Source organism: Ralstonia pickettii, assembly GCF_001699815.1.
GTDB lineage: Bacteria > Pseudomonadota > Gammaproteobacteria > Burkholderiales > Burkholderiaceae > Ralstonia > Ralstonia thomasii.
Window position 1 is genome coordinate 171,027 of record NZ_MCGB01000025.1, and the last position, 113,438, is coordinate 284,464.

Below are 113,438 nucleotides of genomic sequence, written 5' to 3' on the forward strand. Positions count from 1 at the left end.
GCCGACCCGCGCGAAATCGTCTGGACGTCGGGCGCCACGGAGTCCGACAACCTAGCCATCAAGGGCGCTGCCAACTTTTACAGCAGCAAGGGCAAGCACATCATCACCGTGAAGACCGAGCACAAGGCTGTGCTGGACACGACGCGTGAGCTGGAGCGCCAGGGCTTCGAGGTGACCTACCTGGACGTGAAGGACAACGGCCTGATCGATATCGACGTCTTCAAGCAAGCCATCCGCCCTGACACCATTCTTGCGTCGGTGATGATGGTGAACAACGAAATCGGCGTCATTCAGGACATCGAGCAACTCGGCGAAATCTGCCGCGAAAAAGGCGTGATTTTTCACGTCGATGCCGCGCAGGCTACGGGCAAGGTGGAAATCGACCTGCAGAAGCTGAAGGTTGACCTAATGTCGTTCTCGGCGCATAAGACGTATGGGCCGAAGGGCATCGGCGCGCTGTACGTGCGCCGCAAGCCGCGTATCCGTATCGAAGCGCAGATGCACGGCGGTGGACATGAGCGCGGCATGCGCTCGGGTACGCTGGCCACGCACCAGATCGTCGGCATGGGTGAGGCCTTCCGCATCGCCAAGGAAGAAATGGCGACCGAGAACGAGCGCATCCGCATGCTGCGCGACCGCCTGTATCGCGGCCTGAACACGATGGAAGAGGTGTACGTGAACGGCGACATGGAAGCCCGTGTGCCGCACAACCTGAACATCAGCTTCAACTTTGTGGAAGGCGAGTCGCTGATCATGGCGATCAAGGACGTCGCCGTGTCGTCGGGGTCGGCCTGCACGTCGGCCTCGCTGGAGCCTTCGTACGTGCTGCGTGCGCTGGGCCGCAACGATGAACTCGCGCACAGCTCGATCCGCTTCACGGTGGGCCGCTTCACGACGGAAGAAGAAGTCGACTACGTGGTCGAGCTGCTCAAGAGCAAGATCGGCAAGCTGCGCGACCTGTCTCCGCTGTGGGAGATGTATAAGGACGGCGTGGATCTGAACAGCATTCAATGGGCGGCGCACTGAGCGCGGCGTTTGAGAACAACGGCGCCCCCGCGCCAGCCAACGATTGAAAGAGGTGTGAAATGTCTTACAGCAACCAAGTTCTGGACCATTACGAAAACCCGCGCAACGTCGGTTCGTTCGAGAAGGGCGACGACACGGTCGGCACCGGCATGGTCGGCGCGCCGGCTTGCGGCGACGTGATGAAGCTGCAGATCAAGGTCAACGAGCAGGGCGTGATTGAAGACGCCAAGTTCAAGACCTACGGCTGCGGTTCGGCCATCGCTTCGTCGTCGCTGGTGACGGAATGGGTGAAGGGCAAGACGCTGGATCAGGCGCTGGAAATCCGCAACACGGCCATCGCTGAAGAGCTGGCCCTGCCGCCGGTGAAGATCCACTGCTCGATTCTGGCCGAAGACGCCATCAAGGCGGCCGTGGCCGACTACAAGGAAAAGCACGGTTCGGCCGAGCAGAAGGCTGCTTGAGCCGGTTTGGATAGAAAGGACGCAGCATGATCACCCTGACCGACAAGGCCGCGCAGCACGTTTCCCGCTACCTGACCCGCCGTGGCAAGGGCGTGGGCCTGCGCGTGGGCGTGAAGACCACGGGCTGTTCGGGCCTGGCCTACAAGCTCGAATATGCAGATGAGATTGCCACCGAAGACCAGGTCTTCGAATCCAACGGCGTCAAGGTGATCGTCGATCCGAAGAGCCTGCCGTACATCGACGGCACTGAGTTGGACTACGCACGCGAGGGGCTGAACGAAGGGTTCCGCTTCAATAATCCAAACGTGAAGGACGAGTGCGGCTGCGGTGAATCGTTCCGCGTGTGAGCGGGGCACATTGAAGCAGCCGATTGTCGGTTTCGAGCGGGACGAGGAGGGCCATTGGGTCGCCCGTCTCGCTTGCGGACATGGGCAGCATATGCGCCACGATCCGCCTTGGCAGTTGCGCCCCTGGACTGAAACCGAAGCCGGGCGCGCCAGCAAGATGGGCGTGGTGGTCGAGTGCCTGAAGTGCGATCGGGGTGAGCCGGTCGAATAAGAAACACGAAGGAACACTAGGCGGCGCAGCCGCTTTTTTTATTCATGAATTCCGGCTTGTCAGCGAACACGACGCATTTTTCTCTCTTCGGTCTGCCCGAGCACTTCGAGGTCGACGACGACGCGCTGAACGCTGCGTATCGCACCGTGCAGTCGCAGGCGCATCCGGATCGTTATGCCCATGCGGGCGATGCCGAACGCCGCGTCGCCATGCAGTGGGCCACACGTGCGAACGAGGCGTATCAGACGCTGCGTGACCCGCTCAAACGGGCGACGTATCTGCTGCACCTGCGCGGTATCGACGTGCAGGCAGAGAACAACACGGCCATGCCGCCCGCGTTTCTGATGCAGCAAATGGAATGGCGCGAAGCCTTGGGCGACGCCAAGGCGGAGCGCAACGTCGATGCGCTGGATGATTTGCTTGGCATGCTGCGCAAGGAAAAACGCACGCGCTATCAGGCGCTGTCCGGTCTGCTCAATAGCGATGGCAACACCGCAGCAGCAGCCGATGCCGTGCGCCAATTGATGTTCATCGAAAAGATCGAACGCGACACCGCCGAGGCCATCGACCGGCTGGAAGACTAGAACCCAGAATTTGCGACAATGTTAGGTTTGCCCCGGCAGGCAGCCCATCCGCGCAATCGAGACATCCCCATGGCTTTACTGCAGATTTCCGAACCTGGCGAATCACCCGCACCGCACCAGCGCCGTCTGGCGGTCGGCATCGACCTGGGCACGACCAACTCGCTGGTGGCCTCCGTGCGCAGCAGCGTGCCGGAAGTGCTGCCCGACGATCAGGGGCGCCCCCTATTGCCCTCCGTGGTGCGCTACCTGCCCACAGGCGGTGCGCATATCGGCTACAAGGCCCAGGCCGAAGCCGTGCGCGACCCGAAGAACACCATCATCTCGGTCAAGCGTTTCATGGGGCGTGGCCTGAAGGATGTTGCCCACATCGAGAACACGCCGTACGACTTTGTCGACGCGCCCGGCATGGTGCAGTTGAAGACCGTGGCCGGCGTGAAGAGCCCGGTGGAAGTGTCGGCGGAGATCCTGGCCACGCTGCGCCAGCGCGCGGAAGATACGCTCGGCGATGAACTCGTCGGCGCCGTCATCACTGTCCCTGCGTACTTTGACGACGCACAGCGGCAAGCCACCAAGGACGCCGCCAAGCTGGCGGGCCTGAACGTGCTGCGCCTGCTGAACGAGCCGACCGCAGCTGCCATCGCCTATGGCCTGGACAACGGCTCCGAAGGCATCTACGCGGTCTACGACCTGGGTGGCGGTACGTTCGACATCTCTGTGCTCAAGCTCACCAAGGGCGTGTTCGAGGTGATGTCGACGGGCGGGGACTCCGCGCTCGGCGGTGACGATTTCGACCAGCGCATCGTGTGCTGGGTCGTCGAGCAGGCCGGCCTGCAACCGCTCTCTGCCGAAGACACGCGCCTGCTGCTGAACAAGGCGCGGGCCGCCAAGGAATGGCTGTCCACCGCCGACAGCACCGAGATCGACGCGATGCTCTCCACCGGCGAGACCGTGCATCTCGTGCTGACCGCTGAGACCTTTGCCGAACTGACCGCCACTCTCGTGCAGAAGACGCTGTCGCCCGTGCGCCGTGCGCTGCGCGATGCAGGCGTGACGGTGGAAGACGTAAAGGGCGTGGTGCTCGTAGGCGGCGCGACGCGCATGCCGATCATCCGCCGTGCCGTGGGTCAGCTGTTCGGTCAGACGCCGCTCACGAACCTCGATCCGGATCAGGTGGTCGCCATTGGCGCGGCCATGCAGGCCAACCTGTTGGCCGGTAACCGGGCACCGGGTGAAGACTGGCTGCTGCTCGACGTGATCCCGCTGTCGCTGGGCGTCGAGACGATGGGTGGCCTGGTCGAGAAGATCATCCCGCGCAACAGCACGATTCCCGTCGCACGCGCCCAGGAATTCACCACCTTCAAGGACGGCCAGACGGCGATGGCGATCCACGTCCTGCAAGGCGAGCGCGAACTGGCGAGCGATTGTCGATCCTTGGCGCGTTTCGAGTTGCGCGGCATCCCGCCGATGGTGGCTGGCGCCGCACGCATCCGCGTGACGTATCAGGTGGATGCCGATGGCTTGCTATCGGTGTCCGCACGCGAAACGGTGTCGGGCGTGGAAGCGTCGATTGCGGTGAAGCCGTCGTACGGTCTGGGCGATGACGATGTCGCCCGCATGTTGCAGGAAGGTTTCCAATCCGCCGAAGACGACATGCGCCGTCGAGCGCTGGCCGAAGAGCGCGTTGAAGGCGAACGCCTGCTTGAGGCGCTGTCACAGGCGCTGGCGGCCGATGGCGATCTGCTGTCGCCCGAGGAGCGTGCCGCCATCGACACCGAAATTGCCGCGCTGCGCACCACCATGCAGGGCGAAGACCATCGCGCCATCAAGGACGCCGTGGATGCCCTGTCGCATGGCACCGACGAATTCGCCGCGCGCCGCATGGACCGCGGCATTCGCAAGGCGCTCGCCGGCAAACGTATCGAGGAACTCGGCTGATCGCCGATCGGATCCCACCAAACACATTTATCGAACGAGTTTCTTCATGCCACACATCGTCGTCCTTCCTCACGTCGAATACTGCCCGGAAGGGGCCGTGATCGAAGCCAAGCCCGGCACGACCATCTGCGATGCGCTGTTGGGCGCTGACATTGAGATCGAGCATGCATGCGAGAAGTCGTGTGCCTGCACGACCTGCCACGTGATCGTGCGCGAGGGCTTCAATTCGCTCGATGAGGCGACCGAGAAGGAAGAGGATCTGCTCGACAAGGCCTGGGGCCTGGAGCCGAACTCGCGCCTGTCCTGCCAGGCCAAGGTGGCGGAGTCGGACCTGACCGTCGAAATTCCGAAGTACACGATCAACCACGCCAAGGAAAACCACTGAGCCGAGTGGCCAGCGGTGGAGGGAGCCCATCATGAAATGGAACGACATCCAGCAGATCGCAGAAGCGCTGTATGACAAGTACCCCGACGTCGATCCGACGCGCCTGAACTTCGTCGACCTGCACAACAAGGTGGTCACGCTGGAAGGCTTTGACGACGACCACAAGCGTGGCGGCGAAAAATTTCTGGAAGCCATCCAGCAAGCCTGGATCGAAGAAGCGGAATAAGCGCGCAGCCTCAAACGCGTATGCATGAAAAAACCGGCCCGAAGGCCGGTTTTTCTTTTGGGGCGAAGGCGAAGCCGGATTACCCCGCCACCAGCGTACCGTTCTCGATATGCACGCGTTCGCCTGCCTGGAAGCCCGGTGCAGCCTTGTACGTGAAGCTGCGGTTGGTGCCGTTGTCCATGCGCACGTTCACACGGTATTGGGTGTCGCGGCTGTAGTAGTTCTCCGCCACGTGGCCGCCATAACCGCCTGCCACCGCGCCGCCGACCGTAGCCAGCGTACGGCCATTGCCGCGGCCAATCTGGTTACCCAGCAGCCCACCCACCACGGCGCCACCGATCATGCCGAGGCCGGTTTCCTTGCCTTGCGTGGTGATCGGCGTGACTGAAGTCACATGGCCGGCATAGGGGCTGGCCGACTGGCGCGGCTGGGTTTGCGCATAGCTCGGGCTGGTCGAGGGTGCGCGTTCAGCGTACGACGGCTCGCGGGCTCGCGTCAGAGCGGGCGCCACATTCTGGGCCGGATACGGAGCGGCCTGATTCGGTTGCGTGGTCTGGCCTGGCGCAGCCAGTGCCATCGGGGCTGAAGCGCCCGCCACGGCCGCTGCCGATTGCGCGGCAACGTTGGGGTCAGTGCTGCCCTGTGTAGCCTTCGAGGTCGGCAGCACACCGGTAATGGCGGCCACCGCCGTCAGGCTGGCGATGATCACGGCCACAGCGCCCGTCGTCATCAGTGGATGCATGCGGCGCGAAGACGGAGGCACTTGCCCCGGCGACGTGCCGCCGTATTGTTGACCTTGGTTCGATTGGACGTTGTTGTTCATCATCGCTCTCCTGCGCCGTGATCGATTCGGCGTTTTGATGATCACAGTGTGGTCCATCGCCCAAACGGATGCCGTTTTAAATTGTAAGCATCTGTACTCCAATTTTTCGCTTAAAAATCAAGTGCTTGGCGAAGTTTATCCCACTTTGTAAAAGCCGGGCATTGTTACAAATAGCGGGGTGGGCGCGTGATTTGCGGCCGCGCGCGCAACAAAAAACGCCCCCGAAGGGGCGTTCTTTCCAAGGCGATCGATCGCGCCCGATCAGTCTTCGCGGCGCAGGTGCGGGAAGAGGATCACGTCGCGGATGTTCGGGCTGTCGGTGAGCAGCATCACCAGACGGTCGATGCCGATGCCGCAGCCGCCGGTCGGGGGCATGCCGTATTCCAACGCGCGGATATAGTCGGCGTCGTAGAACATGGCTTCTTCGTCGCCAGCGTCCTTTTGCTCGACCTGCTTGCGGAAGCGCTCGGCCTGGTCTTCAGGATCATTCAGCTCGGAGAAACCGTTGGCGATTTCGCGGCCGGTGATGAACAACTCGAAGCGCTCGGTGATGCCCGGCAGCGTGTCGGAGCCACGTGCCAGCGGCGACACTTCGACCGGGTAGTCGATGATGAAGGTCGGCTCCCACAGTTGCGACTCGGCCGTCTCTTCAAACAGCACGAGCTGCAGCGTACCCACGCCGGCGTTCAGGAATTGCGGCGCGTTGGTGTCGATCTTGAACTTCTTCAGTTCGGCGCGCAGGAAGTCGACGTCAGCTAGTTGCGCGTCGGTGTATTGCGGCGCGTACTTCTGGATCGCCTGGCAGATGGTCAGGCGATGGAACGGCTTGGCAAGATCCAGCTCGCGGCCCTGGTAGGTCAGCGTGGCGGTGCCAGAAGCGTCAATGGCAGCCTGGCGGATCAACTGCTCGGTGAAGTCCATCAGCCAGCGGTAGTCCGTGTAGGCCGCGTAGAACTCCATCATCGTGAACTCGGGGTTGTGTCGCGGCGACACGCCCTCGTTACGGAAGTTGCGGTTGATCTCGTACACGCGCTCGAAGCCACCGACGATCAGGCGCTTCAGGTACAGCTCGGGCGCGATGCGCAGGAACATCTGCATGTCCAGCGCGTTGTGGTGCGTGATGAACGGTTTGGCTGCCGCGCCGCCCGGAATCGGGTGCAGCATCGGCGTCTCGACCTCCATGAAACCGTTGCCGGCCATGAAGTTGCGCAGCGAGGCCATGGCCTTGGTGCGGGCACGGAACGTGTCGCGCGTTTCCTTCGAGACGATCAGATCGACGTAGCGCTGACGGTACTTCTGTTCCTGATCTGCCAGGCCGTAGTAGTCGCCCGGTAGCGGACGCAGGCTCTTCGAGAGCAGGCGCAGCTCCGTCACCGCCACCGACAACTCGCCGGTCTTCGTCTTCATCAGCGTGCCGCGTGCGGCCACGATATCGCCCAGATCCCATTTCTTGAAGCTGGCGTAGACGTCTTCGCCCACGGCGTCGCGGCTGATGTAGAACTGGATGCGGTCGGTGGCGTCCTGCACGGTGGCAAAGCTTGCCTTGCCCATCACGCGCTTGAGCATCATGCGGCCGGCAATGGCCACCTGCACCGGTTCGGCTTCCAGTGCGGTCTGCTCCAGCTCGCGATACTTGGCTTGCAGATCACCGGCATGGTGCGTCGGGCGGAAATCGTTGGGAAACGCGACGCCTTGCTGGCGGATCTCTGCCAGCTTCTCGCGGCGCTCGGCGATGATCTTGTTGTCGTCCTGCGCCGGCACGGCGGCCGCGGTGTTCGATTCGGCCGGGTTGTTCTGTTCGGTCATGATGGTGATGAGAGGAATGTCGTATCAGGCGATGTTGCGCAGGTCGTCTAGCTCGGTCGCGCCAAAGTCGGGGCGGACGAGGTAGGCGGCGATGCGCGTGGCGGCGACCTGCGGCGAGACAAACTCGCCATGCGCGTGCAGATCGCGGAAGCGCTGCACGCCGGCAAAGTCGGCGCCACGGATGGTGCGTTGCATGTCGGTGTCGATCACGCCGGGGGCGAGTGCCACGGCGCGCACGCTCGCGTCGCCATCGGCATTGATGGCGCGCACGAACATGTCCAGCCCGGCCTTGCCGGTGCAATACGCCGCCCAGCCGGCGATCGGCCGGCGCGCAGCGCCCGACGAGATCGCCAGCACGCGGCGCTGCGCGTTCCACCCGGAGGTGCCGCGCAGCAGGGCAGCGGTCAGCGCCATCGGGCCGGCCAGGTTCAGTTGCAGGTGCGGCAGCAGCGTATCGGCGCGCAATGTGTCGATGGTGCCGATCGGCTCGACCGCGCCGGCGTTGAGCACCAGCGTCACGTTGGCAAAAGCGGGCAGGGCGGCAAGCGTCTTGGTCATCCAAGCCTCGGCGGCATGCGCGTCGGACAGGTCGACCTGGTGCCAGTCGAGCGTCACACCGGCGGCTGCCGCCTGCGCGCGCAATTCGGCGTTATCGCCGCGTGCGACGCAGATGAGGCGGCGACCGGGTTGCATCAGCGCCTGGGCCAGCGCGGCGCCCAGGCCGCGCGAGGCACCGGTCAGGATGAACAGGGACGTGTCAGACATGGCAGTCGCTCTGGTTTGGCTCGGATCAGACGCCCTGCTTCAGGCTCGCCTGAATAAACGGGTCCAGATCGCCGTCCAGCACCTTCTGCGTGTTGGAGATTTCCACGTTGGTGCGCAGATCCTTGATACGGCTCTGGTCCAGCACGTACGAGCGGATCTGATGGCCCCAGCCCACGTCGGTCTTGGCTGCTTCTTGTGCGTCTGCAGCGGCCTGACGCTTGCGCAGTTCGTGCTCATACAGGCGCGACTTCAGCATCGTCATCGCCTCGGCACGGTTGCGGTGCTGCGAGCGGTCGTTCTGGCACTGCACGACGATGCCGGTCGGGATGTGCGTAATCCGCACGGCCGAGTCGGTCTTGTTGATGTGCTGACCGCCCGCACCGGAAGCACGGTACGTATCAACGCGCAGATCCGCCGGGTTGACCTCGATCTCGATCGAATCATCGACTTCCGGATACACGAAGATCGACGAGAACGACGTGTGGCGGCCACCCGCCGAGTCGAACGGCGATTTGCGCACCAGACGGTGCACGCCGGTTTCGGTGCGCAGGAAGCCAAACGCGTATTCGCCCTCGACCTTGATCGACGCGCTCTTGATGCCGGCCACGTCGCCTTCGGATTCTTCCAGGACTTCGGTCTTGAAGCCCTTGCGCTCGCAGTACTTCAGGTACTGGCGCAGCAGCATCGATGCCCAGTCGCACGCCTCGGTGCCGCCGGCGCCGGCCTGGATGTCAATAAAGCAGTTGGCGGCGTCCATCGGGCCGGAGAACATGCGGCGGAATTCCATGTCTTCGACGATGGCGCGCATGCCTGCGGTGTCAGCCTCGATGGCTTCGATGGTCTCGTCGTCGCCCTCTTCGCGGGCGAGCTCGAACAGTTCGGCGGCGCCGGTGAGATCTTCGTCAAGTTTGGTCAGCGCCAGCACGACGGTTTCAAGCGACTTCTTCTCGCGGCCCAGCTCCTGGGCGCGTTTGGGATCGTTCCAGACCTCGGGGTTTTCGAGTTCCTTGTCGACTTCGACTAGACGTTCAGATTTGACGTCGTAGTCAAAGATACCTCCGAAGGTCGTCGGCGCGCGACTTCAGGTCGGCCAACGTGTTCTGGATGGCATTGAGGCGTTCTGCTTCCATGGTGCAAAAATCCGGTCGGAAACCGGAAATTATAGCGGAATCAAGGGGTTTTCCGTCCGCGTAGAAGCCCAAAACGACCATTTTCCGCGGTGCGCGGCGGGATTTATGTGACTGCCACAGGCGTCCCGCCTGGCTTCGGTTAGCATGGCGGCCAGTCCATATGGCTTTTGGCGCTGTCCGATGATCATCCGCTCGTTGCTCGATACCGATCTGTACAAATTCACGATGATGCAGGTGGTGCTGCATCACTTTCCTGGCGCGCACGTCGAATACCGCTTTAAGTGCCGTAACGCGGGCGTCGATCTGGTGCCGTTCATTGAAGAGATCCGCGCGGAAATCCGCCATCTCTGCACCCTGCGCTTTACCGATACGGAACTTGATTACCTGCGCGGCATGCGCTTCATCAAGAGCGATTTCGTCGATTTTCTCGGCCTGTTCCATCTCAACGAGAAGTACATCGACGTGCGCCCGGCGCCGAGCAACGATGGGCAGATCGAGATCGTCATCGCGGGGCCGTGGCTGCACACGATCATGTTCGAGGTGCCCGTTCTGGCCATCGTCAACGAGGTGTTCTTCAGCCGCACGCAGACGCACCCGCAGTGGGAGGAGGGCAAGCGCCGCCTGACCGACAAGCTGGCATCGCTGAAGCGCCCCGGCCTGGAAGACTGCCGCATTGCCGACTACGGCACCCGCCGCCGTTTTTCGCACACTTGGCATGAGCATGTGCTGCTGGAGACGCATGCGCAACTCGGCGCCCAGTACGCGGGCACGAGCAACGTCTACTTCGCCATGAAGCACGGCATGACGCCGCTGGGCACCATGGCGCATGAATACCTTCAGGCCTGCCAAGCGCTGGGTCCGCGCCTGCGCGATTCCCAGACCTTTGCGCTGGAAACCTGGGCCAAGGAATATCGCGGCGACCTCGGCATCGCGCTGTCGGATACCTACGGCTTTGACGCCTTCCTGCGCGATTTCGACATGTTCTTCTGCAAGCTCTTCGACGGCGTTCGCCATGATTCTGGCGACCCGTTCGAGTGGGGCGAGCGCATGCTCAAGCATTACGACGACATGCGCGCCGAGCCGAAGTCCAAGGCGCTGATCTTCTCCGACAGCCTCGACATGCCCAAGGTCATCGGCCTGTATGAGCGCTTTCATGGCCGCTGCAAGCTGGCGTTTGGCGTGGGGACCAATCTGACAAACGACCTGGGCTACACGCCGCTGCAGATCGTCATCAAGATAGTCCGCTGCAATGGCCAGCCGGTGGCCAAACTGTCGGACGCGCCGGAGAAGACGATGTGCGACGATCCAGCGTACCTCACGTACCTGAAGCAGGTATTTGGCGTGCAATAAGGCTCACGCCGACGCCGAATAAGTTTCAACGGCGGGGGCGGATCGTGCAGGAAGCGGCTCGTATAATCGATCGATCTTTCGGAGCCGCCATGGAATCACAACCGGACACCCCCGTCGACCCGCTCGACACCAGCCGCGCACGCGACGCCATCTTTGCGCGCATCCGCAATGCGCAGCATCGTCCCGCGAAACCGACGCAGGGTGAGCGCGATGCCGTGGCGGATTACCTCGCGCGCCACCCCGCCGGCCCGCGCCCGCCGGTGCCGGAAAACCTTGCCGCGCATTTTGCCGAGCAGGCGCTGAAGATGGCTTCCACGCTGGATACCGTGGAGGCGCTGTCCGACGTGCCGGGCGCGGTGGCCCGTTACTTGTCTGGGCTGAACCTCCGGCCGCAGGCCGTGGCCTGGACTACGTTGGAATCGCTGGACTGGGCCGCTGCTGGCATCGGCATCGAATTCCGTCCGCCGGTGCGCGAGGCGCAAGCCGATCAGGAGCACGGCGATCTCGTCGGCATTACGGGTTGCTTCTGCGCGATTGCTGAGACGGGCTCGCTGATGCTGCTGTCGGGGCCGGAGAACGTCGCTTCCACGGCGCTGCTGCCCGAGACGCATATCGCCGTGGTTCCGCAGTCGCGCATCGTCGCCAATCTGGAAGATGCCTATTCGCTGATGCGCGCGGAGCGAGGCGAGCTGCCACGCGCCACCAACGTCATCAGCGGGCCGTCGCGCACGGGGGATATCGAGCAGACCATCGTGCTCGGCGCACATGGCCCGTATCGGGTGCATGTGATCGTGGTGTCGACTGCCTGAGACAGCGTCCAGGGCTCATTCGCTCATCAAACATCGGAGGACGTTCAGGGCGACAGACCTCGGGCGTTTACACTGGCGTCTTTGTTCGTGTGGCGAGGCTGCGTTTGCCGTGTGCGCCCACGCTTAGGAGAACGCCTACGTGAAACGCCTTTGGCCCCTTGTCTTCCTGTTCGTCTGTGGCCTGGCGCGCGCTGCTGATGTGAGCGGCGCTGAGTTGCACTTGTTGTGGGGTGTGCCGTTTGCGGGCATCCTGCTCTCGATTGCCATTGCACCGCTCATGATGCCCAAGCTATGGCACGACCATTACGGCAAGATCGCAGCGTCTTGGGCATTGGTGCTTCTGGTGCCGTTCGGGATCGCGTTTGGCTCGCAGGCGGCCATCGCTTCCGTCAATCACGCAGCCCTTGCTGAATACATTCCCTTCATCGCGCTGATCGCCGCTTTGTACGTTGTTGCAGGCGGTATCTGCATTCGCGGCAATCTGCATGGAACGCCAAAGCTCAACACGGGCTTGATCGCGCTTGGTACGGCGCTGGCCAGCATCATGGGCACGACCGGCGCCGCGATGCTGCTGATCCGGCCTTTGCTGCGCGCCAACGAGGCACGCCCGCATCGGGCGCACGTTGTCGTGTTCTTCATCTTTCTGGTGGCCAATGCAGGCGGGGCGCTCACGCCGCTGGGCGATCCGCCGCTCTTCCTCGGCTTCTTGCAGGGCGTGGATTTCTTCTGGACCGCGCAATATCTGTGGCGCCAGACGTTGACGATGTGGGTGCTGCTGCTGGCGATCTTCTTCGTTATCGACAGCTATTTCTATCACACGGGCAAGGAAGAACTGCCCAACATCACCGACGCCTCGCCGGATGATGCGGGCCCGCTGCGCTTCGAGGGCAACGTCAACTTTGTGCTGCTGGCGGGCATTCTCGGCCTCGTGCTGATGAGCGGGCTGTGGAAGCCCGGCATCATCTTCCACGTGATGGGTACCGAGGTGATGCTGCAGAACGTGGTACGCGACGTCGGGCTGGTCGTCATCGCGCTGCTTTCGTTGTGGCTCACCCCGGCAAGCGCGCGCGCCGGCAACGAGTTCAACTGGGAGCCCATTCTGGAAGTCGCCAAGCTGTTTGCCGGCATCTTCATCACGATCGGGCCGGTGATTGCCATGCTCAAGGCCGGCGTGGATGGCCCGTTCGCGGGCATCGTCCATCTCGTCAACGACAGCGCGGGCCAGCCGAACAACGTGATGTACTTCTGGGCGACGGGGGTGCTGTCGTCGTTTCTCGACAATGCGCCGACGTATCTGGTGTTCTTCAACACCGCCGGTGGCGACGCACGCATGCTGATGAGCGAGGGCGCCTCCACGCTGGGCGCGATTTCCGCCGCGGCCGTGTTCATGGGTGCCAACACTTATATCGGCAACGCGCCCAACCTGATGGTCAAGGCCATTGCCGAAAGCCGCGGCCTGCAGATGCCCAGCTTCTTTGGCTACATGCTGTGGTCCGTGTGCATTCTCTTGCCGATTTTCGTTCTGATGACCTTCGTCTTCTTCCGCTAACCGAACGTGTGCTGAACGTATGAAACCCGGAATCCTTGTCACCCGCGCGATGTTTCCCGAAGTGCTTGAGCGCTTGCGCGAGACCTTCGACGTGATCGACAACCAAGCGGACTTCGACTATCCGCCCGAAGCGCTGGCGGAGCGTCTGCAAGGTCGCGTGGGCCTGCTGTCGAACGCTGCCGACACCATCAACGCCGAGCTGATCAGCCGCGTGCCCACGCTGCGAGCGGTGTGCAACATGGCCGTCGGCTATAACAACTTTGATCTCGCGGCGATGACGCGTGCGGGCATCCTGGCCACTAACACGCCCGACATCCTGACCGAGACCACCGCCGATTTCGGCTGGGCCTTGCTGATGGCCGCTGCACGCCGCGTGTCCGAATCCGAACGCTGGCTGCGTTCCGGGCAATGGAAGCGCTGGACCTACGATACGTTCCTCGGCGCAGAGGTGTATGGCAGCACGCTGGGCATTCTCGGCATGGGCCGCATCGGCCAGGCGCTGGCGCGGCGTGCGAGCGGTTTCTCCATGCGCGTGATCTATCACAACCGCAGCCGGCTTTCGCCCGAAGTCGAGCGCGACACGCGCGCCACTTACGTCAGCAAGGACGACTTGCTGAAGCAGGCTGATCACCTCGTGCTGGTGCTGCCGTATTCCAAGGAAAGCCACCACGCCATCGGTGCAGCTGAGCTGGCACAGATGAAGCCGACCGCCACGCTGGTCAATCTCGCGCGCGGCGGCATCGTGGATGACGCAGCGTTGGCGCAGGCGCTGGCGGACAAGCGCATCTTTGCCGCCGGCCTGGACGTCTACGAGGGTGAGCCGAAGGTACATCCGGCGCTGCTGGAGGCCGAGCACGTTGCGCTCACTCCGCACATTGCCAGTGCCACTTTCGGCACGCGCCTGGGCATGGCCAACCTGGCAGCCGACAACCTGATCGCTGCGCTGGGCTTTGGCCCCCGCGCGGGGCAGCCGCCCAACTTGTTGAACCCGGATGCGCTGGCGCAGCGCGCGTCCTCCTGATCGAACGCAAATATGGACTGGTTGGCTTTATTGACGTTGCTGGGCGTGGCCGTGGTGGCCGTGCTGTGTGTGCTGATCTGGCGTGGTGTGTCTCGCCCGGCGCAGAGCGATGTGTCGCCGATGTTCTCGGCACTGCGCGATGAACTGACACGCGGCAACGAGCGCATCGAGCGCGAACTGCGCGGCGAAATCGCTGAGACGGCACGCATCGGCCGCAGCGACGTCACGCAGCAACTGGGGCAATTCCAGCAGGTGCTGGCCACGCAGCTCACCAGCGTCGCCACGCTGCAGAACAACCAGATCGACACGTTTGCGCAGCAGCTCACCAAGCTGACTGAAACAAACACGCAGCAGTTGGAAGCGGTGCGTCAGAACTTGCAGCAGCAAGCCCAACAGGCACGTGAAGAGCAGGGCAATGCGCTGCGCCGCTTTGGCGAGACGATGCAGCAGCAGCTCGCCCAGTTGGGTGAGGGCAACGAACGTCGTCTGGCCGAGGTGCGTGCCACGCTGGAGCAGAAGCTCAAGGACATCGAGGCGAACAACGCGACCAAGCTCGATGAGATGCGCCGCACCGTCGACGAGAAGCTCCACGCCACACTGGAACAGCGCCTGGGCGAATCGTTCAAGCTGGTGTCGGATCGGCTTGAGCAGGTGCATCGCGGCCTGGGCGAAATGCAGGCGCTGGCCCAGGGCGTGGGGGACCTGAAGAAGGTGCTGACCAACGTGAAGACGCGCGGCACCTGGGGCGAAGTCCAGCTGGAGATGCTGCTGGAGCAGATGCTCACGCCCGAGCAGTACGGCAAGAACGTCGAGACCGTGCACGGTACCGGTGCACGCGTGGAATTCGCCATTCGCCTGCCTGGCAAGACCGATGCCGATCACGATGCCACCGTCTGGCTGCCGATCGACGCCAAGTTCCCGAAAGAGCAGTACGAACGCCTGCTGGACGCACAGGAACGTGCCGATGCCGAAGCCGCTGCCAGCGCCAGCCGCGAGCTGGAAGTCGCGGTGCGCAAGGAGGCGCAGACCATCCACGAGAAGTACATCGCGCCGCCGGCCACGACCGACTTCGCCATCCTGTTTCTGCCGACGGAAGGTCTTTACGCTGAAGTGCTGCGCCGCCCGGGCCTGACTGACGAGCTGCAACGCAAGTTCCGCGTGACGGTGGCGGGCCCGACCACGCTCACCGCGATCCTCAACAGCCTGCAGATGGGCTTCCGAACGCTGGCGCTCGAAAAACGCTCCAGCGAAGTGTGGCAAGTGCTCGGCGCGGTGAAGAGCGAGTTCGGAAAGTTCGGCGACGTGCTGGCCGCGACAAAGAAAACGCTGGAGCGCGCCGTCAGCAACATCGAGCAGGCCGAGGTGCGTACGCGGCAGATGAATCGTAAGCTCAAGGCAGTGGAGGCGTTGCCGAGCGATTCTGCGCAGAGCGTGCTGGGGCTGGAGTCCGCCGTGCCGCCGGACGAGGAAATCGAGGTCGATTAAGGCTGGTCCGACTAGGCCGTCAGCAAAAGAAAAGGGGCGGATATTCCGCCCCTTCTTCGTGGACCTCGGAAGCGATCAGGCTTCTTCCGGCACGTCGCGCAGCAGGATCTCGATGCCGCCGAAGCGCTCGGCGACCCAGTTGTAGGCATGGCAAGCGAGCCACAGGGCACCAAAACCAACCAAAGCATTGAGGATCAGGCCGCTGAGCACAACAATCGTCGGCAGTTCACCGTAGCGGACGAAGCCGACGAAGAAGAACAGCCCTACGACCGGCAGCGAGAAACAGAGATACACCAGCACCAGCGCGCGTGCGGTGTGGGCCGGGTGAAGATACGCAATCTCCTTGGTCATCATGGCAGTGCTCAGGCTCAAATCCGAAACAATCAAACTGGCGCAGAGTGTAGCGAATCGACCGATGCGCCGATACCCGCAGCCCGGAGGTGACGCAAAAAACCGACAGCATGCGGTGTTGCAGCCAGCGCAAGAGCCGCTGCCGCCACGCCGCTCAGACGAGGCCGTCGAACAGCAGTACCTGCACGGCGTCGCCGGCGTTGACCTGGCCCTGTTCGTGGGCGAGCACGACGAAGCAATTTGCTTCGCTCATGGAACGCAGGACGCCCGATCCTTGCTGGCCGGTCAAGCGGACTTCGAGCTGGCCGCGATCATTCAGGGCAGCGATCGCGCGCTGATATTCCGTGCGCCCCGGGCGCTTGCGGATCTGGGCGGCGCTCACGGCCGGCACCAACGGTGCGCCGGCGTCGGTGGCGCCCATCATGCGCAGCAGCGCACCGCGCACGAAGTGATAGAACGTCACCATCACCGCCACCGGGTTGCCCGGCAAGCCAAAAAGGAAGGCGCTGCGGCCATTTGACGCGATGCGCCCGAACGCCATCGGCCGGCCCGGGCGCATGGCGATCTTCCAGAACGTCACGTCGCCCAGCTTGGCCATCATCTGTTTGGTGAAGTCTGCTTCGCCGACGGAGACACCACCTGAAGTGATGATCGCATCGGCGTTTTCGGCGGCGGTGCGGAAGGCGGCTTCGAGCGCCGCCGGGTCGTCGCGCACGACGCCCATGTCGAGCAGTTCAACACCCAGGCGCGAAAGCATGCCGTGTAACGTGTAGCGGTTGGAGTCGTACACGCAGCCGGCGTCAAGCGGTTCGCCAATGGAGCGCAACTCGTCGCCGGTCGAGAAGAACGCCACGCGCAGCTTGCGGCGCACCGACACTTCGGCGATGCCGAGCGAGGCCAGCAAACCGATATCGGCAGGGCGCAGCGTTCGGCCTGCGGACAGCGCGGCGCTGCCTCGCGCGAGGTCTTCTCCACGCAGACGTCGGTTGTCGCCTGCGCGCACGGCGTCGCGGGCAAAGCGAACGGTGTCGGCTTCGCCTTGCGTGAATTCCTGTGGGATGACCGTATCGCAGCCGGCCGGCATGACGGCACCGGTCATCACGCGCACGGCTTCGCCTGCGCTGGGCACGCCGTCAAAGGCGATACCCGCATACGCCGTGCCGATCACGCGCAAGGAGATTTCGCCTGCATGGCCTGCAAGTTCTGCACTGGCAAAGGCAAAGCCGTCCATCGCCGAGTTGTCGTGCGAAGGCACGTCGATGGACGACAGCACGTCTTCGGCCAGCACGCGATCGAGCGCGCTGCGGATGGGCACGCGGGCAACGCCGCTTACGGGCTGCACGAAGTCGCGCATGATGGCTTGCGCTTGCGCGACGGGCAGGGCGTTCGGATCGTAATCGGACAGGCACGAAACGACGGAGGCGAGGGTGGTCATGACGTCGATGAGGGATCGGTGGCGTTGGCGCTCTAGCGGCGCTCGGCCAGCTGGTGCAGTTCTTCCAGCGTGTTGATGTTGGCGAAGGCGGTGCTGTCGTCAAACAACACGTCCACCGTCGCGTGGCGCGCCGTCCAGGTTTCGATCTTGCGGCCCCCGCCTTGCAGATAGACGATCAGGTCGTCGGCCAGCAGCGCATCGATCAAACAGAATACTGGCTGCACCTGCCGGCGCGGTTGACCTTGCGCATCCGGCTCCATCGTCACCGGCATGGCGATGCGCGCGTTGGCTTCTTCCATTGCCTGCGAGAGCTTGGCGGCCAGGTCGGTCGGTACGAAGGGCGAATCGCAAGGCGCAGTCAGCAGGTAGCGCGTCTGGCATTGCTCCAGCCCGGCCAGGATGCCCGCCAAAGGGCCGGCAAAGTCCGGCACCGAATCCGCCACCACCGGCACGCCAAACGACTCGTACGCGGCGAGGTTGCGATTCGCGTTGATCAGCATGTGGCCCACCTGGGGTGACAGGCGCATCAGCGTGTGCATCGCCATCGGCGCGCCGCGAAACGTCTGCAGGCCTTTGTCAACGCCGCCCATGCGGCTGCCCCGGCCGCCGGCCAGGATCAGGCCGGTAATGTCGGATGTCGGAATCATGTGGTTGAACGCTGGCGGATTCAGCCGCCGATGTAGGACATTTCGATGCGCCGGCCGGCTGGCTGGGCCTTGCCGCTGGCACGCAATTCGGAGTAGCGATCGGCGCGGCCTTGCCAGACCGTGCGGATCGCGTTGGAGAGTTCCAGATCGGTCGCGCCGCCGCGCAATAACGCGCGCAGGTCGAAGCCTTCGGTGGCGAACAGGCAGAGATACAGCTTGCCTTCGGTCGACAACCGCGCGCGCGTGCAATCGTGGCAGAACGCCTGGGTCACGCTCGAGATCACGCCGACCTCGCCAGCGCCGTCGACGTAGCGCCAGCGCTCGGCCGTTTCGCCGCTGTAATTCGCCGACACCGGCTCGAGCGCAAACTCGGGCGAAAGGCGCTTGATCACCTCGGCCGACGGCACGACGGAGCGCATGTCCCAATGGTTGGTCGTGCCCACATCCATGTATTCGATAAAGCGCACGATGATGCCGCTGCCGCGGAAGTGGCGCGCCATCGGCACGATCTGGTCTTCGTTGTCGCCTTTCTTGACGACCATGTTGACCTTGATCGGCGCCAGTCCGGCGTTCTGCGCGACTTCAATGCCGTGCAGCACTTCGCCCACCGCAAAATCGACATCGTTCATGCGGCGGAAAGTCGCATCGTCGATGCCGTCGAGGCTGACGGTCACGCGAGTGAGGCCCGCATCTTTCAGCGATTGCGCCTTGCGAGCGAGCAGGGCGCCGTTGGTCGTGAGCGTGAGGTCTAGCGGCTTGCCTTCGGCGGTGGTGAGGCGCGCGAGCATTTCGACCAGACGTTCGATGTCTTTGCGCAGCAGCGGCTCGCCGCCGGTCAGGCGGATCTTCTCGACGCCGTGCTCGATAAACAGCCGCGCCATGCGCTCGATCTCTTCGAACGACAGCAGCTCGGAATGCCGCAGGAAGCGGTAATCCTTGTCGAACACGTCCTTCGGCATGCAGTAGACGCAGCGGAAGTTGCAGCGGTCTGTCACCGAGACGCGCAGATCGTGCAGCCGGCGGCCGCGCGTGTCCGTCAGCCTGCCCTCTGCCGGGACAAGCACATTGGGCACGGCGGGCACCGTGGCGCGATGGTGCTGGCCATCACGCAGATCGTAGAGGGGGATGACGGTTTCGGTCATGGTGTGGTGCGGTGCGTCAATCCACGAAGCGGGAGTGTTGCACTCGATACAGGTTCGAGTGTAGCGCAGCCCCTGTTCCGCGCGAGCGGTGGGGTTTCATACTCGATAGATCGCGCACAGGAAAAAGGGCGGCCGAAGCCGCCCCCAGGCACTTGCCCCGGCGGTTACCCGCCGGTGTGCTGCTTACTGCTGGTCTGCGCCACCCGCCGGACGGTGGGTCTCGACCAGAACCATCGGGCCGTGCTGGACCGGCGGCAGCGGTTTGCGCTCGCGCGGCACACGCGGTGCCGTAACGGTGCGTGCAGCCTCTTCCTGCGAGGCGCGCAGCTTCTGACTGTCAGTGTGGACCCACGTCATTCCGGCATTGTCCAGCACGCTCTGCAGCGTCTCGATCGGCAGCGGCGAAGCCTTGGCGATCGTGCTGACCGGAGCCGGCACTTCCGCAAATGCCGTCACGATGGCCTCTTGAGGCGCTTCCGCTTCGACTTCCGCTGCGGGCGCTGCGATAGCGGCTGCAAGGGCGGGCTCCGTCGGTTGCACTTGCGGCAGGGCCGACACAGGGGCCACGGCTTCCGCAGCATGCACCGGTTCCTGCACCACCGGAGCCGGGTTCTCAACCGGTGCAAACGACGTCGTCTGCACAGGTTCCGCCACGGTTGCGGGCAGCACCGGCTCGGCATGCATGTCGGCGACGGCTTCGTCTGCGCTTTCGGCGCCTTCGTTTTCGCCTTCACCTTCACCTTCCGCACGGACGCCTTCCGCGCCCTCGCGGTCACGGCGATAGCGGTTGCGGCCACGGCGCCCACGACGACGGCGCTCTTCGCCTTCACCGTTGACTTCCGCGCCCGGCGTCACGCCTTCGCCCTCGATGCCTTCTACCGGAGCAGCGGTGTCGAGCAGCGGTTGCGGCACTTGCGATGCGGCGGTCTGGTCGATCAGGCCTTCGGCAGCCAGGGAAGCGGCTTCCTTGGCTTGTGCGTCGCGCTCGCCACGGTTTTCGCGCGGCTCACGGTTTTCACGCGGCTCGCGCGGTTCACGACCTTCGCGGGCTTCTCGGCCTTCACGCGGTTGGCGCTCGCGACGTTCCTGGTTGCGCTCCCGGCGGCCTTGGCCCTGGTTCTGGCCCTCGGTGCGAACCTCCTGACCTTGCTGCGGCTGGCGCGCTTCAGCCGTCTCGCGGACAGCGCCTTCGACCTGGGCCGGCTGGCGGTTGCGATCGCGGTTGCCGCGCTGACCGTCACGTTGACCTTCGCGCTGGACTTGTTGCTGACCTTCGCGGGCTTCGTTGCGCTCACGGCCCTGGCGGCTGCCATCGCGGCCGTTCTGGCCTTGACCTTGGCGCTCGCCACGTTCGCCACGCTGGCCTCGGCCACCACGGTCCTGGCGATTGCCGCGGCCTTGGCGGTTGCCTTCTTCAGCTCGTTGCTTCGGCGTTTCGACCGGCGCAGCCACCACCGGCTCGGCCGGTTTGGCGCCAAACAGCGATTTCAGCCACGAGACAAAACCACCTTGGGCAGGGACCGGAGCCGGGGCCGGCGCTTGCGGTGCCGGAGCGGCTTCAGTACGAACCGGACGCTCAGCGCGCGGCACCGACACGGGTGCCGGTTGGTCCGGCGTGATGCCCTTGACGGCAGCTTCCTGGCGCGGCTTGGCAGTTTCCTTGCGGGTGCTGTAAGCGGTGTCGGCTTCCAGCTCCTTGGCGGCCTCTTCGGCCATCTTATAGCTGGCCTTGTCGTCGTCCAGGCGCGGATCGTCGTGGCGCAGGCGTTCCAGCTTGTAGTGCGGCGTCTCCAGATGCTTGTTCGGAATCAGCAGCACGTTGACCTTGAAGCGCGTCTCGATCAGGTTGATGTCCGGGCGCTTCTCGTTGAGAAGGAACGCAGCCACTTCCACCGGCACCTGGCAGTGGATCGCGGCGGTGTTTTCCTTCATCGCCTCTTCCTGGATGATGCGCAGCACCTGCAGGGCGGACGATTCGGTATCGCGGATATGCCCCGTGCCGTTACAGCGTGGGCAAGTGACGTGCGAGCCTTCCGACAGCGACGGACGCAGGCGCTGGCGCGACAGCTCCATCAGGCCGAAGCGGCTGATCTTGCCCATTTGCACCCGGGCGCGGTCGTGACGCAGCGCGTCTTTCAGGCGGGTTTCGACATCCTTCTGCGCCTTGCTCGACTCCATGTCGATGAAGTCGATCACGATCAGGCCGCCGAGGTCACGCAGGCGGAGCTGGCGAGCGATTTCGTCGGCAGCCTCAAGGTTGGTGCGCGCGGCGGTTTCTTCGATATCGGCGCCCTTGGTAGCGCGCGCTGAGTTCACGTCAATGGCGACGAGCGCCTCGGTGTGGTCAATCACAATGGCGCCGCCCGAGGGCAGCATGACCATGCGCGAGTACGCTGATTCAATCTGGTGTTCGATCTGGAAGCGCGAGAACAGGGGAACGTCGTCGCGGTACTTCTTCACCCGATTCATGTTGTCGGGCATCACCACGCTCATGAAGGCGCGGGCCTGATCGTAGATGTCGTCCGTATCGATCAGGATTTCGCCGATATCCGGCTGGAAGTAATCGCGGATGGCGCGGATCACCAGGCTGGATTCGAGATAGATCAGCAGCGGGGCTTTGTTGTCGACGGCGGCACCATCGACGGCTTTCCACAGCTGCATCAGGTAGTTCAAGTCCCACTGCAGCTCTTCGGCCGAGCGGCCAATGCCGGCGGTGCGGGCGATGATGCTCATGCCGTCCGGCACTTCCAGTTGCGCCATCGTCTCGCGCAGTTCCTGGCGGTCCTCGCCCTCGATGCGGCGCGACACGCCGCCGCCGCGCGGGTTGTTCGGCATCAGCACGAGGTAGCGGCCAGCCAGCGAGATGAACGTGGTCAGGGCTGCTCCCTTGTTGCCGCGTTCTTCCTTTTCAACCTGGACGATCAGCTCCTGGCCTTCAGACAGGGCATCCTGGATGCGCGCGCCGCGCACGTCCACACCGTCCTTGAAATAGGCGCGGGCGACTTCCTTGAAGGGGAGAAAACCGTGCCGCTCTTCGCCGTAGTTGACGAAGCACGCTTCCAGCGACGGTTCGATGCGGGTGATGACACCCTTGTAGATATTGCCTTTGCGCTGCTCGCGCCCGGCGGTTTCGATGTCGATGTCGATCAGTTTCTGACCATCGACAATGGCGACGCGCAATTCTTCTTGCTGCGTCGCATTGAACAACATGCGTTTCATTGCAACCTCACTCCAATGCCGTGCAAGCACGGCGCTTCATGGAGCACGCAAAGGCGGAGCGGGTGGTCAACGAATTGCCGAGGTGTCGCCCAACAAAACAAGGAAGGCGCGACGGGGCACGGGCGAAAGAAATGAGGGCATTCCACGCGTCATCATGGATGGCAGGGCGGAGTCCGCGGACGCCGTTGGCGTCCAGTTGCGCGTCCTGTCACTCGTGCCACGGGCCAGATGCATTTGCAGGTGGGCCGGCGGCGGCGAGTCGCGTGAAGCGACCACAAAGAGCGAATTGACGGACGGCCTTTCCGGACGAAACCCGCGGCGGGGCAAATCGGGCGGCGTGCTGCTTTTTAGAGTTTTGCCGCCGGACCGCCATGGCAACGCGGTAACCGGATGTTCAGCCGGCCGGCACCAGTCTGGTGCGGCAAGGGCTTCTTTCACCAAGCGGGCGCCGTATGGATGACCATGTGGCGCCCGCCTTTGAATTCTGTTCTACCAGCTGCTCGTTCTACGCTGGCCGATGTTGCCGACGTGATCTTTGGTTCACGTCTTGCGCGATGGGACAGCGGTGCGTGCTGCTTTCGTGCCGAAGAGTCGGCCACGTGATTAGCTTTGTAACACAAGTGGGCGAGAGATCGGCACGTTCCGGACCGAAACGGTGGCTGTGTACAATACCTGTTGTTTCGTTCCGACCGGCTGTTGCTGGCGCCTAAACGACTGTCCAGCGAAAAAATTATATTGAAAATGAATGAGTTACGCCATCCATTTGATGGCCGCATTCAACAGGCCGGACGTGGCACACTCGGCGATGCGCTCGACGGCAAGTCAGTCGCCTATGTTGAAATCGGTGAAGACGCCGAAGGGCAGCGCATCGACAATTTCCTGATGCGCGTGGCCAAGGGCGTGCCCAAGAGCCATATCTACCGCATCCTGCGTTCCGGCGAGGTGCGAGTCAACAAAGGCCGCATCGACGCGGAATACCGTCTGAAACTCGGCGATCTGGTTCGTATTCCGCCGCTGCGGATTGCCCAGCAGGTGGAAGCGGCCCGCCCTGTGCCGGCGGCAGAATTCACGATCCTTCACGAAGATACGCATCTTTTGGTGATCGATAAGCCCGCCGGGGTGGCCGTGCACGGCGGCTCCGGGGTGGCCTTCGGGGTGATTGAACAATTGCGTCAGTCGCGCCCCGACGCCAAGTTCCTGGAACTGGTGCACCGCCTCGACCGCGAAACGTCGGGCGTGCTGCTGCTTGCAAAAAAACGCTCTGCGCTGGTGGCGCTGCATGAGCAGATCCGCGAAGGCCAGTTGGACAAGCGGTACTTTGCGGCGGTGAAGGGCGTCTGGCCGCACAAGCGACAACACATCAAGTCGCCACTGCACAAATACACCACGCCGGAAGGCGAGCGCCGCGTGCGCGTGCAGGCCGATGGGCAGGCGTCGCACACGATCTTCAACAAGGTCGGCGTGTTTGGCCCATACACGTTGCTGGAGGCCGAACTGAAGACCGGGCGCACGCACCAGATCCGGGTGCATTTGGCCCACGCGGGTTTTCCAATCCTGGGCGACGACAAGTACGGCGACTTCGCCCTGAACAAGGCGCTATCCCGCGCGAATGCTTCGCCGCGACTGGCGCGGATGTTCTTGCATGCGCATCGCCTACAACTGACGCATCCGCATAGCGGTGAAGTCGTCACGTTCAATGCGCCGTTGCCCGCCGAGTGTACCGATTTCCTCAACGCTTTCCAGGGCCCCGATTCCGATGCCGCAGCAGCGCTTTGATCTGATCGTCTTCGATTGGGATGGCACGTTGATGGATTCGACGTCGGCCATCACCCGGTCGATCCAGCTCGCATGCCGGGATCTTGACCTGCCGGTGCCCGACGATGCACGGGCGAGCCACGTGATTGGCCTGGGCCTGCGGGATGCGCTCGAATATGCCGTCCCGACGCTTGATCCCGCCGACTACGGCAAGCTGGCGGACCGGTATCGTTTCCATTACCTCAGCCGTGATGCGCATCTCGTCCTGTTTCCGGGCGTGCGAGAAATGCTGGAAGCACTGCGCCGCCAGAACTATCTGCTGGCTGTGGCGACGGGCAAGTCCCGCGTGGGCCTGCAACGTGCGATGGAGGCGACAAATCTGACGGGCGTGTTCGACAACACGCGTTGCGCCGATGAGACGTTCTCTAAGCCGCACCCCGCCATGCTGCTCGAACTCACGCGCGATCTCGGCATGGAGGTCGAGCGCACCGTGATGATCGGCGACACGACGCACGATCTGCAAATGGCCGCCAATGCAGGCGCCGCCGGCGTGGCCGTCACATACGGGGCGCATCCTGCCGATGTGCTGGATTCGCTTACGCCGCTGTATAGCGCCAAGTCGGTTCCCGATCTGCACAATTGGCTGACGCAACATGCCTGACATGGCGGAGCCGGTTCGTGTATGCGAAAGCGCTGCGCTGGAAGACGGCGGTCTGGGTGTCCGGTTTCAGGTGGACGTGCGCGGTCGGCTCGTCAGCGCGTTTGTCGTCCGTTACGCTGGCGGGGTGCATGGCTATTTGAACCAGTGCGCGCACGTGCCGATGGAAATGGACTGGCAGGAAGGCCAGTTTTTCGAAAGCTCCGGTCTGTATCTGATGTGCGCGACGCATGGTGCCATTTACGAGCCGGATACTGGCCGGTGCGTCGGCGGGCCGTGCCGGGGTTCGCATTTGTCCAAGCTTGAGGTTGCCGAGCGCGACGGCGCAGTCTGGTGGCAGCCGGATACGCTATTCCGGGCGCCCGTGTCCGCGCCCGAACCAACTCCTTCTGCCTAGTAGCGCAGTTTTTCTTCTCGATCGTTTTCTCCTTGTCTATGACTGACTCGATTCCGCCGAAAGGGCCCGACGACGCCCCCAACGAGGGTGCAGGCAAACCAGAAGCGCTGGAAGTCACACAGCATGCGGATCATCCGCTTGAAGCTGAATTGCGTAACCCGCCCGCATCGGCATCGGCAGCTTCTGCGCCGGCCGGCGGCTGGGAGCGTGAGGTACTCGAAAAAGTACTGATGGCAACGGTCCGTGAGCAGCGCGCCGCGCGCCGCTGGCGCATCTTTTTCCGCTTCGTGGCTCTGGGCCTGATCGGAGTGCTTATTTATGCGTTCGCCAGCTTGGAGGGCGAAACCGTCAGCACGGGCCGCCACACAGCGATTGTCACGCTGGAGGGCGAAATTGCGGCGAACACAAACGCCAGCGCCGAAAACATCAACGCATCCTTGCAGGCCGCGTTTGCAGATGACAACACCGTCGGTGTGATCCTGAAGATCAATTCGCCGGGCGGCTCGCCGGTGCAGGCGGGCATGATCAACGATGAAATCCGCCGTCTTCGCGCCAAATACAAGAAGATTCCGCTGTACGTCGTCGTGGAAGAAATGTGCGCGTCAGGCGGTTACTACGTGGCTGCCGCTGCTGACAGGATTTACGTCGACAAGGCCAGCATCGTCGGTTCCATCGGCGTGCTGATGGACGGCTTCGGCTTTACTGGTCTGATGGACAAAGTGGGCGTGGAGCGCCGCCTGCTCACCGCCGGTTCGAACAAGGGAATGCTCGATCCGTTCTCACCCGTGTCGCCCCAGCAGAAACAGTATGCGCAGGAGATGCTGGACCAGGTGCATCAGCAGTTCATCGACGTGGTCAAGCAGGGCCGCGGCAACCGTCTGAAGGACGATCCCACGCTGTTCACTGGTTTGTTCTGGACGGGCGCCAAGGCGGTGGATCTGGGCCTGGCCGACGCGATCGGCAGTTCGGACCTTGTCGCGCGCAGCGTCATCAAGGCGCCGGACGTGGTGGACTACACCGTCAAGGAAAACTTCGCCTCGCGCGTGGCACGCAAGCTCGGCACGGCGATGGGCGCGGGCGCAGTCAAGGCGCTGGCCACTACGGGCCAGCTCAAGCTGCTGATGAAGGAGTAGAAGGGGCGGAGGCGCGCTATCGCGCTAGCAGCGAGAAAATCGCCGGCCGCTTGTGCAGGTTCATGCGGTCGGCGCGCCAGTCGCTCACGGGCAACGTGACAACCTGCTCGCTGGGCAGTGTCAGGTCCACTGCAATCGACAGCAGCGTACTCGGCGCGCAGCCGGCCTGAATGGCTTCGAGCAACGCGCCATTGCGGTAGGGCGTTTCAATGAATACCTGCGTTTGGGCGACTGAGCGTGAAAGCTGTTCCAGTGTGCGCAGCTTTGTCTTGCGCTCGGCCGCATCGACCGGCAGATAGCCGTTGAATGCAAAGCTCTGGCCGTTCAAGCCGGATGCCATCACCGCCAGCAGAATCGAACTCGGTCCCACCAGCGGCTTTACGCGCACGCCACGTCGGTGCGCGAGACGCACGAGATTTGCGCCCGGATCGGCCACCGCCGGCACCCCGGCTTCCGACATCAGTCCCGCGTCCTGGCCGGCAAGCACTGGCGCCAGCAGCGCTTCCAGTTCCGATTCCGGCGTTTTGACGTTCAGCTCGCGGATGGTGATTTCCTGCAGTGGATGCGCCAGCGGCGTGGTCTCGGCCAGCTTTTTCAGCAACGCGCGTGCGGTCTTGGCGTGCTCGGCGACAAAGTAATCGAGTCGCGCAGTGATCTGCTGCACGCCGGCAGGAATTACGTCAGGCAGCGGGTCGGCCGCATCGCGCGAGCCCAGCGTATTCGGAATGAGATAAAGCGTACCGGCCATGGTTCAGGCGAAGAGGGGGTAGTGAACGTTGCGCAGCATGCTGGTCAGCGCGATCAGCGGCAGACCCACCAGCGCGGTCGGGTCCGACGACTCCACGCGTTCGAGCAGGGCGATGCCCAGGCCTTCCGATTTGGCGCTCCCGGCAACGTCGTACGGGTGTTCCAGATGCAGATAGGCGTCCAATTCTTCATCGGAAAGGTCGCGGAAGGTGGCCAGCGTGCGGATGTCCTCGCTCTGGTGTCGCCCTGTCCGGCCGTCGTACAGGCACAGCGCGGAGTGAAATGTGACGGTGCGTCCACGCATCCAGTGCAGTTGCGCCAGTGCGCGGGGGTGGTCGCCCGGTTTGCCGACCTGCTTGCCGTCCAGTGTGGCGACCTGATCGGAGCCGATCACCAGCGCGCCGGGATGGCCTGCTGCGACCTTCTCTGCCTTCTGCCGAGCCAGGCGCAGAGCGGTCTGGTCGGGCGACTCGTCCGGGGCGGGGGTCTCGTCAATGTCCGGTACCACGATCTCAAACGGCAGGCGCAGGCGTTCCAGCAATTCCCGCCGATATGGCGAGCTGGAGGCAAGAATCAGTGGCGGACGCGATGCAGAAGTCATAAGTGCTTGAAGATGCAGTGGATTTTGAGCAAAACCTTTTGACGCCACAGGTTTCTGCCCGCTATAATCCCGCGTTTCGCGGTTTGGCCGCGCAGTGTCGCAAACCGTGCGCCCAGGCGCAAGGTGTCAGGCGCTGCAAGGCGGGTCCATCCGGTTCGCGCATCAACAGCAACGCGTTTAGTGGGTTCGATTCGTGGATTTTCGTGCATTCGATCTTTTCGCGTTCATTCGCGCGGGTGAGCCGGCAAGCGGCACGGTCTATCTGACCGATACGCCTCGTCTGCTGTCCGAGCAAGCCGTCGACGCCCCGGCTGACGCCAACACGCAATTTCGTTGGCAGCTGCAGGGTGTGGCGCGCGAGGAGGCCACCGCCGGCCAGTTGCCGCGTCAGCGGCTCTTCGTGGATCTGGAAGTGGATGGCGCCATCTGGCTGCAATGTCAGCGGTGCCTCAAAGCTTACGAGCAGCCTCTGCCGGTGCGCGCGCGTCTGGAAGTCGTGCGCTCGGAAGCCGATGCCGATGCCGCCCCGCTGGATGACGATGAGGCTGATGTCATCGTTGGCTCGCGCAGCTTCGATCTGATCACGCAGATCGAAGATGAGCTGTTGCTGGCGTTGCCGGTGTCGCCGCGTCATGCAGTCTGCCCGGATGAGATGTTGCCGGAAGAGACTGAAGCTGAAAAGAAGCCGTCGCCGTTCGCGGTGCTGGCCAACCTTAAGACCAAACATTAGGCGTGCGCGGATATTGTGCGCGCTGATGGCAGTACGTTTCACACGCCTACCGGAATGGCTACGCTCCGGCTCCGTGTGATGTGATAAAATCGATCAAATTGCTTAGGAGTCAGTCATGGCTGTTCAACAAAACAAGAAGTCGCCGTCCAAGCGCGGCATGCATCGTTCGCACGATTTCCTGACGACGGCCCCGATCGCTGTCGAGCCGACCACCGGCGAAGTGCACCTGCGTCACCACGTGAGCCCGAACGGCTACTATCGTGGCCGCAAGGTTGTGAAGACCAAGAACGACTGATGCGTTTTGCCAGTTTTCTGGCAAGCGTGTTGGGTTGGTCTGAACGCACAGGTTCATGATGCAATCGAAAAAGCGGCAAGCCAATTTGCCGCTTTTTTGTTGAGTGAAATTCGGCTATGCGTGTACGGGTTTGTGTACCATACGCGCGCCAACGGCCGGAGCCGCACGTGAAACCGCAACTCAGACTCGCATGACCATCAAGCTTGCCATCGACTGCATGGGTGGCGATCACGGCGTTGGCGTGACAATCCCTGCAGCGATCCATTTTCTCGCCGTACACGAAGACGTCGAAATGCTGCTCGTCGGGCAGCCCGATGCCATCGCGGCGCAGCTCAAGCGACTTCACGCCACCGCGAACCCGCGCGTCCACGTCGTCCCCGCCTCCGAGGTGGTGTCGATGGACGATCCGGTCGAGGTCGCGCTGCGTAAGAAGAAAGATTCTTCAATGCGCGTGGCCATCAATCAACTCAAGGAAGGCGCCGCTCAGGCGTGCGTTTCCGCCGGCAACACCGGCGCGTTGATGGCCGTGTCGCGTTACGTTCTCAAGACGCTGGACGGCATTGACCGCCCGGCAATTGCCACCGCCATCCCGAACGAGAAAGGTGCCGGCACGACCGTGCTGGATCTTGGTGCCAACGCCGACTGCGAGCCCGAGCACCTGCTGCAGTTTGCGCAGATGGCCTCGGCGATGGTGTCGGTGGTCGAGCAGAAGCCGCGTCCAACGGTCGGTCTGCTCAACATTGGCGAAGAAGTCATCAAGGGCAACGAGGTCGTTAAGCAGGCCGGTGAGCTGCTGCGCGCCTCCGATCTCAACTTCTTCGGCAACGTTGAAGGCAACGACATCTTCAAGGGCACGACCGACATCGTTGTCTGCGACGGCTTTGTCGGCAACGTGGCGCTCAAGAGCACCGAAGGACTGGCCAAGATGATCGGTGAGATGCTGCGCCAGGAATTCAGCCGCTCGTGGTTCACCAAGTTGCTCGCTGTCGTGGCGCTGCCGGTGCTGACGCGTTTCAAACGGCGCGTTGATCATCGGCGCTACAATGGCGCCGCGCTGCTCGGTCTGCGTGGGCTGGTCATCAAGAGTCACGGCTCGGCCGACGCCTACGCGTTCGAATGGGCCATCAAGCGTGCCTACGACGCCGCGGCCAACGGCGTGATCGCCCGCATTGCGCAGGCGTTCGAATCGCACCATGACGCAGCGGGCGCTGCGCCGGTCTCCACTTCCGCTCCGGCCGCCGACGCTGCTTGAACGCGTCGCCTCCGAGTCAGATTTCACCCCACCGCACATGACACGTTTCGCAAGGATCATCGGTACGGGCAGCTACCTGCCGCCCAAGCGGGTCACCAATGACGAACTGGCGGCCCAGTTGGCCGAGAAGGGTATCGAGACGAGCGACGAATGGATCGTCTCGCGCAGCGGCATTCGGGCGCGTCATTTCGCCGAGCCGGATGTCACGTGCAGCGACCTCGCCGTAAGGGCGGCCGAGCGCGCGATCGAAGCCGCCGGCATCGATCGCTCCGAACTCGACCTGATCCTGGTGGCGACGTCCACGCCGGATTTCGTGTTCCCGAGCACGGCGTGCCTGGTGCAGCAAAAGCTCGGCATCACCAACGGGTGCGCCGCGTTCGACGTGCAGGCCGTGTGTTCCGGCTTCGTCTACGCGCTGGCAACCGCCGACAAATTTATCCGCTCGGGTGCCTATCGCAACGTGCTGGTGATTGGCTCCGAGGTCTTCTCGCGCATCATCGATTTCAGCGATCGCACCACTTGTGTCCTGTTTGGCGATGGCGCTGGCGCCGTGGTGCTGCAGGCTTCTGACGAGCCGGGCATCCTGTCGACTGCGCTCCATGCTGACGGCAGCCACGCCAACATCCTGTGCGTGCCGGGCAACGTGGCCGCGGGTGCAATCCAGGGCAGCGCCTTCCTGTACATGGATGGTCAGGCTGTCTTCAAGCTGGCCGTCACGGTGCTCGACAAGGTTGCCCGTGAAGCACTGGCAGCGGCGGAACTCGATGCCTCGCAAGTCGACTGGTTGATCCCGCACCAGGCGAACATCCGCATCATGCAGGGCACGACCAAGAAGCTGGGCCTCTCGAACGAGCGCCTGATCGTGACCGTCGATGAGCATGGCAACACGTCGGCTGCCTCGATTCCCCTGGCGCTCGATGTTGCTGTGCGCGACGGTCGCATCCAGCGCGGCCAGCATGTGATGCTCGAGGGCGTGGGCGGCGGCTTCACATGGGGCGCCGCGCTGCTGCGCTTCTGATTGACGAATTTCCAGAACGAACAATACGAGCCATGACATTCGCTTTCGTCTTCCCCGGCCAGGGTTCGCAATCGGTCGGCATGCTCAATGCGTTTGCCGATCATCCGGCCGTGGCCGCTACGCTGGTCGAGGCGTCCGACGCGCTGGGCCAGGACATCGGCAAGCTGATTGCCGAAGGCCCGGCTGAAGAGCTGAACCTGACGACCAATACGCAACCCGTCATGCTGACGGCGGCAGTTGCCGTCTATCGTGCATGGCAAGCTGCCGGCGGCCCGACGCCGACCGTCGTGGCTGGGCATAGCCTTGGCGAGTATTCGGCGCTTGTCGCCGCGGGCGCCATCGCGTTCCAAGACGCTGTACCGTTGGTGCGTTTCCGCGCCAAGGCGATGCAGGAAGCTGTGCCGGTGGGCGAGGGCGGTATGGCTGCGATCCTCGGCCTGTCGGACGATGACGTGCGCGCCGCATGCGCGGAAGCTTCGGTCGCAGGCGTCGTCGAAGCCGTGAACTTCAACGCGCCGGCCCAGGTGGTGATCGCCGGTGCCAAGGCGGCCGTCGAGAAGGCTTGCGAAATCGCCAAGGCCAAGGGTGCCAAGCGCGCGCTGCCGCTGCCGGTGTCGGCGCCGTTTCACTCGTCGCTGCTCAAGCCGGCGTCGGATCGTCTGCGGGAGTATCTCGCCAACGTGGCCGTCACCACCCCGGTGATCCCCGTCATCAATAACGTGGACGTTGCTGTCGTGAGCGACCCGGCGGCCATCAAGGATGCGCTGGTGCGCCAGGCAGCATCGCCGGTGCGCTGGGTTGAGACCATCCAGAAGATGAAGGGTGACGGCATTACCCGCGTGGTCGAATGCGGCCCGGGCAAGGTGCTGGCCGGTCTGGTCAAGCGTATCGATGGGGAGATCGTCGGTGACGCGATCTTCGATCCGGCGTCGCTGGAAGCCGTGCTGGGTCAACTCAAATAATCAACGGGATTCGTATGACCCAAGCATTGAACAATCAGGTTGCGCTCGTTACCGGTGCCTCGCGCGGCATCGGCCGTGCCATCGCGCTGGAACTGGCACGCCAGGGTGCGACGGTGGTCGGTACGGCCACGTCGGAAGCCGGAGCACAAGCCATCACGGCTTACTTTGCCGAAGCCGGCGTAAAGGGTGCAGGCGTGGTGCTCAACGTGAATGACGCCGCGCGCTGCGAGGCCGTCATCGACGAAACCATCAAGACGTACGGTGGCCTGAACATCCTCGTCAACAATGCCGGCATCACTCAGGACAACCTGGCGATGCGCATGAAGGACGACGAATGGGTGTCGGTCATCGATACGAACCTCTCTGCTGTGTTCCGCCTGTCGCGTGCCGTACTGCGCCCGATGATGAAGGCCCGCGGCGGTCGAATCATCAACATCACTTCGGTGGTGGGCTCCGCCGGCAACCCGGGTCAGGCGAACTACGCCGCGGCCAAGGCTGGTGTGGAAGGTATGGCCCGCGCGCTGGCACGAGAGATCGGTAGCCGTAACATCACGGTCAACTGCATCGCCCCGGGCTTTATCGATACCGACATGACCAAGGTCCTGTCGGAAGAGCAACATACTGCGCTGAAGGCGCAGATTCCGCTGGGCCGCCTGGGCGCGCCCGAGGATATCGCCAACGCAGTTGCCTTCCTGGCGTCACCGGCGGCGGGCTACATTACAGGCTCGACGCTGCACGTCAACGGCGGCATGTACATGGGATAAGGAAGCCGTCCCGGCGGCGGGTGTGCGGGGCTTTGCGCATGCGCAGAATCCTGTGCGATCGCTGATTTAAATGGCTTTTAGCATCATGTTGGGCGCATTTTTTGCATGGATTCCGGAGCGGTTTTTCACCGCGCAAACCTGCTAGAATGCGCGCACTTTTTGTCGAATACTTCCCTGGAGGGTTAAATGGACAACATCGACGCACGCGTTAAGAAGATCGTTGCTGAGCAACTCGGCGTAGCCGAAGCAGACATCAAGAACGAATCGTCGTTCGTGAACGATCTGGGCGCGGATTCGCTCGATACGGTTGAGCTGGTGATGGCTCTGGAAGACGAGTTCGGTATGGAAATCCCGGACGAAGAAGCCGAGAAGATCACCACGGTGCAGCAAGCCATCGATTACGCGACCGCCCACGTCAAGGCGTAAGCGTCAATCGATCTCTTGACATCGCGGGCCACAGAAGGGGCGGTTGTCCGGTTTGACCGGGTGGCGCGTTTTCTGTGGCCTTTGTCGCTGATACAGAGTTGCAGGAAAGCATAGTGAGCCGTCGTCGCGTAGTCGTAACCGGCCTGGGGCTGGTCTCTCCAGTAGGGAACTCGGTCGCCGAGGGGTGGGCCAATCTGGTCGCCGGCAAGTCCGGGATCGCTACCATCACCAAATTCGATCCGTCGAACCTGGCCGTGCATTTCGCGGGCGAGGTGAAGGGTTTCAACGCAGAGGATTACATCCCTGCGAAGGAAGCCCGCAACATGGATACCTTCATCCACTATGGCATCGCTGCTGGCGTCCAAGCGTTGAAGGACAGCGGGCTGGAAGTGACCGAAGCCAATGCCGAGCGCATCGGTGTGCTGGTCGGCTCCGGTATCGGCGGTCTGCCGATGATCGAAGATACGCACCAGACCTACGTCGATCGTGGCCCGCGCCGGATTTCGCCGTTCTTTGTGCCGGGTTCGATCATCAACATGATCTCCGGCCATCTGAGCATCATGTTCGGTTTGAAGGGGCCGAACCTGGCGGCCGTCACGGCTTGCACGACCGGTCTGCACAGCATTGGTCTGGCTGCGCGCCTGATCCAGGCCGGCGATGCTGACGCGATGGTTGCCGGCGGTGCCGAATCGACCGTGTCGCCGCTGGGCATCGGCGGCTTTGCCGCAGCCCGCGCGCTGTCCACGCGCAATGAGGATCCGGCCACTGCGTCGCGCCCCTGGGACAAAGACCGCGACGGCTTTGTGCTGGGCGAAGGTGCTGGCGTGATGGTGCTGGAAGAGTACGAGTCGGCCAAGGCGCGCGGTGCCACGATCTACGCGGAAATCGCTGGCTTCGGCATGAGCGGCGACGCCTTCCACATGACAGCGCCGAACATGGACGGCCCGCGTCGTTGCATGCTGAACGCACTGCGCGACGCAGGCATGAATGCGGATCAAGTCCATTATCTGAACGCGCACGGTACGTCTACGCCGCTGGGCGACAAGAACGAATCCGAAGCCATCAAGGCGGCTTTCGGCGATCATGCCAGCAAGGTTGTCGTGAATTCCACCAAGTCCATGACCGGACACTTGCTGGGCGGCGCGGGCGGGCTGGAATCGGTGTTCACGGTGCTGGCGCTGCACCATCAGGTATCGCCGCCGACCATCAACATCTTCAACCAGGATCCCGAGTGCGATCTCGATTACTGCGCCAACACCGCGCGTGACATGAAGATCGACGTGGCCGTGAAAAACAACTTCGGCTTCGGTGGGACGAACGGTACGCTGGTGTTCAAGCGCCCGTAAGGCGGAGCGGCTCGTAGCCTCACGGCGCGAGCGGCTTCGTTGTTGCCTTGGTCGTCCAGAATATTGTTTTCCCAGCGTCGTACCGGCGGTTGTGCGCGATCAGTCGATGCGGAATGGTGGCCCTTGTCTGCACAGTTGTGTTCTGGGCGATCAAAACGTGGGGCGCCGCGTTGCCTTTGGCTACCTGGGCGGTCATCAGCGGGCTGGCGATGGCTGCCAGCCTTCCTTTGATAGTGAATCGTTCGCCGCTCGCAATGGAACTGATGTGGCGCGCTCGTCTCAAAGAAGACGGAGAACCGGGCCAAGCCTCTTGGCAGGTTCGGTTGAAAGCGCCACAAGCTGTCCGAAATGCGCCTTTGCTATGGTCATGGCCGCTCGGCGAGCGTGTCTTGATCCTTGGGGTCGCGCGTCATGGATGGTGTCCGCAGATTTTTGTGCTGATGCCTCCGTGGTTTTCGGCCGGGACGCTACGTCGTATGCGAAGTCTGTTACGCCTGGGGCCGCCGCGGGTGGTTTCCCAGGCGTCCGGTGTGTCGTAGGTAAAATACAACGTTTCCAAGTCACAAAAATTCAAGGCGATACACTGCAGGTGAAGAATCCGTGAGCGAACGCGAAGCCGACCAGATCCTCGTCGAGCGCGTCCAGCAAGGCGACAAGCGAGCGTTTGAACTGCTGGTGGTCAAGTACCACCGGAAGATCATTCGGCTCGTCTCGCGCCTGATCCGTGACCCGGCCGAAGTCGAGGATGTGGCACAGGATGCCTTTATCAAGGCCTACCGTGCGTTGCCCCAGTTCCGGGGAGAATCCGCGTTCTATACGTGGCTGTATCGCATCGCCGTCAACACGGCCAAGAATTACCTGGCGACTCAGGGCCGGCGCCCGGAATCGTCCAGCGACATCGATACCGAAGAGGCTGAAACTTTTGCCGACGGTGAGCTACTAAGGGATATCAATACGCCGGACTCCATGCTGCACACCAAGCAGGTGGCCGAAACGGTCAACCGCGCAATGGAAGCGCTGCCCGAAGAATTGCGTACCGCAATCACACTCCGGGAGATCGAGGGTCTGAGCTATGAGGAAATCGCCGAAGCGATGGAATGCCCGATCGGCACAGTCCGATCCCGCATTTTCCGGGCGCGCGAGGCGATTGCCGAGAAATTGCGCCCCCTGCTGGGAACAGTGGAGGGCAAACGGTGGTAGCCAGCCGATATGACAAGCCGGCGGCCCATGCGGCTGCAAACGGTGAAACCTCGGGAAGTCTTCTCTCGGATCGTTGATTGGACGTTGGAGTTTTTGGGGTCGGGAAATGGGTCAGGCTCAATTGCAAACGGCAGAAGCGGAGTTCGCACAACGCATCTCTGCCTTGATGGACGGTGAGGTTGCGGCGCACGAAGTGCCGGCTGCCGTGGAACTCGCCAAGGAAGGCGAGGGTGCGGCGCATTGGCGAGAATATCAACTGATCGGCGACGTGCTCCGGTCAGAAGATCTGCTGAACACGCATTCCTCGGAAGATTTCCTCCGCCGGTTCTCGGCCAAGCTCGACGCCGAGCCTCATCTGCTGGTACCGGCTGTAGCGCAGCGTGCGAAAACCCAAGAGAGGCACCGTTTCCTGGTCAGCCCCGCTTGGGTCCGACGGATCATGCCTACAACCGCAGTGGCGGCGGCAGTGGCGGCCGTTAGCTGGGTCGTCGTTCCGCAACTGCGCGGACCTGCGGATGGTGCGGAAGGCTCTCCCGCACTGGTCGCCAAGGCGACGCAAGGTGCCGGCGCGCAGGCGCTAACTGTGGCGGCAGCTGACAATACGCCGATGATCCGCGACGCCCGGCTGGACGAATACCTGAGCGCCCACAGGCAATCTGCGACCAACGGGATGGTAGTTCCGTATCTGCGCGCAGTGGCCAATGGGGTGGCGAACACCCAGGACTCCAATCAGGAATAATGCGGGCATCCATGTCGAAGGTGTGGCACCCCGTTGCCGGGGCAGGCGCCCGCAAACTGCAGGCCGTTCGTCGGTCGGTTTTTCTTCTTCTGTGTGTTTCGGCGCTGGCGACAGCTGCTCCGCCACAGCCTGATCCCATGCCGCGCAAGGAGGCTGCCTCCTGGCTGGCGAAAATCCATCGCGCGGCGCTCAAGCAGAACTATGTCGGCACGCTCACGTATCAGCGTGGCACCGGCATGCACTCCACCCGCATCCAGCATTACGCTGATCTTTTCAATAACGAGTACGAGCGCGTCGAAGCGCTGGACGGCAAGCAGCGCGAAACGCTGCGCCAGAATGACGTCGTGCGGAACCTGATTTACGACGTCAAACTCGTGGTGACAGAGAAGCAGGAACACAAGGACAGCTTCCCCGCGCTGCTCGCCACCACCAATGGCGATGTGCTCGACCAGTACGACATGCGGCACCTGCCGACCGAGCGCGTCGCGGGCATGGATTGCGAAGTCTTCCAGCTTGATCCGAAGGACGGCTACCGCTACGCCTACCGCATCTGGGCGGAGCGCAACAGTGGTTTGCTGATGCGCGCCCAGACCATCGGTGAAGATGGCAAGGTGCTTGAACAGGTTGCCTTCTCGCAAGTCGAGTTGGGTGTGCCGTCGGAGAAACAGAGGATCGTCGCTGCGTTCAAGAACCTGAACGGGTGGAATCAATACGAGATCGTGACGCAGCCGACCAATCTGGCCGAGCAAGGCTGGACGATTGGCAACCCCGTCAAGGGCTTCCAGAAGATCCGCGAGGTGCGCCGTCCGCTGGGCGATATTGCGCCGGCCGGCAAGAACAGTTCCGGCTTCGAGGTCCAGCAGGTCGTGTTTAGTGACGGGTTGGCAGGGCTGTCGCTCTTTATCGAGCCGGTATCGGAAAAGCGCACCCGCCGCGAAGGCTTCATCTCGCAAGGCGCTACACATGTGATGGTGCGACGTGTTGCCGATTTCTGGTTGACGATCGTAGGCGAAGTCCCGTTTGCAACCATCAAGCAGTTTGGCGCAGCGGTCGACTACAAGCCGGTGTCCGCCAACGCAACCAACAGGCCGGCCAGCGCGCCGCAGTAGCCGCAGAGCTGGCATCTGTCTTGGGTGCGCGGCGTTGCTGCGCAGTGCCATTTCTCTATCTGTCCTTGTTCCGGGGAGCTTTCATGTGTACCGCTCGATCCATTTACGCCTTGCGTCTGCTATGCGTTGCCGCCGCTGTGGCGGTTGGGAGCGCGCTGGTGCCGGCCCACGCGCAGAATGCCACGGGCAGCGTGGCCACGGCCACGTATGGCCTGCCCGATTTTGCCGATCTGGTTGAGAAGGTCAGTCCTGCCGTTGTCAACATCCGCACGACCGAAAAGGTCCGTATGCAGCAGGGTGGTCCGAATGATGACGACATGGCTGAATTTTTCCGCCGCTTCTTCGGTGTACCGATGCCGGGCATGCCCGGGCAGGGCCAGAAGCGCCGCAACGCGCCGCCGCAACAGGAAGAGGAACAGAGCCGCGGCGTTGGTTCCGGCTTCATCATCTCGGGCGACGGCTACATCCTGACCAACGCGCATGTGGTGGAAGGCGCGGAAACCATCTACGTCACGCTGATCGACAAACGCGAGTACAAAGCCAAGCTGATCGGCCTGGACAAACGCACCGATGTGGCCCTCGTCAAGGTCGAAGCGAGTGCTCTGCCGAGCCTGAAGCTGGGCGATTCCGACAAGGTGCGCGTGGGCGAGTGGGTGCTCGCGATCGGTTCTCCGTTTGGCCTGGACAATACGGTTACGGCGGGCATTGTGTCGGCCAAGGGGCGCGATACAGGCGACTATCTGCCGTTCATTCAATCCGACGTGGCCGTCAACCCAGGCAACTCGGGCGGCCCGCTGATCAACCTGCGCGGCGAGGTGATCGGCATCAACAACCAGATCTACAGCCAAAGCGGCGGCTACATGGGCATCTCGTTCTCGATCCCGATCGACGAGGCGATGCGAGTGGCTGAGCAGTTGAAGGCGACGGGACGCGTGACACGCGGCCGCATCGGTGTGGCAATCGACAACGTGCCGAAGGATGCAGCGGAGTCGCTGGGTCTGGGCCGTGCGCGTGGCGCCTATGTCGGCAATGTCGAATCGGGCGGTCCGGCGGACAAGGCAGGCATCGAGGCAGGTGACATCGTCTTGAAGTACAACGGCCGCGATGTCGAGAAGGCGGGTGACCTGCAGCGCCAGGTCGGCGAGACCAAGCCGGGAACGCGCGCCACCGTGCAGGTCTGGCGCAAGGGCGCAACGCGCGATCTGGCCGTGACGGTCGCCGAGTTGCAGGCCGACACGAAGGTGGCGCAGCGTACCAAGGGCGCGCAGCCCGATAACAGCCAGCAGGGCCCGGGCAAGCCGAACGCGCTGGGGCTCGTGGTGGCTGACTTGTCCGACGGCGCGCGTCGCGAATTCAAGACCAAGAGTGGCGTTGAAGTGCAGGTCTCTGAAGGGCCGGCGGCGCGTGTCGGCATTCGACCGGGCGACCTGATCCTGCGTGTCGGTGATACCGATGTCACCAACGCCAAGCAGTTCAACGAGGTGGTTGCCAAGCTTGATAAGAACCGCATGGTTGCGGTGTTCGTCCGCCGTGGCGATGCCACCCAGGTGGTGACGCTGCGCCCGAGCGCCGCCCGTTCGGGTGGTGGTCAGTGATCCAACTGACGCTCTACGGCCGCACGTACTGCCATTTGTGCGAGGACATGAAGAACGCGCTGGAGCTGCTCCGGCGCGGTTTTTCTTTTGTGCTGCACGAAGTGGACGTCGACAGCGATCCGGCGCTGGAAGCGCGGTTTGACGAGTTGGTGCCGGTGCTGATGACGGGCGCTCCGGAAACCTCACCGGAAGATGCACGTGAGCTGTGCCACTACTTTCTCGATGTGCCGGCCGTGCAGGCGTGGCTCGCAGCGCAGACTGCGCACAACTGACGCGACGCCGCTGCCGCAAAAAGAGGCGCGGGGAGCCCTCTGAAATCCGGTAAAATCGCCTGTTAGCGCCGATTTTTGCACTGCACGATTATTGTGCCGCAACTTCGGCTTTGAACCCAATACCTCCCGCCGACGCCGCCAACGCGCGCCGGCCATGCCGGACCCGCCTCGCGCGCCCGGCAGACGCGCCCGGGATGGGCGCTTTTCGACGCATTCGATGGACAATATCCGTAATTTCTCGATCATCGCCCACATCGACCACGGCAAATCGACGCTGGCCGATCGCATCATCCAGTTGTGTGGCGGGCTCTCCGACCGCGAGATGGAAGCCCAGGTGCTGGACTCGATGGACATCGAGAAGGAGCGCGGCATCACGATCAAGGCGCAGACCGCCGCGTTGTCCTACAAGGCGCGGGATGGCAAGGTCTATAACCTCAACCTGATCGACACCCCGGGGCACGTCGACTTCAGCTACGAAGTCAGCCGCTCGCTGTCCGCGTGCGAAGGCGCTCTGCTGGTGGTCGATGCTTCCCAGGGTGTGGAAGCGCAAACCGTCGCCAACTGTTACACCGCCATTGAGCTGGGCGTGGAAGTGGTGCCGGTGCTCAACAAGATTGACTTGCCTGCGGCCGATCCGGACAACGCGATTCAGGAAATCGAAGACGTCATCGGCATCGACGCTGCCGACGCGACGCGCTGCTCCGCCAAGACCGGCGAGGGCGTGGCCGACGTGCTGGAAGCGCTGATCGCCAAAGTACCGGCGCCGAAGGGCGACCCGGCGGCGCCGCTGCAAGCGCTGATCATCGACTCGTGGTTCGACAACTACGTCGGCGTGGTGATGCTGGTGCGCGTAGTGAACGGTACCCTGCGCGCCAAGGACAAAGTCCTGCTGATGGCGACCGGTGCGCAGCACTTGGTGGAACAGGTGGGCGTGTTCTCGCCGAAGTCGGTGCCGCGTGAGTCGTTGTCGGCAGGGCAGGTCGGCTTCGTCATCGCCGGCATCAAGGAGCTGAAGGCCGCCAAGGTGGGTGACACCATCACCCACGTCGCGCCCCGCAAGGCCGAAGCGCCGCTGCCGGGCTTCAAGGAGGTCAAGCCGCAGGTGTTTGCCGGTCTGTATCCGGTGGAAGCCAATCAGTACGAAGCGCTGCGAGAATCGCTGGAAAAGCTCAAGCTCAATGACGCGTCGCTGCAATACGAGCCGGAAGTGTCGCAGGCGCTGGGCTTCGGCTTCCGCTGCGGCTTCCTGGGTCTGCTGCACATGGAGATCGTGCAGGAGCGCCTGGAGCGCGAGTTCGACATGGACCTGATCACCACTGCGCCGACGGTGGTCTATCAGGTGCAACTGCGCGACGGCACGATGGTGCAGGTGGAGAACCCCGCCAAGATGCCGGCGGACCCGAGCAAGATCGAGGCGATTCTCGAGCCGATCGTCACGGTCAATCTGTACATGCCCCAGGAGTACGTGGGCGCCGTGATTACATTGTGCGAGCAGAAGCGTGGCTCGCAGATCAACATGAGCTACCACGGCCGCCAAGTCCAGTTGACGTACGAAATCCCGATGGGCGAGATCGTGCTGGACTTCTTCGACCGGCTGAAATCTGTCTCGCGCGGTTATGCGTCGATGGACTACGAGTTCAAGGAATACCGCGTGTCGGACGTGGTCAAGGTCGACATCCTTATCAACGGCGACAAGGTCGATGCGCTGTCCATCATCGTCCACCGTTCGAACAGCACGTACCGTGGCCGTGAAGTGGCCGCCAAGATGCGCGAGATCATTCCGCGCCAGATGTACGACGTAGCGATCCAGGCAGCCATTGGCGCGAACGTGATCGCCCGCGAAAACGTCAAGGCGCTGCGCAAGAACGTGCTGGCCAAGTGCTACGGCGGTGACATCTCGCGCAAGAAGAAGCTCCTCGAAAAGCAGAAAGAGGGCAAGAAGCGCATGAAGCAGGTGGGTACCGTTGAAATTCCGCAAGAGGCCTTCCTGGCCATCCTGCGCGTCGAAGAAAAATAATCCAGACATCGCTCGGACGATCTCTCATCCATGAACTTCGCCCTGATTCTGTTTGTTCTCGTCGTCCTCACTGGTATCGCGTGGGTGGCTGACAAGCTCGTGTTCCAGCGCCAGCGTCAGGCGGCTGCGGCCACGGCGCTGGCTGAATTCGACGCTCGCGCGCAGGTGCAGGCGCAGTACGGCGGTGGCGGCGACATCGGTGCCGCGCGTTTGCAACTGGCTGAAGACAAGTTGCGCCAGCCGTGGTGGCTCGAGTACACCGCCAGCTTCTTCCCGGTGATCGCCGCGGTGTTCCTGCTGCGCTCGTTCGTGATCGAGCCGTTCAAGATTCCGTCGGGATCGATGATTCCGACGCTGCAGATCGGCGATTTCATCCTGGTCAACAAGTACACGTATGGCATTCGTTTGCCGATCGTGAACAAGAAGATCGTCGAACTCAATCAACCGCAACGTGGCGACGTGATGGTCTTTCGCTATCCGAAAGACGAGTCGATGGACTACATCAAGCGCGTGATCGGCGTGCCCGGCGACGTGGTGAAGTATGACAACAAGCGCCTGACCGTGAACGGCCAGCCGGCAACCTACGCGCCGCAGTCCGATTACCTTGATGGCGAGCGCCTGACGTACTCGAAGCAGTACCAGGAGACGCTGGGGAACGTGACGCACAACATCCTGAACGATGCCGACCGCCCGGCCTATGTCTCCGGTCCGGATGATTTTCCGTTCCGCGAAAACTGCACTTACAATCAGACCGGCTTCACCTGCAAGGTACCTGCAGGTCACTATTTTATGATGGGCGATAATCGCGACAACAGCGCGGACTCCCGCTATTGGGGCTTCGTGCCGGACAAGAACATCGTCGGGAAAGCGTTCTTCATCTGGATGAACCTGGGTGACCTGAAGCGGATCGGTGGTTTCCATTGATCCCGTAAGTGAAGCAAAAATCTCTTATTGAAACTCGGCAATTGCAAAACGGGGGAAATGCAATGCGGATTCGTCAGGCCGGTCTGAAACGCCCGTCGCGCGGGATTACGATGTTTGGCATGCTGATCGGCATCATCGTGCTGATTACGTTTGTGCTGCCGGCCATTCGGTCTGTGCCGAGCCTGATGGAATACCAGGCCATCACACGTGCTGTTAAGCAGGCGCGCGAGCGTGCGAGCACGCGCGAAGAGGTGGCCAGCGCCTTTGACAAGCAAGCCGCGATCGATGACATCACTTCGATCAAGGGTGAAGATCTGGAAGTGCTGGACGGCGGTGGCTCCATCCAGGCGGTGCGTTTCTCGTACAAGCGCGAGATCCCCTTGTATGGCCCCATCGGTCTGGTGATCACCTATTCGGGGACCCAGCGTTGACATGAGTTTGGATGCGCTACAGCAACGTCTTGGCTACCGCTTCAGCAAACCGGAGTTGCTGCAGCAGGCGCTCACCCATCGCAGCCACAGCGCGATGCATAACGAGCGCCTGGAATTTCTTGGCGATTCGATCCTGAATTGCGCCGTCGCTGACATGCTCTACGGCATGTTCGGCAAGCTGGACGAGGGCGATCTGTCGCGCGTGCGGGCCAATCTGGTCAAGCAACAGGCGCTGTACGAGATCGCGCAGATGCTGCAGTTGCCCGATGCCCTGCGTTTGGGCGAAGGCGAGTTGAAAAGCGGAGGTTTCCGCCGCCCATCTATCCTGGCCGATGCGCTGGAAGCGATTTTCGGGGCGGTGTTTCTCGACGGTGGCTTCGATGCAGCCCGCACGCTGATTCGCAAGCTGTACATCCCCATCCTCGAGCAGGTGGACCCGCGCACGCTCGGCAAGGACGCCAAGACGCTGTTGCAGGAGTACCTCCAAGGTCACAAGATCGCGTTGCCGCTGTACACGGTGGTGGCCACCCACGGCGCGGCGCATAATCAGCAATTCGAGGTCGAGTGCTCGATTCCCAAGCTGGAGATTCGCGTCTCCGGCAGCGGGGCATCGCGGCGCGCGGCCGAACAGTCGGCGGCCAAGCTGGCCCTGGATGAAGCGCATCGCCTGGTGCCGCAGCTCGTCAAGCGCAGCCGCGCCGAGCGCACCGGCAAGACGCGCAAGCAGGCCACGCCGCCCGATCCGCAGTTGTCTCTCAGGTTGAAGGAATAATCAGGTAAATGAGCGACACCCCATTGCAGCCTCCGCAGCCAGAATCTGGCGTGCCGGAGGGGTTCCGCTGCGGCATGGTCGCCATTGTTGGGCGGCCGAACGTCGGCAAATCCACGCTGATGAACGCCCTCGTGGGCCAGAAAGTCAGCATCACATCGCGCAAGGCGCAGACCACGCGCCACCGCATCACTGGCATTCAGACGACGGATGACGCGCAGTTCGTCTTCGTCGATACGCCGGGCTTCCAGACGCGTCACGCCACCGCGCTGAACCGGTCGCTGAACCGCGCGGTCACGTCCACGCTCACGTCGGTGGATGCCGTGTTGTTCGTGGTCGAAGCCGGCCGCTATGGCCCGGACGACGAGAAGGTGCTCTCGCTGCTGCCGCGCGAGACGCCCGTGATCCTGATCGTCAATAAGGTCGACCGGCTCGATGCGTACACGCGCGCCGAGATGGTCGCCGTGTTCCTGCAGGACATGGCACAGGTGTTTCCGTTTGCCGAAATCGTGCCGATGTCGGCCAAGAATCGCGACGACATCGACCGCTTGCTCGGCATCGTGCGCCCGTACCTGCCGGAAGGCGAACCGATGTACGACCCGGAAGCGCTGACCGATCGCAGCGAGCGCTTCCTGGCCGCCGAAATTGTTCGTGAGAAGGTCTTCCGCTGGACTGGCGACGAGTTACCGTATTCCAGCACCGTCATCGTCGACAAATTCGAAACCGAAGGTCGCCTGCGCCGCGTGTTCGTGACCATTCTGGTCGATCGCGATGCCCACAAGGCGATGATCATCGGTGCGAAGGGCGCCAAGCTCAAGCAGATCTCCACCGAAGCCCGCATGGACATGGAAAAGCTGTTCGACGGCAAGGTGTATCTGGAGGTCTGGATCAAGGTCAAGAGCGGTTGGGCCGACAACGAAGCCGGCCTGCGCGCCTACGGCTACGAATAACCACCTAGCCGGGCCACTCTACACACGTTCGATGGCGGGACGATCCGATCCGATTCCGGACGAGGCCGCGGAATGGCTGGCCGAGGAGGGCGTTGCCGGCGCCGCGCCGCGCAGGAGCTTTCCTGCCGGGCGTTCCGAAACACGTGTTGCTGCGCAGCCGGCCTTCGTGCTGCACAGTTATCCGTATCGGGAAACCAGCCTCATCATCGACGTCTTCACGCCGGACTACGGGCGCATGGCGCTGGTCGCCAAGGGGGCCAAGCGTCCGCATTCGGCGTTGCGTGCGGTGTTGCAGACGTTCCAGCCGCTGTCGCTGTCCTGGAGCGGTCGCGGTGATGTGCGCACGCTGACTCGCGCCGAGTGGGTGGGCGGCATGTTGCCGCTGGGCGGCGAGGGGCTGCTATCCGGGTTCTATCTGAACGAACTGCTCGTCAAGTTCGTCGCCCGCGAAGACGGCCATCCGGTACTGTTCGCGCATTACGTCGAAACACTCAATAAGCTTGCCCATGGCGAACCCGCGGCCTTCACGCTGCGGGCGTTCGAACGTGTGCTGCTGCGTGAGACCGGCTTTGCCGCGCAGCTCGATCGCTGCATCGACGGCGAACCCGTGCAGGCCGACGCCGAATACGTCTATCACCCCGAGCGCGGCATCCGGCGGACGCTTCCCAGCGATCCATCGTCCTGGCCTGTGTTGCGCGGCCAGACGCTGATCGACATGGAACACGACGATTACGCCTCGCGCCCCACGACCGCGCAGCAAAGCCGCAGCCTGATGCGTTTCCTGCTGCATTATCATTTGCATGGCACGCCGCTTTCGACGCGCCAGATCCTGATCGACTTGCAGAAACTATGATCTTTCATGCCTCGCCGGGAATCATCGACCTGGGCATCAATATCGACCACGTCGCCACGCTGCGCAACGCGCGCGGCACCACCTACCCGGACCCGATCGCCGCGGCGCTGTTGGCCGAAGAAGCCGGCGCCGATCTCATTACCCTGCACCTGCGCGAAGATCGCCGCCACATCAAGGACGCCGATGTGCGCGCGCTGCGGCCGCAACTGCGCACCCGCATGAACCTGGAGTGCGCCGTCACGCAGGAGATGCTCGACATCGCGTGCGATATCGGCCCCCAAGACGTCTGCCTCGTGCCCGAGCGCCGTCAGGAAGTGACCACCGAAGGCGGCCTGGACGTGGTGGGCGGTTTTGCCAAGGTGCAAGCCGCTTGTAAGCAGCTGGCCGATGCGGGCATCCGCGTGTCGCTGTTCATCGATCCGGATGCGGCACAGATCGAGGCGGCCGCCGCTGCCGGTGCTCCCGTCATCGAACTGCATACGGGCCGCTATGCCGAAGCGACCGACGATGCTGAGCTGCGGGCGGAACTCGTCCGCATCGAGACCGCGGTGGAAGAGGGCATCCGCTGGGGCGTGCGTGTGAACGCTGGCCACGGCCTCCACTACACGAACGTGCAGCCGATCGCGGCCATCGCCGGCATTCATGAACTCAACATCGGCCACGCCGTCGTTGCGCATGCGGTGTTTGCCGGGTGGCAGAACGCGGTGCGCGAGATGAAGGCGATCATGGTTGCGGCTCGGCTGTCGTCCACGACCCCGGCGGCCGCACACCCGGGCGTGCCTGTATGAGCGGACGGGGCGCAGCCGCCTCGGTGTCCGGTGCGATTTACGGCATCGGCACCGACATCATCCAGATCGAGCGCGTCGAAGGCGTGATGCAGCGGACCAACGGCCGCTTCGCCGAAAAGGTGCTGGGCCCCGAAGAGCTGCGCGTCTACCATGCCCGCAAGGCGCGCTCTGAGCGGCGGGGCCTTGCGTTTCTTGCCACGCGCTTTGCCGCCAAGGAAGCCGTGTCCAAGGCCATCGGCCTGGGCATGCGCTGGCCGATGACGTGGCGTGCGGTACAGACGCTGAACTTGCCATCCGGCCAACCGGTGGTGCACTACAGCGGTGAACTGGCCGACTGGATCGCGCAGCATGGCCTTCATATCCAGATCAGTGTGACGGACGAGCGCGACTACGCAGTCGCCTTCGCCGTTGCCGAGTTGCAAACCAAATCCTCCGCATGACTCAAACCAAGAAGCAGAAGCGTCCAGGCCCGATCGTTCTGGATGTTGCCGGCCTGGAACTCGGCCTCGACGATGTTCGACGCATTGCCCATCCATTGACGGGCGGCGTGATCCTGTTTGCCCGCAACTTTGAATCGCGCGCGCAGTTGACGGCGCTCACGCAAGCCATTCGCGCCATTCGTAATGACGTGCTGATTTGCATCGACCACGAAGGCGGTCGCGTGCAGCGCGCCAAGACCGACGGTTTCACGCACCTGCCCGCCATGGGCGCGCTGGGCAAGCTATGGGACGCCGATGTGCTGGCCGCCACGCGCGCTGCCACCGCCTGCGGCTACGTGCTGGCCGCTGAACTGAGGGCGTGCGATATCGACCTCAGCTTCACGCCCGTGCTCGATCTCGACTACGGCAGCAGCAGCGTGATCGGCGATCGCGCGTTTCATCGCGACCCGCGGGTGGTTACGATGCTTGCCAACCACCTGACGCTGGGCCTGCGCCTGGCTGGCATGTCCAACTGCGGCAAGCATTTCCCCGGTCACGGCTACGTCCAGGCTGATTCGCACGTCGCCGTGCCGGTGGACGAGCGTCCGCTGGAGGCCATCCTCGCTGACGACGCGCAGCCTTACGGCTGGATGGGCATCGGCCTGCAATCCGTGATGCCGGCGCACGTGATTTATTCAGCGGTCGATCCGAACCCGGCAGGCTTCTCTCGCTTCTGGCTGCAGGACATGCTGCGCGCGCATTTCAACTTTGACGGCGTGATCTTCAGCGATGACCTGAGCATGGAAGGCGCGAGCGTTGCCGGCACGGTGGTCGACGGTGCGCGAGCAGCGCTCACGGCCGGCTGCGACATGGTGCTGATCTGTAATGCGCCGGACAAGGCCGATCAATTGCTCGGCGAGCTGGACGTGTCGATGGGCAAGGCATCGCAGCGGCGCGTGCGCCGGCTGTTTGGCGGCCGGGCCGAGAAGGACTGGGCCAAGTTGCAGCAGCAATCGGCCTACAAGCAGGCGCTGCGTACGTTGCGCGAGGCGAAACTCATCGCGTAGCGCCAAAACGCAAAAACGCGATCGCAAAAGAAAAGGCTCCCGAGGGAGCCTTTCTGCTTGCTGCGACGCCAGCTCTTACTTGGCGCGGCTGCGGTACTCGTCGGTACGCGTGTCGATTTCGATCTTCTCGCCGATGTTGCAGAACAGCGGGACCATGATCGTGAATTCTTCGTTGTCGTTGATGCGAGCCGCCTTCAGAACCTTACCCGACGACGTGTCGCCCTTGACAGCCGGTTCGGTGTAGACGATTTCGCGGACAACCGTGGTCGGCAGTTCCACCGAGATGGCGTTCTCGTTGTAGAACGTCACTTCGACCTTCATGCCGTCTTGCAGGTAGTTCAACGCGCTGCCCATGGCGGCGGGCTCAACGTTGTATTGTTCGTAGGTGACCGGATCCATGAACACGTACATCGTGCCGTCGAAGTAGGAGTACTCGGCTTCCTTCTTCTCCAGGATGACCTGGTCCATCTTGTCGTCGGCGTTGAACACCGACTCGCCGCCTGCGCCGGTCAGCAGGTTCTTGTACTTCATCTTGACGACGGCGCCCGAACGGCCCGAACGGCTGTACTCGGTCTTGAGCACGACCATTGCGTCGTTGCCGATCATGAACACGTTGCCAGCGCGAAGTTCTTGCGCGATTTTCAAAGCCATTTCACATTTCCTGAGAGTAAGAGGGTTCGATGCGCGCCAAGCAACGAAGCACCGCGCGATACCCTCCGGGCCGCGCGAACCAGGTCAGAGCCGGGGGTCGCATACAGATCAGCCCGCTATTTTACCTGTTTTTCGCAAAATGCCACCAGATTCGCGGCGAGATCGCCTAGTTGCATCAAGCTTTGCTCCCAAGTGACGGCCCGTGCGCGCAGGCGAGGCGCGGCGGCTGCAAAGTCCGTCCAGTTGAGTGGCGCTGGCGCACCATTCCAGGCGTGCCAGAAGGCGATAAGCGCCTTGGCGTCGGCCTCTGCCAGAGCGGGGGTATAGCGAGCCAGAAAAGCGTCCAGTTTCGCGAGGTGTACGTCGTCGCTTTGGGGGTAGATGTGCCAGACAAACGGTTTCAGCGCCCATTGGGCACGCACGAACGAGTCTTCACCGCGCACGAAATTGATGTCGCATGCCCAGAGCAGCGGGTCGTAGTGCTCTTGCGGCACGAAAGGCACGACCGCCACGCTCAGGTTGCCGCGCGCCCATCGCGCGCCGGTTCTGGCGGCGTCGGCGTCGCCGAATAGCTCGGCGATCTGTCTGGCGGCCAGGCCCTCCGGCACCAGGCAGATCACCGGTTGGGGTGAGGCTTCCCATTGGGCGGCCAGCGTTGGCAGCGCCGAGTTGGCATAGGCGAACAGGCTGACGCGCAGGGCGTCAGGGTTGTCGCGCATCAGGTCGTCGACTCCGAGTCGGTGCCATAAGGCCTGGTGGGCGGCGGGGCTTACCTCGAACGTCTTGCGTTGCGCGCCAAGATGCGACTCCCGCAGTACGCCGCCGGTGTTGCGTGCAAAACCGGGGAAGAAGAAGTGCTTGACGAGCGGCAGTCGCAGATGTGGCGACTGCATCGCGTGATGTTCGGCAACCCAGTCCTCGGCGCTCAGGTATTCCAGGTTGATCCAAACCGGCGCCGGGCCTTGGGATGCCTGCTGGGCCATGAGCGTCTGTAGGGGCTCCGGGACGGCGCATGCGAAGGCGCCAATCACCACATCATGCAGCGCGGGATGTGCGTCGGTGGCTAGGAGGCTGGCAGCCTGGGCGTCGTCAGCCCAGTGGCGAATATCCACGCCCGAGACGCGCTGCGCATCGGCCTCTGCGTCGACAGCGGGGCAGATCTTTTCGAACGAACGGAGATCGTCCACCCACAGACGGACGGTGTGGCCGTGCTCCTGTACAAGCTGTCGAGCCAAGCGCCAGCAGACGCCAATGTCGCCATAGTTGTCGACGACGCGGCAGAAAAGATCCCAGGATGTGATGGTGCGCATGCAGGAAGGCGAGTCGGGCAGCGAAGAAGGGCGGGCCGACATTGTAGTCGGCAGCTTGTTCTACACTGACGGCCTCTGATCCAGCGAACGCCATGTCGTCCGACCCCACGCAACCCCAGCCCCCCGAGACGCCCGAGAGCGTCAAGCCCAGCGCGCCAGCGGATGTGCCCGAGTTCGATGCGAAAGCACACATCGCACGCCTGCCGAACCTGCCGGGCGTGTATCGCTACTTTGATGCGCAGGGCAACGTGCTCTATGTGGGCAAAGCGCGCGACCTCAAGAAGCGCGTGTCGAGCTACTTCAACAAGACGCTGCTTTCGCCGCGCATCGCAATGATGGTGGCGAAGATCGCGCGCATCGACACCACGGTCGTGCGCAACGAGGCCGAAGCGCTGCTGCTCGAAAACAACCTGATCAAGGCGCTGGCGCCGCGCTACAACATCCTGTTTCGCGACGACAAGTCGTATCCGTATCTCAAGCTCACGCAGCACGCGTATCCGCGCATGGCGTATTACCGCGGCGCGACCGATCGCAGGCATCAGTACTTCGGCCCATTCCCGAGCGCGCATGCCGTGCGAGAGAGCATGCAGATCCTGCAGAAGGTGTTCCAGCTACGCACGTGCGAAGACACCGTCTTCAATAACCGCACGCGGCCGTGCCTGCTGCATCAGATTCATCGTTGCAGTGGCCCGTGCGTCCAGGCGATCGGCGCAGAGGATTACGCGCGCGACGTCGCCAACGCGGCCGGTTTCCTGCAGGGCCGGCAGGACGAGGTCATGCAGACGCTTCAGGACAAGATGCAGCGCTACGCCGAGTCGCTGGAGTTCGAGCAGGCTGCCATCGTGCGCGACCAGATCGGTGCATTGTCGACGGTGCTCAAGCAGCAGTCGGTGGAAGAAGTCGGCCACGCCAGCGACATCGACATCCTGGCGGTTGCCATCAAGGGCGGCCACGCCTGCGTGAACCTCGCGATGGTGCGCGGCGGGCGCCATCTGGGCGACAAGGCTTACTTTCCCACGCACGTGGAAGAGGGCGCCGCCATTGTCGGCGTGGATGTGGAAGCCGACGGTGAGGCTGCGGCAGAAACATCACGCGATGCCGAACGCATGGCCAGCGACATCCTCGAAGCCTTCGTCGCGCAGCACTATCTCGATCAGTTTGTGCCGCCGGTGCTGGTGGTCAGCCATCAGATTCACGCAACCGAGTTGATCAACGCGCTGGCCGAGCAGGCCGGGCGCCGCGTTTCGGTTGTGCGCCAGCCGCAGGGCGGGCGCCGCGCGTGGCTGGAGATGGCGGAGAAGGGCGCCGAGCTGTCGCTGATGCGTCGCCTTTCCGAGCAAGGCAGCCAGCAGGCCCGCACACTTGCGCTGGCCGAGACCATCGGCATTGACCTGGAAGACCTTGCCGCGCTGCGCGTCGAGTGCTTCGACATCAGCCACACCGCCGGCGAGGCCACGCAAGCCTCGTGCGTGGTTTTTCACAGCCACGCCATGCAAAACAGCGAATACCGCCGCTACAACATCCAGGACATCACCCCCGGCGACGACTACGCGGCCATGCGGCAAGTCCTCACGCGCCGCTACCAGAAGATCGTCGAGCAGGCAGGCGAAGACGCGCCCAACATGCCGACCATCGTGCTGATCGACGGCGGCAAGGGGCAGGTGGAAGTCGCTCGCCAGGTTTTTGAGGAACTGGGGTTGGATATTGGATTGCTCGTCGGTGTGGCCAAGGGCGAGGGGCGCAAGGTGGGCCTCGAAACGCTGGTCTTCGCCGATGGCCGGCCGTCACTGGAGCTAGGGCAGGGCAGCGCCGCGCTGATGCTCGTCGCGCAAATTCGCGACGAAGCGCACCGCTTTGCCATCACCGGTATGCGCGCCAAGCGCGCCAAAGCGCGCAACACGTCGCGGCTGGAAGAGATCGAAGGCATCGGCGCCAAGCGCCGGCAGCGGTTGCTGGCGCGCTTTGGCGGCCTGCGCGGTGTGATGGCCGCGAGCGTCGCCGAACTCGCCACGGTGGAAGGCATCTCCCAGACCCTCGCCGAAGAAATCTACCGTCAGTTGCATTGATCGGCGACAATGCCCCATCTTGTCGCGTGGGGTCGAGCTTGCGCGGCGGTTGTCCTCTCGATTTGCCATGCCTTTCAACTTCCCGATCCTCCTGACCTGGTTGCGTGTGGCCATGATCCCGCTGGTGGTGGGCGTGTTCTACGTGCCGGACACCTGGATGGCACTGCCCGCCAAGAACCTGACGGCCGCGGTGTTCTTCATCGTAGCAAGCCTCACTGATTGGTTCGACGGCTTTCTTGCTCGCCGCTGGAACCAGACCTCTGCTTTCGGTGCCTTCCTCGATCCGGTGGCCGACAAGCTGATGGTGGCCGCCGCGCTGCTGGTGCTGCTGTCATTGGGCCGCGTGTCCGACGTCATCGCACTCGTCATCATTGGCCGCGAGATCACCATCTCCGCCCTGCGTGAGTGGATGGCGCAGATTGGCGCGTCGAAGAGCGTGGCCGTCAACTTTCTCGGCAAGCTGAAGACGACCTTCCAGATGATCGCAATTCCGCTGCTGCTGTTCGAGGGCCGCCTGTTCGGCATGATCGACGCGCAGGTGTGGGGCACATGGCTGATTTACGTGGCGGCAGTACTCACGCTGTGGTCGATGGCGTACTACATGAAGCTCGCCTGGCCGCAGATCCGCGAGCGCGCAAAATGAGCCTCTAAAAACTCTTGCGCAAAAGTATTGACGACGGCGATTCTTCTTTGCCATAATCTCGTTCTCGCGTTGCAGTGATGTGACGCAAACGGTCTGGCAGCACAAAGGTTGTACGGCAGTGCTGGTAGCCAAAAATGCGGGAATAGCTCAGTTGGTAGAGCGCAACCTTGCCAAGGTTGAGGTCGCGAGTTCGAGCCTCGTTTCCCGCTCCAATCCCGAAGGGAAGCCTTGCTTCCCTTTTTGTTTATCGGCACGGCAAATACGCGGTTCTTCATGAATTGCTACAATGCGGTGCTGAGCCCCTGGCGGGGTAGCAAAGTGGTTATGCAGCGGCCTGCAAAGCCGTGTACGCCGGTTCGATTCCGGCCTCCGCCTCCAAAAATGCGAAAAAAGCCCCGACTGGTTCGGGGCTTTTTGTTTGCATCGCCGCGATGAACTCGCTCCGAGCTCGGCCTTTTCCGCCTTGACTCTCCAGTTTGGACAACGCACCAACGCCATGTTGACACAAAGCATTGACGGCATGGCCGACCAATCCCGCCTCAGCGCAGCGGTTGCATGAGAAAACTGCGTTGACCAGGCTTATTTGGTTCTATTTTAAAACCAAGCGAGGTGGAGATATCCCGTGATTGCGCTGTGAACGGTTCGTCTACCGAGCGGGCCAACCACTTTTTCAGTGTTGCCGCATGCATGATGGGTTGGCATGCTGGCATTCTGCGCAGCGGCCAGCATATCCAACGTCTATTTCGCCCAGCCGCTGCTCGGAGCACTGGCCCGTGACTTTGCGCTCAGCGACGCATGGGTGGGCGGCATCATCGGTGCCACCCAAGTTGGTTGTGCGCTTGCTCTGGCGCTAGTCGTTCCGCTGGGCGACCGCTGGCCGTGCAAGCGAGAGCTGCTGGTGCGGCTCGTCCTGCTCACGCCGGCGCTGCTCGCGGTAGGTCTGGTGCAGGCGCACTGGTCGTTGCTGCTTGGCATGCTCTCTATCGGTTTGCTTGGCACCGCGATGACACAAGGACTGATAGCCTGCGCCGCCGTGTTGGCACCTTCGCCGGAGCGTGGTCGCGTGGTTGGCGCGGTACAGGGCGGGGTAGTTATCGGTCTTCTGTTGGCACATGCCCTGACGGGCTGGATCGCTGAAGTCGCCGGCTGGCGTGCTGTCTATGCGACGTCAGTAGGCTTCTCGGTGGCGATGCTGTGTATGCTCTGGCGCGCGTTGCCGACGCCGCCGACTGTACTTTCGCCCCCGAAATACATAGCGCTTCTGCGCTCGATGTGGCAACTCCTGATGGCCGAACCTGTTTTGCAGGGACGTGGCCTGATCGGTTTGCTGATGTTCGCGGCGTTCAATGTCTTCTGGGGCGCGATGGCGCTGGCTCTGAGTGCGCCGCCCTATGAGTTTTCGCCAGCAGGCATTGGCTCATTCGGTCTGGTTGGCGTGATTGGCGCGCTGGCGGCCGCGCGAGCGGGGCACCAGGCGGATCGCCGTTGGGCACAGGCGGCCACCGGCGTCGCGTTGGATTTGCTACTGGTAGCCTGGCTGCCGCTCGGTTTGGGGGCGCAGCATCTGGCAGGGCTGATCGTCGGTGTGGTTCTGTTGGACCTGGGTGTGCAGGCCGTGCACGTGCTCAATCAGAGGCTGATTTCTCGCTTGCGGCCGGAGGCGCACAGCCGGCTGTTTGGCGCGTACATGCTGTTCTATGCGGCGGGCAGTGGATTGGGGGCGGTGCTTTCGACGCAGGTGTATGCGTCGGCAGGATGATCAAGGATATGTCTTCTGGGGAGCAGCCCTCAGCTTGGCAGTGCTGATGTTCTGGGCGGCGACTGCGGCTTGAACGCCCGAACAAGGGCGCTGGCGGAAGGCTCGGTAGCGAGGGTTCGGGGCAGCGTATACCCGGGCGCCCTACCCGCCCGTGGGCTGGCTCCTATACTTTCTGAGAGCTCGCACCTTGTAATGGCGTGATAAAAAATGATAGAACGCCACAAAACCGGGCTCTCCGATTAGCTTTTCACAATTGTTTGCAATATCGCAGGGGCGGCCTTTTAGGATGAGTTGGGCTTAAGCCGGGGTGCGACACCTGCCGGTAGGGCGTAGGTAAGGTCTTGCGCGGGAAGTGGGTGCCGCGCCGGTGGTGGCTGGCGGATTGAACTACGATGCGCCGGTCCGGGACCCCGATCACAACGACGCACGGAGTGAGCCGGCATTTCGCATAGCGGTGCCGGACCCGAAACGGGGAAAGGGCAATCCAGATGGCGATACGAATTGCCTCGGTGGAAGACAACCAGGCGCAATCGGATTTGATCCGCGAGATCCTGATTTCGTCTGGATACGAATGCGAGTGTTTCAGTAACGGGGATGCCTTCGTCAAGGCGCTGCGGGATCGCACGTTCGACCTGCTGCTGCTCGACTGGCAGTTGCCCGATATCAGCGGCATCCAGCTTGTGAGCTGGGTGCGGCAGACGGTCGGCCCGGCGCTGCCGGTGCTGTTTCTGACCAACCGTTCGCTCGAAGACGACGTGGTGCGTGGGCTGGCTGCCGGCGCCGACGATTACGTCGTCAAGCCGGTGCGCCGCGCCGAGCTGGTGGCGCGCGTCGGTGCGCTGCTGCGTCGTGCCGCGCCGCGCACGAGCGAATCGCTCGAACGCATTCGCGTCGGCCCGTACGCAGTGGACCCCGTCGGGCGCGTGCTGACGTTGAATGGCTCGCAGGTTGAGCTTTCGCCGCGCGAGTTCGATCTTGGGCTGTACCTGTTCCGCAATGTCGGCAAGCTGGTGCCGCGTGAGCTGATCGAGCAGGCAGTGTGGGGGCGCAGCATCGGCCCGGATTCGCGCACGCTTGCCACCCATATCTCCAAGCTGCGGCTCAAACTCGATCTCAATCAGAAGAATGGCGTGCGGCTGGTCTCGGTGTACTCGCACGGCTATCGGCTCGAAACCACGCAGGAAGATGGTGAAGCAAGCTGACGCAATCTGGGGTGGTTTGATTGGGCGCGCCGCGTTTGTCGGCGCGTTCGTTCTTTTTGGCGGCGTGTGGCAGGCGGCGATGGCTCAGCCTTCCGGCGCTGACGGTGGCGATTTCATCTATCGCGTGCAGCAGGGCGACACGCTGATCAACCTCGCTGAACGTTACATGGACAGCGTCGAAGGCTGGCGCCTGCTGCAGCGGCGCAACCATGTGGCCGATCCGTATCGGTTGAAGCCCGGCTCGCTCCTCCGGATTTCGTTCGATCGCATTCCAGTGGTGCCCTCGACGGCGCAGGTGGTGTTTGCACGCGATGCAACCACCGGCGGCAAGCCGCTGCAAGCGGGCATGAAGCTCGCTGAAGAGTCGCAGATCGACACCGGCGACAAAGGTGGAGTCACGCTGGCTTTTGATGACGGCACACGCGTGACGGTGCCGCCGGGCAGCCACGTGGCGCTCTCGCGTGTGCGGGCGTTTGCGCGTGCCGGGCTGATCGATGTACGCGTGCACGTGAAGAAAGGCGAAGCGGAATCCAACGTCTCGCCCAAGAAGAGCGGCGTGGGCCGTTACGAGATTTCCACGCCTGCGCTGGTGACGGGCGTGCGAGGTACGCGTTTCCGCGTGCGGGCCAGCGAAGCGGGTTCGACGAGTTCCGTGCTGGAAGGTGAGGTTGCCACAAGCGCCGGTCGTCAGAGGCAAGCGGTCAAGGCTGGCTTTGGCGTGGTGGCATCGGCGGGACACCTCAAGCGGGCTGCGTTGCCGGCGGCGCCCAAACTCGACGTCATTCCGCAACTTGTGCAGACGCCGTGCCTGCGCGCGACGTGGCAGCCGGTCAGGGGCGCGGTCGGCTATCGCGCTGCAGTGGCGCGGGATGCCGCGCTGACCGAACTCAGCGCCTATCAATTGAGCAAGACGCCCGCGGTAACGCTCTGCGGCGATGAGGACGGCGACTACACGCTCGTCGTGCAAAGCATCGACGCACTCGGACTGACTAGCGAATCGGCCACGCGGCCGTTCACCGTGCGCCTGCACCCGGAAGCGCCTTATACGATCCAGCCCGCCAGCGGCCGGACCTACCGCAGCGGGGACGTGGCATTTGCATGGGCTGTCGTGTCCGATGCTGGTAGCTATGACATGGAAGTGGCGGGCACCGAGAGCTTTGCCTCGCCGGCTGTTCAGCAGCATGGCGAGGACGTGCGTCTGACCAGGCCGTTGACGGCTGGCACATGGTGGTGGCGTGTGCGCTCGGTGGCAGCGGACGGCAAAACCGGCCCGTGGAGCGATGTGCTTCGTTTTCGCGTGCTCGACATTCCGCCGGACGCCGTACCGACAGCCGAAGTGGAAGCGAGCGATGACGGCAAGCTGCATGCCCACTGGTCGGCGTTGTCGCCCGAACTGGCGGCATCTGGCGCGCGCACGCGTGTGCAACTGGCGGCCGACACAAGCTTCGCCAAACCCATCGCCGACATCGTGAGCGAAGGCAACGAGGCCACCATTCCGCGGCCGCCGTCCGGCGTGTATTACATCCGCACCGGCGTCGACTTGGGCGATGCGGCATCGGTGGTCTACGCCAAGCCGCAGCGCATTGACGTCGGTGCCTTCGTCGGCGATTCCGCGCGCAGCCCGGTGCAGAGCGGCGGCGGCAATCTCCTCCTCAATGACTGAACCCGTACCCGCCCAATCGGCCGTGCGCAGCCTTGGGCGGCGCGCGCTGGTGGAGTGGGGGGTGCTGGTGGCGCTGGCAGCGCTGTTGACATTCGGCGCGGTGCGCTGGAGCGTGGTCGCGCGGCTGGATGCGGCGCTATACGACACGGTCGTCACGCTGCACGGGCATGCACCGCGCGACGACATCGTCGTCGTTGCCATTGATGACCAGAGTCTTGACGCAGTGGGACGCTGGCCCTGGCCCCGCAGCCGCTTGGCCGACCTGATTACGCGGGTGGGACGGGCGCAGCCGCGCGCCATCGGCGTCGATATTCTGCTGATCGAACCCGATCTCGCGCAGCCCGAAGGCGATCGAGCATTGACTGCCGCCATCGAGCAGGCCGGACACGTCATCCTGCCGGCCTTGCCGGAGCGCACCGAGCAGGGGCGCGTGTATCACTATCCGTTCCTCGGTATCAACGCGTCCGTCGCGCATATCAATGCCGCCCCCGATGCGGATAGCGTGGTGCGCGGCATGTATCTGGCAGAGGGGCCGCGAGCGCATGTGCTGGACCATCTTGCCGTGCAGCTTGCGCGGCACGCGCTGCGCCCGCCTTCATCCGTACCGGCGCTGCCTGATGCGGAGTCCGACGCCGGCGGTTGGATGCGGCAGGCGCATATCCGCCTGAATTTTGCGGGGCCGGCCGGTACCTACCGGCATGTGCCGGCGCTGGATGTGCTCAACGGCCACGTGCCGACCGAGGTGCTTGCCGGCAAGCTGGTGCTGATCGGGGCCACCGCATCGGGAGTGTCCGACATCTTTGCGACGCCGCCCTCGCGCACGATGAGCGGCGTCGAAGTGCTTGCCAATGCCACGCAGACGGTACTCGACGGCAGCGCCATCCTGCCGGCGCCACCGGGCGTGTTCTGGGCGATGACGCTGCTCCCCCTGCTGATGACCGCATTTGCCGTGCGCTGGCTCACGCCGCGCATGGCGCTTGCCGTGGCGGTAACGGGTGCCGCCGTGTTGTTGCTGAGCGCAATCGGCGCGCTGGTGGTCGGCAATCGCTGGCTGCCGCCGTTTGCGGCGCTGGTGGGCCCGCTGGTGTTGTATCCGCTGTGGAGCTGGCGCCAGCAGGAAGCCGCGTTGCGCTTTCTGCGCGACGAGCTGCAGCGTCTGGCGCGCGAGCCCGGCCTGTTGGGCGATACCGCGCCGCTGGCCCGCACCGGCCGCACGCTCGGCGCGCACATGGATGCCGTCGCCTCGCTGACGGACAAGCTGCGTGGGCTGCGCCGCTTCCTGGCCGATGCGCTGGAGAGCCTGCCCGATGCGACCGTCATCTGCACGCACGACGGCACGATCCGCCTGGCGAATGGCCGAAGCGCAGACCTGGCCGGCCAGATGCAGACGCCGGGCCAGATCCGCGCGGCCGCGCTGCGCGACCTGTCGACGCTGCTGGCGCGTGCGTTTCCCGACCCCACAGCGGGAGAGCACTACTGGGCACGCTGGCTCGCCGATCCCACCGGGCTCGAACCTGTCGAGCTACAGACGCACGACGGCCGCTCGATGTTGATGCATGCTGCCGCGTTGCGGGACGAAGCGGGCCGCCCTGTCGACATCATCGTCAGCTTTGCCGACATCACCCCGGTGCGGCAGGCGGAACGCCATCGCGAAGAAGCACTGCAGTTCATCTCGCACGATATGCGCTCGCCGCAGAGTGCCATCCTTGCCCTGATCGAACTGCAGCGCGATGCCTCGCGTGCGCTGGACCGCGAGGTGCTGCTGTTTCGCATCGAGCAGCTTTCGTCGCGAACACTTGAGCTGGCCGATGCCTTTATCGACCTGGCGCGCGCCGAATCGCAAACGCTCAAGCTGGTGGATGTGGATCTGGTGGGCCTTGTGCTCGATGCCGCCGACGAGGTCTGGCCGCTCGCGAATCGCCACCAGGTGGAAGTGCGCGTGGTGGCCGACATCGAAGCAGCGGTGCGCGGCGAGCCGCGCTTGCTGGTGCGCGCGCTGGTGAACCTGCTCAACAACGCCATCAAGTTCAGCGCAGCCGGCTCCATGGTGACGGTATCGGTGGAGCAGGACGAGGCGATGTTCTCGGTGGCCGTGGCCGACCAGGGTGCTGGCATTGCCCTGGCTGATCAGCCGCGGCTGTTCCAGCCGTTCCATCGCTTGCATGAGGGCGCGGCCAATGCGCCGTCCGGCAGTGGGCTGGGTCTCGTGTTCGTGAAGACCGTGGTTGACCGGCACGGCGGCCGGATTGCTGTGCAGAGTGCACCGGGTCTGGGTTCCACCTTCACGCTGTGGCTGCCGCGCGCCAAGCATCGCCACGACGCCTGAGGCCATCGCGGCCTCGTGTGGTCTTCGCCACATTTCCTTTTCAATCATTTGCATTTCGGCACTGCGGCGGCCCTACAGTTCATTGGCCGACCCGCACAGCATGTGCCGGTGACACACCGGCCGAGAGACGACGGCACCTTGGAAAACCGAGCACAGACACGCCCGAGGCGCCCCGCATGTTGAGCCAGACTGCAACCGATGTTTTGAGCGAATGCGACTACGAATGCGTTCGCGCGCAACTGCATCAAGCCCTGCGCGGCGACGGGAACCCGCCGCAGGTCGAATGCTTCTGGCTGGCTGGTCGGCACGTATCCATGTGGCGCGGCGGTGGTCGCGACGGCAGCAATGCACAACAACATCGTCGCACCACCGCCTGATTGCGCCGCACGCAGTCAACTACGAAACCGAGCCATGAAAATCGGTCTGATCGATACGCACCTCGCCCGCCAGCAGGCGATCCACTCCGCGTTGCAGCCCACGCGCTTTGAATGTGTGCCGCTGTTTCTCTCTCGCCAGGTCTTTGAAGCCATCGATCTGCACGGCATCAACCTGCTGATGGTCGGCGCGCATGCGCACGACATGCCAGGCCTGTCGCTGGTGCGCAGCGTGCGCGAGCGCGTGGGCCCCGGTATGGCGATCGTCTACCTCGCCGACGGCCAGGCCGATACCGAAACCGCAGAGGCGCTCAACCACGGTGCAGACCTGTGCTTCCAAGGTGATATCCGTGCACCTGAGTTGCTGGCGCGGCTCGATGCGTTGATCCGCCGCTTTGCCGTGAGCCGCGCCGTGCGGGCGTCGGAGATTCGCCTGGGGCCGTATACGCTCGATCGGCAGAATCGTTCCATCCGCCTGCACGATGCGTCGGTGTCAGTGCATGCGCGTGAGTTTGAGTTGGCGCTGCTCTTGTTTGCGAATGCGGGGCGTGTACTCTCGCGCGCAGACATCGAACTGGCGCTCTGGGGCCGCGAGCTGAGCCCGTATTCACGCACGCTCGATACGCATGTCTCGCGCCTGCGCAAGAAATTGCTGCTCGGCACGGAAAACGGTCTGCGGCTGCGCGCCATCTACGGGCAGGGTTTCTGCCTGGAGCGCGTGATCGACGCCGAAGCAACGCACTGACAGCCTTGACCCGCCGGAGCCGCTGCCATGCAATTGCTCTGTATCACCATCCTCATCGGCTTTCTGGCCGGGCTTGTGGCCCGATGGGTGACGCCGCGCTGCGGCGCAAGCGGCTTCGTCCTCACCATCATGGTCGGCATTGCCGGTGCGCTGGCCGCGGCCTTTCTCGGCCAGTTGCTGCATTGGTATGAGCCCGGCCAATTGGCGGGGTTTGCCGGCGCGGTCGTGGGCGCCGTCATCCTGCTGGCCGGCTATCACGTGCTGGCACGCGAACGCTGAGTCGGTCGCTTCAACGTAAAGCCCTGCAAGACGGGGTTTTTTTGTTGGTGAAGCAGGGGAGGGGATTCGAGCGCCCACCACTAAAAGAAACGCCCTGACACTCGGGACAGCAGCATCAGGGCCAAGAAGGCCGCGGCTCTCTCTTCCGCGACCGGAGCGCACCCACGAGGGGTCGGTGCAAGCTCAGGTTACGTGGCTGAGAGCGGGCGAATGCAAATCTTTATCAACAGCGCTGAGGGTCGGCGAATGGGCGAGGCGCTGCGCAACTAGTAAGACGTCGTACAACATGGGGCCGTATTGGCCGGCTCAGCTGCCTGTCGCGGCCGATTGAGTGCCAGCCGCTTCGTGCGCACGACGCAGGCGTTCCCGGCTGTTTGACAGATGCATGCGCATGGCAGCGCGGGCGGCTTCAGGGTCTTTGCGGGCGATGGCTTCAAAGACGCTGTGGTGCTCGCGGTTGACCGTGGCGCGCAGTTCCGGAGCGTTCAGGTATCCGACCTGTGCCAGCCCGATCCGCGTGCGAGGGATGAGCGTCTTGCCGAGTTGGGCGAGGGCGCCGACAAAATGTTCATTGCCGGTGGCGCGCGCGATGCTGAGGTGAAACTGCAGGTCGGAGGTGGCGCTGTCGTTGCCGTCCGCCTGGTCCTGCTCAATGGCTTCGAGTGCCAAACGCAGGGCATCGATCTCGGTGGGAGAAATGCGCTGTGCGGCCAGGCCAGCGCACTCCGTCTCAATGGCGACGCGCAATTCCAGCATGCTCAGAATGTCGTGCATCGTGGAGGCATCGCCCAGCGGGATGCTGTTGTCTGCGCGCGGCGGCAGGACAAAGCTGCCGATGCCGTGCCGCGTTTCGATCATCCCCTTGGCTTGCAGGCGCGAAATGGCTTCGCGTATCACCGTGCGGCTCACGCCCAGCGCTTCCATCAATGCGGATTCCGTCGGCAGCTTGTCGCCAATGCGCAGCGATTCGTTGGCGATGCGCCCTTTGATGTGGTCCACCACTACGTCCGCCAGGCTTTGGGTGCGGCGCACGTGCGTTGCGGGCGAACTGGCGGTGGGCATGCGGTCTCCGGGAGGGGCGGGTTTACCAGGGGTGGTTCGGTCGGAATGTGTCAATTATAGTCGCATCCGTGTTGTACGACGACTGATGACATACGTGATGACCATGGATCACAAAACCACCGACTCCCCACTTCGCACGCCGCGCGTTACCCGCCTTCAAGTCATTCCCGTGGCGGGCCGCGACAGTATGTTGTTGAATCTGAGCGGCGCGCACGGCCCGTTCTTCACCCGCAATATCGTCCTCCTGGAGGACTCCGAGGGTCATACCGGGGTGGGCGAGGTGCCGGGCGGCGAGTCCATCCGCAAGACCATCGAGGACGCGACGCCGCTGGTTGTCGGACAACCGATCGGCGCGTACAACAACGTATTGAACAGCGTACGTCGCCAATTTGCCGATCGCGACGTCGCCGGCCGGGGGTTGCAGACCTTCGACCTGCGCACCACCGTGCATGCGGTGACGGCGCTGGAAAGCGCGCTGCTCGACTTGCTCGGCCAGCATCTGGGCGTGCCTGTGGCGGCGCTGCTGGGGCAGGGGCAACAGCGCGACAAGGTGCCGGTGCTCGGCTACCTGTTCTTCGTGGGCGACCGCAAACGCACCGACCTGGACTACGCCGACGGCAGCGATGCCACGGACGACTGGACCCGCGTGCGCCACGAAGAAGCGCTTACGCCGGAGGCGGTCGTGCGCCTCGCAAAGGCCGCCCATGCGCGCTATGGCTTCAAGGATTTCAAGCTCAAGGGCGGTGTGCTGAGCGGCGATGACGAAATGGTCGTCACGACTGCATTGGCCGAGGCCTTTCCCGAGGCGCGCGTCACGCTGGACCCGAACGGCGCGTGGTCGCTGGCCGAGGCCATTCGCCTGTGCCGCGACAAGCACGACGTGCTGGCCTACGCCGAAGACCCGTGCGGCGCCGAGGGCGGTTACTCGGGCCGCGAAGTGATGGCGGAATTCCGCCGCGCCACGGGCCTGCCGACGGCCACCAACATGATCGCCACCGACTGGCGCCAGATGGGGCACGCCATTCAGTTGCACTCCGTCGACATTCCGCTGGCCGATCCGCATTTCTGGACGATGCAGGGCTCGGTGCGCGTGGCGCAGATGTGCGACGACTGGGGCCTGACCTGGGGTTCGCACTCCAACAATCACTTCGACATTTCATTGGCGATGTTTACGCACGTGGCCGCGGCTGCGCCGGGCAACATCACCGCCATCGACACGCACTGGATCTGGCAAGACGGACAGCGCCTGACGCGTGAACCGTTCCAGATCGTCGGCGGTGAGATTGCCGTTCCGGCCGCCCCGGGCCTGGGCGTCACGGTCGACATGGAGCAACTGGAGAAGGCCCACGCCCTCTACAAGCAGCACGGCCTGGGCGCGCGCGACGACGCAATCGCCATGCGCCAATTGATTCCCAACTGGCAGTTCGACAACAAGCGCCCCTGCATGGTGCGTTGACTGTTGACTGCTACGGCGGAACCCGAGGCGGCGCACGTCGTAGCACGCCGCCTCGTAGATCGGTAACCAATAAAAAAATATCGGAGACAACACCGTGAAGACCATCAAGGGCTTGCGCTGGTGGATCATCGTGCTGGTGTGCCTGGGCACGATCGTCAACTATCTGGCGCGTAACTCGCTGGGCGTGCTGGCGCCCACACTCAAGAACGAGCTGGGGATGAGCACCCAGCAGTATTCCTACGTGGTGGCGGCCTTCCAAGTCGGCTACACGATCATGCAGCCGGTCTGCGGCTTTATCGTTGACCTGGTCGGCTTGCGTATCGGCTTTGCGCTGTTTGGTGTGTTGTGGTCGTTTGCTGGCGTGCTGCACGCGGGCGCTACCGGCTGGCTGTCGCTGGCGGGCTTTCGCGCCCTGATGGGCCTGACCGAAGCCGCTGCCATTCCGTCCGGTATGAAGGCCGTGGCCGAATGGTTCCCGGACAAGGAAAAATCCGTCGCCGTCGGCTGGTTCAATTCGGGCACCTCGCTGGGTGCGATGTTGGCACCGCCGCTGGTGGTCTTCCTGCATCTGCGTTACGGCTGGCAGTCGGCGTTTGTGGTGACTGGCGCCATCGGCTTCCTGTGGGCCGCGCTGTGGTTCGCGTTCTACCGTTCGCCGAAAGACCACGCCGCGCTGTCCGACGCCGAGCGCGAAAAGATCATCGGCGGACAGCTCCGCCCCGTGAGCGCCGAGCGCGGCAAGCGCCCGGTCAAGGACGTCGTGACGTCCCGCCGTTTCTGGGCGATTGCGCTGGCGCGCTTCTTCGCCGAGCCGGCGTGGCAGACGTTCAGCTTCTGGATTCCGCTGTACTTCGTGAACGAACGCCATCTCGATCTGAAAGCGATCGCCATGTTCGCGTGGCTGCCGTTCCTGGCGGCGGACCTGGGCGGCCTGGTGGGCGGTTACCTGTCGCCGTTCCTGATCAAGCGTTTCCGCATTCCGCTGGTGTGGTCGCGTGTGTGCGGCGTCGTGCTGGGTGCGTTCATGATGATCGGTCCGGCGTGCGTCGGGCTCGTGGCGTCTCCCTACACGGCGATTGCGTTGTTCTGCGTGGGCGGCTTTGCGCACCAGATGATCTCCGGCTTGGTCAACACGCTGTCGGCGGACGTCTTCGATCCGGAAGAGGTCGGCACCGCCAGCGGCTTTGCCGGCATGGCGGCGTGGATCGGCGGCCTGGGCTTCTCGCTGTTGGTGGGCGCGCTGGCTGACAAGGTCGGTTATGGTCCGCTGTTCGGCCTGCTCGGCGCGTTCGATCTGATTGGCGCGGCGTTGCTGATTGTTCTGATTCGCGGTCAGTCGCATGAAGAACGTGCCGCGCGTCAGATGCGTCTCTCTGCTTCAAACTGAGTTGAAACCGATGTCCATGTTGAATCCCCCCCGATTCGAAGTCCAGGCGCAGGAAGGCAACCGGCTGCGGCTGGCCAGCAGCGCCGGCGCTGCGATTGAACTCTTCGTGCTGGAAGAAGACATCATCCGCGTGCTCGTGCTGCCGCAGGGCGACCTGCGCGGCCCGGCCACGTGGTCGATCGCCCCCGGCGGTGACGACACGCCGCTCGAAGGGCGTGACCGCCGCGACCTGAGCGGCTTCGCGCTGCCCGCATTTGCGCTGCACAGCGACGCCGACACGCTGCGCGTGGAAACCAGCAAGATTCGCCTGAGCGTCGCCCTGGCAGGCGGCTTCTGCACATGGCAGATCCGCGGTGCCGGCGGATGGCAGACCGTGCTGAACGATCGCCCAACGCAGGCCTACAACTTCGGCTATTGGGACGAGCAGGTCTACCACTACGTGCGCCGCGAACCCGGCGAGATGTACTTCGGCCTGGGTGAGCGCGCCGGCGACATGAATCGTGCGCACCAGCGTTACGAGATGCGCAACATCGACGCGATGGGCTATAGCGCCCGCACGACTGATCCGCTGTACAAGCACATCCCGTTCTACGTGACGTGGCAGCCGGAAAACCGCACCGGCTTCGGGCTGTTCTACGACACGCTGTCCGATTGCAGCTTCGACATGGGCCGCGAGCTGGACAACTACCACGGCCTCTATCGCTACTTTGTCGCGCCGCATGGTGATCTCGACTACTACTTCATTGCCTCGCCCGATACGCCGCTCGGCGCCACGCGCCGCTTCACGTGGATGACCGGCCGCCCCGCGTGGATGCCGAAGTGGGGCCTCGGTTACTCCGGCTCGACCATGACGTACACCGACGCGCCCAACGCGCAGGAACAGATGGCCGAGTTCATCAAGGGATGCCGTGAGCACGACATCCTCTGCGATTCGTTCCATCTGTCGTCGGGCTATACGTCGATCGGCCCGAAGCGCTACGTCTTCAACTGGAACACCGACAAGTTCCCGGATGCGCGGGGCTTCGTCCAGAGCTATCTGGATGCGGGCATTCGCCTGTGCCCGAACATCAAGCCGTGCCTGCTGCGCGATCACCCGAAGTTTGAAGAAGCGAAGCAAGCCGGGCTGCTGATTTGCGATGCAGCCGGTGAGCCGGCCTGGGTGCAATTCTGGGATGAGGTGGGCGCGTATCTCGACTTCACCAATCCGAAAACGCTCGACTGGTGGAAGGCCAACGTCAAGAGCGCGCTGCTGGAATTCGGCATGGCGTCCACCTGGAACGACAACAACGAGTTCGAAGTCTGGACGCCCGACGCTTTCGCTTACGGGTTCGGCAAGAAGGCGCCCATCCGCGAGGCCAAGGTGCTGCACACGATGCTGATGATGCGCGCCTCGCGCGAAGCGCAACTTGAGTTTGCGCCGCAGCGTCGGCCGTTCCTGGTGTCGCGCTCGGGCGGTGTCGGCATGCAGCGCTACGTGCAGACGTGGTCCGGTGACAACTACACGTCGTGGGAAACGCTGCGCTACAACCTGAAGATGGGCCTGGGCCTCGCGCTGTCCGGCGTCTCGAACATCGGCCACGATATCGGCGGGTTTGCGGGCCCGGCGCCTTCGCCGGAACTGCTGGTGCGCTGGGTGGCCTTTGGCGTCTTCCTGCCGCGCTTCTCCATCCACTCGTGGAACGATGACAAGACCGTCAACGAGCCGTGGATGTATCCGCAGATCACCTCGCAAATTGCCTCGCTGATCAAGCTGCGCTATCGGCTGATTCCGTATCTGTACGAACTGCTGTGGCAATCCACGCAGGCCTACGAGCCGGTACTGCGTCCGACGTTTGCCGAGTTCCCGAACGACCGCCGCTGCTACGCCGAGTGCGATGACATGATGATCGGCTCGTCGCTGCTGGTGGCGCCGGCGGTGGACGAAGGGCAGACCGAGCGCACCGTCTATCTGCCGGCCGGCGCGCGCTGGGTGTCGTACTGGAGCGGCGAGGCCTTCGAAGGCGGACAGGCCACCACGCTGCCTTCGCCCTGGGACCAGCCGGTGATGCTGGTTCGCGAAGGCGGCGTGATCGCGCTGAACGTGGCGGAGCAGCATTTCGACCAGCGCGCCGATCAACGCGGCTTCCTTGTCGTGCCCATGCAAGGCGTTGGCGAATCCGTTGGCGGCTGCATTGAAGACGACGGCGAAACCGAAGCGTGGCGCGACGGCGAGCAGGGCCGCTGGAGCGTGCGTGCGGTGTCGGATGCGCATGCCATCACGCTGCACGTATCGTGCGAAGGCAAGATGCCGACGCTGGCTGACACCGTTGAGATTCACCTGCCCGCCGGTGATGTGCGGCAAGTGCAGACGCCGCATGCCCGCGTGCTGGAAACCGTTGTTGCGGGTGGCTGGCGCCGCCTGACGTTGCAGTTGCTGGCCTAGTGCCGCATTCTCGCTGCGAATCACGTGCGGGTCCGTAGAGGCCCCGTGATGCGCGGTGTTCCCTTGGTGCAGGAGATTTCCGAGCTAACAACGATGAAAACCACACGAGCCAAACGTTCTTTTTCGTTCCACCCGGTCTACGCATCAGCAGCGGTGCTGTGCGCCGGCGTGTCGATGCACGCATCGGCGCAAAGCTCCGTCACGCTGTACGGCGTCGTCGATAACGCCATTGCCTATTCGAGCAACCAGGGCGGGCATTCGAATACGTATATGAATTCCGGTGCCCTGGCCGCCAGCAAGTTCGGCCTGCTCGGCTCGGAAGACCTGGGAGGCGGCACTACAGCAGTGTTTCGTCTGGAGAACGGCTTCGCTGCCGACACGGGCGCGCAAAGCAAGGCGAACACCATCTTTAACCGACAGGCCTATGTCGGCCTGGCCAACAAGGACTACGGCCAGCTCACGATGGGCCGTCAGTACACACCGTACTTCCAGTACGTTGCCGCGCTGGGCCCGACCAATGTGCTGACGGGCGCGGTCGGTGCGCACCCGGGCGATATCGACGCGATGGACACCACGCTGCGTGTGCCGAATTCGGTCACCTATACGTCGCCCACGTTTGGCGGTCTCCAGGCGGGTCTGCAATATGGCATGGGCGAGCAGGCGGGCAGCATGTCCAACGGCAGCGCCTTTAGCGCAGCGATGCGTTATGACTACCAGGCGTTTGCCTGGTCGGCTGGCTACGTTCGGTTGAAGAACGTCCCGACCTTCCAGAACAACACCGGCGACTTCGCCAACAACGCGCCCATCAACAAAGGCTACGCAACGGCTGATACCGCACAGATCATCGGCACTGCTGCGCGCTACACCGTGGGCAAGCTGATGATGGGCCTGAACTACTCCAACGTGCAGTACCGCCCGGGTGCCGGTTCGCCGGCGGGGTTTGCACAGACAGCGTCGTTCAACACGTTCGGTGCCATTGCCACATACGCGCTCACGCCTGCATTGACCTTGACCGCCGGCTACAGCTACACCGCCGAGAACAAGCGCAATGGGGTCGACAATGCGGCGCGCTATCACCAGATCTCGATGGAACAGCTGTACTCGTTCTCCAAGCGCACCGCGCTCTACTTCGTTGAGGCCTATCAGAAGGCGAGCGGGCAGACGCTGAGCTCGGCGGGTGGAGTCGTCAACGCCGTGGCCTCGGTGGGCGACTCGCAGAACGGCACGCCGTCGAACGGACGCAGCCAGTTTGTGGGCATGGTCGGCATTCGGCATTCGTTCTGATGCATAGCCAGACCTGGCTTGCGCCCGGGCCGGTGCATACGCTGCAGGCCGGCGCGCTGACGATGGATGTCGCGCCGGCGGCAGGCGGCCGCATTGCCTCGCTGGCGTCGGCCAGCGAGGGCGGCCGGCGTGTCGACTGGTTGGCGCCGATGTCGGACGACTGCCTGCGTGACGGCTTCGAGGGGTTGGCATGGCCCAAGGCCGGGTGCTATCCGCTGCTTCCGTTCTCCAACCGCATCCGCGACGGGCGCTTCGAATGGGGCGGCCGGGAAGTCCATCTCGCGCCGCATCCGCGCCAAGCGCATGCCATGCACGGATTGGCGCATGCACGGGCCTGGATGGTGGAGAAGCTCACTGCGTCGTCGATCGAACTCGGCTTGCGCTATGTGCCCGAGGTGGACAACTGGCCCTGGCCGTTCACCGCCACGCAAACGCTGGTGCTGACTGAATCCGGTCTGGAAGCCGTCATGACCCTGCGCAACGATGGCGACAGCAGCATGCCGGCCGGCGGCGGCTTCCATCCATATTTCGCCCGCACGGCCGATACACGCTTGCAGTTTGAGGCTGCGACGATGTGGCCGACCGACGCCGGTGAAGTTGCCGTCCGCCGCGAGCCGATCACGCCGCGGGAAGATTTCCGTCACGCCCGCGCATTGCCGGATGCGGCGCTCAGCGTCTATTACAGCGAATGGCAGCGACGTGCCGTGATGTCCCGCGCGGGCAGGGTGCTCACGCTGAGCGCCGATGACCCGCTCGACCACTTCATCCTCCACGCGCCGCACGCGCAGCCTTATTTCTGCCTGGAGCCCATTTCACACGTGGCCGACGCGATCAACCTGGCGGCGCAAGGATGGGAAGGCACGGGCCTGCGCGCGTTGGCCCCGGGCGAGACGCTGCTGATGCGCATGCAACTGCGCATCGGAACAACGGCCTGAAATGCGACGCTGCGCTAGCGGCGCGCCTCGGCCCACGCTGCTTCCTTGCCGAACACTCCGTCAGAAATTCGATAAACGCGCTGACCTTGGCCGACAGGTTGGCGCGTTCCGGGTACACCGCAAAGATGTCCGCCACAGGCAGCGCCCAGTCCGCCAGCACCAGCACCAGCCGTCCGGCGCGCATGTGCTCGTGGACGTCCCATTCCGATCGCATCAAGATGCCGTAACCGGCCAGGGCCCAGAGCACGCCGGTTTCGCCGTCGTTCGTGCTGAGCACGCCGCGCACCTTGATCGTTTCCTGTCGACTGCCGCGCGTGAGGTACCAGGTGCCGTAAGCCGCGTCGCTCTCGCGCAGAACGATGCACTGATGCGATTGCAGATCGCGCGGCACCTGCGGTATGCCTGCACGCCTCAGATAATCGGACGAGGCGCACAGCATGCGCTCATTGCTCACGAGCTTGCGCGCGACCATGCGTGAATCCGGCACCGTGCCGAACCAGATGCCGATGTCGAACGCCTTGTCGGTCAGGTTGACGGAGCGGTCGGTCAGTTCAAGCCGAACGTCACCGCCACATGTTCCTGCGCCGACTCGACACGATCGGCGCAACGCTGGCGCGCTGGGACGACATCAACGCCTTCCAGCAGTCGCATTGGCGGCGCGGCCATCCTGCGTCTGTTCGCGCCGTCAGCGCTGGTCGGCTACAAGGTGATCGACCCCGAGATGCTAAAGGCACTCACCACCCCCATGAAGACGGCCAACCTGCAGTACCTGTACATCGCGCGATCGGCCGGCGCCACGAGCGTCGGCCGTTTTTTTTGACACACTGAAGCGAAAGCGCGCCGCAGATTGCGCAAATGAAAAAGGCCCGACAGTTGCCTGTCGGGCCTTTCAAATACTGGTGGGGCGTGAGTGACTCGAACACTCGACCTACGGATTAAGAGTCCGCTGCTCTACCAACTGAGCTAACGCCCCGCGAAGAAACGAGACTATATCAACCTTTTTCAGATCGCGCTAGTCCTTTGCGTGAATTTTTTCGAATCGGCTCTGTAGCCGCGTAGCACGTCGATGAATTGCGTGAGCCCGTGCGTCGGATGCTTGTCCCGATGGCGCACGATGAGCAGGGGCCGCGCGATGCGCGGCAAGCCGCTGTTCACCTCGACCAGCCGGCCGTCTCGCAACGCGTCGGCCACTACGTGGCGCGACAGGCAACTGATGCCGTAGCCCGCCGCCACCGTGCGCTGAATGGCCTCGGAGTGGCCGAGTTCGAGCGCCACATACAGCGGTCCCACCACCGAGGCAATCCGGCTGTCGATCAGTTCGCGCGTGCCGGAGCCGGGTTCGCGCATGAGCCAGCCCGCCTCGCGCAGCGCCGCGTGTGAGACCGGCTCGGTCCCTTGGGTGAGCGGGTGCCCCGGCGCGGCCACGATCACCATCTCATCGTCGATCCACGTTTCGATCTCCAGTGCCTCGCCGCGGCAGGTGCCTTCTATCAGGCCGATGTCCACCTCGAAGTGTTGCACGGCATCGACCACGTCCTGCGTGTTGCCGATCAGCACGTCGAGCTGGCTGTCCGGCGCGATGTCGTGCCGGAAGCCTGCGAGGAGGGCGGGCAGCACATAGTTGCCGATTGTGCTGCTGGCCGCGAGCTTCAGGCGCACGTTCGGCTGGGCGGTTGCGTGTTCCAGCGCATCGGCGTGATCAAGCAGTGCCTGCGCCTGCGGCAATAGTTGCCGGCCCAGCGCATTCAGATGCAGGCGCCGTGCGTGCCGATCAAACAGCGGATGCCCCAGCGTGGATTCCAGCTCTGCCAGAGCCGCGCTGACGGCCGATTGCGACAGGCCAAGAGCTTCGCCGGCAGCGGTGGTCGTCTCACTCTGCGCGATGGCCGCGAAGACAGCCCACTGACGTAGTGTGACGCGAGGCGCTTTGTTATTCATAAAAGTGGTTGAAATTACAAAAATTACCTGTTTTACATGTTATCACGGACTGCATATCGTTATGCGCATAGTGAATAAGCAAGGCAAATGTGATGACGATTGCACAGAAACAGCTGGCACCCCAGAGCATGGCAGCGGGGTTCGATGGGCGAACTCTTGCCGGCGTGGCGGTGCTGTTCGGGTGCGCGGGCGTCGCGGTGGCGCTCGGCGCAATGCCGTGGGCTGGGCATCTGGGCTTAAGCGCATTGACGCTTGCCATCCTGCTCGGCATGGCCGTGGGTCATGTGCCTGGGCACCAGCGTTGGCTGACGCCGGGGGCGATCCAGTTTGCGCGACATACTTTGCTGCGTGCCGGCGTGATTCTCTACGGCGCGCGGCTGACGCTGGCGCAGATCCAGGATCTCGGGACTTCGGGCGTGGTGATTCCGCTGATGGTATTGGCCGCGACGACACTGGCCGGTACGTGGATCGGCACGCGTTGGTTTCGCCTGACGCGCTCGCAAGCCGTCCTGGTGGCGGCCGGGAGTGCGGTGTGTGGGGCGGCGGCCGTGCTGGCCGTTGCGCCAGCGGTAAAGGCGTCCCCGCGCGAAACCGCCGTGGCAATCGCCAGCGTGGTGCTGTTCGGCACGATCGGCATTTTTCTGTATCCGTGGCTGTACGCGCTTGTTGCGCATGCCGGTGTGGCCATCGCGCCGGAGCACTTTGGCGTCTACATCGGCTCGACGGTGCACGAGGTCGCGCAGGTGATTGCCGCAGCGCGTCCGTTGGGCGACGACGCCACCAACGCCGCCGTCGTCAGCAAGATGGTGCGTGTGCTGGCGCTGGCTCCGTTGCTCGTGGTACTGGCGTGCACAACGCCCGCTGAAGGTCAGGCTTGCGCTTCGGCGTCTCCCGAGAATGCGCTTCGCAAAGCCGCCGGCCATGCCTGGAAGGCGATGCCCTGGTTTGCGGTGGGCCTGCTGATCGTGACGCTGCTGAATTCCGCTGGTGCGATCCCAGCCGCATGGCATGCCCCCATCGACGCCATCGACACCGCCATGCTGGCCTGCGCGATGTTTGCCATCGGCACGCAAACGCATGTGCCGATGCTGCTGAAGTCCGGCGTGCGACCGCTGCTGTGTGCCGCTGTGCTGTGGGTAGGTCTGGTGGGCGGCGGCGCGCTCATCAATGTGGGCGTGCGCTGGCTGGTGGGCTGATCCGGCACCTGAAATGACATGCGCAGAGGCGGCTGATTCTCTTCCATGGCGCGCAAGTCGCATCCGGTTGGCGACTTGTGCGCCGCGGCTTTTCATTCGCGTGACGCCGCCTAGTATGGAGTCCGGGGTCTTAGACAAAGGGGCGATCATGCAAGCGCATCCCGTAGTTTCCAGAGACGAATGGCTCATCAAACGCAGGGCGCTGCTGGCTCGCGAGAAGGAGGCCATCCATCTGCGCGACGCCATCAACGCCGAGCGCCAGGCGCTGCCGTGGGTCAAGGTCGATACGGAATACGAATTTGACTCGCCGGAAGGCAAGAAGACGCTGGCCGAGCTGTTTGACGGCCGCAGCCAGTTGATGGTCTACCACTTCATGCTCGGCCCCGACTGGGGCGCGGGCTGTCCCGGGTGCTCCTTCCTGTCCGACCATATTGGCGGAATGCTCACGCATCTGAACCACCATGACGTGACGTTCGTCGCCGTATCTCGCGCGCCGATCGACAAAATCGCGGCCTACAAGAAGCGCATGGGCTGGCAATTCCCGTGGGTGTCGTCGTTCGGTACGGCGTTCAACCACGACTACCGGGTGAGCTTCTCGCAAGACGAACTCGCAAGCGGCTCGGTCGACTACAACTACACGGCAACGCCCCGTGAAGACGCCCACGACGAGTTGCCCGGAATGAGCGCGTTTTACAAGGACGAGGCGGGCAATGTCTTCCACACGTACTCGACGTATGCGCGCGGCTTGGAAGACATGCTAGGGACACTGCTGCTACTTGACCGTGCGCCGCTCGGCCGCAACGAGACCGGCCCCATGTCATGGGTGCGCCGTCACGATGAATACGAAGACGCGCCGAAGGCGCACGCATGCTGCGCGACGTAACACGCTGGAGCGGAAGAGGGGAAGAGCAAAGAGGGGATTGGTGCCCGGAGCCGGGATCGAACCGGCACGCGCCGATTAGGGCGCAGCGGATTTTAAGTCCGCGGTGTCTACCAATTTCACCATCCGGGCATGACGATCGATGCAGACAATACACGCATCGATGCCACAAATGAAAACGCCCCGCACGAAGCGAGGCGTTTTGTTATTTTGGCTCCCCGACCTGGGCTCGAACCAGGGACCTACGGATTAACAGTCCGGCGCTCTACCGACTGAGCTATCGGGGAATCGCTGCAACAGCGAAGAAATGAATTCTAGCTAGTTTTCGATCTGCCCGTCAATACCTTTTTTTGCGATGCACTACAAAAAGTGTGCCGGGCAAGCTCGTTCAACCGCGTTCAGCCGCGGTCGAGGTACTGCTCCTTGTCCTTCACGTCCTTCCAGTCGTCGGCGTCGGGCAAGGGTTGCTTGGTCTTGGTGATGGACGGCCAGCCGGCTTGTGCAAGCTCGACATTGATGGCGATCCACTTCTGCTGATCGGCGGGCACGTCTTCTTCGGCGTAGATGGCGTTGACCGGGCACTCGGCCACGCAGACGGCACAGTCGATGCACTCGTCCGGATCAATCGTCAGGAAGTTCGGGCCTTCGCGGAAGCAGTCGACGGGGCAGACGTCCACGCAGTCGGTGTACTTGCAGCGGACACAGCTTTCGGTAACGACGTGAGTCATTTCGCTTGGAAGTTGATGCTAGGAATTCGTGGGGCGCGCGGTCATGGATGCTTGGGCGTTTCCATGCCGGCAATCTCGCATTGTAACGCACCGGCCGTGCCCGATTGCTGCGTCATCTTCGCACCGTCAGACAGTTTTGGCATGTATTTATGCGTTGGCGCAAGGTTTGTCCAATCCGCTATTGCGCGTGCTCGATCACCATCTGCACGCGCGTGATGCCATTGAACGTGTTGTTGTCGAGCCGGTAGGCCACGTACGCCGAGGCGCCGAGCGGCTCTGCGTGGTTGAACCAGATCGCGTCGAAATGCTGCTTGCCGCGGCCGAGCTTGAGCTTCAGGTGCTTGTCTTTCAGCACCGCCTGCGATAGCACGTCGAACTCGCCGCAGAAGCTTGGCGCCGGAAAGCCCTGGCCCCAGACCTGGGTTTCGAGCAGCTCGACGAACTGCGGCGTGAAACATTCGGGGTCGGCTTCGCCATCGGTTTCGAGCACGCGCGAGAGCAGCGCCTCGGTCAACCATTCGCGGCCGACGGCCTCGAAGGTGGCGACGAATGTCTCGAAGCCGTCTTCACGCAGCGTGAGCCCCGCTGCCATGGCGTGGCCCCCGAACTTGACGATCAGCCCGGGGCAGCGCTTGTGGACGGCGTCCAGCGCATCGCGCAGGTGGAAGCCTGGAATCGAACGGCCCGACCCCTTGATGACGCCGTCGTCGCCGGGCGCGAAGGTGAACACCGGGCGGTGGAACTTGTCCTTGATGCGCGACGCGACGATGCCAATCACGCCCTGGTGCCACGTCTCGTTGTAGACCGCGATGGTGTGGCGGCCGGCGCATCGATGGCGTTCATGCTGTCGAGGATGGCGAGCGCTTCCTGCTGCATGCCGGCTTCGATCTCGCGGCGCTCGCGGTTCATGCCGTCAAGTTCGGCGGCGATGGACATGGCGCGGTCGTAGTCGTCGGTGAGCAGGCATTCGATGCCGAGCGACATGTCGGCAAGGCGCCCGGCGGCATTCAGGCGCGGGCCGAGGCCGAAGCCGAGGTCGAACGTCGACGCGCGGCGCGCATCGCGACCGGCCACGCGGAACAGCGCGGCGATGCCCGGGCACATGCGTCCGGCACGCATGCGCCTGAGGCCCTGCGCGACCAGCAGGCGGTTGTTGGCGTCGAGCTTGACCACGTCGGCCACGGTGCCGAGGGCCACCAGGTCGAGCAGGGCATCGAGGCGTGGCTGATCCTGCGGCGTGAACACACCGCGCTTGCGCAATTCCGCCCGCAGTGCCAGCAGCACGTAGAACATCACGCCCACGCCCGCCAGGTTCTTGCTCGGGAAGTCGCAGCCCGGCTGGTTCGGATTGACGATCACGCGCGCCTCGGGCAACTGCGCCCCGGGCATGTGGTGGTCCGTCACGACCACGTCGATGCCCAGCGCGTTGGCCGCCGCCACGCCCGCCACATCTGCGATGCCGTTGTCGACGGTGACCAGCACGTCCGGCTTCTCGCGCGCGGCGAGTGCCACGATTTCGGGCGACAGGCCGTAGCCGTACTCGAAGCGGTTCGGGACGATGTAGCTGACCTGCGCACCCAGCATGCGCAAGCCGCGCACGCCGACGGCGCACGCGGTGGCTCCGTCGCAGTCGTAGTCGGCGATGATCAGCATGCGCTTGCCGGCGGCGATGGCGTCGCCCAGGTAGCGCGCTGCGTCGTCAATGCCCTTGAGCTGCGCGGGGGGCAGCAGGTCCGTCAGCTCGGTCGACAGTTCGTCTGGCCGGGCGACGCCCCGGGCAGCGAGGATGCGCGCCAGGACAGGATGGATGCCGTGGCCGGCCAGCGTGGTGGCGGCGTCAGCGGAATGTGAGCGGACAGCGATGCGGGTCATGCAGGATCAGGCTCAAGCGGCCATGGAAAGCGGGGACAGCGCGTCGCGCAAGCTGCGCGGGCGACTGAAGCGGCGCAGCCAGCCGAACGGGCCATTGGCGAGTTCGCGGCGGGTGACGCGGTAATGTGCGTAGTGCGAGTCGCCGGTCAGCACGAGCGAGACGGCATCGATGCGGCCGTCGGCCAGCGCATCGGCGGCGGGGGCAAACCAGTCGCGATCGTAGGCGCGCAGGGTTTCGATCCAGTCGTACCAGTCGGCGGAGAGATACGGCTTGCCGGCGTCGCCCAGCAGCGCGGCGGCGCTCGTGTCGTCGAACGGCACGGCGGCCAGCGTTTCAGCGCAGAGTTCGGTGGCGTTGCCGGCGTGACACAGGCCGGCGAAGAACGGATCAGCGCCGATCATGCGCTCGGCAATGGGGCGGGCATCGACCAGCGCGCCCTGGCCGAATAGCCAGACCGAGTTGACCGGCAGCAGGCCGCGCGCCTCGCGCGTCTGATTGACGGGGTGGTCGTACCACGTCATCTGGATCTCGTTCTGGAACTTGCGCCAAGCGCGCTCCTGCTCGCCCTTGTGCATCCAGATGTCGATGTTGTGGCCGGTGGCGCGCTGCGGCGCGGCGGCAATGAGGTCGCCAAAGGGCGAATCGGCGACGTACCAGCGCGCGGCGTGCGTGGCATCGAGCGTGATGCCCATCTCAGAAACCAGGGGGGCGATGGCGGCGCGCAGCGCGTCGGCGTCGGCGGCTTCCAGGCGCAGCTGGGCCGGGTCGAGCATCACCAGATGGTCTCGGGCGGCGTGGATGTGGACCGGCTGCAGGCAGGCCCAGGTGCGCGTGTCGGCGGTGCCGCCGTCCGCCAGGCGCATGTATGGCGCCGACGGCAGTGGAGAGATCGGTAGCCCGGCATGCTTGGCCAGCCAGCGCTCGTGCGGCAGCGTGGGCAGGTAGGCGTCGTCGTGGCGCTCGCGTTCCGTTTCGCGCGCACGCGCGAGCAACCTTTCCAGGCCCGGCAAGGTCAATTGACGGTAAGCGTCATCCGCCACCTCGGCAGCGGCCGCGCAAAACGGGACAATCAGGGTGAGTTCAGGAATCATGGCTCCGAGATTGTAAACTTCCGGCTTGTCGGCCAGTGAGCTGGACAAATCACACCCACGGGGAACCCCCTTTGAAACTTCCATACGAATGGCAGATCGGCTGGCGGTATACGCGCGCAAGCAAGCGCGCCAGCCGCAATAGCTTCATCTCTTTCATTTCGCTCATCTCCATGCTCGGCATTGCGCTGGGGGTGGCGGCGCTGATCATCGTGCTTTCGGTCATGAACGGCTTCCAGAAGGAAGTGCGAGACCGCATGCTGTCGGTGCTGGCGCATATCGAAGTGATGGCGCCGAACAGCCTGCCGGACTGGCAGCGTACCGCCAATGAGGCGATGCAGAACAAGGAAGTCATCGGCGCGGCGCCCTACGTGGGCGCACAGGCCATGATCACGCGCGACGAGGCGGTGCGCGGCGTGCTGCTGCGCGGCGTGTCGCCGGCGGACGAGCCGAAGGTGTCGGACATTGCCAAGGATTTCAAATCGGGCTCGATCGACGATCTGAAACCCGGCGAATTCGGCATCGCCCTGGGCAGCCAGCTGGCCAACGGCCTGGGCGTGCATCAGGGAGACAAGGTCACGCTGGTGGCGCCGCAGGGCACCATCACGCCGGCGGGCGTGTTGCCGCGCCTGAAGCAGTTCACGGTGACGGGCATCTTCGAGTCGGGCCACTACGAGTTCGACAGCTCCCTCGCACTCGTCAACATGGAAGACGCCGAACGACTGTTCCGCCTCGATGGCCCGACCGGCGTGCGTCTGAAGCTGGTCGACATGGACCGCGCCCCGCAGGTGGCCGAAGCGCTGTCGCGCACGTTGTCCGGCGAGCTGTACATCCGCGACTGGTCGCGCCAGAACCGCAACTGGTTTGCCGCCGTGAAGACCGAGAAGAAGATGATGTTCATCATCCTCACGCTGATCATCGCCGTGGCCGCGTTCAACCTGGTGTCAACGCTGGTGATGACGGTGACGGACAAGCAGGCCGACATCGCCATCCTGCGCACCATGGGCGCACAACCCGCGTCGATCATGAAGATCTTCATCGTGCAGGGCGTTGCGATCGGGTTCATCGGCACATTGCTGGGGGTCGGCTTCGGCACGCTCATCGCTTACAACATCGACGTGATCGTCCCTTTCATCGAGCGTCTTTTCCACGTGCAATTCCTGCCGCGTGACATCTATTTCATCAGCGAACTGCCCTCGGACCCCCGCGTGAACGACATTGCAACCATTGGCGTCATTTCCTTCATCCTCGCGTCGGTGGCGACGCTGTATCCAAGCTGGCACGCTTCGCGCGTGAATCCGGCGGAGGCACTGCGCTATGAGTGAGGCCGTCATGACTTCGATGGAAGCGCCTGCCGCGGCGCCGCAGGGTGGGGTGGTGCAAGCCGAAGGGCTGTCCAAGTCGTTCCGCCAGGGCGGGTTGAACGTCGACGTGCTCAAGGGCGTGGATATCCGCATCGGCGTGGGCGAGAAGGTCGCCATCGTCGGCGCCTCCGGTTCGGGCAAGAGCACGCTGCTGCATGTGCTGGGCGGGCTGGATGAGCCGACGTCGGGCCGCGTCTCTCTGCTCGGCAAGCCCTTCACCGCCATGAAAGAGCGCGAGCGCAACACGTTGCGCAACCAGGCGCTGGGCTTTGTCTATCAGTTCCACCATCTGCTGCCCGAATTCACCGCGCTGGACAACGTCGCGATGCCACTGCGTATCCGGGGCGTGGAAGAAGCGCAAGCGCGCCACACCGCACAGGCGATGCTCGAACGCGTGGGTCTGGGCCCGCGCACGGCACACCGTCCGGGTGAGCTGTCCGGCGGCGAGCGTCAGCGCGTGGCGATTGCGCGCGCGCTGGTCGGGTCTCCGGCTTGCGTGCTGGCTGACGAGCCTACCGGCAACCTTGACGATCACACCGCTGGTGAAGTGTTTGACCTGATGCTGGAACTCACGCGCACGCTGGGCACGAGCTTTGTCATCGTCACGCACGATATCGAACTGGCCGGCCGCTGCGACCGCATCTTCCGCCTGCGGGACGGCCATCTGCACCAGGAGCGCTAAGCCGGCCGGCATGATCGGAAAAGGCGGATTCCACAAGACCGCGCTTTCCGGTAGGTTGCCGCTTTCCCCAATGCTGAACCGACCATGTGGATCGATACCCATTGCCACCTCGATGCCAGCGACTTTGATGCCGACCGTGATGCGGTCGTCGCGCAGGCGCATGCAGCGGGTGTCAACCACATCGTCGTGCCGGCGGTGGCACGCTGGAATTTCGACGCGGTGCGGGCGCTGGCACATCGGCATGCCGGTTGCAGTTATGCGCTGGGCATCCATCCGATCTACGCCGCGCAGGCCAGTGAAGAGGACCTCCTCGAGCTGCGCCGCCAAGTCGCCGCGTCAATGGACGACCCGCGCTTTGTGGCGGTCGGCGAGATCGGCCTCGATTTCTTCATTCCCAACTACGACATTGAACGGCAGAACGCCGTGTTCCGTGCGCAACTGCGCATCGCTCGCGAATTCGACCTGCCTGTGCTGATGCACGTGCGCAAGTCGCAAGATCAGGTACAGAGCGCCGCGGCCAAGGCGGGTGTACGCGGCATTGCGCATGCGTTCAACGGCAGCCCGGAACAGGCGCATCGCTTTGTCGATTCCGGTTTCAAGCTGGGGTTTGGCGGCGTCTTTACCTTTTCGCGCGCCAATCGCGTGCGTCGGCTGGCGCAGGAATTGCCGATCGAGTCGATCGTGCTGGAAACCGACGCGCCTGACCTCGCGCCAGCCTGGCTGGCCGATGATCAATTCGGGGAGCAGGGCGGTGTGCGCAATGTACCCACGGAAGTCGCGCGCATTGCCGATGCGATGGCGCAACTGCGCGGCATCTCCATTGAGGCGCTGGCCTACCAGGCGCGCCGCAACAGCATCGACGCCATTCCCCGCCTGGAAGCGCTCCTGCAAGCCTGACGCCCGCACATGCGTCTCGGGTTGATCGGCTTTGTTGCCGGCTGCGTGGCATTGCAGATGCAGGCGACGCTGCTGCCGGTGTGGCTGCCGCTTGGCGTGCTGGTGCTCTGTCTGTCGCTGGCCGGTGCCACGCGGCGTCGGCTGATGCTGTTTCCTGTGTTGCTCGTCGCCAGCACCATCGCGGCGGGCTTTGGCTGGAGCGATTGGCGTGCGCAGCAGCGCATGGCGGTGGCACTCAGCCCCGCGTGCGAAGGCAAGGACATCATAGCGACCGGCGTGGTGGCTGAGTTGCCGCAGACCGGTGATGACGCCACGCGCTTTCTCTTTCACATCGAATCCAGCAATGCGGGTGATACCGTGCCGCCCCGCGTGCGCCTGTCCTGGTATGGCCCACGCACGTGGGGCAACGTGGGCGAGGAAGATGCGAAGCCGGACCGACGCGCTGGCATCCCCGATCTGCAGCCCGGCCAACGCTGGCAACTGACGCTGCGCCTAAAGCGCCCGCACAGCCTGACCAACCCCGGCGGCTTCGATGGCGAATACGCGATGCTGGCCGACAACATCCGGGCCGTCGGCTATGTGCGTACAGGCAAGCGCGCGCAGAACATCGCGCTTGGCGAGGCGAGCGCCGGTTTCGGAATTGGCGTGGAGCGCTGGCGTGCCAGCGTGCGGCGCCACATCCTCGATGCCCTGCCCGATGGGCGCTACGCGGCTGTCATTGTCGCCCTGGTGGTGGGCGACCAGAGCGGCATCGCTCCCGACGACTGGGACCTGTTCCGCCGCACCGGCATCAGCCACCTCGTCAGCATTTCGGGGCTGCACATCACGATGATCGCCGGGCTGTTTGCAGCGTTGTGGATGGCGCTGTGGCGTCGCTCGTTCTGGCTGGCGCGCTGGCTGCGTACGCCGTTGCCGCTGCGCATGCCGGCCCCGCGCGCAGGCGCCATCGCGGCCATGCTGGCTGCGTTCGCCTACTGCCTGCTCGTCGGGATGGGCGTGCCGGCGCAGCGCACGCTGCTGATGCTCTCCACCGTAGCCATCGCCCGGCTGACCGATCGGAATGTGCCCGCCAGCCTGTCGCTGTGCTGGGCGGCGGCCGTGGTGGCGGTGGTGGACCCGTGGGCCGTCATGTCGGCGGGGTTCTGGCTGTCGTTCGGCGCGGTGGCGATCATCTTCATCGCCGCGCAGATGGCGCTCGATGGCCATCGCAGTGACAACCCAGATGGCTGGGTCGAACGCACGCGCCGTGCGCTCGCTGGCGGTACGCGGATTCAGTTCGCGGTCACATTCGGGCTATTGCCTTTGACTTTGCTGCTGTTCCAGCAGACGTCGGTCGTCTCTGCTGCGGCGAATGGGCTGGCGATTCCCGCGGTGAGTTTCATGACGACACCGCTGGCGCTGATCGGCGCGGCTCTCCCGGACCCGCTAGCGCAGCCAGTGCTGATGTTGGCCGAAGCGAGCTTCCGGTGGCTGGTCGTATGGCTTGAATGGCTGGCGAAGCCGCGCTGGTCTGTGTGGGTTGCGCCGGTTGGACCCATGTGGGCAGTGTTGCTGTCGATGGTTGCGGTGGCGCTATTGCTGGTGCCGGGTGGCTTGCGCGCATGGGTGTGGCGCGCTCAGGGTGCCTTGCTCCTCTTGCCGTTGGTACTGGCGCGCGAGCCATTGCCATCGCCTGGCGAATTCCGGCTCGTCGCGTTCGACATCGGCCAGGGCGCTGCGGCCTTGGTTGAAACGGCCAACCATCGCCTGCTGTTCGACACCGGCCCGCGCTACGGCGACCATGCCGATGCCGCCGCCCGCGTCATCGCTCCCTATCTGCGAGCACATGGCGTGGAAGCGCTCGACACGCTTGCCGTCAGCCACGAAGACAACGACCACGCCGGTGGCACCGAAACGGTGATCGGCGCGGTGCCGGTGCGCACCATGTTGGCGTCTTTGCCTCCGGGGCACGCCCTGCGCGGCACGGCCGATGCCAACAACATCGGTTTTGCCGATTGTTTGGCTGGGCAAGCATGGACGTGGGACGGCGTTGTCTTTGAGGTGCTGCACCCGCGGCGTTTGCCGGCTGAAAGCGAGCGCGTGTCCAGCAACGCCCGCAGTTGTGTGCTGCGTATCGCCAATGGCCGCCACGCCGCCTTGCTGACCGGCGATATCGAAGCCGCCCAGGAAAGCGCGCTGATCGACGCAGAAACGCCTGAGCGACTGATGGCAGACATCTTGCTTGTGCCTCATCACGGCAGCAAGACAAGCTCCAGCGGCGCGTTCCTGAACGCGGTTTCTCCGCAAGTGGCGGTTTTCCAGGTCGGCTACCGCAATCGGTACGGACATCCGCATCCGCAGATTTGGCAGCGCTACGTAGCGCGCGACATCGACGGGTTGCGCACGGACAAGACCGGTGCCGTCGTCATTCAGACCGACGGCGATGTGCTGGACATCCAGACCGCGCGCAAAATGCGGCCGCGGTACTGGTCTTCCGCACAGGAAGTGGAACCCCTGGCAACGGCCACCGGCGCCTTCGACGCCCAGCCGTGAAAACTTGGTGGCACAACGGGTTGGCCCCATTGTGGCGGTCAAAACCGCTGTGCTATAAAAACCGCGTGCCGCGTACATCGCGCGGCGCCGTCAGGGGAGGAAAGCATGGCAGTCCGGTTCTACGATGAAATGCTCAGCTGGCATGACGGGGACCGCAACCCCCATGCCGCCGAACCGGCCCCGGCAGCGCTCGTCCAGCAGGGCGAGGTTCGCGGCCACTACGGACGTTTCGCCGAATGGCTGGGCGCGCAATCCGCCTCGACGCTGCAGAACAAGCGCGCCGAGGCAGACCTGATCTTCCGCCGGGTCGGTATCACCTTTGCTGTGTACGGCGACAAGGACGATTCGAACAGCGGCACTGAACGCACCATCCCGTTCGACATCATTCCGCGCATCTTCCCCGCAAGCGAATGGGCCACGCTCGAGCGCGGCCTGCGGCAGCGCGTTGATGCGCTGAACCGCTTCCTGCACGACATCTACCACGAGCAGAACATCCTGCGCGCGGGCGTCATACCGCCCGATCAGATCTACAACAACGCCCAATACCGCCCGGACATGCTGGGCGTCAACGTGCCGCGCGACATCTACGCGCACGTGGCTGGCATCGATATCGTGCGGGCCGGCGAGGGCGAGTTCTACGTGCTGGAAGACAACCTGCGCGTGCCCTCGGGTGTGTCGTATATGCTGGAAAACCGCAAGATGATGATGCGGCTGTTTCCGGAGTTGTTCGCACGCAATCGTGTGGCGCCGGTTGCGCATTACCCCGACATGCTGCTCGACATGCTGCGCAGCGTGTCGCCGCAGAACATTGCGGACCCCACCGTGGTGGTGCTCACGCCGGGCATGTACAACTCGGCATATTTCGAGCACGCGTTCCTGGCACAGCAAATGGGCGTCGAGCTGGTGGAGGGCCACGATCTGTTCGTGCAGGACGACCACCTCTACATGCGCACGACGCAGGGTCCGCAGCGCATCGATGTCATCTACCGCCGTGTGGACGACGACTTCCTCGACCCGCTGGTGTTCCGCCCGGATTCTTCGCTCGGCGCAGCGGGGCTGCTGTCGGTCTATCGCGCGGGCAACGTGACGATCTGTAATGCCATCGGCACCGGCGTGGCAGACGACAAGTCGATCTATCCGTATGTGCCGGACATGATCCGTTTCTACCTGGGCGAGGAGCCGATTCTGAATAACGTGCCGACATACATGTGCCGCCGTCCAGATGACCTGCAATACGTCCTGGACCACATGGGCGAACTGGTGGTCAAGGAGACGCACGGGGCAGGCGGCTACGGCATGCTGGTCGGTCCGGCTGCCACGCAGGAAGAGATTGCCGCTTTCCGTGAGGTGGTGAAGGCGCGCCCTGATCAATACATCGCCCAGCCCACCTTGGCGCTGTCGACTTGCCCAACCTATGTGGAGGCTGGTATTGCACCGCGCCACATCGATCTGCGGCCTTTTGTGCTGTCCGGCAAGGACGTGCGCATGGTGCCGGGCGGCCTCACGCGCGTGGCGTTGCGAGCGGGCTCGCTGGTGGTCAACTCGTCTCAGGGCGGGGGAACGAAGGACACGTGGGTGCTGGAGCGCTGAACGCACGCGCAGCGACGCAACCTGGCAATCGATTGATCGATCCACCGCATATCGGATACGTAGAAGGGAACGCCATGCTCAGCCGCACCGCAGACCACCTTTTCTGGATGGCGCGCTACACCGAACGCGCCGAGAACACCGCCCGCATGCTCGACGTGAACTACCAGACCTCGCTGATGCCGCAATCGGCGGAAGTGGCGGAGCAGGGCTGGTGGGCGATGCTCGATATATCCGAACTCACGCAGGTTTTTGCCGACCGCTATGGCTTGCTTTCGCGCGACGACGTGATTGACTTCATGGTGCGCGACATGACCAACCCGTCGTCGATCATGAGCTGCCTGCGCGGCGCGCGTGAGAACGCCCGCGCCGTGCGCGGCTCCCTCACAACGGAAGTGTGGGAAACCATCAACACCACGTGGCTCGACGTGCAGCGCCTGATTGCCGAAGGCATGCTGCGCGAGGATCCGTCGCAGTTCTTTGAGTGGGTGAAGTTCCGCTCGCATCTGTCGCGCGGCGTGCAGGTCGGCACCATGCTGACGGACGACGCGTTCCACTTCATGCGGCTGGGCACGTTTCTGGAACGCGCCGACAACACTGCGCGGCTGCTGGACGTGAAGTTCCAGTCCACGCCCACACGCGATGAAGCCGCCGCAGAGCAGGGCGACTTCTACCACTGGGCCGCCACGCTGCGCTCCGTGTCGGGTTTCGAGGTTTATCGCAAGATCTATCGCAACGTCATCACGCCGACGCGCGTGGCGGAACTGCTGATCCTGCGCAGCGACATGCCGCGTTCGCTGCTGGCCAGCATGGACGAGGTGGTTGCGATTCTTTCGACCGTGCGCAACAGTCAATCGGCGGAGACGGAGCGTCGCGCTGGTAAACTGCACGCCGACCTGCGGTACGCCCGCATCGAAGATATCTTTTCGGTCGGCCTGCATGCCTGGCTGACCAACTTCCTGGAGCGGATCGGCGACCTGGGCAACGGCATCAGCCAGGATTTCCTGGTGCCGCTCGAGGTCGCATGACCCTGCAGGGCATTGTGCATACATCGGGGCGCCGCTTTCGGGCGGCGCCCGTGTCATCGTGAAATACCAAATTCGACATACGACGGTCTACCGTTATGCCGAGCCGCTGCGCCACAGCGTGCATGAGCTGCGGCTGACGCCTCGCAGCGGCGAGCTGCAGCAGGTGGAGAGCTGGCAGATCCACGCGCCTGGCAACCTCACGCGCGCCACCGACGGTTTCGGCAACATCGTCCACCACTTCACTCTCGGCAACCGTACGGAAGACGTCATCATCGACGCGCGCGGCATTGTCGAAGCGTTTCCTGCGGGCTCGCCTGGCAGCCAACGGTTTGTCGAAGCACGCGAGCAGGGGCGCTATCGCGTTTCGCCGCTGTATTTTCTGAGCGCCACGCCGCTGACTTCCGCGCCCGCCGAGATGATCGACTTTGCGCGCGAGCATGCACTGGTGCACGGCGACGCAGAATCTGCCGTGCGCCTGGCGCAAGCCATTGCCACGCGTGTGCGCTACAAGCCGAACACCACTCACGTCGGCACGGCCGCTGCGGAGGCGTTTGGCCTGGGCACGGGCGTATGCCAGGACCAGGCGCAGGTGATGGTCGCGTGCTGCCGGGCACTGGGCGTGCCGGCGCGCTATGTCAGCGGCTATTTCCAAGCCGTGGGCGAGGAAGACCTTGCCAGTCATGCCTGGGCCGACGTCTGCCTCGATGCCGAATCCCACACGTGGTGCAGCATCGACGTCACCCACCAATGCTTTACCGATGCGCGCCATATCCGGTTGGCGGTCGGGCGTGATTACCAGTCGGCTGCGCCGGTTCGCGGCGTGCGGCAGGGCGGGGGTGCTGAGACGCTGGATGTCAGCATCTCCATCGAGCCGCTGCCCGCCGAGGCTGCGCAAGTGAATTGAGCATCTCTTCCAAGCGCGCGGATGGGTTCTGATCGCCGCGCTAGAATGCCCTCAACCACCGTTTCCGTTTGTTGTTTCGCCCATGACTTATTGCGTCGCCATGCGCCTGGACGCAGGCCTTGTGTTCCTGTCTGACTCCCGTACCAACGCGGGCGTGGATGCTATTTCCACGTTCCGCAAGATGACCGTCTTCGAGCGCGAAGGCGATCGCGTCATGGTGCTGCTGACGGCCGGCAATCTCGCCATCAGCCAGGCGGTGCGCCAGGTGCTGACCGAAGCGCGCGGCAAGCCGCGCTCGCTGTGGACGGCGCGTGACATGTTCGAGGCGGCCACGATCGTGGGCGAGGCCGTACGAGACGTCTACGACCGCGACGCCGCGGCATTGGCCAAGGCCAAGATCGACTTCAATGTCAGCATCATCTTTGGCGGGCAGATCGGCGCAGAGCGGCCGCGCCTGTTCAACGTCTACGCGGCGGGAAACTTCATTGAAGCGACGCCCGAGAACTGCTATTTCCAGATTGGCGAAGCCAAGTACGGCAAGCCGATCATCGATCGCGTGGTCAGCCCCGGGCTGCCGCTGGATGAAGCCGCAAAATGCGCGCTCATCTCGATGGATTCGACGCTGAAGTCCAATATTTCGGTGGGCTTGCCGCTGGATCTGCTGGTCTACGAGGCCGACTCGCTGCATGTGACGCGCTTTGTCGCCATTGATGAAGAGAACCCATATTTCACGATGATTCGCGGCACATGGGGTAAGCGGCTGCGCCAGGTGTTTGCCGAAATCGACGATCCGGATTGGGAAACCGGCACTTCGCCGTCGTATCCGCTGCGCCGCGAGGGACATCCCTCCGCAGAGGTTGAGCCCGTACGCATTGCGCCGCCTGCCGCCGACGCGCCAGCGGCGCCGGACCGTGCGCCCGGCCCCGCGTTGGAACAGGTTTCGACCATCCAGCGCGTGGCTGGCGGATCGCAGAAGTCGCACTGAACGGCACAGGATCTGCGATGCGCGATGTGATGCTCTTTTCGCATGCCAACGGCTTTCCCGTCGGGACGTATCGCAAGATGCTGGGCGTGCTGGGTGACGAATTCGACATCCGCGCGGTGGAGCGCTTTGGGCACGATCCACGTTTCCCCGTCACACGTTCGTGGCCTGGCCTGGTGAAAGAGCTGCTTGCGGAAATCGACGCGCAGCCCGAGCCGGTCTGGCTGGTAGGGCACTCGCTGGGCGGTTTTTTGAGCTTGATGGCGGCACTTCGTCGGCCCGAGCGCGTGCGCGGCGTCGTGATGCTTGATTCACCGATCATTGCGGGGTGGCGCGCCAAGCTGCTGCGCGTTGCGCAGTGGCTGGACATTGATGAGAGCCAATCACCTGCCGCAGCAACGAAGAACCGGCGCCACCTGTGGCCTGATCTCGACTCCGTCTGGAGCCACTTCAAGGCCAAGCGCAAGTTCGACCGTTGGGACGAAGACGTGCTGCGCGACTATGTCGAGCATGGTACAGAGCCCACCGGCCGTGACCATGAGCGCACACTGCGTTTCTCTCGCGAAATCGAATACCAGATCTACCGGACCTTGCCGACCAACATGGGGCGAAAGGTTGCGGGCGGCACGGCGTTTCCGGTCAGTTTCGTGGCAGGCACCCGCTCGCGCGAGATTCGGCAGGTCGGACTGGGCGCCACCCGGCGCATCGTCGGCAGCAGGCTGCGCTGGATCGAGGGCAGCCACCTCTATCCGATGGAAAAGCCGCTGGAAACGGCCGGGTTGATCCGCGAGTTGATCCACGAAATGCGCGCCAACGCAGGCTCCATGCCGCACGCCGCATAGGCAAGACCGCGCTGGGGCAAATTCCACCGTTCTGTCACGGATCGGAGAGGGGACCTTTGCTATAATCCGGCTTTCCCCGGCAAGCTAGGTCATGACCAAGTTCGTATTCGTTACCGGTGGCGTAGTGTCCTCACTCGGCAAGGGCATCGCCGCCGCCTCGCTCGCGGCCATTCTTGAGTCGCGCGGTCTCAAAGTCACCCTCCTCAAACTCGATCCCTACATCAACGTCGACCCGGGCACCATGAGCCCGTTCCAGCACGGCGAAGTGTTTGTGACCGAGGACGGCGCAGAAACCGACCTCGATCTTGGCCACTACGAGCGTTTCGTCTCGGCCAAGATGCGCAAGGCGAACAACTTCACCACCGGCCAGATCTACGAATCCGTGATCCGCAAGGAGCGTCGCGGCGAGTATCTCGGCAAGACGGTGCAAGTCATTCCCCATATCACCAACGAAATCCAGGCGTTCATCGAGCGCGGTGCTGCGGCATCGCACGACGGTAAGGCCGATGTGGCAATCGTGGAAATCGGCGGTACGGTGGGCGATATCGAATCGCTGCCGTTCCTCGAGGCCGCACGCCAGATGAGCCTGCGCCTGGGTCGCAACCAGGTGGCGTTCGCGCATCTGACGCTGGTGCCGTTCATCGCCAGCGCCGGCGAACTGAAGACCAAGCCGACCCAGCATTCGGTGCAGAAGCTGCGCGAAATCGGTGTCCAGCCGACCGCGCTGCTGTGCCGCGCTGACCGCCCGATTCCCGACGATGAGCGTGCGAAGATTTCGCTCTTCGCCAACATGCCGCAGGACGCGGTGATCTCGGTGTGGGATGTCGACACCATTTACAAGATCCCGCAGATGCTCAACGAGCAGGGGCTGGATCGCATCATTTGCGAAGAGCTGCGCATCGAAGCTCCGCCGGCGGACCTGTCGGTGTGGGCGCATATGGTGCACACGCTGGAAAACCCGCAGCACGAGATCACCATCGGCATGGTCGGCAAGTACGTTGACCTGACCGAGTCGTACAAGTCGCTGATCGAAGCGCTGCGCCACGCCGGCCTGCACACTTCGACGCGCGTCAATATCGAGTACATCGATTCCGAAGAACTGGAATCGGGCCATACGCAGGTGCTGGATACGCTGGATGCGATTCTGGTGCCGGGCGGCTTTGGCAAGCGTGGTACGGAAGGCAAGATTCGCGCAATCCAATACGCTCGTGAAAAGGGTGTGCCGTACCTGGGCATCTGCCTGGGGATGCAGTTGGCCGTGATCGAGTTTGCACGCCATCTGGCCGGCATGAAGGACGCCAACAGCACGGAATTCAACGACGAGACCGAGCATCCGGTGGTCGCGCTCATCACCGAATGGCTGGATCGCGATGGCCGCGTCGAAAAGCGCTCGGCCGACTCCGACCTGGGCGGCACCATGCGCCTGGGCTCGCAGCGCGTGCCGGTGCAATCGGGTACCAAGGCAGCGGCGATCTACGGCGCGGAAGTCAACGAACGCCATCGTCACCGCTACGAGGTGAACAACCACTACGTGCCGCAGCTTGAAAAGGCCGGGATGATCATCTCCGCGCGTACGCCGTCGGAAAACCTGCCGGAAATGATGGAACTGCCGGCGTCGATGCACCCGTGGTTCGTCGGCGTGCAGTTCCACCCGGAATTCACCTCGACGCCGCGTGACGGCCACCCGCTGTTCAAAGCCTACGTGGAAGCCGCGCTGGCACATCAGCAGAACACGCAACGCGCTGCCGCCTGAGCGCCGGCACACGGGAACATCATGAAACTCTGCGATTTCGAAGTCGGCCTCGACAAACCGTTCTTCCTGATTGCCGGCACCTGCGTGATCGAATCCGAGCAGATGGCGATCGACACCGCCGGTACGCTCAAGGAGATCACGGGTGCGTTGGGCATTCCGTTCATCTACAAGTCGTCGTTCGACAAGGCGAACCGCTCGTCGGACGCTTCGTTCCGCGGTCTGGGCATGGAAGAGGGGCTGCGCATTCTGTCGGAGGTCCGTCGCCAGGTGGGCGTGCCGGTGCTGACCGACATCCACGAGATCGACGAGATCAAGCCGGTGGCCGAAGTCGTGGACGTGCTCCAGACGCCGGCGTTCCTGTGCCGCCAGACCGATTTCATCCGCGCCTGCGCGCAGAGCGGCAAGCCCGTCAACATCAAGAAGGGCCAGTTCCTCGCACCGCACGACATGAAGAATGTCATCGACAAGGCGCGTCACGCTGCCCGCGATGCCGGTCTGCCGGAAGACAACTTCATGGCCTGCGAGCGCGGCGCCTCGTTCGGTTACAACAACCTGGTGTCGGACATGCGCTCGCTGGCGATCATGCGCGAGACGGGGGCGCCGGTGGTGTTCGACGCCACGCATTCGGTGCAATTGCCGGGCGGCCAGGGCACCAGTTCGGGCGGCCAGCGGGAGTTCGTGCCGGTGCTGGCTCGTGCCGCGATCGCTGTGGGGGTTGCAGGTGTCTTCATGGAAACGCACCCCGATCCCGCATGCGCAAAATCAGATGGCCCGAATGCTGTGCCGCTGCGGCGCATGAAAGACTTGCTGTCAGTACTGAAAGAACTGGATGCGCTCACCAAGCGCAGCGGTTTCCTGGAAAATCAGTTCGACTGATTTCCCCCGATGACCGGCGGCTCTACCAGCCGCCGCTGTCGTTTTCGGTTCAGCCCAGTTCAGTTTTCGTTTCGGCATCCGGAGAGAGACACATGGCCGCTGGCTACATCCTCGCGTACGTGGACGTGACAGACCCCGTGCAGTACGAGCAATACAAGACGCTGTCGACCAAGGCCATGCAAGCGCACGGCGCCGAGCCGCTGGTGCGCGGCGGCAAGACCGAGCCACTGGAAGGCGAGTGGAACCCTACCCGCATCGTTGTGCTCAAGTTCCCGAGCTACGATGCCGCCAAGACGTTCTACAACAGCGAGGAATATCGCGCTGCGCGCAATGCGCGCGCCAACGCTGCCAACATGAACATGATCGTGGTCGAAGGCATTTAACCTGCCTGTCGATCTCGTAGCGTTACCTGCTTTAAGACACCAAGAGGGATTTTCATGAGTGCCATCGTAGATATCATCGGTCGCGAAGTGCTGGACTCGCGCGGCAACCCCACCGTCGAATGCGACGTGCTGTTGGAATCGGGCGTGATGGGCCGTGCCGCGGTGCCGTCGGGCGCATCCACCGGCTCGCGCGAAGCCATCGAACTGCGTGACGGCGACAAGTCGCGCTACCTGGGCAAGGGCGTGCTCAAGGCCGTCGAGCACATCAACACCGAAATCTCCGAGGCCATCATGGGCCTGGACGCGTCGGAACAGGCTTTCCTGGACCGTACCCTGATCGATCTGGACGGTACCGAGAACAAGAGCCGCCTGGGCGCGAACGCCATGCTGGCGGTGTCGATGGCGGTTGCCAAGGCTGCCGCTGAAGAAGCCGGCCTGCCGCTGTACCGCTACTTCGGCGGTTCGGGCGCGATGCAGATGCCGGTGCCGATGATGAACATCGTCAACGGCGGTGCACACGCCAACAACAGCCTGGACATCCAGGAATTCATGGTGATGCCGGTTGGCCAGTCGAGCTTCCGTGAAGCCCTGCGCTGCGGTGCAGAGATCTTTCACGCGCTGAAGAAGATCCTGGCTGACAAGGGTATGAGCACGGCCGTAGGCGATGAAGGTGGCTTCGCACCGAACTTCGCCAGCAACGAAGAATGCCTGAACACCATCCTGTCGGCCATCGAGCAGGCTGGCTACAAGGCCGGCGAAGACGTGCTGCTGGCGCTCGACTGCGCAGCTTCCGAGTTCTACAAGGACGGCAAGTACCACCTCGAAGGCGAAGGCCTCCAACTGTCGTCGGAAGACTTTGCCAACTACCTGGCGAACCTGGCTGACAAGTTCCCCATCGTGTCGATTGAAGACGGCATGCACGAGAGCGACTGGGCGGGCTGGAAGGCACTGACCGATAAGCTCGGCAAGAAGGTGCAACTGGTGGGCGACGACTTGTTCGTCACCAACACGAAGATCCTGAAGGAAGGCATCGAGAAGGGCATCGCCAACTCGATCCTCATCAAGATCAATCAGATCGGTACGCTGACCGAGACGTTCGCGGCCATCGAGATGGCCAAGCGCGCTGGCTACACCGCCGTCATCTCGCACCGTTCGGGCGAAACCGAAGACAGCACGATCGCCGACATCGCCGTTGGCACGAACGCTGGCCAGATCAAGACCGGCTCGCTGTCGCGCTCGGACCGCATGGCCAAGTACAACCAACTGCTGCGCATCGAAGAAGACCTCGGTGATATCGCCAGCTACCCGGGCAAGTCGGCGTTCTATAACCTGCGATAATTCCTCGCAGTTTTGCCCTGCATGACTGTGCGACCGCCGCTCTGGCGGTCGCATGGCATTTGGGGCCCGAGTCCTGCCAACGCTTGTCTCTATGCGCCTGATTACGCTGTTCCTGCTGCTGTTACTGCTTGCCATCCAGTACCCACTCTGGCTGGGCAAGGGTGGTTGGTTGCGCGTGTGGGACATGCAAAAGCAGGTGACGGCACAGAATCAGCGCAACGCTGAACTGAAGCAGCGCAACACCAAGCTCGAAGGTGAAGTGAAGGATCTGAAGGAAGGCACGGGCGCCATTGAAGAGCGCGCGCGCTATGAGCTCGGGATGGTGAAGGACGACGAAGGCTTCGTGCAATTTGTCGCCCCGGCCCCGAAAACCAGCGAGACTCCGCTACCGCCGCCCCCTCCGGCGGGTCAGCAGGCGCATCACTGAGCCCGCCATGCGAACGCGTCCAACAGACGCGCTCGCCTTGACGACAATTTCCGGGTTTTACCAGTAGTACGGATAGCCCCACACGGGTGCACCGTAGCTGACGCCCCAGCCGCCCCGGTGGCGCCATCCGCTGCCGTAATACACCGAATAGCCTCCGTAGTACGGGTACGGTGCGTAATACGGCGCCGCAGCATAGGCACGCGCCTCGGCATCGCGTCTGATGGCTTGATCCGATTCGCGCAGTGCCTTGGCATTCAGCGCATCCAGCTTTTTGCGGTCTTCCGCCGACAACGGCGCCGGTGCCGCAGCCTGCGTATTGTCCGGTAGCCGGGCGGTGTAGGGCGTGCCTCCCGGTCCACGCGGCACGGCAACACAGGCTGACGCCAGCAGCGCGGCCCCGATCGGCAACGCCAGCGCGCCAGCACGAGAGAAATTCAACGATCGCAAGGACGAAGAAGTGAGCTTGGACATGGTGCGCTCCGCAGCAAGCGGCAGATGAGGGGGCTGGCGATTTAGAGCGTGGGCGGCACTGATAAGTGCCGCGCGCTACGCGCACTTCATACTATGTCGCCGTGTTCAGTGGCGCTGGTCGGATGCGCCCTGAATACCCTGCGCGACAGTGTCTTGTGCGAAGAGCTGTGCACAATCCACGGCGTCGAAGCTGTAGTGCTGGCCGCAGAATTCGCAGTCGATTTCCACCTTGCCGCGTTCTTCCAGAATGCTGTCGACCTCGGGTTGGCCGAGCGAACGCAGCATGGATCCCACGCGCAGACGCGAGCACGAGCAGCGGAAACGCGGGCTCTGCGGCTCGAACATGCGGATGCCGGCGGCTTCCATTTCTTCCCAGTACAGGCGCTTGATGAGCGTGTCGATGGGCTGCCCGAGCAGTTCGTCGCGGCGCAGCGTCTTGCCGAGCTGGCAAACGCGTTCCCACGTGTCGAGGTCTTGCTCCTGCACGTCCTTGTGCAGAGGCTGGCCGGTCTCGCCCACCTGTGCGAACACATGGCCCGTGCGGCCTTCCATCGCACCGCCATACGAAGGCAAGCGTTGCAGCAGCATGCCCGACGCGACCTTGCCGTCGGCAGCCAGCCATAGACGCGTGTCGAGCTGCTCGGAGCTTTGCATGTAGTGCTCAAGCACTTCGGTGATGCTGGCGAGCGGCCCGTTCTCGTCCGACAGCGGCACGATGCCCTGATATGGCTGCTGGCCGGGCAGCTTGTCTTGCGGATCGAGCGTGATGGCGAAGCGCCCGTTGCCGTGCACGTTGACCATGGTGGCCAGCGTGGCGTCGTCGGCAATCTCGGCACCTTCGGCAATCTTGGCCGTGGCCCGCATCGACAGGTCGGAGTTGCACTCCACGACCAGCATGCGCACCGGGCCGTCGCCGTGCAGTTGCATCACCAGTGCGCCGTTGAACTTGAGGTTGGCCGACAGCAGCGCAGCAGCGGCCATCATCTCGCCCAGCAGCGTGCTGACCGGGGCGGGGTAGCGGCGGCGGTTCAGCACTTCTTGCCACGTGCCTTCCAGGCGCACCAGTTCACCGCGCACGGGCGCAGCGTCAAATACAAATTTCTTCAGCTCGTCAGTCATCCATCAATCCGTTTCAGTTGCTGCTTGTACATCGCCTGACGCACTGCATACGTTTCGGTGTTCAGGTGCATCTTGGCAATGTCGTCTTCCGTCAGTTTGCGCACGGCCTTCGCAGGCGCGCCCAGAATGAGCGTGCCGTCTTCGAAGACCTTGCCTTCGGTGACGATCGCACCCGCGCCCACCAGGCAGTTCTTGCCGATCACCGCGCGATTGAGCACCACCGCCTGGATGCCGATCAGAGAGCCTTCGCCGATCGTGCAGCCATGGAGCATGGCCTGGTGGCCGATCGTTACGCGGTCGCCGATGTTCAGCGGGCAACCCGGGTCGGTGTGCAGCACCGAGCCTTCCTGCACGTTGCTGGCCTCGCCCACGGTAATCGGCTCGTTGTCGCCGCGGATGACGGCACCGGGCCACACGCTCGCGCGAGCCTTCAGCTCCACGCAGCCGATGACGGTCGCTTCCGGGGCCACATAGGCGTTGGCGTCAATGGTCGGTGCAACATCGCCGAGTTGGTAGAGGGCCATGCGATCGGTCTCCAGAGTCTGCTTAGGTGGGGGAAAAGAGCGCGTCTTCAAGCTTGCCGGGCAAGGCAGGCCGATGCGTCGAATTAAAATGGCGGAAAGTCCAAATTGTACGCTGATGACCGCTTCGCAACCTCGCCACCAAACGCCCGCTGACACACTGCGCCATGCTGCCCTGGCCGCGCTGTGTCTCACCGATCCGGCCAGCAAGGTGGACGCCACGCTGCGTCTGGGCGAGCGCGCCAAGAACGCCGACGACGCGAGCTGGGGCATTGACGAGGCCATTGCGGCACCAGCAAACGGTGTCCCCGGCCGCCCCGCCGTACCGGTGCTCGTGCCGCCGTCCGAGGTTCCGCGCCGTCGTGCGATCGATACGCCACGCGGTCGCGGCGCGCTGCTGCACGCGCTCGCGCACATCGAATTCAATGCCATCAATCTTGCACTCGACGCGGTGTGGCGTTTTGCCGGGATGCCCACGGCGTTCTACCAGGACTGGACGCGCGTGGCGGCGGAAGAAGCGACGCACTTTTCGCTGCTTTCTGCCCATCTGGCCACGCTCGATTGCCGCTACGGCGATCACCCGGCCCATGACGGCCTTTGGCAGATGACGGAGAAAACCGCCGCCGATCCGCTCGCGCGCATGGCGCTGGTGCCGCGCACGCTGGAGGCGCGCGGGCTCGATGCCTCTCCGCCAATCCGCGCCAAGTTGGCGCAGGCGGGCGACATGGCCGCCGCGGGCATCCTCGACATCATCCTGCGCGACGAGATTGGCCACGTGGCGGTCGGCAACCGCTGGTACCGCTGGCTGTGCGAGCGCGCGGGGCTCGATCCCGTGCCGACGTATCGCAAGCTGGCCGAGCAATACGGTGCGCCGCGTTTGCGCGGGCCATTCAATCTCGAGGCGCGCCGCCAAGCTGGTTTCGACGACGACGAAATCGCCGCGCTGGAAGCCTCGTTCTAAGCGCCACGGCGCAGCTCATCCGCCGCTATAATCCCGAGAAAAAGAACGATCGTTCGATTTATATTCGGTGACGGAAACCATGAACTCCACCACACAGCCTGCCGTGCGCCTGGCATCCCGCTCGACGTACCTGCCCGTGCGCGGCCTGCGCTACCACATCCGCGAATGGGGCGAGCCGGGTGCGCCAATCCTCTTCCTGTTTCACGGGTGGATGGATGTGTCGGCATCGTTCCAGTTTCTGGTCGACGCGCTGCGCCAGCGCTGGCATATCGTGGCGCCGGATTGGCGCGGCTACGGCCAGACCGCCCGGCCCACGGACGCCCCCGGCGTCGAGAGCTACTGGTTTGCCGATTACGTGGCCGACCTCGAAGCCATCATCGACCACTACCAGCCGGAAGGGCAGGTGACGCTGGTCGGGCACAGCCTGGGCGCCAACGTGGTTTGCCTGTACGCGGGTATCCGGCCCGAGCGCGTGCGGCGCGTGGTGGATCTGGAAGGCTTCGGCATGTCGGCGTCGAAGGCATCGCAGGCGCCGCGCCGCTATGCGCGATGGCTCGACGAGCTGAAGGACAAGCCGCGCCTGAACACCTACGCGACCGTCGAGGACGTCGCCGCGCGCCTGCAGAAGACCAACCCACGCCTGCCGGCCGACAAGGCCGCATTCCTGGCGCAACACTGGTCGAGCCAGAATGCTGACGGCCGCTGGGAGATCCTCGGCGACCCCGCGCACAAGATCATCAATCCGCAGCTTTATCGGCTGGATGAGGTGATGGAAATCTGGCGCCGTGTTACCGCCCCCGTGCTGCACGTCGAGGCAGTCGATTCGCCCACACTAAAAGCCATTGCTGGCGACGTGCCGCTGGCCGAGTTCAAGACGCGCTTTACGGCGTTTCCTGATTTCCGTGAGGTGCTGATTGCGGATGCAGGGCACATGCTGCATCACGATCAGCCTGAACAGGTGGCCGCGCTGATCGAAGAGTTCTGTTTGCAGCGCTAAGCGGCAGGTCAATCAAGAAACCGCTGCGCCGCGCCGGGCGGCGGCAGAATGCAGGTGTCTGACCGCCCAAACCATCGATAGCGATTGCGTGCAACGCGGCGATACAACGCGTCGCGCAGCGTTGCGGGGATCAACCAGCCGATCCAGGCCAAGCGCCACGGCCAGCCAAGCGCATGCAGGATGCGCAGGACGGCCGCGCTTTCACGCCACGCACGGCCGTCTCGCACGAAGAGCACGGTATCCACGTCATCCGGATTCACGCCGGCCTGCGCGAGCAGCTGCCGCCCAGTTTGACCCTGCATGGACGCGAAGCGCAGCAACCCTTGCCGGTCATGCCGCAGCAGAAACTGGATGGAGCCGCTGCACAGCAGGCAGTGCGCATCGTAGACGACGATCATTCGCGCTCCATCGTCGACAGGTCGAGATAACCTCGATACGCCGCTACCACGCCGAGCAACGGCACACTGGCACGCACGTTGAACCGGAAGCGGTCACCGTCACCGGATTCCTCGGCCAACACGGCGGGCCGCAGCCAGGCAGGGCAAGGGATGCCGAGGAAGCGCAAGCCTTCCAGACGCATGCGCAATACGGCGTGATTCGCCTCCAGCGAAAAGAACAGGCGCACCGCGCCGAGCCGCTCTGTGAGGTACCCCCGGTGCAGCGACAAGGTCGAGCGCATCGTGTGGCGGGGAAACTGGCGCGTCCAGATTTCTTCTGTGCCGGCGGTGTTGAGCGTGATTCGGAGCGGGCCACGCGTCGGTGTCCGCGGCGTGCGAATGCACCATGCAAGCATGCGTGCGAGGTGCGAGGCTGGCGGTTCCGTTTCGACTTCGCCGTGCAGCGTCACCGCGCCGGTCAGGCGGTGGAAGGTTTGCACGGCCGGCGCCAGTTCCGCATATCTCGCACCAAGCACGGTTTCGTAGAGCGACGGTGCGCGCATGCGAGACTTATTCCGCCGTTACATGCAGTTTCGTCTGCAGCCCGGCGTCGTTGCTCGAATGCGTATGCACCAGCGTCTTGTCCGGATTCGCATACCGGTAGGCGCGCCGCAGCGCCATCGCCACTTCATGGAAGCCCGACAGAATCAGCTTCTGCTTGTTCGGATACAGCGCGATATCGCCCGCCGCGAACACGCCCGGGCGCGAGGTCTCGTACGCCGTTGTTTCCACCGTGATGCGGCCGGCGCGCATCTCCACGCCCCAGTTGACAATCGGGCCTGGCTCGGAAACCAGACCATACAGGGCGATCAGTTCATCGCAGGGCAGAACGGTTTCGCCGTCGCGCCCGCGGATGGCTGCGCCGATGAGCGTGCCGTCGGGCGTGCTGTCCAGGCGCGAAAGCATGCCGAGCACGAAATCCATTTCGCCGGCGACGACGGCGGCGCGCATTTCAGCAACGCTGGCATCGGCTGCGCGGAAGCCCTCTCGCCGATGGACCAGTGTCACGCGTGCGGCGACTTTGCGCAGCGCGAGCGCCCAGTCGAGCGCGGAATCCCCGCCGCCGGCAATGACGACGCGCTTGCCCGTAAAGCGCGCGGTGTCGCGCACGGCATAGTGCAGATGGCGGCCTTCCAGTGCGGCCGCTTCAGGCAAAGCCACACGTTGTGGGGTGAACGCGCCGTTGCCTGCCGTGATGAGTACGGCGGCGCAGTCGAACACGTCGCCGGCGCTGGTGGTGACCCGAAAGCGCCGGCCGTGCTCGTTTTCCAGCGTTTCCACGGTTTCGGCCCGGCGACCACACAGGATGGGGTAGTTGAACGGCGCGCACTGGGCCATCAGCCGATCGACGAGTTCCTGTGCGGTGCACGACACCAGCGCCGGGATGTCGTAGATGGGTTTTTCCGGGTACAGCTCTGTGCATTGACCACCCGGGCGGTCCAATGCATCCACCAGCACACACGACATGCCAAGCACGCCCGCCTGGAACGCCGCGAACAGGCCTACCGGCCCAGCGCCCACGACAAGCACGTCGGTGCGTTGCTCCACGGGCTGGGGGGAATCGGCGTTGAGAGTGGCGGCGGAAGTCATGACAAAGCGAAGAAAACGAAACAATGCGGCCACTATAGCCTGCAGCAAGCGGCCCGCCGCGAACACCGCCACGGGCAGTCGGGTCTTCCGGATGCCGATCCGTGGGGGGGCAGGGCCCCCGGTTGCGCGCCGCAGCAGTAAAATGGCGAAATGCCAAATCTCTCCGCCGCCTCCGCCCGAAATGCCGATCTGCACTGCCACTCCACGGTGTCGGACGGCATGCTCGCGCCGCACGAAGTTGCCGCGCGCGCTGCCGCCCACGGTGTGACGCTCTGGGCGTTGACTGACCACGACGAAGTGGGTGGACAGGCCGCCGCGCGCGAAGCCGCAACGGCCCTGGGCATGGATTACCTCTCGGGTGTGGAGATTTCCGTGACGTGGGCGGGGCGCACGCTGCACATCGTCGGCCTGGGCATCGATCCGGATAACGCCGATCTGGCGCAGGGCCTGGAACGCACGCGCTCCGGCCGCTGCGCGCGCGCTGAAGACATCAGCGCCGCGCTTGCCAAGCTCGGCATCGAAGGCGCCTACGAAGGTGCTTTGCGCTACGCCGGCAACCCGGACATGGTCTCGCGCACCCATTTCGCACGCTTCCTCGTCGAGCACGGTCACTGCCGGGACATCCACGAGGTGTTCGACCGCTATCTGGGCGACGGCAAGCCGGGCTACGTGCCGCATCGCTGGGCGCGCCTGGCCGATGCGATCAACTGGATCAAGGGCGCGGGCGGCGTCGCAGTGATGGCGCATCCGGGGCGCTACACGTTGTCGCTGGTCGAGCACGGTGCGCTGTTTGATGAATTCAAGGCGCTGGGCGGCGAGGGGGTCGAAGTCGTCACCGGCAGCCATACCCCCGACCAGTACGCGCTGTACGCCGACGTAGCCCGCCGTTACGGCCTGCTGGCATCGCGCGGTTCAGACTTTCATGGCCCCGGCGAGGGCCGCGTCGAACTCGGCACACTGCCGCCGCTGCCCGACAACCTGACGCCGGTGTGGAGCCGGTGGATGTCCTGAGCGCGCGGCTGCCATGTCCCAGTTCTTCCAGATCCACCCGACCACGCCGCAAGGGCGCCTGATTCGCCAGGCGGCGGAGATCATCCGCGCCGGCGGCCTGGTCGCGCTGCCCACCGATTCCTGCTACGCGCTCGCCTGCCATCTGGACGACAAATCGGCCGTCGAGCGCCTGCGCCGCGTGCGCGGCATCGACGAAAAGCACCACCTGACATTGATGTGCCGGGACCTTTCCGAGCTGGCCACGTTCGCGCGTGTCGACAACAAGCAATATCGCGTGCTGAAGGCGGCCACACCGGGGCCGTTCGTCTTCCTGCTGGAGGCGACCAAGGAGGTGCCGCGCCGGCTTTCGCACCCGTCGCGCAAGACGATCGGCCTGCGCGTACCGGAACACGCGATTCCCCTGGCGCTGATGGCGGAACTGGGTGAGCCGCTGCTCTCCGCCACGCTGCAACTGCCCGGCGATGACGAACCCCTCAACGAGGCCGAGACCATTCGGGATCGGCTTGAAAAGCAGCTTGAACTCGTCATCGACGGCGGCCCGGCCCCGGCCGAACCCACCACCGTCATCGACCTGACGAGCGGCGAGCCCGAACTTGTGCGCCAAGGCCGGGGTGATCCGGCTCGCGTGGGCCTGTAGGCGAGCCCTTGGCGCGTGCTTCGGTGGCGCCGTGCCGCGGCGCGCGCTTGCTACAATAGCTCGCTTATGGACCCCACACTGATCCAGAACATCGCGGTTTACGCGATTCCCGTCCTGTTTGCCATCACGCTGCATGAGGCGGCGCACGGTTACGTCGCCAAGCATTTCGGCGACGATACAGCCTATGTCATGGGCCGCGTCAGCATCAATCCGCTGCGGCACATCGATCCCATCGGCACGATTGCGATGCCGCTGTTGCTGTATTTTGCAACCCAGGGTGCCTTTGTTTTCGGCTATGCCAAGCCGGTGCCGGTGCGCTTCGACCGTCTGCGGGACCCGCGCTGGCATGGCATGTGGGTGGCGCTGGCGGGGCCCGTCACCAACTTTGTCCAGGCGATCTTCTGGGGCGTATTGGCGGTGGTGTTCGCGGTGGGCGGCGTGAACGAACCGTTCCTGATCGGCATGGCGCGCGCTGGCATTCTGGTCAATATGGTGATGGCCGCGTTCAACATGTTTCCGCTGCCGCCGCTCGATGGCGGGCGCGTGCTGGCAGCACTCCTGCCACCTCGGATGGCGCTCGGTCTGTCGCGCATCGAACCGTTCGGCTTCTTTATCGTGATGGCGTTGATTATTTCCAACGTCATCACCAACGTCTGGATGCGCCCGATCATGGCGCTGCTGTTTCAACTGCTGCAGTGGATTCTGAGTCCGCTGCAGATGCTGTTTTCCTGAGTCTTCAACCCCATTTCCCACATGTTTCCTGACCGCGTTCTCTCTGGCATGCGTCCGACCGGTGCTCTGCACCTGGGGCATTACCACGGCGTCCTGAAAAACTGGGTCCGGCTGCAAGCCGAATACCCGTGCTTCTTCTTCGTCGCCGACTGGCATGCGCTGACCACGCACTACGAGTCGCCCGAGGTGATCGAGGAATCGGTGTGGGAAATGCTGATCGACTGGCTCGCTGCCGGTGTCGATCCGACGCAGTCCACGCTGTTCATCCAGAGCCGTGTGCCCGAGCACGCGGAGCTGTTCCTACTGCTCTCGATGGGCACGCCGCTGGGCTGGCTCGAACGCGTGCCGACATACAAGGACCAAATCGAGAAGCTCAAGGAGAAGGACCTCTCCACCTACGGCTTCCTCGGTTACCCGCTGCTGCAAGCCGCCGACATCCTGATCTACCGCGCCGGCTTCGTGCCGGTGGGCGAAGACCAGGTGCCGCACGTCGAGATGACGCGCGAAGTCGCCCGCCGCTTCAACTACCTCTATGGCCGCGAACCAGGTTTCGAAGAGAAGGCGCTGGAAGCGGCCAAGAAGCTCGGGGGCAAGCGCGCCAAGCTGTATCTGGAGCTGCGCACTGCCTACCAGGAGCGTGGTGAAGACGAGGCCCTGGAGCAGGCCCGCGCGCTGCTGGCCGAATCGCAGAGCCTGTCCATGGGCGACCGCGAACGCCTGTTCGGCTATCTGGAAGGCGCCCGCAAGATCATCCTGCCCGAACCGCAGGTGCTGCTGACCGAGGCATCGCGCATGCCGGGTCTTGATGGCCAGAAGATGTCCAAGTCGTACGGCAACACGATCCGCATGCGCGAGGACAAGGAAACCGTCGAGAAAAAGGTTCGCACCATGCCGACCGATCCGGCTCGCGTGCGCCGCACCGATCCGGGCGACCCGGACAAGTGCCCGGTCTGGCAGTTGCATCAGGTCTACTCTGATGCCGACACGAAAGAGTGGGTGCAAAAGGGTTGCCGCAGCGCCGGCATTGGCTGCCTGGAGTGCAAGCAGCCCGTGATCGAGGGCATCCTGCGGGAGCAGCAGCCGATGCTTGAGCGCGCCCAGAAATACATCGACGATCCGTCACTGCTGCGCGCCATCATTGCTGATGGCTGCGACAACGCCCGCAAGGTTACGCAGGAGACCATGCGCGAGGTGCGCGAGGCGATGGGTCTGTCGTACAGCTGATGGGCTGTTGATGTCTGCTGTCGCGTCTGATTCACACACGTTCGCTGCGCCCTCGCCGTGGGTGGTGCGTTGGGCGGCTGGACTGCCGGCTGGCGCCTCCGTGCTGGACGTGGCTTGCGGCAGTGGACGCCACGTGCGCTGGCTGGCCGCACGCGGTCTACGCCTGACTGGCATCGACCGCGATGCGGCCGCGCTGTCGGGCCTCGTCGGCATCGCCGAAACCATCGTCGCTGACATCGAAGGCGGCCCCTGGCCGTTGCCTGCCGGCGCCACTTTCGATGCCGTTGTCGTCACGAACTATCTGCACCGACCGCTTTGGCCGCACTTGCTGGCGGCCGTCGCGCCGGGCGGCCGGCTGATCTACGAAACTTTCGCCGACGGAAACGAAACCGTCGGGAAGCCGTCGAACCCGGCATTCCTGCTGGCACCGGGCGAACTGCTCGATGCCGTGCGAGGCCAGATGCGGGTGATCGGCTACGAAGACGGTTTTCTCGCATCGCCCCGAGACGCTTACGTGCAGCGGATTTGCGCGGTTCGCGAGCCCTCAGGGGCGGTTGCGCCGCGCTACGCACTTTGAAGTTGCTGAGGACGGCGGCTTACCCGTCTCTTGGCGGGTCTCAGATGTGGCGAATCCGTTCTGACGATCCGGTACAATCCGACTGTTTACGTTCACGCTTTTGTCTGCTTTCGAAACCATGATCCAGATTTCCGGCAGTCTCGTCGCCATCGTCACGCCCATGCACGAGGACGGCAGCCTTGATTTCCCGTCCCTGCGCAAGCTCATCGACTGGCACATCGCCGAAGGCACCGACGGCATCGTGATCGTCGGAACCAGCGGCGAATCGCCGACCGTGTCGGTGGAAGAGCACCGTGAACTAATCCGCGTGGCGGTCGAGCAGGCCAACAAGCGCATTCCCATCATTGCCGGTACCGGCGGCAACTCCACCACCGAGGCGGTGGAGCTGACGGCCTACGCCAAGCAAGTAGGCGCTGATGCCTCCCTGCAGGTCGTGCCGTACTACAACAAGCCGACGCAGGAAGGCATGTATCTGCACTTCCGCAAGGTGGCCGAGTCGGTGGATCTGCCGGTCATTCTGTACAACGTGCCGGGCCGCACCGTGGCCGATATGACGGTCGAAACCATGCTGCGTCTGGCCGAAGTGCCGGGCATCATCGGCGTGAAGGAAGCCACGGGCAACATCGACCGCGCCGCGCACCTCATCAAGGGCGCACCGGCCTCGTTCAAGATTTACAGCGGGGATGATCCGACGGCCATCGCGCTGATGCTGCTGGGTGGCCACGGCAACATTTCCGTGACGGCCAACGTGGCGCCGCGTGCCATGCACGAACTGTGCGTTGCCGCCATGCGCGGCGACGTGGAGACGGCTCGCCGCATCCACATGCAACTGCTGTCGGTGCACAAGAACCTGTTCGTCGAGTCGAACCCGATTCCCGTCAAGTGGGCTCTCCAGGCCATGGGCAAGATGGAAGGTGGCATTCGCCTGCCGTTGACGCCGCTGGCACCCCAGTATCACGAGGTTGTGCGCGCATCCCTGAAGGATGCCGGGCTGCTCTCCTGATTGTTTCAAGGCGCTTCTCAGGCCCTTAAGCCATCGTTCTCATCTGAAGGATCGCAAGTCAATGAAACTGCACCAAACCCGTCGCGGGGCTGTGGCGACGTCCGCTCAACTGTTGCTGGCCGCGCTGTCGGTTGCCCTGATTTCCGGTTGCGATACCGTCAATGAGGTGATGCAGCCGGACCGCATCGATTACAAATCGCAGGCCAAGAAAGGCCCGACGCTTGAGGTCCCGCCCGACCTGACCGGCATCCAGGCTGACCGCCGCTATGCCGCACCGGACACGGGCACGACCACGCTGTCGGCGTATACGTCAACGGCGCCCAAGGTCACGACGCCCGGCTCGGGCACCGAGAATGTGCTGCCTGCCGTGTCCGACATGCGTATCGAGCGTGATGGCAATCAGCGCTGGCTGCTCGTGAAGACCACGCCGGATGCCTTGTGGCCGCAATTGCGCACGTTCTGGCAAGAACTGGGCTTCCTGCTGGTGATCGACTCGCCCGAGACCGGCATCATGGAAACCGACTGGGCTGAAAACCGCGCGAAGATTCCGCAGGACATCATCCGCCGCACCGTCGGCAAGGTATTCGATGGCTTGTACTCGACGTCTGAGCGTGACAAGTTCCGCACCCGCATCGAGAAGGGTCCGAACGGCACGGTCGAAGTCTACATCTCGCACCGCGGCGCGCAGGAACAACTGGTCGGTTCGTCCAAGGACCAGACCGTGTGGACGCCGCGTCCGGCCGATCCGGAACTCGAAGCCGAATTCCTGTCGCGCCTGATGCAGCGGCTGGGCGCCAGCAAGGAGGCCGCACAGCAGAAGCTCGCGCAAACGCAGGCAGCGCACCCGGTGCAAGACGGCACGAAGGCTGAACCGGCCCCGCGTACCGGCCCATCGTTGCTGACGCAGTCGAATGGCCAACCGGTCCTGCAGGTGCCGGAGCCCTTTGATCGCGCATGGCGCACCGTGGGCTTGGCGCTGGATCGCGTGAACTTCACCGTGGATGACCGCGACCGCTCGCAAGGGGTCTACTTCGTTCGCTACGCTGATACGCGTGCCGAAGCCAACGCACCGGGCTTCTTCTCGCGCCTGTTCTCGGGCACGAAGATCGAAGACCTCAAGCGGGCCAAGCGTTACCGCGTGGTCGTGAAGGATGCTGGCACGTCTTCGACGGTGCTGGTGCAAAACGACGATGGCTCCGCGCAGACCGGCGACATCGGCAAGCGCATCCTGTCGCTGCTCGACGAGCAACTGCGGTAATCGGCATCATGCAGTACGGCTGCCTGGGTGGGCGATGACACTGAGATTCGCCAGCCTTGGCAGCGGCAGTGAAGGCAATGCGCTGCTCGTGGAATCCGCGAGCGGCGCGACGTGCACGCGCATCCTGCTGGATTGCGGATTCGGTATCCGCGAGACTGTGCGGCGGCTCGAGCGCCTGGGCTGTACGCCCGAATCCCTCAACGCCATCCTCGTCACGCACGAGCATAGCGATCACGTTGGCAGCGCCTATGCGGTTGCCGCCAAATTCAATATCCCGGTCTGGACCAGTCACGGCACGTATCGCGCCACGGAAAACCTGCGCGGCGCCGACCGTGCAGCCGTGCGTTTCTGTCGCGCCGACGATATGTTCTCCGTCGGCGATCTGCAAATCTTGCCTTACACCGTGCCGCACGACGCGCGCGAGCCGCTGCAGTTCGTCTTCAACGACGGCGCGCGGCGCTTGGGCGTGCTGACCGATGCCGGCATGTTGACGGAATACCTTTGCGCCCATCTGGCAGGCATGCACGCCCTCGTGCTCGAATGCAATCATGACCGCGAGATGCTGGCCAATTCAGCCTATCCGTGGTCATTGAAATGGCGTATCGGTGGAGATTTCGGCCATTTGGCCAATGACATTGCAGCCGCGATCCTTACGCGCGTTCGCCACGACGCGTTGCATACGGTCGTTGCTGCGCATCTGTCCAAGCAGAACAACACGCCGCTATTGGCTGCTGAGGCGATTGCCGTGCCGCTGGGGGCTCGCACTGAAGACGTGCCGATTGCGGATCAGGAAGAGGGCCTGCTTTGGTGCACCGTTTGAGGGCGGCTGGTCCGATCGACGCGGCTTGTAAGATTCAGAAACAACTTTGAATGGCGGATGGGTCGCGTAGTTGCTGCTCGGAGTTCCAACGCTAGATGGGCGCCCATAAAAAAAGCCGACCTGAAGGTCGGCTTTTTTGTCTCGCGAGAAACGCGATTATTGCTTGGCAGCCGGGGCCGAAGCAGCAGCATCCGGAGCGGCGGCCGGAGCAGCGGCTTCTTCCTTCTTACCGCAAGCAGCCAGAGCCACAGCAGCCATCAGCGAGGCGATCAGGAGAGACTTTTTCATTTTTTCGATCCTTAAACTGAATTATGGAAAGCGGACAACAGAAAGCGCGATGAATAATTACCGGTAATTATCGCTCAGGTACTACACCTTCTTCTATGCTGGCAGCCAAGCCGCACGAGGACTGCTCGGCTTGCAAGCTAGCGTCGGATTATAGCGGCCTTTACCTACTGTGTGTAGCTGAGTCGGGGCTGACGCACGTGCGATTCAGACGCTTTTGTAACGATCTGTTTCAATGCGGAATCATCGTTGCGCGGGTCCAGCCAGCCTGAGCCAGCCTTCTTCGTACCAAGCGTGCAGCGTATCCATCAGATCTGGCAAGCCGGCCGCCGCATCCACGGATGCAGCGCTCGCACGACGTGCGTCCGCCAACGCGGAGAGCCACGCAAGCAGCGTTCCCGATGGTTCAAACGTATCGCCGTTGATCCAGAAGCGTTGCGCGTCATACAGCGCCTGCGTGCGCGCGTCCAGCACGATGCCTTCCTTGCGCGCCCGAGCCGTGAAGCGGGCAAGCGGCAAGCGGGGCTGCGTGACGAAGTCGACGTGATCCTTGGGTTCGGAAAGGTACGCGCCGAGGAATTCACCGACGAGTTCAGGCGTCCAGCGCAACGCGTTGAGCTTCTGGACAAGGGCCTTGACCATGGCGGCCGGCAGTTCGCCGGGGTGGGTGGTGGGCTTCTGTTCGGGATCGGCGTAGCGGCCGTCGAAGTTGGGGTCGTCTTCCAGCGTTTGCGACAGGAAGCCCAGGAAGTGGCCGGCCAGTTCGCGGTACGACGGTGAGCGGAAGCCGATCGAATACGTCATGCAGTCGCCCTCGGCCACGCCGTCATGTGCGTAGTGCGGCGGCAGATACAGCATGTCGCCGGGCTCTAGTACGAATTCCTCTTCGGGCTGGAAGTTGGCGAGGATCTTGAGCGGCAGATCGGGGACGAGCGTGAGATCGTCCTGGGCTGAGATGCGCCAGCGGCGCCTGCCGTGGGCCTGCAGCAGGAACACATCGTACGAATCGAAGTGCGGGCCGACGCCGCCGCCGTCGGTTGCGAAGCTGATCATCACGTCATCGAGCCGCGCGTCGGGAATGAACCGGAAACGCTGCATCAACGCTTCGACCGCCGGCTCGACGAGGTTCGCGCCCTGCACAAGCACCGACCAGTTGCGTGTCTTGCGCGAGGGCAGCGGGCGTTCGTCGAAGGGGCCGTGATTGAACGACCAGCGCCCGCGCGATTGCGCGATCAAGCGGGACTCGACATCGGGGCGCGCAGCCAGGGCAAGTACACGTTCAGGCGAGAGCGGAAAGTGCAGCGCACGCATCTCTTCGGGGGAGAGTGCCTGCCGGATCAGCAGAGGCTTCTTCTGCCAGTGCGTGCGCATGAAATCGCGCGGTGACAGCCCGCCGAGGAGTTGCGCCGGATGCCCCGCTGGAAGAGCAGGTTGGACGCCGCCATCGGCAGCGTATAATGGGACTTCGTTCATGGAGTGCGCAATTGAAAATCGCGAAGAATACGGTAGTGTCGGTGGCTTACAAACTGTCCGACGCGCAGGGCAACGTCATCGAGGAATCCGATGAGCCGATGGTGTATTTGCACGGCGGCTATGATGGCACGTTCCCCAAGATCGAGGAAGCGCTGGACGGCCAGGAACAAGGCTTCGAGACCAAGCTGCAGCTCGAACCGGACGACGCTTTCGGTGACTACGATCAGGAGCTGATCAAGATCGAGCCGCGTGATCGCTTTCCGGAACCGCTCGAAGTTGGCATGCAGTTCGAGGGCGTGCCCGAAGATGGCGACGAGGAAGATGCCATCGTCTATACAGTCACCGACGTGGCGGAAGACAAGGTTGTGCTGGACGGCAATCACCCGCTCGCCGGCATGGCGCTGCGCTTCGAACTGAAGGTGACCGAAGTGCGGGAAGCCACGGCTGAAGAGATCGAGCACGGCCACGTGCACGGTGAAAATGGCCTTGAAGTGGTGGACGAGGACGAGGACGATAAGCCGCACACGCTGCACTGATCGGCAAGTCCATCAAGATACGAGAACGGGAGCTTCGGCTCCCGTTTTCTTTATTGCGCCGGCGCTGGCGTGATTTCCGGCGCTGGGATGGGGGTGTTGTCAAGGCGGCGGCTGCGGGTATGGAACAGCGGCGTGCGGCCTGGCGTGACGGAGACTTCCAGCCAGCGATCGAGCACCGGCGAACCATAGGTGCGTGCGCGCATGACATGCGCGTCCGGGCGGCCGTCTTCGTCTTTGAGCGGGCGGTCGAGCATGAACGTCTGGCTGGCGCCGTGGATGAGCAGGACGGCACCGTCGTAGTCGCGCGTGAGCGCTCGCAACTGACGCTTGAGTGCAAGGTAGCCGTCATGCGAGCGGCGGCGCAGCCAGCCGTCGAACAGATTGGGTGCGCGGCGCCGTTCCCAACCGTCTTCAAAGAGTGGATCGGCCTGCATCATGACGACCACGCCCGCCATCTTGCGTTGGCGCGCGACGGCAAAGGCGCGTGCGAGCCATTGGCGATTGGCTTCAAGGCGGTCTTCGTATTCGCCGTTGCGCCCGCCCGCGGTCTTGTAGTTGTTGTTGTCGCCGGGCACGTTGAGGGTGACGAACAGCACGTCATTCATCGTCCAGCGCGTGTTTTCGCGGTAGCTGCGGAACTTCGCCTGGTCGGACTGGCGCATGACCGTCATGGTGCGCTGGCCGAGCGTGTTGTCGTCGGGGTAGAACAGCTCGCGCAGGCGCAGCAGGCGCTCCACCGGGTCGAAACTGCCCGCGGCGGGGCGCTGGCAGTCGCTCCAGTCGTGGTCGCCCGGGATGTAGATGACGGGCGCGATCAGGCTGTCGAGCAGGTCATGGCGCGCTTCGAGCAGCGTGTCGGAACACGCTTCATCGCGGCCCTTGAGGTTGCCCAGATGGACGACGAAGGCGGGGTGTTCGGCGTCGATGGCGTCCAGCAGTGCGCGCACGGGGGCGACATCCTCGGCGCGGTCGGGCACGTTGCCGATCACCGTGAAGGTGAAGGCGCCCGGCGCGTCAGGTGCAGAATTCGCGACCTTGGGTGCAGCTGGTACAGCCACCGGCATCAGCATCGCCAACGCCATGGCGATGCATTGAAACGTGCGGGAAACTGCGCCGAGCCGGGTCATCGGAATCAGGCGGCCGGGCTCGCCAATGCCTTGAGGCGGTACAACGCATCAAGCGCTTCCCGCGGCGTCATATCGTCGGGATCGATCCCGGCAAGCGCATCCGCAAGCGCGCTGTCGGGTGTTTCGGCGTCGGCATCGCCTTCGTCGACGATGGGCATATCGGCGGCGAGTGCAAACAGGTCGAGCTGGGGCGTGGCGCCTGTGTCGGCGGAATGCTGCTCCAGCCAGGCCAGCCGTTTGCGCGCGGCGCGAATGACCGGCTGCGGCACGCCCGCCAGTTGTGCGACCTGCAAGCCGTAGCTCTGGCTGGCCGGACCTTCCTGCACGGCATGCAGGAAGACGATGCCGTCACCATGTTCGACGGCGGAGAGATGCACGTTGGCGGCCTGTGCGAACTCCTGCGGCAGTTGTGTCAGCTCGAAATAGTGCGTGGCGAACAGCGTGTGGCTGCGATTGTGCGACAGCAAGTGACGCGCAATCGCCCAGGCAAGCGCCAGGCCGTCGAACGTGCTCGTTCCGCGGCCAATCTCGTCCATCAGCACCAGGCTGTTGGGTGTGGCGCGGTGCAGGATGGCAGCCGCTTCCGTCATCTCAACCATGAAGGTGGATCGGCCACCCGCCAGATCGTCGGCCGCGCCGATACGCGTGAAGATACGGTCGATTGGGCCGATGACTGCGGCCTCCGCCGGCACAAATGCGCCCACGTAAGCGAGCAGCACGACCAGCGCGGTTTGCCGCATGAAGGTCGATTTACCGCCCATGTTTGGGCCCGTGATCAGCAGCAGCTTGCGCGCCTCCTGCAGCATGCAGTCGTTGGCGACGAACTGTTCGACTTGTTGTTCGACCACCGGATGGCGTGCGCGCGTCAGCTCAATACCGGGTGCGTCCGTCAGCGTGGGGCGCGACCACGACAGCGCATGCGCACGCTCGGCCAGCGTCGCGAGCACATCGGCCTGTGCCAGCGCGGCGGCGATACGTTTGAATTCGGCCAGGTGCGGCAACAGTTTCTGGAGCAGCTCTTCGTAGAGGAGCTTTTCGCGCGACAGGGCACGGTCCTGCGCCGACAACGCCTTGTCTTCGAACGCTTTCAACTCGGGCGTGATGTAACGCTCGGCGTTCTTCAGCGTCTGGCGGCGGCGGTAATCGTCCGGCACCTTGGCGGCCTGGCCGTTGGTGACTTCGATGTAGAAGCCGTGCACGCGGTTGTATTCGACGCGCAGATTGGCGATACCGGTGCGCTCGCGCTCGCGGGCTTCCAGATCGACGAGGAACTGGCCGCAGTTTTCCGAGATGTCGCGCAGCTCGTCGAGGTCGGCATCGTAGCCGCGGGCGATGACGCCGCCGTCTCGCACCATCGCTGCCGGCTCGGCCATCACGGCGCGCTGCAGCAGGGCGTGGGCGTCTTCGGGCAGGGTGAGCGCGGCGTACAGCTCGATGAGCAGCGGAGCCGCGTCGCTCTGCGGCAGTTCTTCGCGAATCTCGGGCAGGCGCGCGAGCGTGTCGCGCAGCGAAGACAGATCGCGCGGGCGCGCCGACAGCAGCGCCAGTCGCCCGGTAATGCGCTCCACATCCGACAGCGTGCGCAGCGTCGAGCGCAATGTTTGCCAATCGCCGCCGAGCAGCACCTCGATCGCCTGCTGCCGCGCTTGGGGGATGGCACGATCCCGCAGTGGATGATGCAGCCAATGGCGCAGCAGGCGGCTGCCCATGCTCGTGGCGCACGTGTCGAGCAGCGAGAACAGCGTCGGCGATTCCTGCCCACGCAGCGTCTCGGTCAGTTCCAGGTTGCGGCGCGTGGCGGTGTCCAGGCCGATGAATTCGCTTTCGTGCTCGACGGTCAGGCCGATCACGTGACGCAGCGATTGGCCTTGCGTGGCGGCTGCGTAATTGAGCAGCGCGCCGGCAGCCGCCAGTGCGGCCGTCAACGTTTCCGCACCAAAGGCGACGAGGCTCGCGACGCCGAGTTGCTCGCGCAGGCGGCGGGTGCCGGCTTCCACGTCGAAGTGCCAATCGGGCAGGCGCGTGCGGGCAACATCCACCTGGATGGTGTTGAGCGTTGCATCGTCGGCCAGCACTTCGGCGGGGCGGATGCGTTCGAGTTCGCGGTCGAGCTGGTCGGGGCTGCACTCCATCACGCGCAATTCGCCGCCGACGAGGTTGAGCCAGGCCAGACCGATCAGCGGTGCGGCGCCGCGCTTGGCCGGCAGATGCGCGATGGCCAGCAGATGGTTGTTGATCTTGTCGGAAAGCAGGGCGGCGTCCGTCAGCGTGCCGGGTGTGACGACGCGTACGACCTTGCGCTCGACCGGCCCCTTGGCTGTGGCCGGGTCCCCGATCTGTTCGCAGATGGCCACGGATTCGCCCAGCTTGACCAGCTTGGCGAGGTATTGCTCGGCAGCGTGGAACGGGATGCCCGCCATGCGGATCGGATGCCCGTTGGAGCTGCCGCGTGCGGTGAGCGTGATATCGAGCAGGCGCGAGGCTTTTTCGGCATCTTCAAAGAAGAGCTCGTAGAAGTCGCCCATGCGATAGAAGACAAGCGTGTTCGGATGCCCCGATTTCAGCCGTAAATACTGCTGCATCATCGGGGTGTGCTTGTCGAAAGGGCCGTATTTCGGGTCGATCTCCAGAACCGGAGCGGAGTGTTCAGCCATGAGTACTAAAGCGCAGCGCGCGGCCGGATGTGATCCGATCAGGCCGCGCGCGGAAGGTGTTGAATCGCGCAATTGTTGCATACCAGCGATGCTGCTTCACTGCTTATCGTCGGCGAGCCGGGCTTCGAGAAAATCGAGAAAGCACGCAATCCGCGAAGCCAACTGCGTGTTGCGGTAGTACACCGCGTGAATCGGCTGCAGCACCTCCACCGTGGCGTCCTGCAGCACCTGCATGAGATCGCCCGCGCGGCGGTCTTCAGCGGTCATGAAATCAGCCAGGCAGACGATGCCCGCGCCTTGCAGCGCGAGCTGGCGCAGGGTTTCTCCGCTGGAGGCCTTGAGCGTGGGCTCGATGCGCAGGCGATCGCCGTACGGGCCGCGCAGGGGCCATTGGTTTAGCGATTCCGGCTGCACGAAACCGAGCAGGGCGTGCTTCTGCAGCTCATCCACGTGGCGGGGCCGCCCGTGCGCTTTCAGATAGGCAGGGCTCGCCAGCACGCGCAGCCGCCGCGTGCCAAGCAGGCGCGCACGCAGGGTGGAATCGCGCAGCGTGCCGATGCGGATCGCCACGTCGGTGTCTTCTTCCAGCAAATCGATGATCAGGTCGTTGGTGTTCAGCTCCAGCTCGATCTGCGGATACCGTGCGCGGAAGTCCGGCACCAGCGGCGCCACCACATGCAGCATGAACGGCATGGCAGCGTTGACACGCAGGCGGCCGGCAGGCTGCTGGCGGCGCAGGGCGATCTGCTCCTCGGCCTCGTCGACGGCGGCGAGGATGCTGCGCGCCTGCGCCAGAAACGTCGCGCCCTCGTCGGTGAGCGACAGCCGCCGCGTGGTGCGCGAGAGCAGGGTGGTGTCCAGCTTCTCTTCCAGGCGGCGCAACGCGCGGCTCACGCCCGACACCGTCTGGCCGAGCCGCTCAGCCGCCGCCGTGACGGAGCCCGTATCGACGACGGTGCGGAAGGCGAGCAGTTCTTCGAGTGTGGTTTTCATCGACGATTGTCAATTCAAAATCAAAAGAATTCTGCCTAATGTGGCGTAATTTGCAAAGGTCGCGTGCGGGGCGCCTTGCCCTGGACGGGCGCAAATGCAGTGCGGCGGCGCTTGGCGCGCGACGCCCCCTCAAGGTTGGCGGCCAGCCTGCCGATAGACCATTCGGACCCCTAAAACCATAGTGGGAACGCGTTTGCGCAAATGGCGCCTCGCGGTTCCGCATCCG

Annotated in this window: 109 protein-coding genes, 5 tRNA genes and 2 pseudogenes (1 of these 116 only partly in view); 83 read left to right on the forward strand and 33 right to left on the reverse strand. The window is 63.7% G+C overall.

Annotated elements, in window-relative coordinates:
- From BEK68_RS03910 to iscX, 8 genes are all read left to right on the forward strand, one after another.
- On the forward strand, positions 1–1,026 hold the 3' portion of the coding sequence (locus BEK68_RS03910) for an IscS subfamily cysteine desulfurase (protein WP_004635713.1). Its footprint begins 192 nt before the window's first position; only the last 1,026 of its 1,218 coding nucleotides appear in the window; its start codon lies off the left edge, out of view; the stop codon is at positions 1,024–1,026.
- A gap of 59 nt (positions 1,027–1,085) precedes the next feature.
- Positions 1,086–1,487 (forward strand): Fe-S cluster assembly scaffold IscU, encoded by a 402-nt coding sequence (gene iscU / locus BEK68_RS03915; RefSeq protein ID WP_004635709.1) that lies wholly within the window; start codon positions 1,086–1,088, stop codon positions 1,485–1,487.
- A 26-nt stretch (positions 1,488–1,513) separates the two neighbouring features.
- A complete protein-coding gene (iscA, locus tag BEK68_RS03920; RefSeq protein WP_004635708.1) occupies positions 1,514–1,834 on the forward strand; it encodes an iron-sulfur cluster assembly protein IscA in 321 nt (106 codons plus the stop codon).
- A gap of 10 nt (positions 1,835–1,844) precedes the next feature.
- The gene (locus tag BEK68_RS03925) at positions 1,845–2,045 is read left to right on the forward strand and encodes a DUF3565 domain-containing protein (RefSeq protein WP_012435208.1); all 201 of its coding nucleotides are present in this window, start codon (positions 1,845–1,847) and stop codon (positions 2,043–2,045) included.
- A gap of 44 nt (positions 2,046–2,089) precedes the next feature.
- Positions 2,090–2,629 carry a Fe-S protein assembly co-chaperone HscB gene (gene hscB / locus BEK68_RS03930; RefSeq protein WP_004635705.1) on the forward strand — a complete coding sequence of 180 codons (540 nt, stop codon included), beginning with the start codon at positions 2,090–2,092 and terminating at the stop codon, positions 2,627–2,629.
- Between the two features lie 69 nt (positions 2,630–2,698).
- Entirely contained in the window at positions 2,699–4,564 is a 1,866-nt protein-coding gene (gene hscA, locus BEK68_RS03935) for a Fe-S protein assembly chaperone HscA (protein ID WP_012435209.1), read from the forward strand.
- A gap of 46 nt (positions 4,565–4,610) precedes the next feature.
- Positions 4,611–4,949, forward strand: a complete 339-nt coding sequence (fdx, locus tag BEK68_RS03940; protein ID WP_004635701.1) for an ISC system 2Fe-2S type ferredoxin — start codon at positions 4,611–4,613, stop codon at positions 4,947–4,949.
- 31 nt (positions 4,950–4,980) lie between these two features.
- The gene (gene iscX, locus BEK68_RS03945; protein WP_004635700.1) at positions 4,981–5,175 is read left to right on the forward strand and encodes a Fe-S cluster assembly protein IscX; all 195 of its coding nucleotides are present in this window, start codon (positions 4,981–4,983) and stop codon (positions 5,173–5,175) included.
- 79 nt (positions 5,176–5,254) lie between these two features.
- Here iscX and BEK68_RS03950 read toward each other — a convergent pair whose 3' ends face one another.
- From BEK68_RS03950 to prfB, 4 genes are all read right to left on the reverse strand, one after another.
- Positions 5,255–5,998 (reverse strand): glycine zipper 2TM domain-containing protein, encoded by a 744-nt coding sequence (locus tag BEK68_RS03950; RefSeq protein WP_065851567.1) that lies wholly within the window; start codon positions 5,996–5,998, stop codon positions 5,255–5,257.
- Between the two features lie 261 nt (positions 5,999–6,259).
- Positions 6,260–7,804: a lysine--tRNA ligase gene (gene lysS / locus BEK68_RS03955; RefSeq protein WP_012435210.1), complete on the reverse strand. Its 1,545-nt coding sequence runs from the start codon at positions 7,802–7,804 to the stop codon at positions 6,260–6,262.
- Positions 7,805–7,828: 24 nt separating this feature from the next.
- The gene (locus tag BEK68_RS03960; RefSeq protein ID WP_012435211.1) at positions 7,829–8,569 is read right to left on the reverse strand and encodes an SDR family oxidoreductase; all 741 of its coding nucleotides are present in this window, start codon (positions 8,567–8,569) and stop codon (positions 7,829–7,831) included.
- A gap of 25 nt (positions 8,570–8,594) precedes the next feature.
- Positions 8,595–9,699, reverse strand: a protein-coding gene (gene prfB, locus BEK68_RS03965) for a peptide chain release factor 2 (protein WP_012435212.1) whose coding sequence is annotated in 2 segments (ribosomal slippage) — positions 8,595–9,617 and positions 9,619–9,699 — 1,104 coding nt in all. Because the reading frame shifts where the segments join, the coding sequence is not laid out codon by codon here.
- A 180-nt stretch (positions 9,700–9,879) separates the two neighbouring features.
- On the opposite strand from prfB, the gene pncB reads away from it, so the two are divergent.
- From pncB to BEK68_RS03990, 5 genes are all read left to right on the forward strand, one after another.
- Positions 9,880–11,049, forward strand: a complete 1,170-nt coding sequence (gene pncB, locus BEK68_RS03970; protein WP_012435213.1) for a nicotinate phosphoribosyltransferase — start codon at positions 9,880–9,882, stop codon at positions 11,047–11,049.
- An 89-nt stretch (positions 11,050–11,138) separates the two neighbouring features.
- A complete protein-coding gene (locus tag BEK68_RS03975) occupies positions 11,139–11,858 on the forward strand; it encodes a LutC/YkgG family protein (RefSeq protein ID WP_012435214.1) in 720 nt (239 codons plus the stop codon).
- 139 nt (positions 11,859–11,997) lie between these two features.
- Entirely contained in the window at positions 11,998–13,407 is a 1,410-nt protein-coding gene (locus BEK68_RS03980; protein ID WP_012435215.1) for a sodium:proton antiporter, read from the forward strand.
- Positions 13,408–13,426: 19 nt separating this feature from the next.
- Positions 13,427–14,428 carry a 2-hydroxyacid dehydrogenase gene (locus BEK68_RS03985; RefSeq protein ID WP_012435216.1) on the forward strand — a complete coding sequence of 334 codons (1,002 nt, stop codon included), beginning with the start codon at positions 13,427–13,429 and terminating at the stop codon, positions 14,426–14,428.
- Between the two features lie 12 nt (positions 14,429–14,440).
- On the forward strand, positions 14,441–15,913 hold the full coding sequence (locus tag BEK68_RS03990) for a DNA recombination protein RmuC (protein WP_012435217.1): 1,473 nt from the start codon (positions 14,441–14,443) through the stop codon (positions 15,911–15,913).
- Between the two features lie 75 nt (positions 15,914–15,988).
- Here the strand turns inward: BEK68_RS03990 and BEK68_RS03995 are convergent, their stop codons facing one another.
- From BEK68_RS03995 to BEK68_RS04015, 5 genes are all read right to left on the reverse strand, one after another.
- Positions 15,989–16,267 (reverse strand): hypothetical protein, encoded by a 279-nt coding sequence (locus BEK68_RS03995; protein WP_004635681.1) that lies wholly within the window; start codon positions 16,265–16,267, stop codon positions 15,989–15,991.
- A gap of 151 nt (positions 16,268–16,418) precedes the next feature.
- Entirely contained in the window at positions 16,419–17,699 is a 1,281-nt protein-coding gene (gene moeA, locus BEK68_RS04000; RefSeq protein WP_012435218.1) for a molybdopterin molybdotransferase MoeA, read from the reverse strand.
- Between the two features lie 32 nt (positions 17,700–17,731).
- Complete coding sequence (mobA, locus tag BEK68_RS04005; RefSeq protein ID WP_004635678.1) at positions 17,732–18,346, reverse strand: molybdenum cofactor guanylyltransferase MobA; 615 nt, start codon at positions 18,344–18,346, stop codon at positions 17,732–17,734.
- A gap of 20 nt (positions 18,347–18,366) precedes the next feature.
- Positions 18,367–19,488, reverse strand: coding sequence for a GTP 3',8-cyclase MoaA (moaA, locus tag BEK68_RS04010; protein ID WP_004635677.1), 1,122 nt, complete (start codon positions 19,486–19,488; stop codon positions 18,367–18,369).
- Positions 19,489–19,671: 183 nt separating this feature from the next.
- Complete coding sequence (locus BEK68_RS04015; protein WP_012435219.1) at positions 19,672–22,707, reverse strand: Rne/Rng family ribonuclease; 3,036 nt, start codon at positions 22,705–22,707, stop codon at positions 19,672–19,674.
- A gap of 741 nt (positions 22,708–23,448) precedes the next feature.
- On the opposite strand from BEK68_RS04015, the gene BEK68_RS04020 reads away from it, so the two are divergent.
- The 4 genes from BEK68_RS04020 to BEK68_RS04035 are packed head-to-tail and all read left to right on the forward strand — an operon-like array spanning position 23,449 to position 26,650.
- Entirely contained in the window at positions 23,449–24,483 is a 1,035-nt protein-coding gene (locus BEK68_RS04020; RefSeq protein WP_004635675.1) for an RluA family pseudouridine synthase, read from the forward strand.
- Complete coding sequence (locus BEK68_RS04025; RefSeq protein ID WP_004635673.1) at positions 24,464–25,123, forward strand: HAD-IA family hydrolase; 660 nt, start codon at positions 24,464–24,466, stop codon at positions 25,121–25,123. The genes BEK68_RS04020 and BEK68_RS04025 overlap by 20 nt, the downstream gene beginning before the upstream one ends.
- Entirely contained in the window at positions 25,116–25,517 is a 402-nt protein-coding gene (locus tag BEK68_RS04030; protein ID WP_004635671.1) for a Rieske (2Fe-2S) protein, read from the forward strand. Before BEK68_RS04025 ends, BEK68_RS04030 begins: the two co-directional genes overlap by 8 nt.
- Before the next feature lie 38 nt (positions 25,518–25,555).
- Positions 25,556–26,650 (forward strand): S49 family peptidase, encoded by a 1,095-nt coding sequence (locus BEK68_RS04035; protein WP_004635669.1) that lies wholly within the window; start codon positions 25,556–25,558, stop codon positions 26,648–26,650.
- A gap of 16 nt (positions 26,651–26,666) precedes the next feature.
- On the opposite strand, the gene BEK68_RS04040 is transcribed toward BEK68_RS04035, so the two are convergent.
- Positions 26,667–27,398 carry an SAM-dependent methyltransferase gene (locus BEK68_RS04040; protein WP_012435221.1) on the reverse strand — a complete coding sequence of 244 codons (732 nt, stop codon included), beginning with the start codon at positions 27,396–27,398 and terminating at the stop codon, positions 26,667–26,669.
- A 3-nt stretch (positions 27,399–27,401) separates the two neighbouring features.
- Complete coding sequence (locus tag BEK68_RS04045) at positions 27,402–27,998, reverse strand: Maf-like protein (RefSeq protein WP_012435222.1); 597 nt, start codon at positions 27,996–27,998, stop codon at positions 27,402–27,404.
- Positions 27,999–28,191: 193 nt separating this feature from the next.
- Between BEK68_RS04045 and BEK68_RS04050 the strand changes: the two genes are divergently transcribed.
- The 22 genes from BEK68_RS04050 (at position 28,192) to nagZ (ending at position 47,924) form a co-directional block, all read left to right on the forward strand.
- Positions 28,192–28,728: a YceD family protein gene (locus BEK68_RS04050; protein WP_012435223.1), complete on the forward strand. Its 537-nt coding sequence runs from the start codon at positions 28,192–28,194 to the stop codon at positions 28,726–28,728.
- A gap of 115 nt (positions 28,729–28,843) precedes the next feature.
- Entirely contained in the window at positions 28,844–29,023 is a 180-nt protein-coding gene (rpmF, locus tag BEK68_RS04055) for a 50S ribosomal protein L32 (protein WP_003268823.1), read from the forward strand.
- A gap of 190 nt (positions 29,024–29,213) precedes the next feature.
- Positions 29,214–30,275 carry a phosphate acyltransferase PlsX gene (plsX, locus tag BEK68_RS04060; protein ID WP_004635657.1) on the forward strand — a complete coding sequence of 354 codons (1,062 nt, stop codon included), beginning with the start codon at positions 29,214–29,216 and terminating at the stop codon, positions 30,273–30,275.
- A gap of 37 nt (positions 30,276–30,312) precedes the next feature.
- Positions 30,313–31,293: a beta-ketoacyl-ACP synthase III gene (locus BEK68_RS04065; protein ID WP_004635655.1), complete on the forward strand. Its 981-nt coding sequence runs from the start codon at positions 30,313–30,315 to the stop codon at positions 31,291–31,293.
- Positions 31,294–31,325: 32 nt separating this feature from the next.
- Complete coding sequence (gene fabD, locus BEK68_RS04070; RefSeq protein WP_012435224.1) at positions 31,326–32,255, forward strand: ACP S-malonyltransferase; 930 nt, start codon at positions 31,326–31,328, stop codon at positions 32,253–32,255.
- Positions 32,256–32,269: 14 nt separating this feature from the next.
- Entirely contained in the window at positions 32,270–33,019 is a 750-nt protein-coding gene (gene fabG / locus BEK68_RS04075) for a 3-oxoacyl-ACP reductase FabG (RefSeq protein WP_012435225.1), read from the forward strand.
- 186 nt (positions 33,020–33,205) lie between these two features.
- Complete coding sequence (gene acpP / locus BEK68_RS04080) at positions 33,206–33,445, forward strand: acyl carrier protein (protein WP_004635650.1); 240 nt, start codon at positions 33,206–33,208, stop codon at positions 33,443–33,445.
- Between the two features lie 113 nt (positions 33,446–33,558).
- Positions 33,559–34,791: a beta-ketoacyl-ACP synthase II gene (fabF, locus tag BEK68_RS04085; protein ID WP_012435226.1), complete on the forward strand. Its 1,233-nt coding sequence runs from the start codon at positions 33,559–33,561 to the stop codon at positions 34,789–34,791.
- Positions 34,792–35,391: 600 nt separating this feature from the next.
- Positions 35,392–35,991, forward strand: a complete 600-nt coding sequence (gene rpoE / locus BEK68_RS04090) for an RNA polymerase sigma factor RpoE (RefSeq protein WP_004635646.1) — start codon at positions 35,392–35,394, stop codon at positions 35,989–35,991.
- Between the two features lie 106 nt (positions 35,992–36,097).
- Positions 36,098–36,730, forward strand: coding sequence for a sigma-E factor negative regulatory protein (locus BEK68_RS04095; RefSeq protein ID WP_012435227.1), 633 nt, complete (start codon positions 36,098–36,100; stop codon positions 36,728–36,730).
- Between the two features lie 11 nt (positions 36,731–36,741).
- On the forward strand, positions 36,742–37,839 hold the full coding sequence (locus tag BEK68_RS04100; RefSeq protein ID WP_012435228.1) for a MucB/RseB C-terminal domain-containing protein: 1,098 nt from the start codon (positions 36,742–36,744) through the stop codon (positions 37,837–37,839).
- 83 nt (positions 37,840–37,922) lie between these two features.
- A complete protein-coding gene (locus BEK68_RS04105) occupies positions 37,923–39,434 on the forward strand; it encodes a DegQ family serine endoprotease (protein ID WP_004635640.1) in 1,512 nt (503 codons plus the stop codon).
- Positions 39,431–39,706: a glutaredoxin family protein gene (locus BEK68_RS04110; RefSeq protein ID WP_012435229.1), complete on the forward strand. Its 276-nt coding sequence runs from the start codon at positions 39,431–39,433 to the stop codon at positions 39,704–39,706. The genes BEK68_RS04105 and BEK68_RS04110 overlap by 4 nt, the downstream gene beginning before the upstream one ends.
- A gap of 217 nt (positions 39,707–39,923) precedes the next feature.
- Positions 39,924–41,723 carry a translation elongation factor 4 gene (lepA, locus tag BEK68_RS04115; protein WP_012435230.1) on the forward strand — a complete coding sequence of 600 codons (1,800 nt, stop codon included), beginning with the start codon at positions 39,924–39,926 and terminating at the stop codon, positions 41,721–41,723.
- 30 nt (positions 41,724–41,753) lie between these two features.
- Positions 41,754–42,647 carry a signal peptidase I gene (lepB, locus tag BEK68_RS04120; protein ID WP_004635634.1) on the forward strand — a complete coding sequence of 298 codons (894 nt, stop codon included), beginning with the start codon at positions 41,754–41,756 and terminating at the stop codon, positions 42,645–42,647.
- Between the two features lie 62 nt (positions 42,648–42,709).
- A complete protein-coding gene (locus tag BEK68_RS04125; RefSeq protein ID WP_012435231.1) occupies positions 42,710–43,078 on the forward strand; it encodes a DUF4845 domain-containing protein in 369 nt (122 codons plus the stop codon).
- 1 nt (position 43,079) lies between these two features.
- Positions 43,080–43,850, forward strand: coding sequence for a ribonuclease III (rnc, locus tag BEK68_RS04130; RefSeq protein WP_004635630.1), 771 nt, complete (start codon positions 43,080–43,082; stop codon positions 43,848–43,850).
- Positions 43,851–43,858: 8 nt separating this feature from the next.
- The gene (gene era / locus BEK68_RS04135; RefSeq protein ID WP_004635627.1) at positions 43,859–44,797 is read left to right on the forward strand and encodes a GTPase Era; all 939 of its coding nucleotides are present in this window, start codon (positions 43,859–43,861) and stop codon (positions 44,795–44,797) included.
- Between the two features lie 31 nt (positions 44,798–44,828).
- On the forward strand, positions 44,829–45,650 hold the full coding sequence (gene recO / locus BEK68_RS04140; protein ID WP_012435232.1) for a DNA repair protein RecO: 822 nt from the start codon (positions 44,829–44,831) through the stop codon (positions 45,648–45,650).
- On the forward strand, positions 45,647–46,438 hold the full coding sequence (gene pdxJ, locus BEK68_RS04145; RefSeq protein WP_012435233.1) for a pyridoxine 5'-phosphate synthase: 792 nt from the start codon (positions 45,647–45,649) through the stop codon (positions 46,436–46,438). The genes recO and pdxJ overlap by 4 nt, the downstream gene beginning before the upstream one ends.
- Positions 46,435–46,878: a holo-ACP synthase gene (gene acpS / locus BEK68_RS04150; RefSeq protein ID WP_012435234.1), complete on the forward strand. Its 444-nt coding sequence runs from the start codon at positions 46,435–46,437 to the stop codon at positions 46,876–46,878. Before pdxJ ends, acpS begins: the two co-directional genes overlap by 4 nt.
- The gene (nagZ, locus tag BEK68_RS04155) at positions 46,875–47,924 is read left to right on the forward strand and encodes a beta-N-acetylhexosaminidase (RefSeq protein WP_004635611.1); all 1,050 of its coding nucleotides are present in this window, start codon (positions 46,875–46,877) and stop codon (positions 47,922–47,924) included. Before acpS ends, nagZ begins: the two co-directional genes overlap by 4 nt.
- Positions 47,925–47,999: 75 nt before the next feature.
- On the opposite strand, the gene efp is transcribed toward nagZ, so the two are convergent.
- Entirely contained in the window at positions 48,000–48,569 is a 570-nt protein-coding gene (efp, locus tag BEK68_RS04160; RefSeq protein ID WP_024542043.1) for an elongation factor P, read from the reverse strand.
- A gap of 122 nt (positions 48,570–48,691) precedes the next feature.
- Positions 48,692–49,885, reverse strand: coding sequence for an elongation factor P maturation arginine rhamnosyltransferase EarP (gene earP, locus BEK68_RS04165; RefSeq protein WP_012435235.1), 1,194 nt, complete (start codon positions 49,883–49,885; stop codon positions 48,692–48,694).
- 92 nt (positions 49,886–49,977) lie between these two features.
- On the opposite strand from earP, the gene uvrC reads away from it, so the two are divergent.
- From uvrC to BEK68_RS04220, 11 genes are all read left to right on the forward strand, one after another.
- Positions 49,978–51,951: an excinuclease ABC subunit UvrC gene (gene uvrC / locus BEK68_RS04170; RefSeq protein WP_012435236.1), complete on the forward strand. Its 1,974-nt coding sequence runs from the start codon at positions 49,978–49,980 to the stop codon at positions 51,949–51,951.
- A 67-nt stretch (positions 51,952–52,018) separates the two neighbouring features.
- Positions 52,019–52,594: a CDP-diacylglycerol--glycerol-3-phosphate 3-phosphatidyltransferase gene (gene pgsA, locus BEK68_RS04175; RefSeq protein WP_004635606.1), complete on the forward strand. Its 576-nt coding sequence runs from the start codon at positions 52,019–52,021 to the stop codon at positions 52,592–52,594.
- A 136-nt stretch (positions 52,595–52,730) separates the two neighbouring features.
- A tRNA-Gly gene (locus tag BEK68_RS04180) sits at positions 52,731–52,806 on the forward strand.
- A gap of 92 nt (positions 52,807–52,898) precedes the next feature.
- Positions 52,899–52,972: transfer RNA gene (locus tag BEK68_RS04185), tRNA-Cys, on the forward strand.
- 322 nt (positions 52,973–53,294) lie between these two features.
- On the forward strand, positions 53,295–54,353 hold the full coding sequence (locus BEK68_RS04190; protein WP_012435237.1) for an MFS transporter: 1,059 nt from the start codon (positions 53,295–53,297) through the stop codon (positions 54,351–54,353).
- A 488-nt stretch (positions 54,354–54,841) separates the two neighbouring features.
- The gene (locus tag BEK68_RS04195) at positions 54,842–55,555 is read left to right on the forward strand and encodes a response regulator transcription factor (RefSeq protein ID WP_004636575.1); all 714 of its coding nucleotides are present in this window, start codon (positions 54,842–54,844) and stop codon (positions 55,553–55,555) included.
- Positions 55,539–57,218 carry a FecR domain-containing protein gene (locus tag BEK68_RS04200; protein ID WP_012435238.1) on the forward strand — a complete coding sequence of 560 codons (1,680 nt, stop codon included), beginning with the start codon at positions 55,539–55,541 and terminating at the stop codon, positions 57,216–57,218. Before BEK68_RS04195 ends, BEK68_RS04200 begins: the two co-directional genes overlap by 17 nt.
- Positions 57,211–59,544: a CHASE2 domain-containing protein gene (locus tag BEK68_RS04205; protein ID WP_012435239.1), complete on the forward strand. Its 2,334-nt coding sequence runs from the start codon at positions 57,211–57,213 to the stop codon at positions 59,542–59,544. Before BEK68_RS04200 ends, BEK68_RS04205 begins: the two co-directional genes overlap by 8 nt.
- Before the next feature lie 176 nt (positions 59,545–59,720).
- Positions 59,721–59,921, forward strand: a complete 201-nt coding sequence (locus tag BEK68_RS04210) for a hypothetical protein (RefSeq protein WP_004636581.1) — start codon at positions 59,721–59,723, stop codon at positions 59,919–59,921.
- Between the two features lie 34 nt (positions 59,922–59,955).
- The gene (locus BEK68_RS04215) at positions 59,956–60,663 is read left to right on the forward strand and encodes a response regulator transcription factor (protein WP_012435240.1); all 708 of its coding nucleotides are present in this window, start codon (positions 59,956–59,958) and stop codon (positions 60,661–60,663) included.
- 27 nt (positions 60,664–60,690) lie between these two features.
- Positions 60,691–60,942 carry a GlsB/YeaQ/YmgE family stress response membrane protein gene (locus BEK68_RS04220; RefSeq protein WP_004636586.1) on the forward strand — a complete coding sequence of 84 codons (252 nt, stop codon included), beginning with the start codon at positions 60,691–60,693 and terminating at the stop codon, positions 60,940–60,942.
- Between the two features lie 306 nt (positions 60,943–61,248).
- On the opposite strand, the gene BEK68_RS04225 is transcribed toward BEK68_RS04220, so the two are convergent.
- Positions 61,249–62,004 carry a FadR/GntR family transcriptional regulator gene (locus BEK68_RS04225; protein WP_012435241.1) on the reverse strand — a complete coding sequence of 252 codons (756 nt, stop codon included), beginning with the start codon at positions 62,002–62,004 and terminating at the stop codon, positions 61,249–61,251.
- Positions 62,005–62,089: 85 nt separating this feature from the next.
- On the opposite strand from BEK68_RS04225, the gene gudD reads away from it, so the two are divergent.
- The 5 genes from gudD (at position 62,090) to BEK68_RS04250 (ending at position 69,488) form a co-directional block, all read left to right on the forward strand.
- Entirely contained in the window at positions 62,090–63,460 is a 1,371-nt protein-coding gene (gene gudD / locus BEK68_RS04230) for a glucarate dehydratase (RefSeq protein WP_012435242.1), read from the forward strand.
- A 94-nt stretch (positions 63,461–63,554) separates the two neighbouring features.
- Entirely contained in the window at positions 63,555–64,847 is a 1,293-nt protein-coding gene (locus BEK68_RS04235) for an MFS transporter (protein WP_012435243.1), read from the forward strand.
- Positions 64,848–64,857: 10 nt separating this feature from the next.
- Positions 64,858–67,269, forward strand: a complete 2,412-nt coding sequence (locus BEK68_RS04240) for a TIM-barrel domain-containing protein (protein ID WP_012435244.1) — start codon at positions 64,858–64,860, stop codon at positions 67,267–67,269.
- A gap of 93 nt (positions 67,270–67,362) precedes the next feature.
- A complete protein-coding gene (locus BEK68_RS04245; protein ID WP_024542044.1) occupies positions 67,363–68,553 on the forward strand; it encodes a porin in 1,191 nt (396 codons plus the stop codon).
- On the forward strand, positions 68,553–69,488 hold the full coding sequence (locus tag BEK68_RS04250; protein ID WP_012435246.1) for an aldose 1-epimerase: 936 nt from the start codon (positions 68,553–68,555) through the stop codon (positions 69,486–69,488). Before BEK68_RS04245 ends, BEK68_RS04250 begins: the two co-directional genes overlap by 1 nt.
- On the opposite strand, the gene BEK68_RS24685 is transcribed toward BEK68_RS04250, so the two are convergent.
- Positions 69,385–70,095: a LysR substrate-binding domain-containing protein gene (locus BEK68_RS24685; protein ID WP_028866778.1), complete on the reverse strand. Its 711-nt coding sequence runs from the start codon at positions 70,093–70,095 to the stop codon at positions 69,385–69,387. The genes BEK68_RS04250 and BEK68_RS24685 overlap by 104 nt on opposite strands.
- Positions 70,096–70,131: 36 nt before the next feature.
- Here BEK68_RS24685 and BEK68_RS26090 point away from each other — a divergent pair.
- Positions 70,132–70,308, forward strand: a pseudogene (locus tag BEK68_RS26090) (2-hydroxycarboxylate transporter family protein); the annotation flags it as partial.
- Positions 70,309–70,385: 77 nt separating this feature from the next.
- Here BEK68_RS26090 and BEK68_RS04255 read toward each other — a convergent pair.
- Together BEK68_RS04255 and BEK68_RS04260 are read right to left on the reverse strand one after the other, a co-directional pair.
- Positions 70,386–70,461: transfer RNA gene (locus BEK68_RS04255), tRNA-Lys, on the reverse strand.
- Between the two features lie 29 nt (positions 70,462–70,490).
- The gene (locus BEK68_RS04260) at positions 70,491–71,426 is read right to left on the reverse strand and encodes a LysR family transcriptional regulator (protein WP_012435247.1); all 936 of its coding nucleotides are present in this window, start codon (positions 71,424–71,426) and stop codon (positions 70,491–70,493) included.
- A gap of 92 nt (positions 71,427–71,518) precedes the next feature.
- Between BEK68_RS04260 and BEK68_RS04265 the strand changes: the two genes are divergently transcribed.
- Positions 71,519–72,622: a YeiH family protein gene (locus BEK68_RS04265; protein WP_012435248.1), complete on the forward strand. Its 1,104-nt coding sequence runs from the start codon at positions 71,519–71,521 to the stop codon at positions 72,620–72,622.
- A 148-nt stretch (positions 72,623–72,770) separates the two neighbouring features.
- Positions 72,771–73,505: a DUF899 domain-containing protein gene (locus BEK68_RS04270; RefSeq protein WP_024542045.1), complete on the forward strand. Its 735-nt coding sequence runs from the start codon at positions 72,771–72,773 to the stop codon at positions 73,503–73,505.
- A 38-nt stretch (positions 73,506–73,543) separates the two neighbouring features.
- On the opposite strand, the gene BEK68_RS04275 is transcribed toward BEK68_RS04270, so the two are convergent.
- The 5 genes and pseudogenes from BEK68_RS04275 to BEK68_RS04295 form a co-directional block, all read right to left on the reverse strand.
- Positions 73,544–73,634 (reverse strand) — tRNA-Leu (locus BEK68_RS04275).
- A gap of 79 nt (positions 73,635–73,713) precedes the next feature.
- A tRNA-Asn gene (locus BEK68_RS04280) sits at positions 73,714–73,789 on the reverse strand.
- A gap of 111 nt (positions 73,790–73,900) precedes the next feature.
- Positions 73,901–74,230, reverse strand: coding sequence for a ferredoxin FdxA (gene fdxA, locus BEK68_RS04285; RefSeq protein ID WP_004626101.1), 330 nt, complete (start codon positions 74,228–74,230; stop codon positions 73,901–73,903).
- Between the two features lie 178 nt (positions 74,231–74,408).
- A pseudogene (recJ, locus tag BEK68_RS04290) lies at positions 74,409–76,102 on the reverse strand (single-stranded-DNA-specific exonuclease RecJ).
- A gap of 12 nt (positions 76,103–76,114) precedes the next feature.
- Positions 76,115–77,194 (reverse strand): hypothetical protein, encoded by a 1,080-nt coding sequence (locus BEK68_RS04295; protein WP_012435252.1) that lies wholly within the window; start codon positions 77,192–77,194, stop codon positions 76,115–76,117.
- Between the two features lie 71 nt (positions 77,195–77,265).
- Here BEK68_RS04295 and BEK68_RS04300 point away from each other — a divergent pair, with 71 nt between their 5' ends.
- The 14 genes from BEK68_RS04300 (at position 77,266) to ftsB (ending at position 92,786) form a co-directional block, all read left to right on the forward strand.
- Positions 77,266–78,516 carry a lipoprotein-releasing ABC transporter permease subunit gene (locus BEK68_RS04300; RefSeq protein ID WP_012435253.1) on the forward strand — a complete coding sequence of 417 codons (1,251 nt, stop codon included), beginning with the start codon at positions 77,266–77,268 and terminating at the stop codon, positions 78,514–78,516.
- Positions 78,509–79,237: a lipoprotein-releasing ABC transporter ATP-binding protein LolD gene (gene lolD, locus BEK68_RS04305; RefSeq protein WP_004626109.1), complete on the forward strand. Its 729-nt coding sequence runs from the start codon at positions 78,509–78,511 to the stop codon at positions 79,235–79,237. The genes BEK68_RS04300 and lolD overlap by 8 nt, the downstream gene beginning before the upstream one ends.
- Before the next feature lie 84 nt (positions 79,238–79,321).
- Positions 79,322–80,134 carry a TatD family hydrolase gene (locus BEK68_RS04310; RefSeq protein WP_012435254.1) on the forward strand — a complete coding sequence of 271 codons (813 nt, stop codon included), beginning with the start codon at positions 79,322–79,324 and terminating at the stop codon, positions 80,132–80,134.
- A 9-nt stretch (positions 80,135–80,143) separates the two neighbouring features.
- Entirely contained in the window at positions 80,144–82,666 is a 2,523-nt protein-coding gene (locus BEK68_RS04315) for a DNA internalization-related competence protein ComEC/Rec2 (protein WP_012435255.1), read from the forward strand.
- 105 nt (positions 82,667–82,771) lie between these two features.
- The gene (locus tag BEK68_RS04320) at positions 82,772–84,256 is read left to right on the forward strand and encodes a circularly permuted type 2 ATP-grasp protein (RefSeq protein ID WP_012435256.1); all 1,485 of its coding nucleotides are present in this window, start codon (positions 82,772–82,774) and stop codon (positions 84,254–84,256) included.
- 74 nt (positions 84,257–84,330) lie between these two features.
- Positions 84,331–85,281, forward strand: coding sequence for an alpha-E domain-containing protein (locus tag BEK68_RS04325; RefSeq protein ID WP_004626118.1), 951 nt, complete (start codon positions 84,331–84,333; stop codon positions 85,279–85,281).
- Positions 85,282–85,339: 58 nt separating this feature from the next.
- Positions 85,340–86,185 (forward strand): transglutaminase family protein, encoded by an 846-nt coding sequence (locus BEK68_RS04330; protein WP_004626120.1) that lies wholly within the window; start codon positions 85,340–85,342, stop codon positions 86,183–86,185.
- Positions 86,186–86,267: 82 nt separating this feature from the next.
- Entirely contained in the window at positions 86,268–87,170 is a 903-nt protein-coding gene (locus BEK68_RS04335; protein WP_012435257.1) for a hypothetical protein, read from the forward strand.
- 17 nt (positions 87,171–87,187) lie between these two features.
- Entirely contained in the window at positions 87,188–88,009 is an 822-nt protein-coding gene (locus BEK68_RS04340) for an alpha/beta fold hydrolase (RefSeq protein WP_012435258.1), read from the forward strand.
- A gap of 91 nt (positions 88,010–88,100) precedes the next feature.
- Positions 88,101–89,762, forward strand: coding sequence for a CTP synthase (locus BEK68_RS04345; protein ID WP_012435259.1), 1,662 nt, complete (start codon positions 88,101–88,103; stop codon positions 89,760–89,762).
- A gap of 21 nt (positions 89,763–89,783) precedes the next feature.
- Positions 89,784–90,638 (forward strand): 3-deoxy-8-phosphooctulonate synthase, encoded by an 855-nt coding sequence (kdsA, locus tag BEK68_RS04350; RefSeq protein ID WP_004626127.1) that lies wholly within the window; start codon positions 89,784–89,786, stop codon positions 90,636–90,638.
- A gap of 92 nt (positions 90,639–90,730) precedes the next feature.
- The gene (locus BEK68_RS04355; protein ID WP_004626130.1) at positions 90,731–91,021 is read left to right on the forward strand and encodes a DUF1330 domain-containing protein; all 291 of its coding nucleotides are present in this window, start codon (positions 90,731–90,733) and stop codon (positions 91,019–91,021) included.
- Between the two features lie 54 nt (positions 91,022–91,075).
- A complete protein-coding gene (gene eno / locus BEK68_RS04360) occupies positions 91,076–92,359 on the forward strand; it encodes a phosphopyruvate hydratase (protein WP_004626133.1) in 1,284 nt (427 codons plus the stop codon).
- Positions 92,360–92,450: 91 nt separating this feature from the next.
- Positions 92,451–92,786: a cell division protein FtsB gene (gene ftsB / locus BEK68_RS04365; RefSeq protein WP_012435260.1), complete on the forward strand. Its 336-nt coding sequence runs from the start codon at positions 92,451–92,453 to the stop codon at positions 92,784–92,786.
- Between the two features lie 57 nt (positions 92,787–92,843).
- On the opposite strand, the gene BEK68_RS04370 is transcribed toward ftsB, so the two are convergent.
- From BEK68_RS04370 to BEK68_RS04380, 3 genes are all read right to left on the reverse strand, one after another.
- Positions 92,844–93,257, reverse strand: a complete 414-nt coding sequence (locus BEK68_RS04370) for a hypothetical protein (protein WP_012435261.1) — start codon at positions 93,255–93,257, stop codon at positions 92,844–92,846.
- Positions 93,258–93,362: 105 nt separating this feature from the next.
- Entirely contained in the window at positions 93,363–94,376 is a 1,014-nt protein-coding gene (locus BEK68_RS04375; RefSeq protein WP_012435262.1) for an Hsp33 family molecular chaperone HslO, read from the reverse strand.
- On the reverse strand, positions 94,373–94,900 hold the full coding sequence (locus tag BEK68_RS04380; protein ID WP_012435263.1) for a gamma carbonic anhydrase family protein: 528 nt from the start codon (positions 94,898–94,900) through the stop codon (positions 94,373–94,375). The genes BEK68_RS04375 and BEK68_RS04380 overlap by 4 nt, the downstream gene beginning before the upstream one ends.
- 88 nt (positions 94,901–94,988) lie before the next feature.
- Here BEK68_RS04380 and BEK68_RS04385 point away from each other — a divergent pair, with 88 nt between their 5' ends.
- Complete coding sequence (locus BEK68_RS04385; protein WP_027693038.1) at positions 94,989–95,858, forward strand: ferritin-like domain-containing protein; 870 nt, start codon at positions 94,989–94,991, stop codon at positions 95,856–95,858.
- Between the two features lie 79 nt (positions 95,859–95,937).
- Positions 95,938–96,855: an alpha/beta fold hydrolase gene (locus BEK68_RS04390; RefSeq protein WP_012435265.1), complete on the forward strand. Its 918-nt coding sequence runs from the start codon at positions 95,938–95,940 to the stop codon at positions 96,853–96,855.
- Positions 96,856–96,863: 8 nt separating this feature from the next.
- Here BEK68_RS04390 and BEK68_RS04395 read toward each other — a convergent pair whose 3' ends face one another.
- Genes BEK68_RS04395 through BEK68_RS04405 form a run of 3 tightly spaced genes read right to left on the reverse strand, consistent with a single transcriptional unit; the run spans position 96,864 to position 98,882 of the window.
- On the reverse strand, positions 96,864–97,253 hold the full coding sequence (locus BEK68_RS04395; RefSeq protein WP_012435266.1) for a thiol-disulfide oxidoreductase DCC family protein: 390 nt from the start codon (positions 97,251–97,253) through the stop codon (positions 96,864–96,866).
- Positions 97,250–97,795, reverse strand: coding sequence for a DUF4166 domain-containing protein (locus tag BEK68_RS04400; RefSeq protein WP_012435267.1), 546 nt, complete (start codon positions 97,793–97,795; stop codon positions 97,250–97,252). Before BEK68_RS04400 ends, BEK68_RS04395 begins: the two co-directional genes overlap by 4 nt.
- Before the next feature lie 7 nt (positions 97,796–97,802).
- Positions 97,803–98,882, reverse strand: a complete 1,080-nt coding sequence (locus tag BEK68_RS04405; RefSeq protein ID WP_012435268.1) for an NAD(P)/FAD-dependent oxidoreductase — start codon at positions 98,880–98,882, stop codon at positions 97,803–97,805.
- Positions 98,883–99,032: 150 nt separating this feature from the next.
- On the opposite strand from BEK68_RS04405, the gene BEK68_RS04410 reads away from it, so the two are divergent.
- From BEK68_RS04410 to BEK68_RS04445, 8 genes are all read left to right on the forward strand, one after another.
- Positions 99,033–99,893: a 3',5'-nucleoside bisphosphate phosphatase gene (locus tag BEK68_RS04410; protein WP_012435269.1), complete on the forward strand. Its 861-nt coding sequence runs from the start codon at positions 99,033–99,035 to the stop codon at positions 99,891–99,893.
- A 13-nt stretch (positions 99,894–99,906) separates the two neighbouring features.
- Complete coding sequence (locus tag BEK68_RS04415) at positions 99,907–100,530, forward strand: L-threonylcarbamoyladenylate synthase (protein ID WP_004626152.1); 624 nt, start codon at positions 99,907–99,909, stop codon at positions 100,528–100,530.
- A gap of 66 nt (positions 100,531–100,596) precedes the next feature.
- Positions 100,597–101,262, forward strand: coding sequence for a site-2 protease family protein (locus BEK68_RS04420; protein ID WP_004626153.1), 666 nt, complete (start codon positions 100,597–100,599; stop codon positions 101,260–101,262).
- 21 nt (positions 101,263–101,283) lie between these two features.
- Positions 101,284–102,486, forward strand: coding sequence for a tryptophan--tRNA ligase (locus BEK68_RS04425; protein ID WP_004626154.1), 1,203 nt, complete (start codon positions 101,284–101,286; stop codon positions 102,484–102,486).
- Between the two features lie 10 nt (positions 102,487–102,496).
- Positions 102,497–103,063 carry a class I SAM-dependent methyltransferase gene (locus BEK68_RS04430; protein WP_012435270.1) on the forward strand — a complete coding sequence of 189 codons (567 nt, stop codon included), beginning with the start codon at positions 102,497–102,499 and terminating at the stop codon, positions 103,061–103,063.
- 118 nt (positions 103,064–103,181) lie between these two features.
- Positions 103,182–104,066, forward strand: coding sequence for a 4-hydroxy-tetrahydrodipicolinate synthase (gene dapA, locus BEK68_RS04435; protein ID WP_012435271.1), 885 nt, complete (start codon positions 103,182–103,184; stop codon positions 104,064–104,066).
- A gap of 61 nt (positions 104,067–104,127) precedes the next feature.
- Positions 104,128–105,324, forward strand: a complete 1,197-nt coding sequence (bamC, locus tag BEK68_RS04440) for an outer membrane protein assembly factor BamC (RefSeq protein WP_012435272.1) — start codon at positions 104,128–104,130, stop codon at positions 105,322–105,324.
- 34 nt (positions 105,325–105,358) lie between these two features.
- Complete coding sequence (locus tag BEK68_RS04445; RefSeq protein ID WP_012435273.1) at positions 105,359–106,144, forward strand: MBL fold metallo-hydrolase; 786 nt, start codon at positions 105,359–105,361, stop codon at positions 106,142–106,144.
- A 156-nt stretch (positions 106,145–106,300) separates the two neighbouring features.
- Here the strand turns inward: BEK68_RS04445 and BEK68_RS26350 are convergent, their stop codons facing one another.
- Both BEK68_RS26350 and BEK68_RS04450 read right to left on the reverse strand, forming a co-directional pair.
- On the reverse strand, positions 106,301–106,432 hold the full coding sequence (locus BEK68_RS26350; protein ID WP_283159861.1) for a hypothetical protein: 132 nt from the start codon (positions 106,430–106,432) through the stop codon (positions 106,301–106,303).
- A gap of 240 nt (positions 106,433–106,672) precedes the next feature.
- Positions 106,673–107,902 (reverse strand): cupin domain-containing protein, encoded by a 1,230-nt coding sequence (locus BEK68_RS04450; protein ID WP_004626159.1) that lies wholly within the window; start codon positions 107,900–107,902, stop codon positions 106,673–106,675.
- 11 nt (positions 107,903–107,913) lie between these two features.
- Between BEK68_RS04450 and BEK68_RS04455 the strand changes: the two genes are divergently transcribed.
- Positions 107,914–108,438 carry an FKBP-type peptidyl-prolyl cis-trans isomerase gene (locus BEK68_RS04455; protein WP_012435275.1) on the forward strand — a complete coding sequence of 175 codons (525 nt, stop codon included), beginning with the start codon at positions 107,914–107,916 and terminating at the stop codon, positions 108,436–108,438.
- 50 nt (positions 108,439–108,488) lie between these two features.
- Here the strand turns inward: BEK68_RS04455 and BEK68_RS04460 are convergent, their stop codons facing one another.
- From BEK68_RS04460 to BEK68_RS04470, 3 genes are all read right to left on the reverse strand, one after another.
- The gene (locus BEK68_RS04460; protein ID WP_012435276.1) at positions 108,489–109,565 is read right to left on the reverse strand and encodes a metallophosphoesterase; all 1,077 of its coding nucleotides are present in this window, start codon (positions 109,563–109,565) and stop codon (positions 108,489–108,491) included.
- Positions 109,566–109,570: 5 nt separating this feature from the next.
- On the reverse strand, positions 109,571–112,219 hold the full coding sequence (gene mutS, locus BEK68_RS04465; protein ID WP_012435277.1) for a DNA mismatch repair protein MutS: 2,649 nt from the start codon (positions 112,217–112,219) through the stop codon (positions 109,571–109,573).
- A gap of 96 nt (positions 112,220–112,315) precedes the next feature.
- Positions 112,316–113,212 carry a LysR family transcriptional regulator gene (locus BEK68_RS04470; RefSeq protein ID WP_012435278.1) on the reverse strand — a complete coding sequence of 299 codons (897 nt, stop codon included), beginning with the start codon at positions 113,210–113,212 and terminating at the stop codon, positions 112,316–112,318.
- Positions 113,213–113,438 lie beyond the last annotated feature (226 nt).

Excerpts from the sequence above, each read along its gene's own strand:
- iscU (WP_004635709.1), top strand. The coding sequence starts at position 1,086 with ATGTCTTACAGCAACCAAGTTCTGGACCATTACGAAAACCCGCGCAAC.
- iscA (WP_004635708.1), top strand. The coding sequence starts at position 1,514 with ATGATCACCCTGACCGACAAGGCCGCGCAGCACGTTTCCCGCTACCTG.
- hscB (WP_004635705.1), top strand. The coding sequence starts at position 2,090 with ATGAATTCCGGCTTGTCAGCGAACACGACGCATTTTTCTCTCTTCGGT.
- hscA (WP_012435209.1), top strand. The coding sequence starts at position 2,699 with ATGGCTTTACTGCAGATTTCCGAACCTGGCGAATCACCCGCACCGCAC.
- fdx (WP_004635701.1), top strand. The coding sequence starts at position 4,611 with ATGCCACACATCGTCGTCCTTCCTCACGTCGAATACTGCCCGGAAGGG.
- iscX (WP_004635700.1), top strand. The coding sequence starts at position 4,981 with ATGAAATGGAACGACATCCAGCAGATCGCAGAAGCGCTGTATGACAAG.
- BEK68_RS03950 (WP_065851567.1), bottom strand. The coding sequence starts at position 5,998 with ATGAACAACAACGTCCAATCGAACCAAGGTCAACAATACGGCGGCACG.
- lysS (WP_012435210.1), bottom strand. The coding sequence starts at position 7,804 with ATGACCGAACAGAACAACCCGGCCGAATCGAACACCGCGGCCGCCGTG.
- BEK68_RS03960 (WP_012435211.1), bottom strand. The coding sequence starts at position 8,569 with ATGTCTGACACGTCCCTGTTCATCCTGACCGGTGCCTCGCGCGGCCTG.
- pncB (WP_012435213.1), top strand. The coding sequence starts at position 9,880 with ATGATCATCCGCTCGTTGCTCGATACCGATCTGTACAAATTCACGATG.
- BEK68_RS03975 (WP_012435214.1), top strand. The coding sequence starts at position 11,139 with ATGGAATCACAACCGGACACCCCCGTCGACCCGCTCGACACCAGCCGC.
- BEK68_RS03985 (WP_012435216.1), top strand. The coding sequence starts at position 13,427 with ATGAAACCCGGAATCCTTGTCACCCGCGCGATGTTTCCCGAAGTGCTT.
- BEK68_RS03990 (WP_012435217.1), top strand. The coding sequence starts at position 14,441 with ATGGACTGGTTGGCTTTATTGACGTTGCTGGGCGTGGCCGTGGTGGCC.
- BEK68_RS03995 (WP_004635681.1), bottom strand. The coding sequence starts at position 16,267 with ATGATGACCAAGGAGATTGCGTATCTTCACCCGGCCCACACCGCACGC.
- moeA (WP_012435218.1), bottom strand. The coding sequence starts at position 17,699 with ATGACCACCCTCGCCTCCGTCGTTTCGTGCCTGTCCGATTACGATCCG.
- mobA (WP_004635678.1), bottom strand. The coding sequence starts at position 18,346 with ATGATTCCGACATCCGACATTACCGGCCTGATCCTGGCCGGCGGCCGG.
- moaA (WP_004635677.1), bottom strand. The coding sequence starts at position 19,488 with ATGACCGAAACCGTCATCCCCCTCTACGATCTGCGTGATGGCCAGCAC.
- BEK68_RS04015 (WP_012435219.1), bottom strand. The coding sequence starts at position 22,707 with ATGAAACGCATGTTGTTCAATGCGACGCAGCAAGAAGAATTGCGCGTC.
- BEK68_RS04020 (WP_004635675.1), top strand. The coding sequence starts at position 23,449 with ATGAATGAGTTACGCCATCCATTTGATGGCCGCATTCAACAGGCCGGA.
- BEK68_RS04025 (WP_004635673.1), top strand. The coding sequence starts at position 24,464 with ATGCCGCAGCAGCGCTTTGATCTGATCGTCTTCGATTGGGATGGCACG.
- BEK68_RS04030 (WP_004635671.1), top strand. The coding sequence starts at position 25,116 with ATGCCTGACATGGCGGAGCCGGTTCGTGTATGCGAAAGCGCTGCGCTG.
- BEK68_RS04035 (WP_004635669.1), top strand. The coding sequence starts at position 25,556 with ATGACTGACTCGATTCCGCCGAAAGGGCCCGACGACGCCCCCAACGAG.
- BEK68_RS04040 (WP_012435221.1), bottom strand. The coding sequence starts at position 27,398 with ATGGCCGGTACGCTTTATCTCATTCCGAATACGCTGGGCTCGCGCGAT.
- BEK68_RS04045 (WP_012435222.1), bottom strand. The coding sequence starts at position 27,998 with ATGACTTCTGCATCGCGTCCGCCACTGATTCTTGCCTCCAGCTCGCCA.
- rpmF (WP_003268823.1), top strand. The coding sequence starts at position 28,844 with ATGGCTGTTCAACAAAACAAGAAGTCGCCGTCCAAGCGCGGCATGCAT.
- plsX (WP_004635657.1), top strand. The coding sequence starts at position 29,214 with ATGACCATCAAGCTTGCCATCGACTGCATGGGTGGCGATCACGGCGTT.
- BEK68_RS04065 (WP_004635655.1), top strand. The coding sequence starts at position 30,313 with ATGACACGTTTCGCAAGGATCATCGGTACGGGCAGCTACCTGCCGCCC.
- fabD (WP_012435224.1), top strand. The coding sequence starts at position 31,326 with ATGACATTCGCTTTCGTCTTCCCCGGCCAGGGTTCGCAATCGGTCGGC.
- fabG (WP_012435225.1), top strand. The coding sequence starts at position 32,270 with ATGACCCAAGCATTGAACAATCAGGTTGCGCTCGTTACCGGTGCCTCG.
- acpP (WP_004635650.1), top strand. The coding sequence starts at position 33,206 with ATGGACAACATCGACGCACGCGTTAAGAAGATCGTTGCTGAGCAACTC.
- BEK68_RS04095 (WP_012435227.1), top strand. The coding sequence starts at position 36,098 with ATGGGTCAGGCTCAATTGCAAACGGCAGAAGCGGAGTTCGCACAACGC.
- BEK68_RS04100 (WP_012435228.1), top strand. The coding sequence starts at position 36,742 with ATGTCGAAGGTGTGGCACCCCGTTGCCGGGGCAGGCGCCCGCAAACTG.
- BEK68_RS04105 (WP_004635640.1), top strand. The coding sequence starts at position 37,923 with ATGTGTACCGCTCGATCCATTTACGCCTTGCGTCTGCTATGCGTTGCC.
- lepA (WP_012435230.1), top strand. The coding sequence starts at position 39,924 with ATGGACAATATCCGTAATTTCTCGATCATCGCCCACATCGACCACGGC.
- lepB (WP_004635634.1), top strand. The coding sequence starts at position 41,754 with ATGAACTTCGCCCTGATTCTGTTTGTTCTCGTCGTCCTCACTGGTATC.
- BEK68_RS04125 (WP_012435231.1), top strand. The coding sequence starts at position 42,710 with ATGCGGATTCGTCAGGCCGGTCTGAAACGCCCGTCGCGCGGGATTACG.
- rnc (WP_004635630.1), top strand. The coding sequence starts at position 43,080 with ATGAGTTTGGATGCGCTACAGCAACGTCTTGGCTACCGCTTCAGCAAA.
- era (WP_004635627.1), top strand. The coding sequence starts at position 43,859 with ATGAGCGACACCCCATTGCAGCCTCCGCAGCCAGAATCTGGCGTGCCG.
- recO (WP_012435232.1), top strand. The coding sequence starts at position 44,829 with ATGGCGGGACGATCCGATCCGATTCCGGACGAGGCCGCGGAATGGCTG.
- pdxJ (WP_012435233.1), top strand. The coding sequence starts at position 45,647 with ATGATCTTTCATGCCTCGCCGGGAATCATCGACCTGGGCATCAATATC.
- acpS (WP_012435234.1), top strand. The coding sequence starts at position 46,435 with ATGAGCGGACGGGGCGCAGCCGCCTCGGTGTCCGGTGCGATTTACGGC.
- nagZ (WP_004635611.1), top strand. The coding sequence starts at position 46,875 with ATGACTCAAACCAAGAAGCAGAAGCGTCCAGGCCCGATCGTTCTGGAT.
- earP (WP_012435235.1), bottom strand. The coding sequence starts at position 49,885 with ATGCGCACCATCACATCCTGGGATCTTTTCTGCCGCGTCGTCGACAAC.
- uvrC (WP_012435236.1), top strand. The coding sequence starts at position 49,978 with ATGTCGTCCGACCCCACGCAACCCCAGCCCCCCGAGACGCCCGAGAGC.
- pgsA (WP_004635606.1), top strand. The coding sequence starts at position 52,019 with ATGCCTTTCAACTTCCCGATCCTCCTGACCTGGTTGCGTGTGGCCATG.
- BEK68_RS04190 (WP_012435237.1), top strand. The coding sequence starts at position 53,295 with ATGCTGGCATTCTGCGCAGCGGCCAGCATATCCAACGTCTATTTCGCC.
- BEK68_RS04195 (WP_004636575.1), top strand. The coding sequence starts at position 54,842 with ATGGCGATACGAATTGCCTCGGTGGAAGACAACCAGGCGCAATCGGAT.
- BEK68_RS04200 (WP_012435238.1), top strand. The coding sequence starts at position 55,539 with ATGGTGAAGCAAGCTGACGCAATCTGGGGTGGTTTGATTGGGCGCGCC.
- BEK68_RS04205 (WP_012435239.1), top strand. The coding sequence starts at position 57,211 with ATGACTGAACCCGTACCCGCCCAATCGGCCGTGCGCAGCCTTGGGCGG.
- BEK68_RS04210 (WP_004636581.1), top strand. The coding sequence starts at position 59,721 with ATGTTGAGCCAGACTGCAACCGATGTTTTGAGCGAATGCGACTACGAA.
- BEK68_RS04215 (WP_012435240.1), top strand. The coding sequence starts at position 59,956 with ATGAAAATCGGTCTGATCGATACGCACCTCGCCCGCCAGCAGGCGATC.
- BEK68_RS04220 (WP_004636586.1), top strand. The coding sequence starts at position 60,691 with ATGCAATTGCTCTGTATCACCATCCTCATCGGCTTTCTGGCCGGGCTT.
- BEK68_RS04225 (WP_012435241.1), bottom strand. The coding sequence starts at position 62,004 with ATGCCCACCGCCAGTTCGCCCGCAACGCACGTGCGCCGCACCCAAAGC.
- gudD (WP_012435242.1), top strand. The coding sequence starts at position 62,090 with ATGACATACGTGATGACCATGGATCACAAAACCACCGACTCCCCACTT.
- BEK68_RS04240 (WP_012435244.1), top strand. The coding sequence starts at position 64,858 with ATGTCCATGTTGAATCCCCCCCGATTCGAAGTCCAGGCGCAGGAAGGC.
- BEK68_RS04245 (WP_024542044.1), top strand. The coding sequence starts at position 67,363 with ATGAAAACCACACGAGCCAAACGTTCTTTTTCGTTCCACCCGGTCTAC.
- BEK68_RS04250 (WP_012435246.1), top strand. The coding sequence starts at position 68,553 with ATGCATAGCCAGACCTGGCTTGCGCCCGGGCCGGTGCATACGCTGCAG.
- BEK68_RS04260 (WP_012435247.1), bottom strand. The coding sequence starts at position 71,426 with ATGAATAACAAAGCGCCTCGCGTCACACTACGTCAGTGGGCTGTCTTC.
- BEK68_RS04265 (WP_012435248.1), top strand. The coding sequence starts at position 71,519 with ATGACGATTGCACAGAAACAGCTGGCACCCCAGAGCATGGCAGCGGGG.
- BEK68_RS04270 (WP_024542045.1), top strand. The coding sequence starts at position 72,771 with ATGCAAGCGCATCCCGTAGTTTCCAGAGACGAATGGCTCATCAAACGC.
- fdxA (WP_004626101.1), bottom strand. The coding sequence starts at position 74,230 with ATGACTCACGTCGTTACCGAAAGCTGTGTCCGCTGCAAGTACACCGAC.
- BEK68_RS04295 (WP_012435252.1), bottom strand. The coding sequence starts at position 77,194 with ATGATTCCTGAACTCACCCTGATTGTCCCGTTTTGCGCGGCCGCTGCC.
- lolD (WP_004626109.1), top strand. The coding sequence starts at position 78,509 with ATGAGTGAGGCCGTCATGACTTCGATGGAAGCGCCTGCCGCGGCGCCG.
- BEK68_RS04310 (WP_012435254.1), top strand. The coding sequence starts at position 79,322 with ATGTGGATCGATACCCATTGCCACCTCGATGCCAGCGACTTTGATGCC.
- BEK68_RS04315 (WP_012435255.1), top strand. The coding sequence starts at position 80,144 with ATGCGTCTCGGGTTGATCGGCTTTGTTGCCGGCTGCGTGGCATTGCAG.
- BEK68_RS04320 (WP_012435256.1), top strand. The coding sequence starts at position 82,772 with ATGGCAGTCCGGTTCTACGATGAAATGCTCAGCTGGCATGACGGGGAC.
- BEK68_RS04325 (WP_004626118.1), top strand. The coding sequence starts at position 84,331 with ATGCTCAGCCGCACCGCAGACCACCTTTTCTGGATGGCGCGCTACACC.
- BEK68_RS04335 (WP_012435257.1), top strand. The coding sequence starts at position 86,268 with ATGACTTATTGCGTCGCCATGCGCCTGGACGCAGGCCTTGTGTTCCTG.
- BEK68_RS04340 (WP_012435258.1), top strand. The coding sequence starts at position 87,188 with ATGCGCGATGTGATGCTCTTTTCGCATGCCAACGGCTTTCCCGTCGGG.
- BEK68_RS04345 (WP_012435259.1), top strand. The coding sequence starts at position 88,101 with ATGACCAAGTTCGTATTCGTTACCGGTGGCGTAGTGTCCTCACTCGGC.
- kdsA (WP_004626127.1), top strand. The coding sequence starts at position 89,784 with ATGAAACTCTGCGATTTCGAAGTCGGCCTCGACAAACCGTTCTTCCTG.
- BEK68_RS04355 (WP_004626130.1), top strand. The coding sequence starts at position 90,731 with ATGGCCGCTGGCTACATCCTCGCGTACGTGGACGTGACAGACCCCGTG.
- eno (WP_004626133.1), top strand. The coding sequence starts at position 91,076 with ATGAGTGCCATCGTAGATATCATCGGTCGCGAAGTGCTGGACTCGCGC.
- ftsB (WP_012435260.1), top strand. The coding sequence starts at position 92,451 with ATGCGCCTGATTACGCTGTTCCTGCTGCTGTTACTGCTTGCCATCCAG.
- BEK68_RS04370 (WP_012435261.1), bottom strand. The coding sequence starts at position 93,257 with ATGTCCAAGCTCACTTCTTCGTCCTTGCGATCGTTGAATTTCTCTCGT.
- BEK68_RS04375 (WP_012435262.1), bottom strand. The coding sequence starts at position 94,376 with ATGACTGACGAGCTGAAGAAATTTGTATTTGACGCTGCGCCCGTGCGC.
- BEK68_RS04380 (WP_012435263.1), bottom strand. The coding sequence starts at position 94,900 with ATGGCCCTCTACCAACTCGGCGATGTTGCACCGACCATTGACGCCAAC.
- BEK68_RS04385 (WP_027693038.1), top strand. The coding sequence starts at position 94,989 with ATGGCGGAAAGTCCAAATTGTACGCTGATGACCGCTTCGCAACCTCGC.
- BEK68_RS04390 (WP_012435265.1), top strand. The coding sequence starts at position 95,938 with ATGAACTCCACCACACAGCCTGCCGTGCGCCTGGCATCCCGCTCGACG.
- BEK68_RS04395 (WP_012435266.1), bottom strand. The coding sequence starts at position 97,253 with ATGATCGTCGTCTACGATGCGCACTGCCTGCTGTGCAGCGGCTCCATC.
- BEK68_RS04400 (WP_012435267.1), bottom strand. The coding sequence starts at position 97,795 with ATGCGCGCACCGTCGCTCTACGAAACCGTGCTTGGTGCGAGATATGCG.
- BEK68_RS04405 (WP_012435268.1), bottom strand. The coding sequence starts at position 98,882 with ATGACTTCCGCCGCCACTCTCAACGCCGATTCCCCCCAGCCCGTGGAG.
- BEK68_RS04410 (WP_012435269.1), top strand. The coding sequence starts at position 99,033 with ATGCCAAATCTCTCCGCCGCCTCCGCCCGAAATGCCGATCTGCACTGC.
- BEK68_RS04415 (WP_004626152.1), top strand. The coding sequence starts at position 99,907 with ATGTCCCAGTTCTTCCAGATCCACCCGACCACGCCGCAAGGGCGCCTG.
- BEK68_RS04420 (WP_004626153.1), top strand. The coding sequence starts at position 100,597 with ATGGACCCCACACTGATCCAGAACATCGCGGTTTACGCGATTCCCGTC.
- BEK68_RS04425 (WP_004626154.1), top strand. The coding sequence starts at position 101,284 with ATGTTTCCTGACCGCGTTCTCTCTGGCATGCGTCCGACCGGTGCTCTG.
- BEK68_RS04430 (WP_012435270.1), top strand. The coding sequence starts at position 102,497 with ATGTCTGCTGTCGCGTCTGATTCACACACGTTCGCTGCGCCCTCGCCG.
- dapA (WP_012435271.1), top strand. The coding sequence starts at position 103,182 with ATGATCCAGATTTCCGGCAGTCTCGTCGCCATCGTCACGCCCATGCAC.
- bamC (WP_012435272.1), top strand. The coding sequence starts at position 104,128 with ATGAAACTGCACCAAACCCGTCGCGGGGCTGTGGCGACGTCCGCTCAA.
- BEK68_RS04445 (WP_012435273.1), top strand. The coding sequence starts at position 105,359 with ATGACACTGAGATTCGCCAGCCTTGGCAGCGGCAGTGAAGGCAATGCG.
- BEK68_RS26350 (WP_283159861.1), bottom strand. The coding sequence starts at position 106,432 with ATGAAAAAGTCTCTCCTGATCGCCTCGCTGATGGCTGCTGTGGCTCTG.
- BEK68_RS04450 (WP_004626159.1), bottom strand. The coding sequence starts at position 107,902 with ATGAACGAAGTCCCATTATACGCTGCCGATGGCGGCGTCCAACCTGCT.
- BEK68_RS04460 (WP_012435276.1), bottom strand. The coding sequence starts at position 109,565 with ATGACCCGGCTCGGCGCAGTTTCCCGCACGTTTCAATGCATCGCCATG.
- mutS (WP_012435277.1), bottom strand. The coding sequence starts at position 112,219 with ATGGCTGAACACTCCGCTCCGGTTCTGGAGATCGACCCGAAATACGGC.
- BEK68_RS04470 (WP_012435278.1), bottom strand. The coding sequence starts at position 113,212 with ATGAAAACCACACTCGAAGAACTGCTCGCCTTCCGCACCGTCGTCGAT.